The following is a 113,696-nucleotide window of genomic DNA, read 5'->3' on the forward strand; positions in this document are numbered from 1 at the left end:
GTCTCCTGCTTCAGCGGAGACACTCTGAATCAATACACGCACTGAATTTCAAGAGGCTGATTGGGTTTAGACCCTAAGTTGCAGGAGTTTTCTTGGGGGGATCGTTAAACATGCGCATTTCGATGAAAACAGGCGCTGGCCTGACAGTCATTACTTTTCTCAGCGCGACAAACGTCGTTTACGCGCAGGAAGTGAACACCGCCATCGAAGGCGTTGCCGGCGTAACCGAGGACAACAGCCAGAACATTGGCGGGAATGACTTTTCGGGCGGCGGATTGGGAAGCCTGCAATTCCGTCTGCCCGTGGTCATCCAGGTTGACGGGATTTATTTCGGCCACCGCGGCAATGCGGTAAGCGGCGGGGCGCTGCGTTTCGGCTTCCAGGGCAGCGAAGACACCTATGTCGGCGTGTACGGTTCGGCATCCGACAACGGCGTGTTCAGCGGCGTGGTCACGCACCGCATTGGCGGCGAGATTGCCCAGCAGCTTGGCCAGTTCCGGCTGGAAGGCATTGTCGGTTACGAGGATGTCGATGGCTTTACCCGGCTGATTTCCTCCACCCCCACCAGCAACACGTTCGAAACCTATGGCCGAAAGGGCGATGTCTTTGCCTTTACCGACCTGATTTTTCAGGAAACCCCGGAAAGCTGGGCCTTCTCGGTCGGACACCGTTACACCGGCGGGGCGCATGCACTGGCGCTCGGCACGGCGTTGCCACTGGACGAAAACATCTTCATCACCGGTCAGGCGCGGCTTGGCGGGGCGGATTACTCTGGCGGCCTGCTGGGGCTGCGGATCATCTTTGGCAAGAGCGAAACACCAGCACGCAAGCTGTTGACCAACCGGCTGATCGAGGACCTGTTTACCGCCGGAAATACGCGCCGGACGCGGACGGAGAATGTGGCCCCGCCGCCGCCTCCTCCGCCGCCGCCGCCTCCGCCGCCGCCCCCGCCGCCTCCACCTCCTCCGCCGCCACCGCCGCCACCGCCGCCTCCACCTCCTCCGCCGCCACCGCCGGATGACTGCGGCAGCTGCGGCGGCTATTGCGCGGCCTGACAGGCTGGGGCACTTGCAACCTCCCGCTGGCATGGCGGGAGTGGTAAGGCTGCATGAAGCGCGTTTTGCTGGCATGGGAAGCGGGCGCAGGGCGCGGCCATGTCGTCACGCTCGGCCGCGTTGCCATGGCTTTGCGCGGCGTCGCAGTATGCGATGCAGCGCTGGGCTGGATGGACTATGCCGCCGAAATCGTGCCTTTATGCGATGCGGTCTATCCCGGCGCGCGGCTTGGCCTCAACTTGCAGGGTCGGCAGGAACGCAACGCCCCGCCCTCTGCCAGCTGGGCGGAATATCTGCTCGACTGCCGCTTTGGCGAAACAGACCGGGTGCGTGCCAATGTGGCCTGGTGGGTGGAAACCATCCGCACGCGCCGCATTGCGCTGGTGGTGGCGGATTACGCGCCCAATGCGTTGATGGCGGCGCGCATCTGCGGTGTGCCGGCGGTTGCGGTGGGCACGGGATACGGCATTCCGCCCGCCGACCTTGAGAGCTTTCCGGTATTTCTGCCCGAATATCCGGATCGGGAGGCGGATGAAGCCGCGCTGGTCGCCGCCATCAACGCCGCAATCGTGCCGCTGGGCGCGCGGCCACTGGCGCATTTGCCGCAAATCTACGCGCGCGACGGCGAACTGGTGCGCACGCTTCCGCTGCTCGATCCCTACGCCTCGTGGCGGTACGAAAGCAGCTATTTGCCGCCCGTGGCCGACTATGCCGGAATAGGGCCGGGCACGGGTCAGGAAGTGTTCTGCTATTTTTCCACGCGCGAGTTTGAGAACCCGGCGCTGGTCGAAGCGCTGGAGTCCTGCGGACTGCCAATGGTGTGCTTCCTGCCCAATGCGCCCGATGATGTGCGCACCCGCCTGCTGGCAGCAGGAGCCGAGATCAGCGCATATCCCCTGCCCGTGGCGCAGATTGCCGCGCGCGCCCGGCTGGTGCTGAACAGCGGCCAGCACGGCATTGCCAGCCTAGCATTGGCGGCGGGCTTGCCGCAGGTCTGCCTGCCGCAGCATCTGGAACAATTGTTCCATGCAAGGCGCTTGGCTCATGCAGGCACGGCGCGCGTGATCTGGCCGCGCAATGCCGATGCCGCCACCATCAGCGCCGCTATTCGCGAAAGCTGGGAAGATACCGGCATGGCGGTTCGCACACGCACGCTGGCGCAGGGGCTGGCGCCGATCTTTGCGGCTGACGACCTTGCCCTGATGCGCGAACGGCTTACGCCCTGGCTTTAGGCGGAAGGTGGAACAGGTCGATAAAGCGGGCATAATTCGCTGCGTCGCCTTCCACCACAACGCCCTGATCGGCGTAGCGGGCCGGGTCGACCTTTCCATATATCAGCGCGGCGAGCGGGGTCGCGTCGGTGGCGCGGAATATGATGTCGGCACCTTCCAATGCGCTGCGTGCGAACCGGATCGAACCGCCTTCCAACGTGGCCAGAATGGCGGTGCGCCCGAAATCGAACCCGGCGCGCATCGCCCAATTCCCTGCCTTTTCCCGGTCGAGCATGATCTGAAGCGACACCATCAACCCGGCGGGTGACATATGCAGGCGCGGATTGTGCAGCGGCGATTGCAAGGCCCACCGCCCCAGTTCCAGCACCACGCTTTCGGCAGCCTGCCCCCACGGCGTGAGCGCATAGACCTGCCCGGCGGCGGGCGGCGGCAGCGGGCGGCGGGCCACGGCCCCTGCCCGTACCAGCCCTTCCAGCCGTTCGGTCAGCACCTTTGCCGAAATCGCGGGCAATGCCGCACGCAGATCAGAAAAGCGCAAGGGGCCGTAAAGCAATTCGCGCACGACCAGCAGGCTCCAGCGCTCGCCCAGAACTTCGAGCGCCAGCGCGGTGCCGCAGGCATCATCGTACCAACGACCATGGATTGCGACATCCATTTCGGTATCTTTTCGTAACTTCATGGTTGCTTTAAGTAACTTAGCTTGGCAGGAATGGCAATGTGTTGATTCGGAACCATTTCACAGTTTTCGAAGGGAATCGAACCAACCACACTCACACTTGAAAGGATTGCGCCGTGGCCCGCCTGATATTCGTGAACCTGCCAGTGGCCAACCTTCCACGCGCCATTGCGTTTTATCAGGCAATCGGTTTCGTCAACCAGCCTGCCTTTACCGACGAAACCGCGGCCTGCATGGCGTGGACGGACACGATCTTCGTCATGCTGCTGACGCATGACAAATGGCGCAGTTTCACCGATCGGCCCATTGCGCCACCGACCGCCAGCGAGGTGGCGCTTGCCATCAATCTCGGAAGCGTGGCGGCGGTGGATCATCTGGTTGCAACCGGCGCTGCAAACGGCGGCGTTGCCGACATCAATCCGCCGCAGGACATGGGCTTCATGTATCAGCGTGCTCTCGCCGATCCCGACGGCCATGTGTGGGAACCGTTCTGGATGGACCCCGCCGCCATCCCGCCAGTTGAAACAAACACACCTACGGAGGACACGCAATGATCGCCACCGCTTCCCAGCCTACCCTCACCGCCTTCGATTGGGTGCCCGATTTTGCCCGCGGTCTGGTGCGCGATATCCGCGTGCGCTGGGCGCTGGAAGAACTTGGCCTGACTTACGATGTGGAAGTGCTCAACGCATTTGGCGCCAAGCCGGATGGCTATGTGCAGCGCCAGCCCTTCGAACAGGTGCCCGCCTTTGCCGATGGCGATGTGGAATTGTTCGAAAGCGGGGCGATCCTGCTCTACTTGGCAGACAGGCATCCGGGCCTGCTCCCCACCGATGATGCGGCCGCATGGACGGCGCGCTGCTGGGTCATGGCGGCCTATTCCAGCGTCGAATCCTTCATCAACCGCCTCAACAGCTATGACATTTTCAATGCCGACAAGCCGTGGGCCAAGGATGCGCGGGAACCGGCCGTGGCGCTGGTCAATCAGAAGCTGAAACGCGTGGCCGATGCACTGGGTGACAAGGACTGGCTGGTTGGCGATTTTTCGGTGGCCGACATCGCGATGATCTGCGTGCTGGAAAATCTGCGCCATTCGGGGCTGGTGACGCAGCAGCCCGTGCTGGTGGATTATCTGGCACGGGGAAAATCACGGCCCGCCTATGGCCGCGCCTTATCAGGGCAACTGGCCAATTTCACCGGATCGCCGCCAGCGGGCTGGCAGAAGTAATCGCAAAGGAGGATCGCATGTATATTCAAGGGTTCGTCGTGCCGGTGCCGCATGACAAGAAGGATGCCTATATCGACCTTGCCCGCTTCGTCGGCGAGATCATGCGCGATTACGGCGCGCTGGAAATCATGGAAGCGTGGGAAGCCGATGTGAAGGACGGCCACACCACCGATTTTCGCATGGCGGTAAAGGCGCAAGAGGGCGAGAAGATCGTGTTTTCGTGGGTCATCTGGCCGGACAAGGCCACCTGCGACAGCTCGCATGAAAAGATGATGCAGGACGAGCGGATGCAGGGTGAATTTGCCATGCCGTTCGATGGCAAGCGCATGATCCTGGGCGGCTTTGATCCCGTCTGGACGCTGGGGCGCTGACCGTCAGCCGAAGGCGGCCGCGCGGCTGAGCAATTGATACGCCTCCACCACGCGTTGCAGGCGGGCTTCATGCGTGCGGTCGCCGCCGTTCCTGTCGGGGTGGTAACGCCGCACCAGTTCGGAATAGCGGCGGCGCAATGCGGGCCGGTCGGTATCAGGGGCAAGGCCCAACACTTGCAAGGCGGCGCGTTCGGGCGCGGTAAAGCGCGTTTGCATGGCGCGCTCCGCTTCCGCCTGCTGCGCACGGCCTGCGGCAGCGCCCCGGATATGCGCGGCGCGTGCGCCAATGGCGTCAAGCGGATCGGCGAAGTCCGCCCAGCGTGGGCCGTCGCCAACACCCGCATTGGGGCGAAAGGCGCGGCTGTGCGTGTCCCATCCGGACAGCGGCGATTGCGCGGCCCAGATTTCCTCTGCGCTCATCCCCTTGAAGAAATCGTACCCGGCGTTGAAGGCGCGCACATGGTCAAGGCAGAACCAGCGCCAGTCGCCCGGCCCGTCAAAGCCGTGGCCGCGGTTGCCCGGTGCGCGGTATTCGCCCGGCTCTTGGCATCCCGGCGTTTCGCATTGACGCCCCTTGCTGTCATATTGTCCGTGTAGGCGTCGTGCACGCATCAGTTGAAAATGGGGAATTGGGCCCCAGATGAAAACCCCTGCGGACGCGAAAATCCCTTTTCAGGAGCATATTTTATGGCCGGCCCCGTTCAGCGCGAGATGGAAACCCTGCTGGCGGCAGCGCTTGCCCCCACCCGACTGGAAGTCATCAACGACAGCGCGCGGCATCGCGGCCATTCGGGCGATGACGGCAGCGGCGAATCGCATTTCACCGTGGTGATCGAAAGTCCGGCATTTGCCGGCAAGAGCCGGCTGGAACGCCAGCGCATGGTCAATGCGGCGCTGGGCGACATTCCCGGCACGCGCGTGCACGCGCTGGCGATCAAGGCGCTGGCTCCGGAGGAAAGCGCATGAGCATCGAGACCATTTCGCCTGTTACCCACGATCTGGGCCAATTTCAGGTGCACCGCGTGCTCCCCAGCCGTAGCCGCACGATGGTGGGGCCGTTCATCTTCGTTGACCAGTTCGGCCCGGCCACGCTTGATCTGGGAACCGGAATGGATGTCCGCCCGCATCCGCATATCAACCTGGCCACGGTGACATGGCTGTTCGCCGGCGAGCACGCAGGCGCGATCGAGCACCGTGACAGCCTGGGCACCTTTTCCACCATCCGCCCCGGCACGGTGAACCTGATGACCGCAGGCAGCGGCATCGTCCATTCCGAACGCTCGCCCGCAGATGAACGCGAAAAGGGCGCGCGGCTTTACGGGATGCAGACCTGGCTCGCCTTGCCCGACGGGCGGGAGGAAATCGCGCCCGCTTTCGAAGCGGTAAGCGATTTGCCGCTGGTAGAGGACGGCTGTGCCAGCGCCACCGTCATCATGGGCACGCTGTGGGGCGCGCGGGCGGCCACCACCACCCATGCCGACACGATCTACGCCGAAATCAATCTCGCCCCCGGCGGCGCGATCCCCATCGACAATGCGGCGGACGAGCGCGCGGTGATGCTGGTAGGGGGCGAGGCAGCGCTCGATGGCGAGGCGCTGACGCTTTACACGCTGGCGATCCTTGCGCCGGGGCAGGCGATGCGGCTCACCTCGGCCAAGGGTGGCAAGGTGATGCTGCTGGGCGGCGAGGCCTTTGCCACGCGCCGCCATGTGTGGTGGAACTTCGTGTCGTCCGACCGGGAACGCATCAATCAGGCGAAGGCCGACTGGGCCGAGGGGCGCTTTCCCACAGTGCCGGGCGATGACGAGGAGTTTATCCCGTTGCCGCAAGTGGCCAAGACGGTGAGTTATCCTTGATCCCGAACCGCGCGCAGGGCAGATGGCGCGGCATGAAGCTGATCGCCCTTTCTGCCGCCCTTGCGGTTATCGCCCTCGCCACTCCCGCCGCCGCGCAGGATAGCGGCCCAGGCGCAGGAATGACTCGCGCCGAAATCATGCAATCCTCTGCCTGGTATAATCGCCAGCAGGCCGCACTGATCGAATTGCAGCCGCAGGATGGCTGGGCCACGCTGGAAGGCGGGGTGCGCTTTCGCCGCATTGCGGGCGATGGGACCGGCCCTGCCCCCACTGTGCGCGATATTGTGACGGTGCATTACACCGGCACGCTGACCAACGGCACGGAATTCGATTCGAGCCGCGACGGTGATCCCGCAACTTTTCCGCTGGCCCAGCTGGTGCGCGGCTGGCAGATTGCCATTCCCTATATGGGCGTGGGCGACACCGCCGAAATCGCCCTCCCGGCAGAGCTGGGTTACGGCGCGCGCGGGGCAGGCCCGATCCCGCCGGGCGCGACATTGTTCTTCACCATCGAACTGCTCGATGTCATGGTGCCACCGGGGCGGTAATTCTTTCGCCAGTAGACCGTGCCAGTCCCGTTCGCATCGAGCGAAGGCGAGATGCCGCGCCATGGGTATCGACTGCGCTCGCCCCGAACGGCAGGCAGGCATTACCCCAGCCAGCGCACCCACGCCCCGTGCGGATGCGCTTCGGCGAGCAGGGCGACTTCGCGCTCTCCCGGCCAGTATTTGACGGTCAGTTCATGGCGGAAAGTGGTGCGGTTGGTTTCCACGCGCAGCCATGCCAGCGGTCGCTCTACCGTGGCGCGTGCCCCCGCCTCCTCCATCATCGTGCGGATTGCCGCGCGGGTGCTATCGGGCAGATATTGCCACATCACCGTGTGGAACAGCACGCGGGTGACGCCCTCGGCTTGCGGCGCGGCTAGCTGCTGCGCCACAAATGCGGCGGCATCCATCTGCACCAGATCGGGCCGCTGCGCGTGTGCCAGCGCAATCGCCACATCCATGCGCGCCATGCGTTCGGTCGCATCGGCCCAGATATAGGCTTTCAACCGCTGCGCCTGCGCGGGGTCGGTGAGGTCGACCGGCGCGATGTCGCAGCCTTTCACGCTGATAATGTCCACCGGTCCCGATGGCGGCGGGTTGCCGCGCCATTCGGGCACGATCTGCATCGGGCTGTCCACCGCGCCCACCTTCACCCCGCCAAGGTCATAGCCGTAGCGGGCCATCATCGTGTTGATCCCGGCGCTGGCGCCGATCTCGATCAGTTCGAAACGCGGGCAGACGCTTTGCGCCAGCCACAACAATCCCGCCATCACACTGGCCGAGCGCCCCGCCTCGTTCGTTTGCGGCGGGCCGTCGAGCCATGGCAGCAGCACCGCATCGAAATCCCGCGCCACCCCGGCCACCAGCGCATCGACTGCCGCCTGATCCGTCACCTCGCCCGCATAGACCGGGGCCAGCGCATGGGTTGCGCCCGTCAGGTGCAGGAAATGCAAGCCGCCCGCCACGCGCAGCGGCATCGCATCCTCCAGGCTCAGCCCCGGCCAGTTTGCCATGCGCGCGCCCGTTTGGGTGCCCGCAGCGATGATCGACGCCTCTGCCCGAATGATGCGCCCGGTGATCGGCGCGCCGGCTTCTTCGGCATGGCGCGCCTGCCAGGCAATCGCTTGGGCCACATCCGCGATCTCCATCACTTTTGCCGCCTGATCTTTTGCAGCCAATGCCGTTGCCCTTTCCCGCCCTTCAAACTACATCGCGCGGGCCATGACTGACCCTGTATCCCGCCCGCTGACCTTTGCCGTGCCCAAGGGCCGCATTCTTGACGAAGCGCTGCCCGTGATGGCGCGCGCAGGCGTGGTGCCGGAAAGCGCGTTTCACGACAAGGCCGACCGTTCGCTTTCCTTCAACTGCGAAGACCCCGCGTTGCGCCTGATCCGCGTGCGTGCCTTTGATGTCGCGACCTTCGTTGCATTCGGCGCGGCGGATGTGGGGATCGTGGGATCGGATGTGATCGAGGAGTTCAATTACTCCGAACTCTACGCACCGGTTGATCTCGACATTGGCCATTGCCGCCTTTCGGTGGCCGAACCGGTGGAGGGCGCAGGCGCGGCGGGGCCCTACAATGCCAGCCATTTGCGCGTGGCGACCAAATATCCGGGCATTACCAAACGCTGGTTCGAGGCCGCAGGCGTGCAGGCCGAATGCATCAAGCTGAACGGCGCGATGGAGCTTGCCCCGTCGCTGGGCCTTTCGGGCCGCATTGTCGATCTGGTGTCCACCGGCAAGACACTGGCGCAGAACGGCCTCAAGGAAACGCAGGTGATCATGCAGGTGTCGGCGCGGCTGATCGTCAACCGCGTGGCGCTGAAAACCGATCCGCGCGTGGCCGCTTTGGTTGAACGGTTCCGCGCCAATGCCGAGAAGGAAGCTGCCTGATGCAATTCCTGAGCACCAGCGAGGCTGATTTCGAAAAGCGCTTTGCCCGCATCGTCAACGACCGGCGCGAAAGCGACAAGGACGTGGCAGGCGTGGTGCAATCCATCCTTGCCCGCATAAAGGCCGAAGGGGACGCGGCGCTGGCCGAATTGACGCGCCGTTATGACGGGTTCGATCCGGAAGTGGACGGCTGGCAGATTGGCCGCGACGTGTGCGAAGCCGCCTTCCACGATCTCGACCCTTCGCTACGCGCCGCGCTGGAAACCGCAGCGCAGCGCATCCGCGCCTATCACGCGGCGCAATTGCCACAAAACCGCGATTACACCGACGATGCGGGTGTGCGCCTTGGCGCGCGCTGGGGCGCGGTGGAAGCGGCGGGGCTGTATGTGCCGGGCGGGCGCGCGGCTTACCCTTCCAGCCTGCTGATGAACGCGATCCCGGCCAAGGTGGCAGGCGTGGGCCGGCTGGTCGTGACAACCCCCACGCCCAAGGGCGAGGTGAACCCGCTGGTGCTGGCCGCGGCGCATCTGGCGGGCGTCGATGAAATCTGGCGCGTGGGCGGCGCGCAGGCGGTGGCCGCGCTCGCCTATGGCACCGGCAATATCGCCCCGGTCGATGTCATCACCGGGCCGGGCAATGCCTTTGTGGCCGAGGCCAAGCGCCAGCTTTACGGCGTGGTCGGGATCGACATGGTGGCGGGGCCCAGCGAGATCCTCGTGATTTCCGATGCCAAATCCGATCCGGACTGGATCGCGGCCGATCTGCTCAGCCAGGCAGAGCATGATCCGTCGTCGCAATCGATCCTGATCACCGACGATCTGCCCTTTGCCCGGTTGGTCGAGGATTCGGTGGACGTAATGTGCGCCAGCCTTGCCACCCACCGCACCGCGCGCAGCAGCTGGGACGAACACGGCGTCATCATCGTGGTCAATGACCTGCTGGCCGAAGCTCCTGCCCTCGCCAACCGGCTGGCGGCAGAGCATGTGGAACTGGCCGTGGACGATCCCGAAGCCCTGTTTGCAGCCATCCGCCACGCGGGCAGCGTGTTTCTGGGTCGCCACACGCCCGAAGCGGTGGGCGACTATGTCGCCGGGCCGAACCACGTGCTGCCAACCGGGCGCCGGGCGAGGTTTTCCAGCGGGCTTTCGGTGCTCGATTTCATGAAGCGCACCAGCTTTATCGCGCTGGACGAGACGGCCTTGCGCGCCATCGGCCCCGCGGCTGTGGCATTGGCCGATGCAGAAGGGCTTCCCGCGCACGCCAAATCGGTGCAGGTGCGCCTGTAATGTCCAAGGCTGCCCGCTCCACCGCCCGTTCCGCCGCCCGGCTTGCCGCCGTGCAGGCGCTCTATCAGCACCAGATGGAAGGCACGCCGCAAGCGCGGCTGCTCGACGAATTCCACCAGCACCGGCTGGGCCGCGAGATCGAGGATGTGCATTACGCCGATGCCGAAGTCGCCTTTTTCGACGATGTGGTGATCGGCGCCATTGCGCGGATGGAGGAAATCGACGCGTTGATCGCCTCCAAGCTGGCCGAAGGTTGGACGCTGGCGCGGCTCGACAAGACGATGGCGCAGATCCTGCGCGCCGGAACCTATGAATTGCTCGCCCGCGCCGATGTGCCCACAGGCGCGGCAATCAGCGAATATGTCGATGTCGCCCACGCCTTCTTTGACGAGCGCGAGGCGAAATTCGTCAACGGCGTGCTCGATGCCGTGGCGAAACAGGTGCGGTGAGCCGCGAGGCCGCCTTCATTCAATCGCTGCGCGCGCTGGCCAACCATTCCGCCGCGCGCAATCTGGACGATGATTGCGCCGTGCTGGAGGTGGGCGCGGAAACGCTGATCCTCACCCACGACATGATGGTGGAAGGCACGCATTATCTGCCTGATGCCGACATGGCTGATGTGGCGTGGAAGCTGGTTGCCAGCAATCTGTCCGATCTTGCCGCCAAGGGGGCGCAGCCGCTGGGCGTGCTGGTGGGGCATATGCTGGGCACGGGCGATGATCGCTTTGCCGCCGGGCTTGCCCAGGCACTGGCGCACTATGACGTGCCGCTGCTGGGTGGGGATACGGTGGCGGGCAGTGGGCCAAAAGCCCACGGCCTGACCGCGATTGGCCGCGCCACGCACGTGCCCGTGCCGGCACGCAGCGGGGCGCAGGCAGGCGACACGGTTTGGGTCACGGGCACTCTGGGCCGCGCCATGCTGGGGTTCGAAGCCTTGCGGGACGCGAGCGGAAAGGACAGCGCCCCCTATCGCCGCCCGGTGCCCTTGCTGGCAGAAGGGCGCGCGCTTGCCCCGCTGGCAAGCGCGATGATGGATGTGTCCGACGGGCTATTGCTCGACGCGTTCCGCATGGCCGAGGCCAGCGGCGTGTCGATTGCCATCGACAGCGCATGCGTGCCGCTCGCCGCGCCCTCACGGCCGCTCGACTGCATGACATGGGGCGATGATTACGAATTGCTGTTCGCCCTGCCCCCCGGCCGCACCTCGCCCATCCCCGCCAGCATGATCGGCCGCGTGGAGCCGCGCGGTTTTGCTCCGCTGTTGCTCGATGGCGAGCCGCTGGTGAACCCTGAAGGCCTTGGATACGCCCACAAATAAGGGCGATCATGCGCCATTGGGCTTTTGCCCTTGCACCTGCCACCCGTCACCGATAGCCCTATGCATCTCTGCGGACCCAGGCAAACCGGGCCGCTTTCTTCTGGGAAGGGGGTAAACGGGTCATGGACCTCGTTGTTGTATCAATCATTCTGGGTGCGCTGGCCGTGGTTTACGGCTTCGTCACCTCCCGCCAGGTGCTGGGCGCCGATGCGGGTTCCGCCAAGATGCAGGACATCGCCGCTGCCATTCAGGAAGGCGCGCAAGCTTATCTGAAGCGGCAATACACCACCATCGCCATGGTCGGCATCGTTGTCGCGGTGCTGGTCTTCGTATTCCTTGATGCGGTCGCCGCTGCCGGTTTCGTGATCGGTGCGATCCTGTCCGGCGTCGCAGGCTTTATCGGCATGAACATTTCGGTAAAGGCCAATGTGCGCACCGCGCAAGCGGCCAGCACCGGGTTGCAGGCGGGCCTGACGATGGCGTTCCGCGCGGGCGCAATTACCGGCCTGCTGGTGGCGGGCTTGGCCTTGCTGGCGATTGCAGTGTTCTACTGGTATCTCACCGGCCCCGGTGGTTATTCGGTCGGCGGAGAGGATCGCCATGTGGTCGATGGCCTCGTGGGCCTCGCCTTTGGCGCCTCGCTCATTTCCATCTTCGCGCGCCTTGGCGGCGGCATCTTCACCAAGGCGGCCGATGTGGGTGCGGATCTGGTGGGCAAGGTCGAGGCCGGCATCCCGGAAGATGACCCCCGCAACCCGGCCGTGATTGCCGACAATGTGGGCGACAATGTGGGCGACTGCGCCGGCATGGCGGCCGACCTGTTCGAAACCTATGTCGTCACCGTGGGCGCCACCATGGTGCTCACCGCGCTGCTGCTGAAGGGTGCGGGCGATATGCTCTCACCGCTGATGGCGCTGCCGCTGCTGATTGGCGGCGTGTGCATCGTCACCAGCATCATCGGCACCTATTTCGTGCGGCTGGGCGGCGGCACGAATGTGATGGGCGCGATGTACAAGGGCTTCCTTGTGTCCGCCGTGCTCGCCATTCCGGCCATCTGGTTTGCCACCGATTATGCCATCGGCACCGCAACGGTCATTCCGGGCACCGAGATTACCGGCCGGGCGCTGTTCTATTGCGCGCTGCTGGGCCTTGTCATCACCGGCCTCATCATCTGGATCACCGAATACTACACCGGCACGGCCTACCGTCCGGTGCGCAGCATCGCCAAGGCATCGGAAACGGGCCATGGCACCAATGTGATCCAGGGCCTCGCTATCAGTCTGGAGGCGACCGCGCTGCCCACCATCGTGATCGTGGGCGGCATCATCATCGCCTACAATCTCGCGGGCCTGATGGGCATCGCCTATGGCGCAACGGCCATGCTGGCGCTGGCGGGCATGGTCGTGGCGCTCGACGCCTATGGCCCGGTTACCGACAATGCCGGCGGCATTGCCGAAATGGCCGGGCTGGATGACAGCGTCCGCGAAAAGACCGACTTGCTCGACGCGGTGGGCAATACCACCAAAGCCGTGACCAAGGGCTATGCCATCGGTTCGGCAGGCCTTGGCGCGCTGGTGCTGTTTGCCGCCTATACCACCGATTTGCGCGAGTTTTTCCCCACGCTGACGGTCAATTTCAGCCTGGAGAACCCCTATGTCATCGTCGGCCTGCTGCTGGGCGCTTTGCTGCCCTATCTGTTCGGCGCGATGGGGATGACCGCGGTGGGCCGTGCGGCGGGCGATGTGGTGATCGACGTGCGCGACCAGTTCCGCAACGATCCGGGCATCATGGCGGGCACCAGCAAGCCAAATTATGCCCGCACGGTCGACCTCGTCACCAAGGCGGCGATCAGGGAAATGATTATCCCCAGCCTGCTGCCCGTGCTGGCGCCGGTGGTGGTCTATTTCGTGATCAACGCGGTGGCGGGCCAGGAAAACGCCTTTGCCGCGGTTGGCGCATTGCTGCTGGGCGTGATCGTGGGCGGATTGTTCGTGGCGCTGTCCATGACTGCCGGTGGCGGCGCGTGGGACAACGCCAAGAAATATATCGAGGACGGCAATCACGGGGGCAAAGGCAGCGAAGCGCACAAGGCTGCCGTCACGGGCGACACGGTGGGCGATCCCTACAAGGATACCGCTGGCCCCGCGGTCAACCCAATGATCAAGATCACCAATATCGTGGCGCTGCTGCTGCTGGCGGCGCTCGCCTGACATAGGGCGGACACAATTTGGCCATTTCCACCCTGCCCGGCAAAACCGCCGGGCAGGGTTTTCTTTACCCTTTGCCTTAAGCTTTCCTTCGCCGCGTCGTCTTAAAGGTTAACGGACGGATGCAGGGTGCACCCGTGAAAAGGGTTAAGATCGTTGGCCGCATATGCGCCATTTTCTGTGACAAAGCTTACCGAACTTGCAGCAAATCCTAAGATTGTGAGCGTTACCAGAAAGGCTCCTTTCGTGGATGTGCGGCGGTGGGTCGATGCCGATTGCCCCGCGTTTCGCGCCGCATGGGATGCGCTGGCGGATGCGGCGGGGGAACCCAACCCCTTTTTCGAAAGCTGGTATCTTCTTCCCTCGCTGCGGGCGCTTGATCCGGCGGGCGAAGTCGCGCTGCTGTGCGTGCATGATGCGTCGGGCGGGCTGGCAGGCGTGATGCCGCTGCGCCGCTACACCTCCTATTACGGCTATCCCCTTAAGCATTGGCGCAACTGGGTGCACGACCAGTGCTTTTGTGGGCAGCCGCTGGTGGCGCGCGGGATGGAGCGGGTGTTCTGGCGCGCGGTTCTGGACTGGTGCGATGCAAACAAGGCCGATGGCCTGTTCCTTCACCTGCTGCAAATCCCCGCCAGCGGCCCGCTGCACGATGCCTTGCAGGCCGAAACCGCTGCGCAAGGCCGACCCGCCGCCACCGTGCTGGAGGAATGGCGCGCGCTGATCGCCACGCAGGCGTCGCCCGAAGATTACCTCGCCGCCTCGCTGACGGGCAAGAAGCGAAAAGAGCTGCGACGCCAATACCGGCGCCTTGCAGAGATCGGCACGCTGGAGTTCGAGCGCTGTCGCAGCGCGGACGATATTGCCGCATGGACCGACGCCTTCCTGGCGCTGGAAGCGGCGGGCTGGAAAGGCCGCGCTGGCTCTGCGCTGGCAGACGACCCGGCCCATTCCGCACTGTTTCGCAACAGCCTGCGCGAGGCGGCAGGGCGCGGCAAGCTGGAACGGCTGACCTTGCTGCTCGACAACCGGCCGATTGCCATGCTGGCGACCTTCCTGACCCCGCCCGGCGCCTATGCCTACAAGACAGCCTTTGACGAAGCCTTCGCCCGCTTTTCGCCAGGCGTGCTGCTGCAACGCGAGGCGATGAACCTGGTGGCCGATCCGGCAATCGAGTGGATCGACAGCTGCGCGGCGCCCGATCACGCGATGATCGACCACATCTGGCGCGAAAGGCGGCGCATGGCGCGCCACTCGATCGCCATTGGCGGCCCTCTGCGCCGCGCCCTGTTCCGCCTGCTGGCATGGCGCGAAAACGGACATTGGCCAGGGGGCCTGACATGATGGAAAAGCGCATCCAAAATGCACGCGCGCCGCGTCCTGCAGGCAATGTGTTCTGCACGGCATCCCGCGCCGATTTCGCCGCCTCCTATCCCGAAGGCGCGCACACGCTGACGCACGAACTTGCCGGGCATCCGCTGCTGGAACTGGAGGCGCTGGCGCAACTTGCCGAAGCCCTGCCTGCGACCAGCATAGAATATAACCGCGGCGATCTGCCGGTGGGCATTGACGAAAAGCCGGGGCAAACGGGCCTTTCCATCGGCGAAACCATCCGCCGCGCGGAAACCAGCAACAGTTGGGCCGTGCTCAAGAATGTGGAGCAAAACCCGGCCTATGGCGCGCTGCTGTTCGACCTGCTCGACGAATTGCGCCCGGTGATTGAACGGCGCACGGGCCGCCTGCTCAAACCGCAGGCCTTCATCTTCGTGTCCAGCCCCAATGCGGTAACGCCTTACCACTTCGACCCTGAGCACAATATCCTGATGCAATTGCGCGGACAGAAGGTGATGACAATCTTCCCCGCAGGCGCCAGCCGCTTTGCGCCGGACGAGGTGCACGAGGGCTATCACCTCGGCGGCAAGCGCGAACTGAGCTGGAAGGACGAATTCCGCCGCCATGGCGTCCCCTTCGATCTGGTGCAGGGGCAGGCAATCTATGTTCCGGTCATGGCGCCGCATTTTGTGAAGAACGGGCCGTGTGTTTCGGTATCGCTGTCCATCACCTGGCGCAGCGACTGGAGCTTTGCCGAGGCAGATGCACGGGCTTTCAATGGTTTGCTGCGCAGATGGGGGTTCAATCCCCGCCCGCCAAGACGGTGGCCGGCGCGCAACATGGCCAAGGCGCTGGGCTGGCGACTGCTGCGGCGCCTTGTCCGCAATCATTGACGAACGCGCCCTTGCCGCCCATTGGCATTGGCCATGTTGTCCCAGCGCCCGAATCCGACTCCGGAGGAGCTCGTCGCCGACCTGATGCTGTTGCTCGATCTGGAGCCGCGCGGGGGTGATCTGTTCATTGGCCGCCGCCATCCCGAAGGCATGGGCCGCGTGTTTGGCGGACAGGCAATTGCGCAGGCGCTTGGCGCCGCGCGGCGCACGGTTCCGGCGGAACGTTTCACCCATTCGATCCACGCCTATTTCCTGCGGCCGGGCAGCGACGAATATCCGATCGAATTCCGGGTGAAGCGCGATCTGGATGGCCGCAGCTTTTCCAACCGCCGCGTAGTGGCCAGCCAGCGGGGCGAACCGATCCTGAACCTGACGGCGAGCTTCCACTTGCCGCAGGAAGGCCTGTCGCACCAGGACGCGCAAATGCCCGACGTGCCTCCGCCCGAAGCGCTGCGTCCCGATGCCGAAATCCGCCACGAAGTGGCGCAGAACCTCCCTGATGGCCCGGTCAAGAAGCTGCTGCTGCGCCCGCGCGCGATCGATTTCCGATCGGTCGAGCCGCGCGACTGGCTCGACCCGCATGTGCGCGAACCGCGCGCGCATTGCTGGTTCAAGACAGTCGGCCCGCTGCCTGATTACCGCCCCATCCACCGCGCGGTGCTGGCCTACACATCCGATTTCCAGCTGCTCAGTACCGCGATGCAGCCGCACGGCCTGTCCATGCATCTTGGCCAGATCAAGGCTGCCAGCATCGATCACGCGGTGTGGTTCCACGGTGATTTCCGGGCCGATGACTGGCTGCTCTATGTCACCGACAGCCCGTGGTCGGGAATGTCGCGCGGCTTTGGCCGGGGCCAGATCTTCACGCGCGACGGGCGCCTTGTCGCCAGCGTGGCGCAGGAAGGGATGATCCGGCCTACCGGTCGCTGATGTCTTCAGGCAGCGTGATCTGCCCTTCCCACACCGGATCGCGCGACGATGCGCCCAGCCGCAGCCTATAGCTGCCCGCCGCCAGCCGCCATTGCCGCGTGGCGCTGTCCCAATGGCGCAAGCTGCTGAACGGCACACGGATCGTGTGCATTCGCGATTCGCCCACGCCAAGGCGAAGGCTGGCAAAACCCTTGAGCTGCCAGGGCGGCGATCCCGTTTCCGCAGGCAAGCCGACATAAAGCTGCGGCACCGCCGTGCCCGCCCGCGCGCTGCGGTTCGTCAGGCGCAGCTGCACGTCCAGCGCCTGCCAATCGGACGACAGGCCAGCCGAAAGCACTTCCATCGCGATATCGGCATAGGACAGGCCATAGCCGAAGGGGAACAGCGGTTCCTGCCCCGCCGCATCGAAGAAGCGGTAGCCGACAAACACGCCTTCGTCATAAAGGGCATCGCCCAGCGCACCGGTAACCGGATCGGTCAGCCCCGGCATCTGATAGGCCTGCGTGGCCGCCCCTTGCGTTGCATCGGCGGGGAAGGTGACCGGCAACCGACCGCCCGGCTCGCGGTCGCCGAACAGCAGGCCGGCCACCGCCGGGCCGAAGGCATCGCCCGGATGCCACATGGACAAGACGCTCGCCACATCCTCCAGCCACGGCATCGCCACCGGTCCGCCGGTGTTGAGCACCACCACGGTGCGCGGATTGGCGGCGGCGACGGCCGCAATCAGCCGGTCCTGATCGCCCTGCAGCGTCAGGCTGATGCGGTCCATCCCCTCGCCCACCAGTTCGCCCGCAAATACCACCGCCACATCGGCCGCGCGCGCGGCTTCCACCGCCTGGGCGAGGAGGTCGTCCGGCCCCGCGTGGCCGAAGCGCAGCGTCAGCCCCATTTCCATGCCGAACATCGCCATCCGTTCTGTCCGCAAAGCGGCGCGCGGCGTGTAATCCACGCGGATATCGACCGGCTGGCCCGCAGTGAGCTCGACATTGGCAAAGATCGCATTGCCGAAATCAGCATGTTCGAACGTGCCCGCATCGCGCCCGTCGATCCACAGCCGCGCGCTGCCCGATCCGTGCAGGGTAAAGCGGTGCATGCCGCTTGCCGCCGGGGTGAACCGGCTGTCGTAACGCACCGACCACTGGTTGCGCCCCGGCAGGCCCGGAACCGCGGGCGCGGCCGCCAGGGCCGGGTCCGTCACCACCGCCTCGCCCAGCAATTCCCCGGCAAAGCCCAGATCGGCGCTGGCGTAATAGCGGGCGCGAAAGCCCGGCCTGCCATCGGGCGCGGCAAACTGCGCGGAATCGGGCGGCGGCAGAGCGGCAAGGCCCCGCGTGCCCGGTGCATAGCTTACCGCCACGCCATCCCCTGCGCGCGCGGTAATCGCGGGCAAGGCGGGTTCGAAATGCGCCGGCTCTACCCAGGGGGAGCCTTGCAGCGCGACCACCGCCGCCTCGGTCGCCTGCGGGCCGATCACCGCGATGCTGCGGACATCCGGCCCCAGGGGAAGCACACCGCCCGCATTGCGCAGCAGCACCGCGCCCGCCGCGATAATGTCCGCCGCCGCGGCGCGGTGTGCGGGCGTGGAGACATTGTCCGCCCTGCGCAGCGGCGGATTGTCATACAGGCCCAGCCGGAAATGCGGAATCAGGCGGCGCAGCACCATGTCATCGATCCGCGCCATCGGCACTTCACCGTCGCGCACCGCATCGGCCAGCGGCTTTTCATGGGCGAGTGCGGCATTGAAGGTGCTTGGCCCCCACGATCCACTGTCCAGCCCCGCCAGAACCGCGCGGGTGATCGAACGCTGCGCGCTGGGGAAATCCGGCCCGACATAGCCGTCAAAACCCCATTCGACTTTCAGAATATCAAACAGTTGCGGATGCTCGCAGGCGAACACGCCGTTGATGCGCGGAAAGCTGCACATCACCCCGCCCGCGCCGCCGCGCCGCACCGCGGCTTCGAAACCGGGCAGGTAAATCTCGCGCATCGCCCGTTCGGACACAATGTTGTTGCCCACCGGGCCGGAGCCGGAAGGTTGATCGCCCACGCGCCCGGCATCCTGCGAATAGACGGCGTAATGCTTCATCATCGTCAGCACACCACCTTCGGTGAGAGCGCCCACCTGTGCTGCGGCCATTTCGGCGGTGAGGAAGGGGTCTTCGCCCATGCTTTCGGCCAAGCGGCCAAAGCGCCAGTTGCGGGCGATGTCATAGGCGGGGCCAAGGATGGTGCCGGTGCCCGCGCTGCGGAACTCTGCCGCAAGGATACGGCCGTAGAGCGCGGCCACTTCCGGATCGAAACTGGCCGCCACGGTCAGCGGCGCGGGCATGGCGGTGGCTACCGCGCCGCGTGTCAGCCCGGCCGGGCCATCGGCCCCGGCAATCGCGGGCAGGCCCAGTTCGCGCGCCACATCACGCACCTGCGGCGCGTTCTCGTCCGCTCCTACATCAAGGCCGTAGCTGAGCCCGCCGAGGAACAGCAGCTTTTCCTCCAGCGTGGCAAACTGGCCGAGGACAAACCGCGCGCGGCATTCGGGGGAATAAGCGGTGTTCCACCAAGGGGCCGCTTCACCCGCTTCAGCAACACAATCCGCGCCTTGCGTCGCCCAGATTTCGGCCGAGGCAGAGGTCTGCGCTTGGGCCGGAAAACACAGCGACACACAGGCACCCAAGGCTGCCGAAGCGGCCCAAGCCTTCCCCAAACGCGACATAGGCGATCCTCCCACTGTAACGCGCGTTATAATGGTGCAACGCTGCGGGTCAAACCGCCGATCACCCGCCGGGGTGGTAGAAATCGTAAATCGCCTGCGCCACGCTTTCGCTCACCCCCGGCACGCGCTTCAGATCGTCGAGCGCGGCGGCGCGCACCTTACTGGCGGTGCCGAAATGCAGCAGCAGGGCGCGCTTCCGCGCCGGGCCGATGCCGGGAATCTCGTCGAGCGGGCTGGCGGTGATGGCGCGGCTGCGCTTGTCACGATGCGCGCCGATGGCAAAGCGGTGCACCTCGTCGCGCAGACGCTGGGCGAGGAACAGCACCGGCGAATTGGTGGGCAGCGTCTTTTCGCGTCCGTCGGGGAAATGGAACACCTCGCGCCCCTCGCGCCCGTGATGCGGGCCCTTGGCAATTGCGACCAGCGGCACGTCCTCGATCCCCATTTCCTCCAGCGTGTCGCGCACCGCGCTCATCTGCCCCTTGCCGCCGTCGATCAGCACCAGATCGGGCCACATGCCGTTTGTGCGCTCCGGATCTTCTTCCATCACGCGGGCAAAGCGGCGCTGCATCACTTCGCGCATCATCGCAAAATCGTCGTTCGTCTGCGCGGTCTTGATGTTGAACTTGCGGTACTGGTTCTTCAGGAAACCTTCCGGCCCCGCCACGACCATTGCGCCCAGCGCCTTGGTGCCCTGAATATGGCTGTTGTCGTAAATTTCGACACGCAGCGGCACGTCGGGCAATTCGAGAAACTCGGCCAGCTCGCGCCAAGTTTTCACCTTGGTGCCGCTTTCGGCCAAGCGCCGCTCCAGCGCCTCCACCGCATTGCGGCTGGCCTGCGCCATCAGGCGGCGGCGGTCGCCGCGCTGCGGCACCGAAATCTCCACCTTCCGGCCCGCCAGTTCCCCCAGCGCCTGTTCCAGCAATTCGCGGTCGGGCAATTCGCGATCGACCAGCACGGTGCGCGGCGGGGGCACTTCCTCGTAGAATTGCATCAGCACGCGGGCGAGCACCTCGTCCTCGGCCACGTCCTGCGTATGCGCGGGGAAGAAGGCACGGTGGCCCCAGTTCTGCCCGCCGCGGATGAAGAAGCCCTGCACCGCAATCGTGCCGCCCTTCGCCGCCAGTGCGAAGACATCGGCATCGCCTACCCCTTCGGCATTGATCGCCTGCGTGCCCTGAATGAAAGTCGCCGCGCGCAACCGGTCGCGCAGCATGGCGGCGGTTTCGAAATCGAGCGCTTCGGCGGCGGCGGCCATCTGCGCCTCGATGCGGCGCTGCACCGCATCGCTCTTGCCCGACAGGAACTCTTTCGCCTCGGCCAGCAGCGCGTCATACCCCGCCTTGTCGATCCGCCCGACGCAGGGGGCCGAACAGCGCTTGATCTGGTAGAGCAGGCAGGGCCGGTCGCGGCGCGAAAAGAAGCTGTCGGTGCAGCTTCGCAGCAGAAACAGTTTTTGCAGTTCGTTGATCGTGGTGTTCACGCTGCCCGCGCTGGCAAAGGGGCCGTAATAGGCGCCCTTGTGCCGCCGCGCGCCGCGATGCTTCATGATGCGCGGAAAATCATGCCCATCGCGCAGCAGGATGAAAGGGAAGCTTTTGTCATCGCGCAGCAGCACATTGTAAGGCGGACGAAACCGCTTGATGAACTGCGCTTCGAGCAGCAGTGCCTCGGCCTCCGAATTGGTGGTGACGATTTCCATGGCGCGCGTCTGGCTGACCATCCGCTGCAACCGGTTGGAGAGGTTTGCGACCTGCGTGTAATTCGCCACCCGATTCTTGAGAGCGCGGGCCTTGCCGACATAGAGCACATCGCCCCGCGCATCGAGCATCCGATAAACGCCGGGGCGGGGCTTGAGCGTTTTCACCACGTCGCGGATCGCTTCGACCCCGGCGGCCAGATCGGGCTTGTCACCGGCACCCGATCCGCCGCGCACCGTGCTGGCGGCGCGTTCTTCGTTGAAGCGTTCCTTGCCGCGCGGGTCGAACGGGCGTCCGGCCGGGGAGTCGGGTGGTGTTTGGGGCATGGCTCGTCACAGATAGGCAGGCCCCGCGCGCCGCACAATCGCAGGCATCGCATCTGTCCCCATCCCCACACCCAGGATTGCCGCAGCCCTATGGAATCGCGCGTAACTGAAGCGCGGCGCCGCCGTGCCGTTCTGTGCGACATGACTTACGCATCCCCATATCCCGAATTGCCTGAAAACGCGGGCGGATTTCTCAGCTGGCTGGGCATTGGCCGCCAGCCACGCCCGGCCGAAATGCCGGCCGTCCCGTCCGCCACGGTGGCGGAAGATGCGTCACAGCGCGCGCGTCGCCATCTGCTTGAACAGATTAGCGCCTTCCTGCTGGAAAACGGGCTGGAAGTGACCGCGCAGAACCTTGTCACCGCGCACGGCATCTTTTCCGGCCTCAATCCGGGACTCAGGCGGCAGGTGCAGGCCAAGCGCGAAAGCGGCTGTCCAATCACGCAGGCATGGCTTGACCGGGCGAGCGCCAACGATGCACTCGACGGGGAACAGATCGTGAAACAGCTGGTCAGCCAGCTGGAACAGGGTATCGCCAGCTTTTCGCGCTCCACCAGCAATGCCCGGTCGGCCACGCGCACCTATGGCGATGCGCTGGCGCAGCATGTGGGGCAACTCGAAGCTTCGCCACCCGATGCCGGCATGATTATCACCGAACTGGCACAATATGCCCGCGCGATGCTCGAACGCTCGCGCAAGGCGGAGGCGGAACTGCGCCAATCCGAACAGGAAGCCGCCAGCCTGCGTCGCAATCTGGACCGCGCGCGCCGCGATGCCGAGGTCGATTTCCTGACCGGCCTGCCCAACCGCCGCGCCTTTGAATCCGCGCTGGAAAGGCACCGCAGCGAAGCGGCTGAAATGGGCGAACCTTTGTGCGTCGCCTTCTGCGACATTGACCACTTCAAGCAAGTGAACGACACGCACGGCCACGAGGCAGGCGACCGCATCCTGTGCGTGGTGGCCAAGACGCTGTCGCAGATTTCAGGCGAGAAATGCCACATCGCCCGCCATGGGGGCGAGGAATTCGTGATGCTGTTCCGCGGAGCTTCCACTGAAGAAGCCTTTGAACTGCTCGACAACGCGCGGGCCGAACTCGCCGCACGCAAGCTGGTGAACCGGCGCACCGAATTGCCGTTCGGACAGGTGACCTTTTCGGGCGGAATTGCCGATGTCTTTGCCTATCCTGACGCGCGGCTGGCGCTGGCAGCGGCGGACGAGGCGTTGTACCGCGCCAAGGAAGCGGGCCGCAACCGGATTGTGCTAGCGAGGAAGGACAGCTGACAGGCTTTCCCCGCGCGCCAAAGCCCCCTAACGGCGGATGATGGCCGAAACTTTCGATGCGATCATTCTGGGTGGCGGGGCGGCAGGCCTGTTCTGCGCCGCCACCGTCGTGCAACGCGGCCGACATGTGCTGGTGCTGGAAAAGGGGGAGCGCGTGGGCGCGAAAATCCTCATCTCCGGCGGCGGGCGCTGCAATTTCACCAATATCGGTGCGGGGCCGGCCAATTACCTGTCGGCCAATCCGCATTTCTGCAAATCGGCGCTCAGCCGCTACACCCCGCGCGATTTCCTCGATCTGGTGGAACGGCACGGCATTGCCTGGCACGAAAAGACGCTCGGCCAATTGTTCTGCGATGGCAGCGCAAGGCAGATCGTGGACATGCTGCTGGCCGAATGTGCCGCCGGGCCAGGCATGGCGGATATCCGCTGCCAGCAGGATATCGCGGCGGTGACGCCGGATGAGGCGGGCTTTCACGTCACCACGCAGCACGGCGTTTTTGCCGCACCCAAACTTGTCATCGCCACGGGCGGGCTGTCGATCCCCAAGATGGGCGCCAGCGATTTTGCCTACCGTCTTGCCCGCCAGTTCGGGCTGAAAGTGGTGGAGCCGCGCCCTGCCCTCGTGCCGCTGACATTAGGAGGCGAGGAGGTGCTGTTCCGCGAATTGTCGGGCGTGGCCGCCCCGGTGGAGGCACGCGCGAACAAGGCCGCATTCCGTGAGGCGGCGCTGTTCACGCATAGGGGGCTGTCGGGCCCGGCGATCCTGCAAGTCTCCAGCTATTGGAAGCCGGGCGATCCGGTGGAGGTGAACCTGCTGCCCGATGCAGCGCCTGATTGGCTGCTGGCGGCCAAGCGCGCACGCCCTTCCGCCACGCTGCGCAGCCTGCTGCGCGAGGCATTGCCGCAGCGGCTGGCCGATGTGCTGGCTGACCAGCTTGGGGTATCCGGGGATCTGGGCAATGTGCCCGACAAGGCGCTGCGCGCCGCGCAGGAACGGCTGGCGCGCTGGCGGTTCCACCCCAACGGCACCGAAGGCTATGCCAAGGCCGAGGTCACCGCAGGCGGCATTTCGACCGCCGGACTCTCCTCACAAACGATGGAGGCACGCCGTGTGCCGGGCCTCTTCGCCATTGGCGAGGCGGTGGATGTGACCGGGTGGCTGGGCGGTTATAACTTCCAGTGGGCCTGGGCGAGCGGGTTTGCGGCTGCCCAGGCGCTCTGAACCCTGCTCTGAAACCGGATCAGAACAACTTCCGGAACTCGATCTCGAAGCTGCGGCCAACCGGATCGATCAGGAAGGGCTGATAGCGCAGCGGCACCAGACCCGCGCTGTCGGTCACGCGCTGGCGGGCGTTGAAAATGTTGTCCACGTCAAAGCTGATGCGTGATCCAGCGAGGAAGGGGATCGCCTCCACCAGCTTGGCCCGTTGCCCCAGATCGACGAAGCTGCGCACATTCAGCGTGAAATAATCGTTGAATGTGAGGTCCGTGCTGCCCGGAAGGCCGGTGCCGTTGATGCGCGATTTGCCCGTATAGGTGCCATTCCAGATCAGGCCATAGCCGTTGTAGAACGTGCCCACGCGCAGATTGCCGCTGTGCCGCGCCTGCCCGCCGCCTGACAGCGCATCGCCATCGAGCAGGTCGAGCACCGGGCCGCCCGGTGCAACCAGCACATCGTTGCGCAGTTCCAGATTGTATTGCAGATTGACGAACCAGCGTCCCGCCGCGCCACCACCGCCACCGAAGCGGCCCATGCCGGGGAAGCCACCACCGCCGGCGCCGCCTGCACCCGCAGGAGGGCCGCTGGCCGGAGGGCCACTAGGCGGAGGGCCACCTGCACCGCCTGCGGGCGCGCCAGCTGCCGCAAATGCCCCTCCCGCCGGCGAAGCCTCTGCCGGATCGGCGCAGGCCTGTTCACGCAGATTGGCGAATTCCTGCTCGTCAATCACGCCGTCCGCGCCTGCCAGACGTTCGAGCAACTGCGGCGGGAAGGTGACCGGCTGACCGTTGGCATCGCGCGGCGGCTCGCCCCCGCTCGCCGCCGCGCGGATCGCCGCGTTGAGCTGCGTGCGCAGCAGCGTGCCATCGCCTTCGCAGAAAGTCGCGCGCATCCGGGCCACGGCTGCCGGATCGGGGCGGAAGCCCGCAGGCGGGCCATTCGTGCCCATTCCGGTTCCCGCAGCCGCAGGGGCCCCCGGCATCCCGGCAAACCCGCCGACCGCGCCGCCCACAGGCCCACCGACAGGCCCACCGACAGGCCCACCGCCGCCCGGCCCGCCGCGCCCGGCAGGAGCGCCGCCATTCTGCGGAGCGGCCGAGCCAATCTGGCCGGAGAGATTGAACCCGAATTGCAGCCGCTCCTCCTCGCGCGCGGCAAGCGTGATGGGCCGCTGGTCAATCTGCACCAGATTGCCCGCCAGATCGCGTGTGACGCGGGTCGGAAAGGCCGCCTCGATCGCGGGCGTCAGCACGGGAAAGGCCGCCGCCACATTGCGCGAGGAATTGCGCAGGTAATCGACCGAGAACCGCGCATTTTCCAGGAACGGCAAGGCCCATTGCGCGCCCAGTTTCCAGTCCTTCTGGCTTTGCGCAGGCAATAGCGGATTGCCGCCCGAAAGCACGGTGACCAGCACCGTTTCGTTGTTCACCAGGTCGAACACCGGCACATTCAGCGTGGCGATTTCGGGATTGCCGAGCTGGCCCAGCGATGGCGCCGCGTCGCGGTCCACATAGGTCGCGCTGAGCGTCAGCGTTTCGGTGATCCCCCAGGATAGGCCCACATTCCAGTCATACAACGTGCCGAAATCGGAGAGGTGATCGACCCCCGCGCCTGCATTGAAGCTGATATCGCCCAGCGCCGCGCCGAAATCCTCGGCCCGGCTGGTGATGGGGACAGTGATATTGGCCCCGCCGTTCACATTGCCGCGCTTGAGCAATGTCTGCGGGCCGGGATTGCGTGTGTCCTCGCTCTCGATCCGGTTCCAGTTGTATCCCGCATCCAGCGTCACACTGACATCGCCGCCCGGCAGATAAAGCGGCGATCCGCGCAATGTGGACAGCGTGTTGGCCGTGGTGGTGCTGGTGCGTGCTTCGTCAAAACCCGCATCGGCAAAGGTGCCCAGATCGGCATCGAGGGCCAGCGTGCCATTCGCCGCTGCCGCCACCAGCGCCGCTGTATTCACGCGGCGCTGAATCGCGCTGTTGGAATTGGACCGGCCGACATCGGCCGTGGTGATCACCTCCCAATCGCCCAGATTGAGGGTGAGGGTTGCCGCACTGGCATAGGAGGTCGAACGATTGTCCACGCTCAAAGGGTCCGCCGCGTTGAAACTGCGCAGCACCGAATTGCCATCGGGATCGGTCAGCAACACGGTATCAAGACCCTGCAGGCGCAGGCTGTCATCCCGTTCGAACGTGGCGTTCACGGCCAGCGAATGATCCGCGCCCAGCTTGGTCGTCCAGTTCAGCGTGGCTTCCAGCCCCGCGCTGTCCGCCACCAGGCTGCGGTAAAGCGCCGGGTCGGGGTCGGTCGCCAGATCCGGCACGCCGCCCGACTGGATAACGCCGCGTTCCGCCTCGGTCAGGGTGCTGGAATTGTTCCAGCCCAGATTGATGTTGAGGCGCGAATCCCCGGCAATGCGCAGATAGGTGGCTTCAAGATCCTGCGTCGAATAGCCGCCGTCGAAAGGCTGGCCGTAATCACCCTCCACTTCGAAACTGGCATAGCTGCGCTTCAGGATCACATTGATCACGCGTTGATCGGCCGAATAACCGTAACGCAGAGCCACTTCCTCCGGAAACACTTCGAACTTCTCGATCGCTTCGGGCGGATAGCTGCGCAATTCGCGGAAGGAACCAATGCGCACACCGTTGACCAGGATCACCGGAAAACCGCCGCCGCGCCCGCGCGCGCTGGTCACTTGCGGGCCCAGCGCCGAAATCAGATCGGCAATCGAGCTTGCGCCATAGGCCGCGATATCGGCCTCGCCCAGTTCGAGCAGCGCCGGCTGGGGCGCGTCGACCTGACCGATCAGACGCGAGCCGAGGACAAGGATGGTGTCGGAATCGAAGGTCTCCACATCAGCGGCTTGGGCCGATGATGCACCATCCTGCGCACTAACGGGCGCATCGCCGGTTTGGGCATATGCCGCAGGTGCTAGCGGCAAAGCCAGAATGCCGATCGCAAGAGCACCAAGGCTGGTGGAGGGGCGCAGTTGCAAGGTTAAAACTCCTATGAATATCGGCATTTCCCCCGCGGAGGCATATGTGCCGCACTGCACAAAGGCACAAGGCATGGCCGGGTAATAAAGTGTCGCATCTGTCACTGTGATGTAACCGCGCATCACCGCCCCAGACCCGCACGCCTACTGCATCACCGCATGGCCCCTTCCCTTTTGCCGCGCCTGCGGCTATGGCGCGCGCCGTGAACGGCAATTGCAAACGGAACCGGATATTACATGGCGAAGGAAGAACTCCTCGAAATGCGCGGCAGGGTGGTCGAATTGCTGCCCAACGCGATGTTCCGGGTAGAGCTTGAAAACGGCCATGAAGTGCTGGGCCATACTGCGGGCCGTATGCGCAAGAACCGCATCCGTGTGTTGGTGGGGGACGAGGTTCTGTGCGAACTCACCCCCTACGACCTGACCAAGGCACGCATCACTTACCGCTTCATGCCGGGACGCGGCGGCCCCGGCCCGCAATAAGCGTAAGGCCGGCATGGCCACCCTGCCCGAACAGCCCCCGCTCATCCTGGCATCCGCCAGCCCGCGCCGCCGCGACCTGCTGGCGCGGCTCGGCATCGAACCGCAACGTATCTGCGCTGCCGATATCGACGAAACCCCGCTCAAGGGCGAGCTGCCACGCGCCTATGCACAGCGCATGGCGCGCGAAAAGGCGGTGGCGGCGGCTGATCCGGCGGCTTTCGTGCTGGCAGGCGACACGGTGGTTGCCTGCGGGCGGCGCATCCTGCCCAAGGCCGAGGACGAGGCGACCGCCCGCGCCTGTCTGCAATTGCTGTCGGGCCGCCGCCACACGGTGCTGTCGGCCATCGCCCTGCGCGCACCCGATGGCACCATGCGCGAACGCCTGAGTGAAACCAAGGTGCGCTTCAAGGGGCTGAGCGAGGCGGAAATCGCCGCGTATCTCGCCAGCGGCGAATGGCACGGCAAGGCGGGCGGATACGCCATTCAGGGCCGCGCCGAAGGGCTGATCGCGTGGATCGCGGGCAGCCATTCGGGCGTGGTCGGCCTGCCGCTGTTCGATACGCGCGCCTTGCTCAAATCGGCGGGTTTCCCCCTTGGCTGACTGGCTGGTCGAAGACGGCATCGGCGAGGAACGCGCGCTGCTGGTCGCAAACGGGCAAGCGCTGGCCGCCGCGGTCCGCTGGCCAGGCGAACTGGAAGCGGGCCTTGTCGAGGACGCCTTGCTCGTCGCCAAGCCGCGCACAAGCCCGCGCGGGCGCGCGCGGTTTGCTATTGGCGAGGAAGCGCTCGTCGACCGCCTGCCGCCCTCTGCCAGCGAAGGGGCAACGATCCGGCTGCAAGTCACCCGCAGCCGCATGGGCGAAGGGCGCCGCGTCAAGCTGGCACAGGCCCGGCCTACGCACGACGATTGCCGCCCCGCGCCGACTCTGGCCGAACGGCTGGGCGGGCGCGTGGTGCACCGCTTTCCCGCCGGTTTGTGGGAGGAGGTGCTGGAGGACGCGCGCGAGGGGCTGATTGCCTTTCCCGGCGGCTCGCTCACCCTTACGCCCACCCCCGCGATGACGCTGGTGGATGTTGACGGCACGCTGGCCCCGCGCGCGCTGGCGCTTGCTGCCATTGAACCGCTCGCCGCCGCGATTGCGCGGCTGGGACTTGGCGGGGTGATCGGGATCGATTTCCCCACGCTGCAAACCAAGGACGATCGCAAGGCGGTGGACGTGAACCTTGAAGCCGCGCTGGCCGATTTCGATCACGAGCGCACCGCGATGAACGGCTTCGGCTTCGTGCAACTGGTTGCCCGGCTCGAACGCCCTTCGCTGTTGCACCGCGCCGCCTTTGATCCGGCGGGCTTTGCCGCGCGCGCGCTGCTGCGGCAGGCGGAATTGCTGGAAGGGGCGGGCCTCGTCGAATTGTCCGCGCATCCGGCCGTGTTGGCGCGCATCGGGGCGGATTGGCAGGCGGAACTGGCGCGGCGCAGCGGGCGGCAGGTGCTGCTGCGCGAAATGCCGGGTCTTGCGATCAGTGCGGGCCATGCCCAATTGGTGGCAGCATGACGTCCGCCACCGCCCGCCCCTGCCCGATCTGCCGTCGCCCGCGAATCGAGCAATTCGCGCCCTTCTGCTCGCAGCGCTGCCGCGACCGCGATCTGGCGCGCTGGTTTTCCGATTCTTACGCCGTGCCGGGCGAACCGGCCACACCGGAAGACCTGCCGGACAGGGATTAAACCCGCCACGCAGAAGCCGCGGGGTACGCAAGTCCGACCTTGGTGGAGGTGGTGCCCAGGGGCGGAGTCGAACCACCGACACGACGATTTTCAGTCGTCTGCTCTACCACTGAGCTACCCGGGCATTTCGCGAGCGACGATCCGCATATTCGGACCGGCGAGCGATTGGAAGCGGCCCTATGGCGAAGCTGCGCCAGCTTGGCAAGGGCCTTTGTGCGGTCTTTTTCCGCCGCAGGGGATGATGCGCGGCGCTTTATCCCCTGCGCCAGTCTGTCAATGCATATGCGGCACTTCGGCGCCCTTGGGCACGCGGATCGTGGCGACCAGACGGCGCACTTCGGGCGGGGTGGGTGCGGTCAACTTCGCCACCAAAGTCGCCACGGCAAAGTTCAGCACCATGCCGACAACGCCAATCCCTTCGCTGGAAATCCCCAGAAGCCAGTTTTCAGGCGTATCCAGTTCGGGGAACCACAGCTTGAAATAGGCGATGTAGAGGAAGGTGAAGGAAAGGCCGCTGACCATGCCCGCAATCGCGCCTTCGCGGTTCATCCACTTGGTGAAAATGCCAAGGAAGATCGCCGGGAACAGGCTGGCCGCGGCAAGGCCAAAGGCAAAGGCCACCACCTGCGCCACCCAGCCGGGCGGATAGACGCCGAGGTATCCCGCCACCAGGATCGCCGCGCTGGCCGCAAGGCGCGCCGCCAGCAGTTCCCCCTTTTCCGATATGTCGGGGCGGAAGGTGCGTTTGAGCAGATCGTGGCTGACCGAGGAGGATATCACCAGCAGCAGCCCCGCCGCGGTCGATAGCGCCGCCGCCAGCCCGCCCGCTGCCACCAGCGCGATCACCCAGCCGGGCAATTGCGCGATTTCCGGATTGGCCAGCACCATGATGTCGCGGTCGACATAGACCTCGTTCTCGCCTGCCGCAGGGGGATTGCTCACCAGCCGCTCGCCCGATGGGCCCGCCTCGCCGGTAAAGACCGGCGCGCCGCCTTCAAAGGCGTTGCCGCTGCGGTATTGCATCACGCCGTCGCCATTCTTGTCGCTCCAGGCGATCAGGTCATTGGCTTCCCAGTTCTTCAGCCATTGCGGCGCTTGCGAATAGGTTTTGCCCTCCACCGTCTCGATGAAGTTAAGGCGCGCAAAGGCACCCACGGCGGGCGCGGTGGTGTAGAGGAGCGCAATGAACACCAGCGCCCACCCGGCACTGCGGCGCGCGTCGCTCGCCTTGGGCACGGTGAAGAAACGCACGATCACATGCGGCAGGCCTGCCGTGCCGATCATCAGCGCGGCGGTAATGCAGAACACGTCGATCTGGCTTTTGGAGCCAGCGGTATAGGCGGCAAAGCCCATATCCTGCAGCGCCAGATCGAGCTTTTGCAGCACATACAGGCCCGATCCGTCATTCACCGTCGATCCCAGCCCCATTTGCGGCAGCGGGTTGCCGGTAATCAGAAAGCTGATGAAGAAGGCAGGCACCAGATAGGCAAAGATCAGCACGCAGAACTGCGCCACCTGCGTGTAGGTGATGCCTTTCATGCCCCCCAGCACGGCATAGACGAACACGATAGCCATCCCGATGATGACCCCGGTGGTCACCCCCACATCGAGGAAGCGCGAGAACACGATGCCCACCCCGCGCATCTGCCCGGCGATATAGGTGAAGCTGATGAAGATGAGGCAGATCACCGCCACCACGCGCGCGGCCTTGCTGTAATAGCGCGCGCCGATGAAATCGGGCACGGTAAACTCGCCGAACTTGCGCAGATATGGCGCCAGCAGCAGCGCCAGCATCACGAAGCCGCCGGTCCAGCCCATCAGATAGACGCTGCCGTCATAACCCGAAAAAGCGATGATCCCCGCCATGGAGATAAAACTCGCCGCACTCATCCAATCGGCGGCGGTGGCCATGCCGTTGACCACCGGGTTCACTCCGCCGCCCGCGACATAAAAATCGGTGGTCGAACCGGCCCGCGCCCACAGCGCGATTCCGATATACATGGCAAAACTGCCAATGACGAAGATGTAGATCAGCGTTTGCGTGTCCATCGCGCCTCGGCCTCTCGTCAGTCTTCGAGGTGATATTTGCGCTCAAGCCGCTTCATGGCGTGCGCGTAGGTGAAGATGAGGGCGATAAAGACGTAGATCGAGCCCTGCTGCGCAAACCAGAAACCCAGCGGGTAGCCACCGATCATGAACTGATCGAGCCATTCGCGAAACAGGATTCCAGCACCCAGGCTGACAGCGGCCCAGATCGCCATCAGGATCATGAGCAGGCGCACATTGGCCCGCCAGTAGAGATTGCTTTCGGCGGTTTCGCCGGTCGATTCGGCCCCTTCTTCGGGAACCTGCTGCGCGTCGGTGTCGTTTGTCATGCCGAATGGGGCGCATCTGCCGCAGAGCCGCCATGCGGCACCGCCAAAAGACGCACTTCCCGATCCTCCCTGTTGTCCTCTAGGAGGCAGGTTGTAACGCCGGCCCGCTTACCCGCAAGCCGCATCAGCAGTTTTATTCCACTGTATTTTTCAAAGGAAACAGAACCATGGCCCGCATCCTCGTGCTCTATTACTCCTCTTATGGCCACATCGCCACGATGGCAGATGCCGTGGCCGAAGGAATCACCGCCGCCGGGCACGAGGCGGTGGTGCGCTATGTCCCGGAAACCGCACCCGCCGACGTGGCCAAGGCCGCGGGCTTTCAGGTGCGTGACGATCACGGCCAGATCGAAGGGCCCGATGCGCTGGCCGATTTTGACGGCATCGTGCTGGGCTGCCCCACCCGCTTCGGCCGGATGGCGAGCCAAATGGCGGCGTTCTGGGATACCTGCGGCGGGCTGTGGTTCCGCGGCGCGCTGATCGGCAAGGTTGCGGGCGTGTTCACCTCCACCGCCAGCCAGCACGGCGGCCAGGAAACCACGCTGTTCTCGATGATCACCAACCTCTTGCACTTCGGCTGCACGATCGTGGGGCTGGATTACGGCTTCACCGCGCAGAACGGGGTGGACGAGGTGAAGGGCGGCGCCCCCTATGGCGCGACCACGATTGCCGACAATGACGGCAGCCGCCAGCCCAGCCAGACCGATCTCGACGGCGCGCGCTATCTGGGCCGCCGCGTCGCGGAAACAGCGGCCAAGCTGGCGGGCTGAGCGGCCCGCGAGACGAAATCAGCCTTGGGGGGCGCTTTCGTCTGAAAGGGCGGGAGCTTCCCCCTCCACCGGCATCATTGAATCCGGTTCAGTCATCGGCCCGGCCACGGCGGAGAACGCCGCAACCGGCACCGGATCAGCCATCAGCGCATCGATACTGCAATCGCGCGGCGGCGGGCGGTTGCGCAGTGCGGCAATGTCGGCTTCGCGCAGGCACAGATAGCTTTCGCGCATGGCGCTGTAGGGATCCACGCTGTCGCGGATCTGGCCCAAACGCTCGTCAAATTCGATTCGGAATTGCAGCGAGTTCACCGTGTAAGCAGGGATTGCATAATAGGGCGTGTTGAGCGGCGATCCCACGGCCAGCGGCACAATCGCCTGGTCCAGCGTGTTGCCGATAATGTCGCGCAATGTCGTCGCGCCGACCAGCGGAAGCACGAGGAAAGGCCCCGGTCCGACGCCGTAATAGCCCAGCGTATTGGCAAGCCCATTGCGGCGATAGGGCAACTGGAACTCCGGCCCGGCGGCAATGTCGAACAGGCCGCCAATCCCGACCGTGGTGTTGATCGTGAACCGCGCCAGCGTTTCGATCGCCTTGCCTGGCTTCAACTGCAGCAGAAAATTGATGAAATTGACCGGTTCCAGCAGGTTGCGCAGGAAATTGCGCAAGCCGTTGCGCAGCGGCTTGGGCAGGTCATCGCGATAGACCTCTGCCACGGGGGCCACGAAATTGCGGTCGATGCTCTGCGTGACTTCGTACACCTCGATGTTCACCCGCTCCAGCGGGTCACCGGGAGGCGCGGCCAGATTGCCCTCCACGATGATGACATCCTGCGATTCGGCCGCGGTGGGATCGGTTTCCGTTACGGCCTGCTGCGCGATGGTTGCCCCAATCCCCTCGGCCGGGGCTGGCGCGGTTTCCTGCTGCGCCTCTGCCAGGGCCACGCCGCCTTCTGCCGAAGCGGCCACCGCGTCCGGCACGGTGGCAAGGGACACGGGCAAATCGGCAAGGGGAAGCGGTGCGGAGGTTGCCAGCAAGGCGGGAACAAGGGAAAGGCTCATGCATACTCCGCCAGAATCTGCCGGTATGGTGCCAGCGCTGGCCTAATTACGCAAACGGCCTGAACAGGTTCCGAACAAAAGTCTCGTCGGCCAATTCCTTCAGAAGCTGCGCGAAATTCCGAGCTTTACGGTGGCACCCAGCGGGCTGGCGGTGAAAGGGTCATAATTCTGGTCGAGCCGGGCGAGCGGCGGATCGGCATCCAGCACATTATCCAGCACCAGCGACAGGCGCGTGACCTCGTCCAGATCCCATAGCCACACCAGATCCAGCGTGGTGAAAGCCTTGAGCCGCTTGCCAGCCGTAACCGATGCACCCGCCAGCGCGGCAGTGTTGGGGCCGAAGATGGCCGCGCCGCGCTGATCCTCGTAGCCCGCGACATGGTTGACCTGCGCACGCAGCGAATGGTCGCGCCCACGCCATTGTAGCCACGCCTGCCCCTTGGTGCGCGGCAGGGGGTAGGCGGTGGTCTGGAAATTGAGCAGGCCCACCGCGTTGAACGCGGGCTGCACCGGCACACCAGCCACTGCAACCTCGCCCACCTTGTAGGCCAGGATATAGCTGCCCGCGACCCCCAGCTGGACATCGCCTCCGGCCAGCTCCCATTCCTGGCTTACCTCACCGTCCAGCCCGCTGGTGGTGACAGAGGTCGAATTGAAGGCATAAGTTGCCAGCCGCTGCACATTGGCTGCGCCGCACACGCCGCCTGCAAAGGTAAAGCGGGCCTGAAGCGCGGCAAAGGCGGGATTGCCGCAATTGGCGGTTCCACTGGTGCCAAACAGCGCGGCGACCATGCCGCCTATCGGCTCGTTCTCGATCGCCCCCGAAATGTCATAACGCCAGTAATCGAGGCTGGCGTGGAAACCGCCGCTTTCGACTACTGCGCCTGCGTTCCACGTGGTGGCCTTTTCCGGGCGAAGGTTGGGGTTGGCGAGGATATCGACCGCGCGGAAGCCCCCGCCGATGAAGGTCAGGATCACGCTGTCGGCCAGCGTCTGATTGGGAGGCGGCGCGCGGAAGGTGCTGCCGACCCCGCCACGCAGCACCAGCCATTCGGCAGGCTGAAAGCGCAGGCGCACTTGCGGGTCAAAGGTCGATCCGTCGCCTTCGTAATCCTCGTAGCGCGCGGAAATCTGGGCGCTGAGAGTGTTGGCGAGCGGCACCTGCACTTCGCCAAATACCGCCGCCACATCGCGCGAAACGGAAAAATCACGCCCCGCACCGATAAAGCCCAGCGCACCCGTTTCGGGATTGCAGGTAGCCGCCGGATTCAGCACCGATCCGGGGCAGGGAAACAGGTCGAGATTGGTGCCACCTTCAAACCGGCGTGCAAAGCGGTCACGGCGCAACTGCAGGCCCAGCGCGACCTGAACCTCGCCGCCGGGAAGCGTCAGGCCCGGATTGCCGCCCACTACCATGTCCAGCACCATCTGCCGCGTATCGGCCACCCGGTCCCACACATTGTAGAAATGACCGATGGTCGCCGAATCGTTCACCAGCCCCGCGCCCGGTTGCAGGCTGAGGCCCAGCGGATTGCCGTTGGCAGCGAAATTGGGATTGGCAACACCCGTTACCGCATTGGCGGCGATGCCAGTGGAAAAGGGGTTGAACCAGGTGCAGCCCGCCGTGCCCGCCAGCGCGGCCAGCTGCGCAGCACTCAAGCCGGCGCGGCTCTGCGGGCTCGCATAGGCGCAGTTTTCCCCCCCAAACCCGGCGAGAGCGTTCTGCAGCAGATCCACGAAGCTGTCGCCCACTTGATAGAAGGCGTTGTAGCGTGACCACGTGCCTGCGGCGTAAAAGTAATAGCTGTCGCCCAGATCAGCGCGGAACGTGGCAGCCAATTGATAGCTGTCGTTGTTGTAATCCAGCCGCGTCGCCGCGCGATCATTCTTGGCACTGGCGAACAGCGGATTGCCGCCCGCCAGCATCGGACGGAACCGGATAGGGAAGGCCAGCGCAGGTTCGATGGGATTGCCCGCACCGTCCAGCGCACAGCCCGCCGCCGCGCCAAACCGCGCGCAGTAATCGGCCAGCGCCGGGGCATAGGCGGGAATGGTGAACAGCCCGGTGCCGCCAAAGGCCGCATTGGCCGATGGTGCAATCGTGGGCAGAAAACTGGGCGAGGTGTGCAGCCAGGTCTGCGTACGGCCATACAGACCTGTCAGCCGCAAATCCGCGTCCTGCGAAAGATAGACATGCACATCGCCAAACAGCTGATACCTCTCCTCCGGCTCGACCAGATTGGTAAAGCCCAGATAGGAGGCCTGGCACAGATCGGCGCTGGAGCCAGGCAAGGAACGGAAGCCGCCCAGCCCCGCGCAGCCCTCATCCGCCTCGAACACCAGCCCGCCAACCGTGCCGTTGAAATCAAAGTTGCCCGGATTGCCGCCGCCGGTGAAGCCGCCCTGCGGATTCTCCGCGAACGGCCGCCAGGCAAAGGCGCGGTCGGTCATGCGCAGTTCGCCGCGCCGCTGATAGCCGCCCGCGGCAAACACGCGCACATCACCGAATTCGCGCCCGAAACTGGCAGCGCCTGTCCAGTCCCCGCTCGATCCATCGACATAACGGTAATCCCCGCTCACCAGCAGGCCATCCTGATCGGTGCGGGTGAGAAGATTGACCACGCCGCCCATCGCATCCGATCCGTGCGTGGCCGCCCCGCCATCCTTGAGGATTTCAATCTTGGCCACGGCGTGCAGCGGGATCAGGTTCAGATCGACCAGCGGCACATTGCCCCCGCCGGTCGCGGCCAGCCGCTTGCCGTTGAGCAGCACCAGCGTGCGCTGCGGCCCCAGCCCGCGCAGATTGACGCTGGATACCCCTTGCGCGAACTGGCTGCGCGTGTCGAACTGGCTGGAATCGCCGATGACCCCGGCGGAAACCGGCAGGCGGCGCGCCAGATCGACCGGGCTGGGTGATCCAGCGCGCAGCAGGTCGTCTGCGGTGATTATGGTGACGGGGGCTGCGGCATCCTCTGCGCTGCCCGCGATCAGCGTGCCGGTGACGATGATGGTATCGCTATTTGCCTCTCCGGTCTGCGCCATCGCGGGAATTGCCCATGTCAGCGCAAAAAGGGAAGCGGCAGCCCGGCTGGCTGCGCGCAATGCGGTGCGGTTTATCATGCTGACCCCGTTATTCTTGATCCGGGCGCGCCTTTAGACCTGCTTTACCCGTCCTGCAATTGCCAGCCGCAAAGGCAGGGTGTATAGGCCGCGTGAACCCGCGCCCCGGCATTTGCTAAGCTTCCCGCTTTGCCAAGCCGGGGCGCTCTCTTTTCCGGCGCTGGCCGCAGCGCCCCGATGCGAAGGTTGCATGCCCATGTCCCGCCGCCGCCAGATCTACGAAGGCAAGGCCAAGATCCTGTATGAAGGTCCCGAACCCGGCACGCTGATCCAGTATTTCAAGGACGACGCCACCGCCTTCAACGCCCAGAAAAAGGGCACAATCAATGGCAAGGGTGTGATCAACAACCGCATCAGCGAACACGTCTTCACGCGGCTGTCCACCATCGGCATTCCCACCCATTTCATCCGCCGCCTCAACATGCGCGAACAGCTTGTGCGGCAGGTGGAAATCATCCCTCTTGAAGTCGTCGTGCGCAATGTGGTGGCAGGGTCATTGGCCAAGCGCGTGGGCCTGCCCGAAGGCGAGCCGTTGCCCCACACGCTGATCGAATATTACCTCAAGTCCGACGAGCTGGGCGATCCGATGGTGGCCGAGGAGCACATTGCCTGCTTCAACTGGGCCAGCCATGAAGAGATGCAGGATATTGCCGCCATGGCGATCCGCATCAACGACTTCCTGTGCGGGATGTTCAGCGCGATCGATATTCGCCTGGTCGATTTCAAGCTCGAATTCGGGCGCATTTACGATGGGGATTACAGCCGCGTGATCTTGGCGGACGAAATCAGCCCGGACAATTGCCGCCTGTGGGATTTCGTCACCGGCGAAAAGCTCGACAAGGACCGCTTTCGCCGCGACATGGGCGGCGAGGAAGAGGCCTATCAGGAAGTCGCGCGCCGCCTTGGGCTGTTGCAGGACGATGGCAGCCCCGGCGAAGTGCTCGACATGAGCGCGCACCGCACCCGCCTGCGCCAGCCCCCAAAGCCCAAGAAGTAAGCCCAAGAAGTCATTGCAGGTTAAGCCGGTTTCCCGCATCAGGCGTGCATGACCTTGCGCGCCTTTTGCGTCGGCCTTGCCGCGCTTGCCCTCCCCTTCTCACTCCACGCCCAGGCTCCGGAATACCGGAATCCCGAAAGCGTGGTGCACCATGTCACCATGCCGAGCGATCTGCCCGACGATCCCTTCGGCATTGCGGGCAGCGATCTGCCGCTCGATCCCGCCTACCGCATCGGCGTGCTGCCCAACGGGATGCGCTATATCATCCGCCCCAATGCCACTCCGGCGGCGCAGGGGATGGTCTATCTGTGGGTAAATGCAGGCTCTTTGGGTGAGGAGCCGGATCAGGCAGGTTACGCCCATTTCCTCGAACACATGGCCTTCAATGGCAGCGCAAATGTGCCCGAAGGCGAGATGATCCGCCTGCTCGAACGCGAAGGCCTGGCTTTCGGGCCGGACACCAATGCCTCCACCACCTTCGACCGGACGATCTACCAACTGAATCTGCCGCGCAACGATGCGGGCCTGCTCGACACCGCGCTGATGCTGATGCGCGAAACGGCGAGCAATCTCACCCTTGATCCGGCTGCGGTCGCGCGCGAAATCGGGGTGATCCAGTCCGAAATCCGCGCGCGCGACACTTATCAGCAGCGCGCCTTCCTCGATCGGCTGAAGTTCCTTTATCCCGGCTCCGCTTTTGCGCAAAACTGGGTCGGCGGCACGCCCGAAACGATTGCCGCCGCCACCAGCCAGCGGCTGCGCGATTATTACGAACGCTGGTATCGCCCGTCCAACACCGCCATCATCGTGGTGGGCGAATTCGACGCGGACGCGGTCGAGGCCGCCATTCGCCATCATTTCGAAAGCTGGCAGGCCGCGCCCGTGGAACCACCGGCTTCCGCCGGGCCCATCGACCTTGATCACCGGGGCGCAACCGCAGTCTATATCGATCCCTCGCTGTCCGAACAGATCGATATCGCGGTGCACGGCCCCTATATCGAACGGCCCGATACCGTGGCCACCCGGCGCGAGCGGCTGCTGCGCGAAATCGGTTATTCGATCATCAACCGCCGCTTGCAGCGTCTTTCCCGGCTGGAAGACCCGCCCTTCCGGGCGGCGGGCATTTCGTCCGACGATGTGTTCAAGGACGCGCGCACCACCCTGCTGGTGGTGCAGGCCGCCGAAGGACAATGGCAGCGCGGCCTTGCCGCCGCGCAGGAGGAATACCGGCTGGCGCTCGAATACGGTTTCTCCGCTGCCGAAGTGGCCGAACAGGTCGCCAATATGCGCGCCGCCATCGAAGCGAATGCAGCCGGCGCTGCCACGCGCCACAACCGGGATTTCCTCACCGGGGCGATGACGTTGCTGGAAGACGGGCAGGTGCCCACCACGCCGCAAAGCGCGCTGGAACGCTTTAACGCGCACGTGCCGGAGATCACGCCGGATGCGGTCTTTGCCGCTTTGCTCGCCGATCTGGTGCCGCTCGACAACCCGCTGATCCGCTTTTCGGGCCGCACCGCGCCGCAAGGCGGGGCCGAAGCGCTGCGCGCGGCCTGGGATGCGGGGATGGCCGCCCCGCTCGCCGCGCGCGATCTCAGCGCCTCGGCAGAGTTTGCCTATACCTATTTCGGCCCGGCAGGAACAGTCGTTTCCGACAGTGTCGAACCGCTGCTGGGCGTGCGCACCGTTACCTTTGCGAACGGGGTCAAACTGAACCTCAAACGCACCGATCTGCAGGCCGACCGGGTCAGCGTGCAGGTCAACATCGATGGCGGCGAAATGCTCAACACGCGCGACGATCCTTTGGCGACCGCAATGACCGGATCGCTGCTGTCAGGCGGGCTCGGCGCGCATACGCTGGATGAACTGGTGACGATCCTGGCGGGGCGGCAGGTAGGGCTGAATGTCGAACCGGCAGAGGAAACCTTCCGCTTTTCCGCCACCACCACCACGCGCGATCTGGATATGCAGTTGCGCCTGTTTGCAGCGGCAATCAGCGATGCGGGCTGGCGGCCGCAGGCGGAGGAGCAATACCGCCGCTCTGTTGCCAATTTCTTCGCGCGGCTGGACGCAACGCCCGAAAGCGCGCTGGGCAATGCGATTGGCGCAATTGTTTCGGATAACGACCCGCGCTTCTCGCTTCAGCCGCAAGACGCCTATATGCAACTGAGCTTTGCGCGGCTGCGCGAGGCAATTGGGGACCGGCTGGCAAACGGCGCGATGGAAGTGGCGCTGGTGGGCGATTTTGACGAGGAGCAGGCGATTGCGCTGGTCGCTTCCACGCTGGGCGCGCTGCCAGCGCGCGAGGCGGATTTCCGCTCCTATGCCGACAATCGCGACCGCCGCTTCACCGCTGACCGCAGCCCCCGCACGCTGACCCATCGCGGCGATCAGGGGCAAGCGCTGATCCAGATGATGTGGCCCACGACCGACGGCGAAGACCTGCGCGAAACCTTGCGGATCGAACTGCTGCAAAATGTCACGCGCTCGCTGCTGCTCGATCGCCTGCGTGAAGAACTGGGGCAGACCTACTCGCCCGGCACATCGGCACAGCAATCGCGTGTCTATCCGGGATACGGCACCTTCGCCATCAGCGCAGCGGTGACCCCGGCTGATATCGCGCCTGCGCGCGAGGCAATGCTGGCGGTGATTACCTCCCTGCGTGAGGTGCCGGTAAGCGAGGACACGCTGCTGCGCGCCCGCGCCCCGCAGCTGGAAGCCTATGACAACCTGCTCAAGACCAATGGCGGCTGGATGGGGCTGGTCGACCGCGCACAGACACAGCCCGATCGGCTGGAACGCTTCGTTGCCGGCAAGGATCTGCTCCAGTCGCTTACGGCCGCCGATGTGCAGGACGCCGCGCGCACCTATCTCGATCCGGACGCGCGGCTGGAAATCACCGTTTTGCCTCGCCCGGCCCAGTGAGATTTTGAAAAGCAAGCCAGCGTCTGGGATTTAGGCGCTGTTGCGGCTTGACCCGCTCCCCCGGCTCAGGGATGCTCGCCGCTTGACGGGACAGGGGGATGATATGCGCCCTGCGGCAATCGCGCTGATCATGTGCGGGGTTTGCGCGCCCGCCATGGCGGCGCAGGAGGTGACCTATGGCCCGGCGCCCGCGTGGCTGATGCCCGCGCTCGCCCCCGTTGCGCCCGACAGGCGGCAGGGCGCGATTGCCGTGCTGGCGCGCGATGTGCAGATTCGCCTCGATGCGGAAGGGCAGCACATGCACGAGGCGACCGAATATCTGGTCCAGACGGCAGAGGGGCTGGGCGTTGGCAATCTGCAGGTGGTCTGGAACCCCGCCGCAGTCGGCCCCACCGTCCACGCGGTCCAGATCATCCGCGATGGCGAAGTCATCGATGTGCTGGCGCAGGAGCGGTTCCGCATATTCCAGCGCGAGGGCGGTCTGGAGCAGGCCTTCCTTGACGGGCTGCTGACCGCCAGCCTGCAGGTGCCCGGCCTGCGCGTGGGCGACCGTCTGCGCTTTGATCTCACTTCGCATGTGAAAGACCCGACTTTTGGCGATCAGCCGTTCGGCCTCATCGCGATGCCCACCGTGCCCAGCGCGGGCAGCTACCGTTCGGCGCTCATTTGGGATGACGGCCATGCCCCGCGCTGGATGGCGACAACCGATATCGCGGGACAGGTGCAGCAGGATGGCGCAGGGATTGTCCTGCGGCTCGACCAGCCGGGTCAGTATTCGCCGCCCGATGGCGCACCGATGCGCTTCATGCCCGCGCGGATGATCGAATATTCCGCCTTTGCCGACTGGCAGGATGTCTCGGCACGCGTCTACCCGCTGTTTGCCGAACGCGCCGTATTGCCCGAAGGGTCGGAACTGGCGGGCGATGCGGAGCGGATCATGCGCAATTACGCGACCGAGGGCGAACGCGCGCGCGCCGCGCTGCGTCTGATGCAGGATCAGGTGCGCTACGTCTTTGTCGGGCTGGACGGCGGCAATTACACGCCCGCCAGCGTGGCCGATACGTGGGAGCGCCGTTATGGCGATTGCAAGGCCAAGACGGTGATGCTCATGGCCCTTCTGCACGCAATGGGCATTTCGGCCGAGGCGGTGCTGGTGAATCAATCCGCCGGCGCCAGCGATCTGCTCGCGCATTTCCTGCCCAGCCCCGGCCAATTCGATCACGTTCTGGTGCGCGCCGATGTGGACGGACGGCAGGTCTGGCTGGACGGCACCCGCCACGGCGACACCCGCCTTTTCGAAGTGCCGCCCGACGGAATCCGCCAGTTCCTGCCGCTGCGGGCCGCAGGCGCGGACCTTGAAACGCTGCCTTATCAACCGCCCGCAGAGCCGCTCAACATCACTCTGCGCGAATACGATGCGACGGCGGGGATTGACGAGCTCAGCCGCCTGCGCCTGCGCCAGATCTTTCGCGGGGCCGAAGCGCTGCAAATGCGCGCCGGGCTGGAAGCGCTTCCGCCCGACATGCTCGACCAGGTGCTGCGCCGCGTCGCCAGCAGCGAGGCCCAATGGCAAGAACTGGAGCAGGTGGACTGGAGCTTCGACGAGGACCGCGCCGCGCTTGTTGTAACCTCCGAAGGGCTCGACGATCTGGAATGGGAAGAAGCGGATGATTACGCGATCACCCGCTTTGCCATACCCATGGCCGGGTTGAACCCGCCGGCACGCCGCCAGCGCCCGCCGCAGCAGGACCGCACATTGCCCTATGCCAATGCGCCGCTCGCCTTCACCTGCTATGTCACCACGGTGCGGCTGCCGGCCACCAGCGGCCGCCAAAGCTGGACGCACAGCGCCGATGCCATGAATGTCGAGATTGGCGGCGTTGCTTTCTGGCGCATGGCGGATCTCACGGGCGGTGAAGTGCGCACGGTGATGAGCCGCCGCACAATGCATGATGAAATCACCGCGTCGGAAGCGGATGCGGCCAATGCCGCCATTCCCGGTTTCGACAATTCGCGCAGCTTCGCCTCTTTGCGGCGCAATCCGCAAAGCGAAAGCCAGCGCCAGATCGCTGCGCCGGGGATTACCCGCGTTCCTGCCGCAGGCGAAGTGGATTGGCTGGCCGATGCCTCGGCCTGCCGCGCGCCCTGATCAGCGCCGCACCGGCCCCCTCCCCTCTTGCCCGTTGGCCGGGCAAGCGTCATAGGCGGTGGCACTGGTTCCGACTCCATTACGCACGAAAGTGATCCGCCCATGAAAGTCCGCATCTTCGTCAATCTGAAGCCCGGCGTGCTCGATCCGCAGGGACGCGCGGTGCATCATGCGCTGGAAGGGCTGGGTTTTGAAGGCGTGGCCGATGTGCGCATTGGCCGGCTGATCGAAATGGATGTGGCCGACAGCACCAGCGACGAAGCGCTCGACGATATGTGCAGCAAGCTGCTCGCCAATATGGTGATCGAGAATTACCGCATCGAGAAGCTGCCCGAAACGGCCGGAGCGGCCTGATGCGCGCCGCTGTCATCACCTTTCCCGGCTCCAATTGCGACCGCGACATGGCGGTGGCGATCGAAAGGATTTCGGGCCGCGCGCCGCTGCGCGTCTGGCACGGCGATGCCGAATTGCCCGATGGGCTTGATTTCATCGCCCTGCCCGGCGGCTTTTCCTACGGCGATTATCTGCGTTCGGGCGCGATGGCAGCGAAAAGCCCGATCATGCGGGGCGTGATCGCCGCGGCTGCGCGCGGCGTGCCGGTGCTGGGCGTGTGCAACGGATTTCAGGTGCTGACCGAAGCCGGACTTCTGCCGGGCGCGCTGATGCGCAATGCGGGGCAGACCTTCATCTGCCGCACCGTGGCGCTGAAAGTGGAAAACAGCCAGTCACTGTTCACCACCCGCTATGCAGCGGGGCAGGTGATTCACATCCCGGTGGCGCATCACGACGGCAATTACTTTGCCGATGTCGATACGCTCGACAGGCTGGAAAGCGAAGGTCGGGTTGCGTTCCGTTATGCCGAAAATGTCAACGGCTCGCAGCGCGACATCGCCGGGATCCTGAACGAAGGCGGCAATGTGCTGGGCATGATGCCGCACCCCGAACGCGCGATTGAGGCCGCCCACGGCGGCAGCGACGGGCGCGCAATGTTCGAAAGCGTATTCGCCAGCCTGAGCGTGGCCTGATTTTCAGCGCCCGCCCGCAGCGGGGGCAGCTTGCCTGCCCGCCTAGCGAGGACGAAGGCCCGGATGGGCCTTCGAAAAGATAATTAAGCCGCGGCGGTGTTGCGGCGCTTCACCACCAGGCTGCGGGCTTCCAGCGCGCCCATCGGGCGGCCAAAATAGTAACCCTGGATCTTGGTGCAGCCCATGTCGCGCACCAGCGCCGCCTGTGCCGCATCCTCCACGCCCTCGGCCGTGGTGGACATTTCCAGGCTTTGCGCCATGGCGACCACGGCGTTGATGATGGCAAGGCTTTCCTGGCTGCCCTGCGCCGCGCCCTGCACGAAGCTGCGGTCCACCTTGATCGTGGAGAAGCGCAAAGTGCGCAGATAGCCGAGCGAGGAATAGCCCGTCCCGAAATCATCGAGCGCGATTGAACAGCCCAGCGCCAGCACTTCCTCCAGTGCCTGACGCGCGGTGCGCCCGTCGCGCAGGAACACGCTTTCGGTAACTTCGATTTCCAGCCGGTGCGCGGGCAAGGCCGCATCGCCAAGTGCGCGCACCACGGTCTGGGCAAAGCGCGGATCGAGCAATTGTTCGCCCGACACATTCACCGCCACCTTGATGTCTTCGGGCCAGGCCATCGCATGGCGGCACGCTTCGCGCAGCACCCATTCGCCAATCGGCACGATCAGGCGCGTATCCTCGGCCAGCGGGATGAACTTGGCCGGGCTGACAAAGCCGTGATCCTTGCTGTTCCAGCGCAGCAGCGCCTCAAAACTGACCACGTTTTCGCTGCGTGCATTCACCACCGGCTGGAAATGCAGTTCCAGCTCCTGCTTGCCGATGGCTGTGCGCAAAGAGGCTTCGAGCTTCAGCCGTTCCTGCGCGTTGCTGTGCAGCGCAGGCATGAACTGGCGATGCTTGCCGCCGCCATCGTCCTTGGCCTGATACAGCGCCAGATCGGCATTGCGCATCAGCGCTTCCACCGTCGCCCCATCACGCGGGCCGATGGCAGAGCCGACCGATGCGCCGATATACAGCGTGTGATTGTCCACCAGATAGGGTTCGGACACGGCCTTCACGATGCGGTCGGCCACTTCCTCCACATGCCCGCTGCGCGATGCGTCGCGGATGACCACCGCAAACTCGTCTCCGCCGAGGCGGCCCACCTGCTCGTTCTTGGTCATCACCGATTGCAGGCGCGCGGAAACCTGCGCCAGCAGCCGGTCGCCCACATGGTGGCCCAACGAATCGTTCACAGCCTTGAAGCGATCAAGATCGATCATCAGGAAGGCGCAGCGCGTTTTCCATTGCGCGGCATAGCGCAGCGCTTCGGCCAGACCTTCGGTCAGCATCAGGCGGTTGGGTAGGCCGGTCAGCGTGTCATAGCGGGCGAGATAGGCGATCTTCTCGGACGATTCGCGTTCCTGCGTGACATCCGAACCCACGCCGCGGAAGCCGGCAAAATTGCCCTCCTCGTCCAGCAGCGGCGTGCCCGAAAGTTCCCACCAACGGCGGCCCGCAGGCACTTCCACCTGCACTACCAGATCAGCGAAACTTTCGCGGCGGCGCAGCTTTTCAGCCAGTTCGTGCAGCGACGCGGGAAGGTTGCCCGAATTCCACCCCGGCCCAGCCAGCATTTCCATGAACAGCTTGCCGTCCACGTCGCGCGCTTCGCGACTCAGTGCATAGGCAAAGCGCGGGCTGGCGCCGCGAATGCGGCGTTGCGTATCTATCTGCCACAGCCAATCGGCCTGATGCTCCTCGAACTCGCGCAGAAGCAGCGAGACGACCTCGTCCTTTTCGGCGACCCCGGCTTCGGCTATCCGAGCGGTCAGGAATGTCTTGGCATTCTCGATCGACCCCGCCACGATCACGAAGCCGTAGAGGATGCAGGACGCTGCGAGCAGGTAATCGCCGGCAACAAGGAACGAGAAGAGACCCGCCGCCCCGCCGATCACCGCCCAGGTCAGCGTGATGACGGGGGCCTGCTTCAGCTTTACCGCCGATCCCGCCACCAGCATGGCCACCAGCATCCACAATGTCGCGTGTTCCCCCGGATCGCCAAAGGGGACGAAAACCAGCAGGGTCATGCTCCACGCCGTTGCAAGCCCGGCAATCGAGAGACAATGGCGGTTGAATTCGGCCCGCGTCATCAGTCGCCGGTCAAGCGTGGCAAGCTGGCGTTCAATCGTCAGCACATGTCCCAACGCCAGAGCCAGGGCAATTACCCACGCACCCAGCAGCAGCGCCGAGACATTGCCAAGGAAAAGCGAGACGGTAATCAGCGCCGCCACCGAATGGCCGACCACGCGCACCAGCGCGGAATTGAACAGCTCGCGGTATTGCACCACGCGCAGGCGCGCCCAATCCCCTTCGCAGGGGTCCTTGAAGCCCAGCACCTCCATCACGCCAAGGCGCAATGGCAGTCCCGGAAGTCCTGTTACATCTTCAGCCACGCATCGGGGAATAACGCGCAAGCGTTAGCGACGCGTAAAGCCGACCGCGCGGATTCACTCCACCGTGACGGATTTTGCCAGATTGCGCGGCTGATCCACATCGGTGCCCTTGAAGCAGGCGACATGGTAGGCCAGCAACTGCACCGGCACGGCATAGACCAGCGGCGCAATCAGCGGGTGGACACGCGGCATTTCGATGGTGGCAAGGCAGCCCGCGCCCGCCTCTGCCAGCCCTTCGGCATCCGAAATCAGCACGATCTTGCCGCCGCGCGCGCGCACTTCCTGCATGTTGGAGACGGTCTTTTCGAAATGCGGGCCAGATGGCGCGATCACGATCACCGGCACCGCCTCGTCGATCAGCGCGATGGGGCCATGCTTCATCTCGCCGGCGGCGTAGCCTTCGGCGTGGATATAGCTTATTTCCTTGAGTTTGAGCGCCCCTTCCAGCGCCAGCGGAAAATCAGGGCCGCGCCCCAGATACAGCACATCGCGTGCCGGGGCGATCAGCGGGGCCATCGCCTTGATCTCGTCATCATGTTCCAGCGCCAGGTTGAGGCTGGCGGGCGCTTCCATCAGATGCGCGACGATCTCGGCTTCTTCCGCCGCGCTCATCCGGCCCTTCTTGACCGCAAAATGCGCAGCGAGCGCCGCCAGCACGGCCAATTGGCAGGTAAAGGCCTTGGTGCTCGCCACGCCGATTTCCGGCCCGGCATGGGTGGGCAAAAGCAGATCGGCCTCGCGCGCCATGGTGCTCGTGGGCACATTGACCACCACGGCAATCGTCTGGCCTGCCGCCTTGCAATGCCTGAGAGCCGCCAGCGTATCCGCCGTCTCCCCGCTCTGGCTGATGAACAGCGCGAGGCCGCCTGCGGGCAGGATCGGGTCGCGGTACCGAAACTCGGAGGCGAAATCGATGTCCACCGGCACGCGGGCAAAGCTTTCGAACCAGTATTTGGCCACCATCGCCGCGTAATAGCTGGTGCCGCAGGCGACGATGGTGATCCGGTTCACCGCCGAAATGTCAAAATCGATCTGCGGCAGGGCAACCTGCCTTTCGAGCGGACGCAGATAGGATCGGAGAGTTTGCGCCACCACGGTGGGCTGCTCGAATATCTCCTTCTGCATGAAGTGCTGATACGGCCCCTTCTCGATCGCTGCCGCGCTGGCGCCCGATGCCACGACGGGCCGTTCCACGGGGACACTGGCCGCATCGTGAATGGCAATGGAATCGCGGGTGATTTCCACCCAATCGCCTTCTTCAAGGTAGATCACCGATTGCGTAAGCGATGCCAGCGCCAGCGCGTCGGAACCGAGATAGTTTTCCCCGTCGCCCAAACCCACCACCAGCGGCGAACCCAGCCGCGCGCCGATCAGCAGATCGGGATGCGAACGAAAGGCAATCGCCAGCGCAAACGCGCCGCGCAGGCGCGGCAGGACGGCGGACACGGCTTCACGCGGGGATTTGCCCGCCTCGACCTGTTCGGAAATCAGATGCGCCACCACCTCGCTGTCGGTCTCGCTTTCAAAGCGGCGGCCGCGCGTTTCGAGTTCGGCGCGCAGGGGCGCAAAGTTCTCGATGATGCCGTTGTGCACGATGGCGACTTCCCCGGTCGCGTGCGGGTGCGCGTTGCGCGCGGTGGGTGCGCCGTGCGTGGCCCAGCGTGTGTGGGCAATGCCTACCAAGCCGGGCGCGGGATTGGCGGCCACTTCGCGGACCAGATTGGCCAGCTTGCCCTCGGCCCGGCGGCGCACCAGCGCGCCTTCGTGCACGGTGCAGATGCCCGCCGAATCATAGCCGCGATATTCCATCCGCCGCAGGCCATCGATCAGCCGATCCGCAACCGATTCCTTGCCGACGATACCGATAATTCCGCACATGCTGGTCTGGCTTTCTCTAGAGGATACAGGGGACGCGGATGCCGGCCAATTCTGCCGGGAAATCCTTGGTATTTCGTATGATCACAGCAAACCTGTTTCCGTCTAGTGCGGAAAATTGGTGTCTACGAAGGTATAGGCAAACTGCACCGGGTCCGGTTCATCCAGTGCCTGCTGGGCAAAGTTGGCGCGGCCCATTTCCCACACCTCGGCAATGGCCGCCTCCATGCCAGCGGGAAATTGCATCCGCGCCGCCACGATCTCACGCCAGCTTCCAGCCTCGCCGAATATGTGCCGGAAATGAGGCTCCGCCGCGGTCAGCCAGTCTTCATTCGCCTGATCCAGCGCGCCGATGGCCGACAGGACATAGGAATCGAGCAGGCGCAGAAAAGGCTTGCCTTCATAGCGATCGCTCATTTCTTCAGGCCCTCTTTCTTCTTTTTCATCGCGTCGTGAAACCGGTCGGCCCAGCCAGGCTTCACCAGCTGTTCGGCGCGCACCATGCGCAATTCGCCATCAGCCACATCGCGGCTGACCGCGCTGCCCGCCGCCACGATGGCGTCTCGCCCGATCGTGACCGGCGCAATCAGCGCGGAGTTGGATCCGATGAAGGCCCCCTGCCCGATCACCGTCCGGTGCTTGAAATAGCCATCGTAATTGCAGGTGATCGTGCCCGCGCCGATATTCGCGCCCGCCCCCACCGTGGCATCGCCCAGGTAGGTGAGGTGATTGGCCTTGGCCCCTTCGCCCATCGTCGCGTTCTTCACCTCGACAAAATTGCCGACCTTCGCGCCCGCCTCCAGCACCGCACCGGGCCGCAACCGGGCATAGGGGCCGATCTCCACCCCTTCGGCCAGCGTCGCGCCTTCCAGATGCGAAAAGGCGCGGATGCGGACATTATCCGCCACCACAACACCTTTGCCGAAGACCACATGGGGTTCCACCAGCACATCGGCGCCCAGCACGGTGTCGTGGCTGAAAAACACGGTTTCGGGCGCGATCAGCGTGGCGCCCTTGGCCATCGCCTTGGCGCGCATTCCTTGCTGAAAGCGCATTTCCGCATCGGCCAGTTCGGCACGGCTGTTGATGCCGGCCACTTCGTCCGCATCAGGCGTCACCACCACGGCGCAGGGCACATCGGCGGCAATCGCGATATTGACGATATCGGGCAGGTAATATTCGCCCTGCGCATTGGCATTGCCGACCTTTTCCAGCAGCGTGAACAGGATATCGCTGCGCACCGCCATCAGGCCCGAATTGCACAAGGGGCAGGCGCGCTCCTCCTCGCTCGCATCCTTGAATTCGACCATTTTCAATATGCGGTCGCCATCCGCCAACACGCGGCCATATTGCCGCGCGTCCCACGGCTTGAAGCCAAGCACAACGGCGGCAGGCGCGTCCTCGGCGTGGAGACGCTTGAGCATCGCCATCATCGTTTCGGCGCGCACAAAGGGCACATCGCCATACATGATGAGGACATCGCCCACGAAGCCTTCCAGCGCCGCGCGCGCCTGCATCACCGCATGGCCGGTGCCCAATTGCGGATCCTGCACGGCATAGGAAACGGCATCGCCCAGAAAAGCCTGCACCTGCTCGCGCGCCTCGCCCACCACCGCCACGGTGCGGGCGGGGCCGATGCGGGCGACTTCGTCCAGCAGATGCGCGATCATCGGCTTGCCGCCGATTTCGTGCAGCACCTTGTGCTTGGCACTGTTCATGCGGGTGCCCTTGCCCGCGGCAAGGACCACGGCGGCGACCGGGCGTTCAGCTTCCATCATGCGCGCAGCAATGCCACCAAATCATTGCGGATTCCACTCAGGCAAGGCAGATCGGCGGGGATGACAGCAATTCCCTTTCGCATCGTCGGCTTTGACCTGGACGGAACGCTGGTCGATTCGGCGCTTGATCTGGCCCCGGCCGTCAACCACGCGCTGCGCGCCGCGGGGCGGCCCGAAGTCTCGCTGGAGACCACCCGTTCGCTGATCGGCGGGGGCGCACGGCGCATGCTGGAACGCGCGCTGGATGTCACCGGCGGCGCGGTGGAGCCGGCACATTTCGAGGATCTGCACGAACGCCTGCTGGAACATTACACCGCCAATATCGCGGCCAATACGGTGCCCTATCCCGGCTGCCTCGATGCGCTTGATGCGCTGGCGACGCACGATGTGCAGCTGGCCGTCGTGACGAACAAGGCGGAAGATCTGGCCCGCCTGCTGCTGGGCGAACTGGGGCTGACGCACCGCTTTGCCAGCATCATGGGCGGCGACACGCTGGGCCGCGAGCGTGCGAAGCCGGCGCCCGACATGATTCACGAAACCGTGGCACGGCTGGGCGGCGGGCCCTTTGCGATGGTGGGCGATTCGACCTTCGATGTGCTGGCGGCCAAGAATGCAGGTGTGCCAGTTGTGGGCCTGTCCTTCGGCTATCACGATGTGCCGCCGCACGAATTGGGGGCGGATTTTCTGATCGACCATTTTGATGATCTGATGGAAGCGCTGCGCCGCCTTGGTGCTAGACCAGCTTGACCAGACGCCGTTCCACCGGGGCAAGCACGCCCGACAGATCGTGTCCGCGTTTCAGCACCTGGCCGTGTTCGCCAAACAGCGCCCACATGCCCTGCCGGTTGCGCAAGGCGGGGCGCTTTTCCAGCCGCATTTGCGGCACATCGGCTGTGCGGCGGTAGGCGGCAAAGACCGCGTAATCCTTGGTGAAGTCCATCGCGTAATCGCGCCATTCGCCCGCCGCCACCATGCGACCATACAGGTCGAGTATGCGCGACAGTTCGGCCCGGTCAAAACCGACCTGCGCGTTTGCATTGGGTCGGGGAAACGGGACGAGCGTGAAATCGCCCGCTCCGCTCATCAGGCGGCGTTCCCCGTCTTGCGGCGGCGTGCAGCCGGAGCGGCAGCCGGTGCCGTGGCATTGCGCAGCGCCGCCAGTTCCGCTTTCAGTTCAGCCAGTTCACGCTCCAGCTTTTCCACCCGCGCCTCGGCCCCGCCGCGCAGTTCTTCGCACGGTTCATCGCAGGGCGTGCCATAGGGAATGAATTCGCGCAGCCAGGTTTCGGCCGGCACCAGCGTGGAACGCGCCTTGAGGCCGATCATCGTTGCGCCTTCGGGCACATCGTCGGTGACCACGGCGTTGGCGCCCACGCGCGCCCGTGCGCCAACGGTGATCGGGCCAATCACCTGCGCGCCGGATCCGATGATCACATTGTCGCACAAGGTTGGATGCCGCTTGCCGCCGATGCCATTGGTCGGATTGGTTCCGCCCAGCGTGACGCATTGGTAGATCGTGACATTGTCGCCAATCTCCGCCGTTTCGCCGATCACCGTAAAGCCGTGATCGATGAACAGGTTGCGCCCGATCTTCGCGCCGGGATGAATGTCGATTGCGGTCAGCCAACGCGACAGATGGTTGACGAAGCGGGCGAGGAAATAGAGCCGCCCTTCGAACAGCCAATGCGCCAGGCGGTGAAAAGCCATGGCCCATACGCCGGGATACAGCAGGATTTCCCAGCGCGAACGCGGGGCGGGATCGCGGGCACGGATGGAATCCAGATAGCTGATCAACCGGTCGAACATCTCACCCTCCAGCTTCCCACCAAACCTGCATCAAAGCAAGCGCGGCTCGTCCGGGCCGTGCAAGGCTTCCAGCGCCGCGCGCCAGATACCGGGCGAAGGTGGGGATTTTCTTTCCAGAGACAAGCGGTCGATCATCGCCACCAGCGCTTCCAGATCGGCAAAGGCGCGGCCCGCCCGCGGCACCAGATAGGCCGCTGCATCGGGCCCCAGCACCAGCCCGCGCTCTGCCGCCATCGACAGCAGCAGTTCGCCCGCCATTGCATCATCGGGTTGCCCGATTTCCAGTTGCAAGGCCGCGCCCAGCCGCGATCGCAGATCGGGCAGCGCGATTTCCCACGGCGGCTCCCCGCCAACGATCAGCAGCGGGGTGCCGCTTTCCTGCGCGCGGTTCCAGCGATGGAACAGCGCGTCCTCGGCCAGCCGATGCGCATCATCAATCGCCTCGCCCCGCCCGCCAGCAGCGAACCAGCGCGCCAGCAAACTCTTGCCCGAACGCGGCAGGCCGGTGAGAACGGCGGTGTGGAATGGCCAGCTTTCCGGATGGGCCAGTGCATCGGCCACATGGGCATTGGCCGTGCCGATCACGATGCGGGCCGGCCCGGTTCCGGCAAGCGACAAAGGCAAGGCAATCTGTGACATGGCGAAGTGCCAGAGGCTTTACGCCCGATCAGCGCGAAATGGCGAGGGCATTGTTGCCGACCGTCACCTGCCAACCGGCGGCGCGCAGGGCTGCGGCCAGATCCTGCAGGCTGCCCGCATAATTCACCTGCACCACCGACGTGCCGCCAATCGCGGTGCTGGAAACCGACAGGCCGCGCACCCCGCCTATGCTGCGCAGACCTGTCAAAGTCGCATCGAAACTGCGCGCATCGGGCGTTGCAGCCTGCACAATGATGGCGCTGACCGTCGGCGCCTGCACCGGCTGCGTGCCAGCTTGCCCACTGTCTGCGGGCAGGGTGAGTTGCGGACGCGTCGGATCTTCGGTTGCAGAGACTTCGGCGGCACGGCCCGCCTCGATCAGCGCGCGGATTTCCGGACTGATCTCGATATTGTCGAGCGTCAGGGTTGGGTCGGGGCGCAGCGTGCCATCGGCCAATGCACGCTGAAACAGTTCGTCAAACCGGGCAACAGCACGGCGCAGCATATCGGGCAATTGGGCGGGGCCATCCGCGCGCATGGTGAATTGGGCAAGGAAGCGGTTGTCCGGCCCGTAACGCGCGGTGAAATGGCCGGTGATCGGGCCGCCGGGCCACGCATGTTCCAGCCGCGCCACCGGCACCAGCACATCGGCGGCACCGAATTGGTCGAGCACGCTGTTCCACCACGCACGGCTGCGCCGCCCGGTCTGCCCGAATGTCAACAGCAGCGATTCGCCTCCCGCACCCGATGGCCGCACATAGTCCACGGTGGAGGAGCCGAACTGGTATTCCGCCCAGGCGCGCTGCCACGGATTGCGGTATTCGAACATCGTCGCGCTGCCCCCGGTCAACATCACCGGCAAGGTCAGCATGGGGGCCGACCGCGTCCGCGCCCCGCCTGCGCCCAGAAGGGCACCCGCACGGCTTCGGTCAAAAATGATGCCAAGCCGCGCAATATAACGGCGAGGGCCAAGCCGCTCTTCCTCCACCACGATGGCCGAAACCAAACTCTGCAACCGCGAATCGGGAATGGAAGGCCCGTCAATCCGCGCCCAGGCCAAGCGTTGCGCCTCCAGCCAGCCCTTCTCGCGTGCATCCTGCGGGTTGTCGCCGGTCACATTCACTTCGATGCCCGACACCTCGATATCGGTGGAGCTGGCAACGGGCGCGATCCCGCGCTCGCCCGCAACCTGCGCCCACAGGCTGGCCGCGCCCAGCACCGCCAGCACCAGCAGCACAGGCGCGGCAAAGCGCCAGCTGAAGCGTTGCGATTGCGGGAAAGAGTGGCGGGCAATGGTCAGCATCGGGGAAATCGCAGCCCTTCTGCCCAAAGGCGAGTGGAAATCCAAGCAGGAATGCGCCATTGGCCGTGCATGACTTCGAACTCATCCTCTTACACCTATGAACAGGCGGGCGTCTCGATCGATGCGGGCAACCGGCTGGTGAAAGCCATTGGCCCGCTGGTGAAGGCCACCGCCCGCCCCGGCGCGGACGGCGAGATTGGCGGCTTTGGCGGCTTTTTCGACCCGCGCGCGGCGGGCTACAAGGATCCTCTGCTGGTGGCCGGGAATGACGGCGTGGGCACCAAGGTGAAGCTCGCCATTGATCACGACAGGCATGATGCCATCGGGATCGATCTTGTCGCCATGTGCGTGAACGATCTGATCGTTCAGGGCGCGGAACCGTTGTTCTTCCTCGACTATTTCGCCACCGGCAAGCTGGATAACGGCGTTGCCGAACGGGTGATTGCGGGTATTGCCGAAGGCTGCAAGATCGCGGGCTGCGCGCTGATCGGCGGCGAAACGGCGGAAATGCCGGGCATGTATGCCGCCGGGGATTACGACCTTGCCGGTTTCTGCGTCGGCGCGGTGGAACGCGGCGAGCAATTGACAGGCGACCGCGTGGCGCCGGGCCATGTGCTGCTGGGCCTTTCCTCCAGCGGGGTGCATTCGAACGGCTATTCGCTGGTGCGGCGGCTGGCGGCGGACAAGGGCTGGGCGATGAACCGCCCCGCTTTGTTCGATGCCGACCGGCTGCTGATCGATTACCTGATCGAACCGACGCGCATTTACGTCAAAAGCCTGCTGCCGGTGATCCGCGCAGGGCATATAGATGCGCTGGCGCATATTACCGGCGGCGGCCTGCTGGAAAACGTGCCGCGCGTGCTGCCTGCCGGTGCCCATGCCGTGATCGATGCCGATAGCTGGGAACTGCCGCGCCTGATGGCCTTCCTGCAGGCGCAGGGGAACATTGAACCACCCGAAATGGCGCGCACCTTCAACACCGGCATCGGCATGGTTCTGGCCGTTGTGCCTGAAAAGGTCGACCTGGTGACCACTCTGCTGACCGAAGCGGGCGAGACCGTCCACCGCATCGGCGAGATCGTGGAGGGGCCGAAGGGCTGCACGGTCAGGGGATCGGTCGAAACCTGGTCGGCCAAGTCGGCGTGGGAAGCCACGCACAATGCCTAAGGCAAAGGTTGCCTGCCTGCTTTCGGGCAATGGCACCACCATGTCGGCGCTGCTGTTCGCCTCCAAACTGCCCGGTTGCCCCTACGAGATCGTGCTGGTGGCGAGCAATGTGCCCGAAGCTCCCGGCCTTGGCATTGCGGCGGCGGAAGGCATTGCCACCTTCGCCCACAGCCATCGCGGGATGGAGCGTGAGGCACATGAAGCGATCATGGATGCAGCGCTGCGGGCGGCCGGCGCGGAATATCTGGCGCTGTGCGGCTATATGCGGGTGCTGACCCCTGCTTTCGTGGCCGGGTGGGAGGGGCGCATGGTCAACACCCACCCCTCACTGCTGCCGAAATACAAGGGGCTGGACACGCACCAGCGCGCGATTGACGCGGGCGACCGTTACGGCGGCTGTTCGGTGCATGTGGTGACGGCGGAACTGGATGGCGGCCCCGTGCTGGGTCAGATGCCGGTGGCGATTTTGCCCACCGACACGGCCGAAAGCCTGGCGCGCCGCGTCCTGCTGGCCGAATACCAGCTTTATCCGCGGATGTTTGCCGATTACGTGGCGCGCCGCTGATCCCGGTCAGACCTGCGCAGCGCGGGCCTTGGCGATGATCGGGGAAATCTCGTCGAGCAGCGCCAGCCGCTTCTTCTTGAGATTTTCGGTGCGTTCGTCTGATGCCGCCTCGATCCCGCTTTCAATGCGGTGAATTGCGCGGTTCACTTCGTGATAGGCATCGGCCAGCTTGGCAAAGTGGGGATCGTTCATCTTCAGCGCGTGGATAGCCGCGGCGTCCTGCGGAAATTCGGCGGCGAGTTCGTGCGGTGTGTGCGACATGGGCTGATACTCTTTCTGGCCGCTGCGACTGGTTTCAGCCTAGCCCCAGCGCCCGCCAAATCCTTGCGCGCAATCAAAAACCCCGCCGGATCGCTCCGACGGGGTGATTGATTCTAGCATCGAAGGCCAATCAGCCGACGATTTCGTCCGGCTGGAAGAAGAAGGCAATTTCGATCGCGGCGTTTTCGTCGCTGTCGCTGCCGTGGACCGAATTGGCTTCGATCGATTCGGCCAGTTCGCGGCGGATCGTGCCGGGTTCGGCATTAGCCGGGTTGGTCGCGCCCATGATGTCGCGGTTGCGCTTCACCGCGTCTTCGCCTTCCAGCACCTGCACCACCACCGGCCCGCTGGTCATGAATTCCACCAGTTCGCCAAAGAAGGGGCGTTCCTTGTGCACGGCATAGAAGCCTTCGGCCTGTTCGCGCGTCATGCGGATCCGCTTGCTGGCAACGACGCGCAGGCCGGCGTCTTCTAGCATCTTCGTGACCGCACCGGTCAGATTGCGGCGGGTGGCGTCGGGCTTGATGATCGAAAAGGTGCGGGTAACCGCCATGGGAATTTCCTCGATTGCGTTAAGATCCGGCTGGGTCCCCTTGGGGGCCTGTCGGGCGCGCCCCTAGCGCCCCGCGTCGCTTTGGGCAAGGGCGCGGGTGATATGCGGGCTTTGCGTCAGCCGCCCATCCCCACGATCAGCTGCCCGCTGGTTTCATCGCCATTGGGCGAGGCGCTGAAGCTGAAGGTCCGTCCATTAGGCCCCTCGCCGTTGATCATCACGCTGCCGTTGACGGTGGCGTTCATGGAAATGGTGATGCCCGCCGCCTCCGCCTCGCGCCGATAATGCGCGGCCAGTTCTTCGGGCGTGGCGCTGCTCTGCACCGTGATCATCGAACCTGCCCCGTCATTGGCATTGATCACCATGCTGGAGACGACGGTCGCGCCGGGGTAGAGCGAGAAGCCGTCGGGAAAATCGGCCGTGCCGCTGCCCGATTGGGCCACAACCGTGCTGCCATCTTCGGCGGTGATGGTGACATTGGTCTCCTCGCCCGACTGGTCGATATCGTAGGCGATTTCGCCATCTTCGGTCTGGATCGTGCCTTCATTGCCCGATCCGCAGGCGGCGAGCGTCAGGGTGCCACCGATCGCAAGAGCCAGTTTCCGCATCATCCCTCTCCTTATTCGGTTCAAGGTTTTACGCCTTGCGCACCCACTTGCCACCCTCGATTTCGAAAAATTCGCGTTCCACATCGGTTTTGCCGTCGAACTGGCGCCAGATGGCGCGAGCCGAACCGCGCGCGTTTTCGTCGAATAGCAGGATGGCGCGCGGGAAAGTTGCCGCCTCCTCGCGCCACTGCCCGTCCGCCAGCGCGACAACTTCGGCCCCGTTGGCATTGGCGCAACTGTCCGCCAGCAGCACGGGCTGGCGTGCATCATGCGGCCCGCCGGCAAAGCCATGCGCCAGGAAGTGTTCGGGAAACTGCTCCCACAACGCCTTGTCGAGCGCGGCGAGCTGCGCATCGTCGCCCGAAACCACCAGCAGCCGCTGCCCCTGCCCCAGCGCCGCGCGGGCGATCTGCGGCAGGACACGCTCAACCGGCTGATTGCCGTGGAGATAGAACCCGACCCGCACCCTGAGGAGCCCGAACCCTTACTTTTCGCAATTTTCGCGCACGAACCGGTCGATCAGGCGCACGCCGTAACCCGTTGCGCCCTTGTCCCAGGTCGCGCCCGGCTTGTCGGCCCAGACCATCCCGGCAATGTCGAGATGCGCCCATTCGACGCCGTCCTCGACAAAGCGCTGGAGAAATTGCGCCGCAGTGATTGATCCGGCCCAGCGGCCGCCGATATTCTTCATGTCGGCAATCGGGCTGTCGATCAGCTTGTCGTATTCGGGCGCCAGCGGAAAGCGCCACAATTTGTCCCCGCTCGCCTTGCCCGCTGCCAGCAGCTTGTCGGCCAGCGTGTCGCTGTTCGAAAACAGCCCGCCGTGCTCCATCCCCAGCGCGATAATCATTGCGCCGGTCAGCGTGGCGAGATCGACCATGACCTTGGGGGCGAATTCGCGCTGCGCGTAAGTCATCGCATCGCACAGCACCAGCCGACCTTCGGCATCGGTGTTGATGACTTCGACGGTCTGCCCGCTCATCGTGGTCACCACATCGCCGGGGCGCTGGGCGTTGCCGTCGGGCATATTCTCGACAAGGCCGCACACGCCGATGACATTGGCCTTCGCCTTGCGTCCGGCCAGCGCCAGCATTGCGCCCGCCACCGCGCCTGCGCCGCCCATGTCCCATTTCATGTCTTCCATGCCGGCGGCAGGCTTGATCGAAATGCCGCCGGTATCGAAAGTGACGCCCTTGCCCACGAACACGGTCGGCGCGTCGCCCGCCTTGCCGCCCAGCCATTTGATCACCAGCAGCTTGGGCTTCTTCACCGAACCCTGCGCAACGCCCAGGAGCGCGCCCATGCCCAGTTGGCGCATCTCGTCCTCGTCCAGCACGGCGATTTCCGCGCCGGTGCCCGCCAGCCGCGCCTGGCAGCGTTCGACGAAGCTTTGCGGGAAGATCACATTGGCCGGTTCCGCCACCAGCTCGCGGGTAAACTCCACCCCGGTTGCGATCGCCTGTTCCACGTCCCATGCCGCTGCCGTGCCTTCGGGCGCGCCTGCCACGACCACTTCGGCAAGGCTTTTTTTCTGCTCGTCTTTCAGCTTCGTGCGATAGGCATCCCAGCGCCAGCAGCGCAGCCGCAGACCCAGCAGCACGCTTGCCACCTCGTCCGCCGACAGGGTGCTGCCCGAAAGGTCGAGCACCAATTGCGTCTCGCCCGATGTCAGATAACGCGCGGCGAGCGCTGCACCCGCGCGTTCAAGGTTCGCGGCACGGCCATTGCCCTCAGCCTTGCCAATTCCGGCCAAGGCAAGGCGGGTGACCACGCCATTGAGCTCGGCAAAGCCTTCGAACAGCTGCGCGGCTTTGCCCGAAAAGCGGCTGGCCTCAGCCCCCTGCACGATCGCCACCGGCAGGTCGGCGGGCAAGCTGTCCTGCTCCACCAGGCGCGCCAGCAAGCGGGGAGATTGGGGAAGGCTGTCGGCAAAGGTAATCTGCATGGGTTCTCCGGTGATCCGATTGCGGGAAGCGGCGGGCGGTGTGCGCCTGCACAAATGCTGGCGTTGCAGTTAAGCACGGGTGGTGCGATAGGCAAGCCATGCTCCCCCCCGCTTCGTCCCTTTTGCCAGCCCGTCTGCCCGGTGATCGCAAGGCCATGGCAGCAGTCCTGCTGGCCGGTGCGTTGATCCTGTGTCCGGCAATTGCTGCGGCGCAGGACAGCCCCGCCACGCAGGCCACGGCCCAAGGGGAACGCCGCATCGCATTCGAGGCGGACACGCTGCAATATAATAACGAGACCGACACCGTCACCGCATCGGGAAATGTCCTTGCGCGATCGGGCGACGAATCGGTGCGGGCCGAGGCGATCGTCTGGAACCGGCAAACGGGCGAGATCGTGGCCGAGGGAAATGTGCGCCTGGTCGACCGCGACGGGAACCAGTTGTTCACCGACCGTGTGGAGCTGACGCAGGAATTGAAGGCGGGCACGATGGCCAATCTCCTGCTCGCTTTCCGGCAGGGCGGGCGGCTGGCCGCGGATATGGCGGCGCGCGACGATGCGGGCAATATCGTGCTCGACATGGCGGTCTATTCGTCCTGCGCGGTGGTGGATGCCGAGGGCTGCCCGCGCAGGCCCAGCTGGCGCGTCACCGCGCGGCGTGTGCGCTATGATGCCGAAACCGACCGCATCCATTTCGACGGCGCGCATCTGGAACTGTTCGGCCGGCGCATCTTGCCGCTGCCGGGCCTTGTCATCACCGCCGATGGCAGTGCGACATCGGGCATCTTCATCCCGGATGTCGGCATTACCGCGTCCAACGGGCTGGAAATCACCGACAGCTTCTATTGGCGCATTGCCGATAACCGCGACCTGTTGCTGACCGGCTACCTTTACAGTTCGGCAGCGCCGATGGTGTCGGCACAATACCGCCAGTTGAACGAAAACGGCGCGTTTCAGGTCACCACCTACGGCACCTATTCGCGGCGCATCGGCCTCAATTCCACCGTGCCGGTCGCCGAAAGCAGCTTGCGCGGATATATCTTTGCCAATGGCCGCTTCCAGCTTGATCCTAATTGGAGCGTCACCGGATCGGCGCGGCTGGCGAGCGACCGCACGGTTCTGCGCCGCTACGACATCACGCGCGAGGACCGCCTCCGCTCGACAGTGAATATCGAGCGGATCGATGCCAACAGCTATTTCTCGCTGGCGGGCTGGGCCACGCAGGCGCTGCTGGTGCCGGTGGATCAGGGGCAGGTGCCGCTGGCGTTGCCGCTGCTCGATTACCGCCGCCGTCTGGAAGACCCGGTGGCAGGGGGCCGCGTTGACCTGCAATTCAACACGCTGGCGATCACCCGCGCCGAGGGGCAGGACACGCAGCGCGCCTTTGCCCGCGCGCAGTGGGATTTGCGGCGGATCACCCCGCTGGGGCAGGAGATCACGCTAACCGCCATGGCGCGCGGCGATGTCTACAATTCCAACCAGAACGGCCTGACGCTCACCCCCAGCTATCGCGGGCGCGAAGGCTGGCAGACGCGCGCCGTGGCGGCGCTGGCGGTGGATGTGAAGTGGCCGTTCATCGGCGAATTTCTGGGCGGATCGCAGATCTTCACCCCGCGCGTGCAGGCTGTCGCCACGCCCAATACGCGCAACCTCGCCATCCCGAACGAGGATTCGCGCGCGATCGACCTTGAGGATTCCAACCTCTTCGCGCTCAACCGCTTCCCCGGATACGACCGGGTGGAAGACGGTGTTCGCCTGACTTATGGCCTTGATTGGGAAGCGAGTTTTCCCGGCTGGCGGCTGGAGACGACCTTTGGCCAATCCTATCGCCTGTCGGACAAGCCGACCATCTTTCCCGATGGCACTGGACTGAACGAGCAATGGTCCGATTTCGTCGGCCGCACCACCGTGCGTTACCGCGACCTGCTCAAATTCACGCACCGCTTCCGGCTGGACAAGGACAACCTCGCGGTGCGCCGCAACGAGATCGATGCAACCCTGGGCAACGATCGCACCTATGTCGAAGTCGGCTATCTGCGGCTCGACCGCAATGTGGACCTCAGTTTCGAGGATCTGCGCGACCGCGAGGAACTGCGCGTGGCAGGGCGCGTGGCATTTGCCCGTTATTGGTCGGTGTTCGGATCGGCGGTGGTCAATATGACCAATCGCGAGGAAGACCCCACCTTCCAGGCCGACGGATTCCAGCCGCTGCGCACGCGCCTTGGTATTGCCTATGCCGATGATTGCCTGGAAATGGGCTTCACCTGGCGGCGCGATTACATCGAACTGGCCGATGCGCGCAGCGGCAATTCGTTCCGCGTGCACTTTGCGCTGCGCAATATCGGTTTCCGGTAAGCGGTCGCGCCACTATTCCCGCGCCGCTATCCCCGCGTCGATGTCGCCTTGCATTGGCAGCGCGTATCAATGCCGCTATCAGCCACAGGCTCAGCTTGGGTTAAGCCTGCATCGGGCAGGAGCATCGCGCAAACTGGCGCAATTTCGCGCCGCATACAGGAATAAAACCACGTGATCCGGTTCGCCAAGACCTTTGGAATTCTTGCCGCCTCCGCTGCGGCCACCGCCACGCTCGCTTTTGGCGGGACAGCCGCGCTCGCCCAGAATGACGGTTTCAACTTCCCGCAGGACATCAATTTCCTGGCCCAGGCCGATCCCAATGTCCGCCGCGCCACCGCGCGGGTAAATGGCAACATCATCACCGGCACCGATGTGGATCACCGCGTGGCCCTGATCGTGGCAGCCAACAATGCTCCGATCCCGCCCGAAGAGATGGCGCGCCTGCGCCTGCAAGTGCTGCGCAACCTGATCGACGAAACGCTGCAGGTGCAGGAAGCTGCCGCGCAGAACATGACTGTGACGGCAGAGGAAGTGGACCAGTCCTACACCCGCTTCGCGCTCGAACGCTTCGAGCGCGGGCCGGAGCAGATGGATGCCTATCTCGAATCCATCGGTTCCTCGCCGCGGACGCTGAAGCGGCAGATTCAGGGCGAACTGGCGTGGGACCGCCTCCTGCGTCGCAATATCGCGCCCTTCGTCAACGTCTCGACCGAAGAGGTGTCGGAAATCTACGACCGTCTGATGGCAGCGCGCGGGCAGTACGAATACCGCATCGGAGAAATCTACCTTTCGGCAACCCCCGCCACGCGCGACGCCGTGCTCGCCAACGCACAGCAGATCGTGACGCAACTGCGCCAGGGCGGCAGTTTCGTGGCCTATGCCCGCCAGTTTTCCGAAGCGTCCACCGCGGTTGTGGGCGGCGATCTGGGCTGGATCCGGCTGGAGCAGTTGCAGAACCCCACGCTGGAAGCCGCCGCGCGCGAATTGCAGCCGGGCCAGCTTGCCGGCCCGATCGAAATCCCCGGTGGTTTCTCGCTGCTGCTGCTGATCGACCGGCGCCAGATCGGCATGGCTGATCCGCGCGACGCGGTGCTGAGCCTGACGCAGGTTTCGATCGATTTCCCCCCCGGTCTGCCCGAATCCGAAGCTGCCCTGCGGGCGCAGCAATTCGCCAACATGGTCTCAACAATCAATGGCTGCGGCGATGCCGAGGCCAAGGCTGCCTCGATTGGTGCGGAGGTCATCTCCAACGACGACATTGCCGTGCGCGCCCTGCCCGATGCGCTGCAGAATGTCATGCTGGAACTGAATGTGGGTGAAGCCACCCCGCCCTTTGGCGATTTGCAGCAGGGTGTGCGCGTCCTGATCCTGTGCGGGCGCGACGATCCGGCGCAGATGGCAGGGCCGTCCTTCGACGAAATCCTGACCACGACCGAAAACGAGCGCATCAACCGCCGCGCCCAGCGTTACCTGCGCGACCTGCGCCGCGATGCGGTGATCGAATACAATTAAGCTTGGCGCAGTCTCCCGTGCCTGACCTGCCCCCGCTTGCCATTTCGCTGGGCGATCCGGCGGGCGTGGGGCCGGAACTGATTGCCCTTGCCTGGGCGGCGCGGGGCGAACACGCCTTGCCGCCCTTTCTTGTGACAGGTGGGGCCGGTGTGCTGGCACAGGCCGCGAGCAGCCGGGGGATCGCCCTGCCCTTGGTGCATATCGACAGGGTGCAAGACGCAGCGGCCGCATTTCCCGATGCCTTGCCCGTGCTGGCCGATGCCGGTGACGGTGTCTTCACCCCCGGCCAACCCACCGAGGCAGGGGCGCGCCTCGCGCTCGCATCGTTGGCCCGTGCCGCGCAATTGGCATTGTCCGGCGAAGTCGCGGCGCTGGTGACGGCACCGGTCGCCAAGGCGCAATTGGCCGCGATCGGCTTTACCCATCCGGGCCAGACCGAATTTCTCGCCCATGCCTGCGGCGTGGAGGAGGAGGATGCGGTCATGATGCTGGCCGGGCCATCCTTGCGCACCGTGCCGCTGACGATCCATATCCCGCTGGCACAGGTTTCGGCTGCCGTTACGCAGGACCTGATCCTGCGCCGCTGCCGCGTAATCGCCGCCGCGCTCCGGCGTGATTTCGGGATTGCCCACCCGCATCTGGCGCTGGCGGGCCTCAACCCCCATGCCGGGGAGAAGGGGCGCATGGGCGACGAGGAAGAACGCGTGATCGCCCCCGCGATTGCCGCCTTGCAGGCCGAAGGCATCAACGCCACTGGCCCGCATCCGGCCGATACGCTGTTCGCACCGCACAAGCGCGGTTCCTACGATGTGGCCGTGGCGATGTATCACGATCAGGCGCTGGCGCCCCTGAAAACGCTCGATTTCGACAACGGCGTCAACATGACGCTGGGCTTGCCGATCATTCGCACCTCGCCCGATCACGGCACCGCCTTCGACATTGCGGGAAAAGGCCTCGCCCGGCCCGATTCGCTGCTGGCGGCCATCCACATGGCCCGGCAGGCAGCCGTTTTCCGGGCAGCGGCTGCGTGAGCCTGCCCCCCCTGCGCGAGGTAATCGCCGCGCACGGCCTCAGCGCGTCCAAGGCGCTGGGGCAGAACTTCCTGTTTGACGAACAATTGCTGGACCGCATCGCCCGCATTCCCGGCGATCTGGCGGGCACGCGCGTGCTGGAAATCGGCCCCGGCCCCGGCGGACTCACCCGCGCCTTGCTGCGCGCAGGCGCACAGGTGACCGCGATCGAAATGGACCGCCGCTGCCTGCCAGCGCTGGCCGAACTTGGCGCAGCCTTTCCCGGCAAGCTTGATGTGGTGGAAGGCGATGCGCTGAAGATTGATCACGGCGCGCTGATGGAGGGGGAGCCCTTCGCCGTCGTGGCCAACCTGCCCTATAATGTCGGCACCGCGCTGTTCACCCGCTGGCTTTCGCCTGAAAGCGAGGGCGGAACATGGCCGCCGCAATGGACTTCGCTAACGCTGATGTTCCAGCAGGAAGTGGCGCAGCGCATCGTGGCGGAAGCGGGTTCGGATGCCTATGGTCGCCTTGCCGTGCTGGCCCAGTGGCGCAGCACCCCGAAGCTGGCGATGAAGGTCCACCGCAGCGCTTTTACCCCGCCCCCCAAGGTGATGAGTGCGATTGTCCATGTCACCCCGGCACAGGCTCCCCCCGGCGTTCAGCCCGCCGTGCTCGCCCGTCTGACCGAAGCCGCATTTGGCCAGCGGCGCAAGATGCTGCGGCAAAGCCTGAAAGGCGTGCCCGGCGCTCTGGCAGCGCTGGAAGGGCTGGATATCGATCCCACCCGCCGTGCCGAGACGCTGGCCGTTGCCGATTTCGTGGCGCTGGCGCGCGCGCTTTCGCGCTAGTGCGACGCAGCCTCCACCGCCTCGCGCACCGGATTGAGCCCGCCTGCCACCAGCTCGGTCAGCAGCATCCCCACCCCCGCCACGGCCAGAAGCATCAAGCCAAGCTGGCCTGCACGGGCAAGCACGAGCGGGTTCAACCAGTCGGCGGAGGCTTTTCCGCGCACCGCCGTTGCACTGCGGGCCGCGGCCAGCATCACCGAGGCCTTGCCGCCCTCGATCATCGCCGGGATGCTGACCCGTTCGCGCAGCAACAGGCCAAAGCGCCGTTCGCTTGTCCATTTCACCTGCGCGGTCATCCGGTTGCGGCCGACGATGATTTCCACAAAGTCGCCGCGCACAGGCGGGCGCGCCGCGGTGGCGAGCAGGCCGCGGGTGGAAATGTCGATCAGGCAGATATCGCGCTCGCCCAAATTGTCGCGCAGCCGTGCACGAACCACGGCGCGCACGCGTTGCTCCACCCTTGGTTTTCCGGCCACCATTACGGCGTTTCCCCTGCGCTGCCTTTCGCGGCCCTTAGCACTGCGGGCTTAGCCTCGCGTTAAGGTGCGGGGAATTGACAGCACCGCCTATTGGCTTATGCCCGGTTGCAGATGAAACAACTCACCTCCACCGAACAGGCACTTGTCGCCGGGATCGATCAGCAGGCCATGCTGGATCGGGTGTTGGCATGGGCGGCGATCAACACCGGCACCGGCAATCTTGACGGGCTGGCGCAGCTTTCCGGTCTGCTCGCCGATTGCCTTTCCAAACTCCCCGGCGATGTGCGCTATGCGGATCCTGCCGAGGTGACGGGGGTGGATGCGGGCGGCCATGTCGTGCCGCGCCAGCACGGCCGGCATCTGGTCCTCAGCGTGCGCCCCAAGGCAGAGCGGCGCTTTATCCTCACCGGGCATATGGACACGGTTTTTCCCGCCGACGATCCGTTTCAGCAGGTGCGCTGGCTGGATGATGATACGATCAATGGCCCCGGCACGGCGGATATGAAAGGCGGCATTGCGGTGATGCTCGCCGCGCTCGCCGCGCTGGAAACCTCGCCTGCCGCCGCGCGCATTGGTTACGATGTGCTGCTCAATTCGGATGAGGAGACCGGCTCGCTTTCGTCCGCTCCGCTGATTGCGCAGCTGGCGCGGGGCAAGTTTGCCGCGCTGACCTATGAACCCTCCGCCCTGCCCGATGGCACGCTGGCCCATGCGCGCGGGGGCAGCGGCAATTTTGCTGTCACCTTCTGCGGCCGTGCCGCGCATGCCGGGCGCAATCCGCAGGATGGGCGCAACGCGCTGGTCGCTGCCGCCGATTGCGCGGTGCGGCTGAAGCAGATGAGCCATGACGACCTGCCGATAAACCCGGCGAAAATCGACGGCGGCTCTGCCAATAATGTTGTGCCCGAACTCGCCGTGCTGCGCTTCAACATTCGCCCCAAGACGCGGGAGGCGGCAGAAGCTTTTTTATCGGATTTCAACGATTTGTTGCAATTCCTTGAAAGACTTCACGATGTTTCCGCACACAGCCATGGCGGCATTAGTCGCCCGCCCAAGCCGGTGGATGCGTCGGCGCAAAAGCTGTTCGATCTGGTGCGCGATGCGGGTGCGGCATTGGGGCAGAACATCGGCTGGAAGCCATCGGGCGGGGTGTGCGATGGCAACAATATCGCGGCCTGCGGGGTTCCCGTCGTCGATACGATGGGCGTGCGCGGCGGGGCCATTCATTCGGCGCAGGAATACATGATCGTGCCCTCGCTGAAGGAACGCGCTGCCTTGAGCGCCGTCGTCCTGCATCGTTTGGCAGAGGGGGATGCCTTGTGACGTTCATCATCCGCGCGGCGGGCCTTGCCGATCTGCAACCGCTGTATGAAATGGCCAAGTTGACCGGCGGTGGCTTCACCAATCTGCCGCCCGATCGCAATGCCTTGCGCACAAAGCTGGAAAAATCCGCCGCCGCTTTCCGGCGCGAGGCGGATGAGCCGGGCGATGATCTGTTCGTCTTCGTGCTGGAAAACACCGCCACGAAAGAAGTGCGCGGAACCTGCCAGATCTTCTCCGCCGTGGGCCTCAAATGGCCGTTCTATTCCTACCGCATCGGCGCCTTGACACAGCACAGCGAAGAACTGGGCCGCACCTTCCGCGCCGATATCCTGAACCTGTCCACCGATCTGGAAGGCGCTTCGGAAGTGGGCGGGCTGTTCCTGCATCCGGGCGAACGGGCGGGCGGGCTGGGCCTGCTCCTGGCGCGCAGCCGCTATCTCTTCATCCGCAATCACCGCCCGCGCTTTGCCGACCGCACGCTGGCCGAACTGCGCGGCGTGATTGACGAGGCGGGCGGTTCGCCCTTCTGGGACGGGGTTGCGGGCCGCTTTTTCGGCATGAGCTTTCAGGAAGCGGACGAATTCAACGCGCGCCACGGCAACCAGTTCATTGCCGATCTGATGCCCAAGCACCCGATCTATATCGCCATGCTGTCCGAACAGGCGCGAGCGGTGATCGGTAAGCCGCACCCTTCGGGCCGCGCCGCCATGCGGATGCTGGAGGAGGAAGGCTTTGTCTGGGAAAACTATGTCGACATTTTCGACGGCGGTCCGACCATGACCGTGCGCACCGACCATATCCGTTCGGTGCGCGAAGCGGTGGACAACACTCTCACCCGGATCGATCAGAGCCTGGCCGATGGCGAGATTGGCGAAAAGCGGCTGGTGTGCACGGGACATCTGGCCTCTTTCCGGGCGGCGTACGGTTGGGTTTCGGCGGAAGAAGACGGCGTGGCGATTGACCCGGCCTGCGCCGCCGCGCTGCAGATTGGCGAAGGCGACAGCGTCACGCATGTGGCGCGGTGGTGACGGTTATGGCGCTGCACGAAATCAATTTCGACGGCATTGTTGGCCCCAGCCACAATTATGCGGGCCTCAGCCTTGGCAATCTGGCGGCCACCCGGAATGCCGGCGGCACATCCTATCCCCGCGCCGCCGCCTTGCAGGGATTGGCGAAGATGCGCGCCAACATGACGCTGGGGCTGACGCAAGGCTTCTTCGTTCCGCTGCCCCGCCCCAATTGCGCGTGGCTGGACGAACTCGCCGCCGACGCTTCGACCAACCGCGCACTCATTGCCGGGGCGTGGTCGGCCTCCTCCATGTGGACGGCCAATGCCGCCACCGTGTCCCCTTCGCCCGATACGGCGGATGGGCGCTGCCACCTGACCGTCGCCAATCTGGTGACGATGCCGCACCGCAGCCACGAATGGCCCGACACGCTGAAGCAGTTGCGGCTGGTCTTTGCCGATGCTGCGCATTTTGCCGTCCACCCGCCGGTGCCGCCCACCTTTGGTGACGAGGGCGCGGCCAACCATATGCGGCTCGCTCCATCGCACCACGAAGCGGGGCTGGAGGTCTTCGTCTATGGCCGCCCCGGTGGCCGCTTCCCCGCGCGCCAGCACGAGGAAGCGAGCCGCATCGTCGCGCGCCGCCACCGCCTTGATCCCGAACGCGTAATATTTGTGGAGCAGGCGCCCGAAGCCATCGCAGCAGGCGCGTTCCACAACGATGTGGTGGCGGTGGCGAACGAAAGCGTGCTGTTCACCCACGAACGCGCCTTTGCCGAACCTGCCGCAACTTACGCCGCGATAGCCGAAAAATGTCCGGCTGCTCAGGTGGTGGAAGTGCCCGCCAGCGCGGTGAGCCTCGACGAGGCGATCCGTTCCTATCTGTTCAACGCCCAGCTTGTGACCCCGCCCGATCGCGAGATGACGCTGGTTGTGCCGTCGGAATGCAGAGAGAGCGCGCCGGTCTGGGACTGGCTGCAATCCATGCTGGCGGGCAACGGCCCGATCCGCCGGGTGCAGGTCGTCGATGTGCGCCAATCCATGGCCAATGGCGGCGGCCCTGCCTGTCTGCGCCTGCGCGTGGTGGCCGATCCCGCAGCCGTCGATCCACGCTTCCTGCTCAGCGAGGCGAAGGCCGACAAAATGGAGGCGCTGATCCGGGCGCATTGGCCGGAACAGATCGACCCCGGCGATATCGGTTCCGACGGCCTGGCGGCCGCCATTCGGCAAGCGCGGGCGGCGCTGCTCGACCTGTTGGAAATCCCCGAACTCGCCTGAGCGGCCGCAGCGACTCGGCCCCCCTGTCGGACGCCTTTACACTCCCCTTTGCGTTAACCGTCGAAAGCCGCAGGAACCTGCGGTTGGCACGGGGATTGCAGAGACTGACGGTAAAGAGAAAGGGGAGCCATGCTGCGCAAGATATCCAGGCTGTTCGTGATCAAGACACGGATCGAAGCCTTTCTGATAATCTATGCCCTCGCTCTGGGTGCCTGCACGCGCGGCGCGGCTTATCTCAAGACCTTTCCGGGCGTGGGCGGGTGGCTGCTGTTCCTTGCCTGCACCGGCGCGGTGTTTCTGGCGGGCGCGAAGATCCTCGATTGCCTGAAATACGAACGTGCCGAACGCGAAGCGCGAATGGCGGAAAACGGGTAAGCACCGAGTCCTGCGCAAAAGTGACGAAATTGACATCGTCACGATCGCGCTTTTTCTACCTATCCCGCTGATTTACGACATAAACACAGCGGTCTTCCGAAGTTGACACCGCAGCGCCGCCAATCAGCGCCGCAGTTCACAAACCCCCGTGGCCAACGATGGAAAGAGCGCGCACGGCCATGCGCCACGCACCGCGATGTAGGAAACGGGGAATGCCGAAAGGGTAAGGTGGGGGTTTCTGTTGCTAGCTACCCCCGGAGCCCCGGAATCCGTTCTGTTGCCCGGTCGGTCCAACCGCGCTTTAGCTTCGTAAGATCAGGCCGTTAGGCCATCAGGTTACGCAGCGATTGCGAGTGCTTCGTTATCGTTGGCACTTGTGTGTTTTGAGCCTTTAACGGGTTACTCAGCCCGGGCGAAAACAGTGCTTTTCAACACACGTCGATCCTGGTTCGGCCCCGTCATTTGCCCCGCGATACCGGAGCAGGTGGTGGAGCCGCCGGGTACTGCCCCCGGGTCCGCTGTGCCTATTGCACACCGCAATTTATCGCCATAGCCGGCCGAAACCGGCAGCGCTGATATAGCGATGATTTGCTGAATGGGAAGTGAGCGGCTGCGCAAAAAGGGCAGCCGCTCTTTCGCCTTACTTCTTCAGCGCGTCGCGGATTTCGGTGAGCAGTTCCACTTCGGTCGGGCCGGCGGGCGCGGCCTCCTCGGCCTTCTTGGGCATCAGCTTGTTGGCCTGGCGCACCAGCATGAAGATCACGAAGGCCAAGATCAGGAAATTGATCACCACCGACACGAAATTGCCATAGGTGAGCACATTGGCCCCGGCCTCGCGCGCGGCGGCAAGCGAGGTGCCCGGTGCGACATCGCCGCTGAGGACGATATAGAGGTTCGAGAAATCCACATCCCCCACCACGCGGCCGATCAACGGCATGATGATATCATCGGTCAGCGAACTGACGATGGTGCCGAACGCCGCGCCGATGATAACCGCCACCGCCAGATCGAGCACATTGCCGCGCGCGATGAATGCCTTGAACTCGCTCAACATATTTGTGTCCCCTTCTCCAATTTCGGGCGATTGCTTGCCAGCTTCAATGGTTAACGGCAAGTGCCGCCATAGCGCAGGCGGCAATCCTTGAAAGGCCGGGCAACCGTGCTATATGCACAATACACCCGCGGATGGGCGGGCGGTTTGGAAGGATTTTGCACGATGTTCACGCGCCTTTTCCGCATTGCCACCGTTGCCATCGGCAGCCTTGCGCTGGCCGCCTGCGGCATCAATTCGGTGCCCACGGCAGAGGAAAACGCCAAGGCCAAGTGGGCCGATGTGCAGGCCGCGTTTCAGGAACGCGCCAATCTGATTCCCAACCTTCAGGAAATCACCATGGCTTCGGCCGAGCAGGAGCGTGAAACGCTGCAAGGCGTGATCGAAGCGCGCGCATCGGCTACCCGCCCCGAAATCCAGCTTTCGGGCGATGATCTGAACGATCCCGCGAAGATGGCTGCCTTTGCCCAGGCGCAAAACCAGCTGGGCGGCGCGCTTGCCCGCCTGATGGTGACGGTGGAGCAATATCCCGAATTGCGCAGCCAGGAGAATTTCGGCCGTTTCATGACCCAGATCGAAGGGCAGGAGAACCGCATCCGTGTGGCCATCCGCGACTATAACGAGGCGGTGCGCCAATATAACACCACGATCCGCACCTTCCCCGACATTATCGGCGCCAAGGTGATCCACGGCGCGGAACCGATGGTGCCCTATGAAGCGGTCACCGCCGGGGCCGAGGTCGCGCCCACGCTCGACATGCGTTCGGACAATTGACCGGGCACGCGGCGGGGCAAGGCGTGATGCGACTGCGGGCAATCCTGCTGGCCTTTCTGGCCGCGCTGATGCTTGCGCCCGCCGCGCAGGCACAACCTTCTTTCCCCGAACGCGGCACCGCGCCGGTGCTCGATCTGGCAGACATTATCGACCCCGCGACCGAAGCCGATCTCACCGCGCGACTCGATGCGTTCGAGCAGGCGAACCAGCGGCAATTCGTGATCGTCACTCTCCCCACCCTCGATGGCTATGACATTGCCGATTACGGCTATCAGCTGGGCCGCTATTGGGGGCTGGGCGACGCGGAGAACAACGATGGCATCATCCTGATCGTCGCCCCGAACGAACGGCTGATGCGGATCGAGGTCGGCTATGGCCTCGAAGCGATCATCCCCGATGGGCTGGCCCATGACTATATCGAGGAAATGAAACCCTATTTCCGCAACGGCGATTATTCGGGCGGAATAGCGCTGGGGGCAGAGCGGATTATGACGCAGCTCACCCTTCCGCCAGAGGAAGCCGCCGCAATTGCCGCTGCCGCCGGGCAGGATCGGCAGGGCGAAGGCGGCATTCCGGTGGGCGGCCTGATCTGGCTGGGCTTCCTGTTTTTCTTCTTCATCCTGCCCATGCTACGCAGCGGCGGGCGCAGGCGCTATCGCGGCGGCGGCGTGGCAGGCGCGGTGGGTGACATCATCCTGTGGGAAGCGGGCAAGGCGATTGCGCGCGGCGCATCGGGCAATACCGGCTGGGGCGGCGGCGGCGGTTTCGGCGGTGGCGGCTTCGGAGGGGGCGGTGGCTCCTTCGGGGGCGGCGGCGCTTCGGGGGGATGGTAGGCCATGCCTTTGCACGATGAACGCCAGCACCAGATCGTCAGCGACGCGGTGGCACAGGCCGAGGCGGCAACCAGCGGCGAGATTGTCACCGTGGTGGCACAGGCGAGCGACGGCTATACCGATGTCGCGCTCGTCTGGGCGATTGCCATTGCCTTTACTGCCATGTCGTTGTTCGCGGTGTTCCCCGATTTCTACACCGGCTTGTGGGACACGGCCTTTCATGCCGGGTGGGCGGGCGAGTGGACGCATGGCGAAGTGCTGACGCTGGCAATCGGCTTTGGCCTCATCAAATTTGGCGGCGTGATGGCGCTGATGCTGTGGCGGCCCTTGCGCATGGCGCTGGTGCCCGGCCCCATCAAGCGGCTGCGCGTGCGCGGCGCGGCGGTGCGGCATTTCAAGGTAGGCGCGGAACGGCGCACGCATGGGCGCACCGGCGTGCTGATCTACCTGTCGATGGACGAACACCGCGCCGAAATCGTTGCCGACGATGCGATTGCGGCGATTGTTCCTGCTGATGTCTGGGGCGTGGCAATGGCCGATATGCTGGCCGAAATCCGCAAGGGCTGCGTCGCGGAAGGCATTGCGGCGGGCGTGCGCGATGTGGGCGCGGTGCTCGCCGAACATTTCCCGCGCAATGGCGACGATGTGAACGAATTGCCGGATCGCTTGATCGTGCTGTGAGGCTCCGTTACGCCGCTTTGCATGGTGGATGATCGCAACGCGCCCGACGAAGTGGTATGGCAGGGCCGGTGGATCACCGCGCACCGGCGGGGCCGTTGGGAATATGTCACCCGCGCGCGCGGCATCCGTGCCGCCGTGATCGTGCCGCTCGACGGCGATCATGTCATTATGGTCGAGCAATTCCGTATTCCCGTGGGCGCCGCCGTGATCGAACTGCCTGCCGGGCTGATCGGCGACGAGGATGGGCTGGAGGGCGAGGACCCCTTTGCCGCCGCGCGCCGCGAATTGCTGGAGGAAACCGGCTACCGCGCAGAGCACTGGCAGGATTGCGGCGAATTCTTTTCCTCCCCCGGAATGACGGGTGAGAGCTTCACCCTGCTCAAGGCCACCGGCCTTACACAGGTGCACCCCGGTGGCGGCACGGCGGAGGAGGACATCACCGTGCACCGTGTGCCAGTGGCCGACCTGCCTGCCCGTCTTGCCGCGTGGCGCGCACGGGGGCTGGCGGTAGATGCGAAAGTGCTGGCGCTGATCGGCGGTGCCTTGCTGGGAGAGAATGAATGAAGCTGGCCATCCTTGGTTCGGGCGCGATGGGCTGCCTGTTCGGCGCGGCCTTTAACCGGGCGGGGGAATCCGTCACCCTGGTGGATGTAAGCCAGCCCCACATCGACGCGATCACCACGCACGGCCTCGAACTCGACACCCGCGCCGGGGTGGAGCGCCTGCCTATCCCCGCCTGCCAGCCCGCCGAGGCCAGCGGCCCGTTCGACCTGATCGTGGTCTTCACCAAGACCTTCCACACCGTGAGCGCGCTCGAAGGCATGGCCCACGCCATCGGGCCGGACACGCATCTGCTGTCCCTGCAGAACGGGCTTGGCAATGACGCGAAGCTGGCGGGATTTGTGCCTGATGGGCAGGTGATGGTGGGCGCATCGATGCTGCCATCCGACCTCGTCGGGCCGGGCCGCGTGCGCAGCCATGGCGAGGGCTATTCACGGCTTTACCCTGCTTTCGGCGGCGATCCGGCTATGGCCGAGCGCGTGGCCGACGCGCTGACGCGCGGCGGCTTGCCCGCGCAGCTTGACCCCGCGATCCACGAGGCGATCTGGTCGAAAGCGATCTTCAACGCCGCGATGAACCCGCTCTGCGCGCTGACCCGCCGCACGCCAGGCTTTCTGGGCGCGAGCGCAGAGGCGCGCGCCACCATCCGCGCGGTGGTGGAGGAGGGCGTGGCCGCCGCGCATGCCAACGGCCGGATGATCGACGCGCAGCCGATCCACGATTTGACGCAAGTGTCGATGACCGACCACGCCGATCACGAAGCCAGCATGTTGCAGGACGTGAAGGCCGGCCGCCGCACCGAAGTCGACGCGATCAACGGCGCGATTGTCGAGGCGGCAGAGGCCAAGGGCATCGCCGCGCCCGTCACCCGCACGCTGTGGCACCTCGTCAAGCTGGAGGAGGCCAAGTTGGCGGAATCGGCAGATTGCTAGGCCAGCTTGATCTCGCGCAGGCGCTCCATCAGGTAATCCTGCGCGGTGATTGGCTCCTCCCCCCCTTCAAACATCGGCGTGATGAGAAAGTCAGGCCGGAAGTGCAGGAAAAACGGCATCGAATAGCGCGATGTGCGCGCCGCATCGCCCGCCGGGTTGACCACGCGGTGCGTGGTGGAACGCAGGCGGCCTGCGGTCAGCCGTTGCAGCATGTCGCCCACATTCACCGCCAAGGCGCCCGGCGGCGGGCTGACCGGCAGCCATGTGCCATCGCGCGCCAGCAATTCCAGCCCCGCCGCCTCTGCCCCCAGAAGCAGCGTGATGGTGTTGATATCCTCGTGCGCGGCGGCGCGGATTGCGCCTTCGGGGGCTGCCTCAATCGGCGGGTAATGCAGCAGGCGCAGCACTGAATTGCCATCCCGCACGCTGTCTTCAAAGAACAGCTCCTCCTCCCCCAGATAGAGCGCAATGGCCGAGAGGATCCGCCGCCCCGTCCATTCGAAGGCCAGAAACAGATCCTGCATCACGGGCCGGAAATCGGGCAATTCGTCGGGCCAGATATTGGGCCGCATATGCGCCGAATAGGGATGACCCGCCGGCAGGTCGCGCCCGACATGCCAGAACTCTTTCAAATCCTGCACCGCCGCGCCCTTGGCCTGCTCCACCCCGAAAGGTGTGTAACCGCGCGCACCCGCCTGCCCCGTGCGGTGATAGGCGCGCTTCATATCGTCCGGCAGCGCGAAGAACTGCCGCATCAGCGCATCGGCGCGGTCGATCAGGCCTTGGTCGATCCCGTGCCCTTCGACCACGGCAAAGCCATATTCCTCGAACGAGGCGCCCAGTTCGTCCGCCAGGTCGGGCAACGGCTGATCCAGCCGCACAAAGGCGAGGTGGCGGGCGGTATCAGGCGCAGAATCTGACATGGCGCAATGTCTTTCACTTTTCTTTCGGGCCATCTCGCCATAGCAAGCCCCCCGGAGAGAGGAACCCCGCACATGGCCGCGAACAACACGATCACGCTTTTTGACCTTCAGGTGTCCACCGGCGCCACCATCAGCCCCTTTGTCTGGGCCACGAAATTTGCCGTGGCGCACAAGGGCTTCGACCTCGACATAGTGGACGGCGGCTTTACCGGCATTCTGGAACGCACCGGCGGCCGGACCGAACGGCTGCCTGCCATCGTCGATGATGGCAAATGGGTGCTCGATAGCTGGGGAATCGTCGAATATCTGGATCAAACTTATCCCGACCGCCCGCTGCTGATCCCCGATGAGAGCGTCGCTGCGCTGACCAAGGCGCTCGATGCGTGGTTCTGGCCCGCCGCCGTGGGGCCGTGGATGCGCAGTTTTTGCGCCGATTACCGCGATGTCTGCTTCGAACATGACAAGGACTATGTCACCTCCACGCGCGAAGTGATGCTGGGCGGAAAGCTGGAGGATCTGCAAAAGGGCCGCGAGGATCGGCTCTGCGCGATTTCGGCCGCGCTCGAACCGCTGCGCATGGCGCTGCGCGAGCATGATTTTCTGGGCGGCAGCCGCCCCAATTACGCCGATTACCGTATCATGGGCGGTTTCCTGTGGCTTGCCAGCCTGGCGCAGACCCCGGCGCTGGCGGCAGACGATCCGCTGCGTCCGTGGATCGAGCGGGTGCGCGGCCTGTATGGCGGGCTTGGCAATCACCCTGGCCTGTTCGAGATTTTCGGGCTGGAACAGCGCGCGGGCGATCCTGATCCGTTCAACCGGGCAGCAGGGACCGGCGGCATTTTCAAGCGCAACACCGGCCCCGCCTCCACCGCGGCGGAAACCAAGGCCATCACCGCGAAGAAGGATTGACGCGCGTGCAACGCCTCAAGGTTCTCGTCACCCGCCGCTGGCCTGCCGAGGTGGAAGCGCGGCTGGCCGATGCGTTTGATGTGACGCTGAACGAAACCGACACACCGCTGACCGGGGCCGAGCTTGCCGCCGCGATGGGCGAATATGATGTGCTGTGCCCCACCGTGTCCGACCGGATTGACGCAGCCGTCATCAACGGCGGCGGGCGGGTGCGGCTGATTGCCAATTACGGCGTCGGCTTCGATCACATCGATTTGGCGGCGGCGAAGGCCAGGGGCATTGCCGTGACCAATACCCCCGGCGTGCTGACCGATGCGACCGCCGACATTGCGCTCACCCTGATCCTGATGGCCGCGCGGCGCGCAGGCGAAGGCGAGCGCGAATTGCGCGCCGGCAAGTGGAGCGGCTGGCGGCCCACCCACCTCATCGGCAGCGCGCTCAAAGGCAAGGTGCTGGGCTGCGTGGGCTTTGGCCGTATCGGCATCGCCACCGCGCGGCGCGCGCATCACGGCTTTGGCATGAAAATCGCCTATTACGGCAGGCGCCCTTGCGAAGATGCGGTGGTGCAGGAATTGCAGGCCGAGTTCTGCCCTGATCTGAATGACTTGCTGGACAAAGCTGATTTCGTTTCGCTGCACGTGCCCGGCGGCGGGGAAACCGCCAACCTTATCGATGCCGCCGCCATCGCACGCATGAAACCGGGCAGCTACCTCATCAACACCGCGCGCGGCGGCGTGGTGGATCACGACGCGCTGGCCGCTGCGCTGAAATCCGGGCACCTCGCGGGCGCGGGGCTGGATGTCTATCCGGCAGAGCCTGCGGTGCCGCCTGCCCTGCTCGGCATCGAGAATGTCGTGCTGCTGCCGCATCTGGGCAGCGCCAATGCCGAAACGCGCATCGCCATGGGAATGTGTGCGCTGGCCAATGTGGAGGCTTTCGCGAGGGGTGCAGACCTGCCAAACCGCGTGGCATGAGCACCGACCCGATTGCCGCGCTGATAGAGGCCCATGGCCTGCCCGATCCCTATCGCACGGTGGTGGCGCAGCACTGGCAACCGCTCGCCACGGCGATTGCGCGGCGTGCGGCGGATACCACGCCGCTGATCGTTGGCATCAACGGGGCGCAAGGGTCTGGCAAATCGACACTCTGCGCCTTTCTGGAAGTGCTGCTCGCCGCGCGGCAATTGCGCGCGGTCACCCTGTCGATCGACGATCTGTATCTGGGCCGGGCGGACCGGGCGCAACTGGCCGAGAAGGTTCACCCGCTGTTCGCTACGCGCGGCGTCCCCGGCACCCATGCGCCGGGCCTTGGCATTGCCATAGTCGATGCCGTCCTGTCGGGGCATGATTTCGACCTGCCGCGTTTTGACAAGGGCACGGACGAGCGCAGCGACGCGGCGGAACGGATCAGCGGCCCGGTCGATGTGCTGCTGCTCGAAGGCTGGTGCGTCGGCTGCCGCCCGCAGGCGGACGAGGAATTGCTGGAGCCAGTGAACGATCTGGAAGCGCGGGAAGACGCCGAAGGCATCTGGCGTTCGGTCAGCAATCTGTGGCTGCGCGGCGATTACGCGAAGCTGTTCGGCCTGATCGACATGCTGGTGATGCTGAAGGTCGACAGTTTCGAAACTGTGATCGCCAACCGCCTGAAACAGGAGGAGAAACTGCGCGCTGCTCGCCCCGATGCCCCGCACCTGATGGACGAGGCCGCCATCCGCCGCTTCTGCCAGCATTACGAGCGGCTGACCCGGCACATGCTGCAAGACCTGCCGCCGCGTGCCGATGTGGTGTTCGAACTGGGGCCGGATCAGGTGCCGCTAAACTTGCCAAAAACCCTGTCCGCGGGACTCGCCAGCCGCGATCTTCCATCCTAACATCCGTGACGATGACGCCCGCAAAGGGCGCATGGGGAGAGAGATGTGACGATGGATTGGGTGCGATTCGCGCTGGCTGTGGGTGCATCGCTGGCGCTGGCGGCGTGCGATCCTGCCGAAATGGGCGCGGTGGACGAAGCCCGGCTGCTCAGCGCAGAGGACGATCCCGATAACTGGCTGAGCCATGGCCGCACCTATGCCGAACAGCGCTATTCCCCGCTCGCCGACATCAACCTCGACAATGTGAGCCAGCTTGGCCTCGCCTATGCGGTCGAACTGGATACCAATCGCGGGCAGGAAGCGACCCCGATCGTTGTTGATGGCACGATGTATGTCAGCACCGCCTGGTCCAAGGTGATGGCGCTCAACGCCGCCACGGGCGAGGTGCTGTGGCGTTACGACCCGCAAGTGAACGGTGCCAAGGGCGCCGATGCCTGCTGCGATGTGGTCAATCGCGGCGTGGCGGTATGGGAAGGCAAGGTATTCGTCGGCACGATTGACGGGCGGCTGGTGGCTCTCGACGCCGCAACGGGCGCGGAACTGTGGGATGTGGTCACGGTCGATCAGGCCAAGCCCTACACCATCACCATGGCCCCGCGCGTGGTGCGCGACAAGGTGATCATCGGCAATTCGGGTGCGGAAATGGGCGTGCGCGGGTATGTGTCTGCCTATGATGCGGACAGCGGCGATCTGGTCTGGCGGTTCTATACCGTGCCCGGCAACCCGGCTGATGGGCCCGATGGCGCGGCAAGCGACGAGGCATTCGCCCGCTTCGCCGGGGACACATGGGCCGGCAATTACTGGGAAATGGGCGGCGGCGGCACCGTGTGGGATTCGGTGGTCTATGATGCCGAATTTGACCAGTTGCTTATCGGCGTGGGCAATGGCTCCCCCTGGAACCACCGCGCACGCAGCGCCGGGCGCGGCGACAATCTGTTCCTGGCCTCGATCCTCGCGCTCGACCCCGACACGGGGGCGTATAAATGGCATTACCAGCAGAATCCCGGCGAAACATGGGATTACACCGCCACCCAGCAGATGACGCTGGCCGATCTCACGATTGATGGGCAGGTTCGCAAAGTCATCCTGCAAGCGCCCAAAAACGGGTTCTTCTATGTGATCGACCGGGCCGACGGAAAGCTGATCAGCGCCGAAGCCTACACCACGCAGAACTGGGCCGAGCGGATCGACATCGCCACGGGCCGTCCCGTCGAACGCCCCGGCGCGCGGTTTGAAAACGCGCCCGCGATCATCATGCCATCGGGCATTGGCGGCCACGCCTGGCACCCGATGAGCTATTCGCCGCGGACGGGCCTTGTCTACATCCCAGCCATGCAGACGCCGCTCGCCTATGCGGACGACACCAATTACACCCGGCATATCGGCCGCTGGAATACCGGCGTCGCGTTCCTTGCCCCGCCCGAAGGCTTGGTTCCGGGCGACACGCCGGAGGCGCGCCGCGCCTACCTTACCGCGCAGACCAAGGGGCGGCTGGTCGCATGGGATCCGGTGGCGCAGCGGGAGGCCTGGGGCATTGATCGCGATTGGCCATGGAACGGCGGCACGCTGGCGACCGGCGGCGATCTGGTTTTCCAAGGCCTGCCGCAAGGCCGCTTCGTCGCCTATGACGCGCGCAATGGCCGCGAGGTCTGGTCGTTTGAACAGGAACGCGGGATCATGGCCGGGCCGATCACCTACCGCGTGGACGGGGTGCAATATGTCGCCGTGATGGCAGGCTATGGCGGATCGATGGGCATGGCCAGCCAGACCGACTGGATGCGCCGCCCGCCGCCCAACGGGATGCTGCTGGTGTTCCGCCTGAACGGCACGGGCAAGCTGGAACCTCTGCCCCCGCAGGCCCCGCGTCCCTATGTGACAAGCGACGAGAGCTTCACGCCGCAGCAGATCGCCGCAGGGCAAGCCGGCTATTTCGGCTTCTGCACCATCTGCCATAACGGGCCGGTCAATCCCGACCTGATGAAAAGCCCCGTGGCTGCCGACAAGGCGGCGTGGAGCGCGGTGGTGAAGGACGGCATTCTGGCGCAGCGCGGCATGATCAGCTTTTCGCCGTGGCTGGATGACGGGCAAATCGAGGCGGTGCGCGCCTATGTCCTGACCGAAGCGGCGCGCCGCGCGGCAGAGGAAGGCGCAAGGCCATGAGCGCGGCAACCGATGTGCTGATTGTCGGCGCTGGCCCTGTGGGGATGCTCACCGCGCTGGCGCTGGCCCAAACCGGTGCCAGCGTGCGCGTGATCGAGCGCGAGGGGGATATCATCAATTCCCCGCGCGCGGCGATCTACTTCCCCTCCACGCTGGCGGTGCTGGAAGAACTGGGCATCCTCGAAGAACTGGACGCGATCGGCTTTCGCACCCGCATTTTCGGCACCCATGTGCCCGAATTTGGCTATTCCTCGGTCGTGAAATTCCAGCCGGTGGCCGGCATCCCCTACAACTGGCAACTCCATGCCGGGCAGCACGATGTCGCCCGCGTGGCAATGGAGCACGCGCTGCGGCTGGGAGTGGAAGTGCACTTCGGACACAGGCTGGCCAGCCTTGCCGATCACGGTGACCATGTGACGGCCGAAGTCGTCGGGCCGGACGGAGCCGAAACGGTGTTTGCCGCAAAATGGGTGATCGGCTGCGACGGGGCGCGCTCCACTGTGCGCAAGCTGGCGGGGATCGCCTTTGAAGGGCACACCTGGCCCGAACGGTTCGTGGGCACCAATGTGATCTTTCCCTTCACCGAACTTGGCTACCAGACGGCCAATTTCGTATGCGACCCGGTGAACATGGCGGTGATCGCTCAGCTCGACCGCGAAGGCCTGTGGCGCTGCACCTATATGGAGGATTCGGCGCTGCCGGAGGAATCGTTCGAGGAGCGCATCCACCAGCGCTACGAATGGTTCATGCGCGGGCGCACCGATTACCGGATCGTCTCCGCCAGCCCCTACACGCTGCATCAGCGGGCAGGCGAAACATTGGTGAAAGGCCGCGTGCTGCTGGCCGGCGATGCGGCGCACGCCACCAATCCGTGCGGCGGCCTCGGCCTCACCAGCGGGGTGTGGACGGGCATGGTGCTGGCCGATGTGCTGGGCGCGGTGCTGCGCGGAGAGGAAGACGAGAGCATCCTCCAGCGCTTTTCGGATGAGCGGCGGCGCGTGTTCTGGGAAGTCGTCTCGCCCGCGGCGACCGAGAACAAGCGCATGTTGCAGGAAAAGGACCCCGACCAGCGCCAGAAGGATCTGGGCTTCATCAAGGCGCTGGAGGAGAACCCGGAAAGCGGCGCGCTGCTGCTGCTGTTCGCCTACAAGGTGATCGGCAATGTCCTGCGTCCCGGCAGCCGCTGGGCCGATGCCGATCCGTCCGACCGGGTGGCGATCAATATCAAGGATCGCAAGGGACAAATCCACTGATGCGCTCCTACCGCCCGGCTGATCTTCATGCGGCGGGCGTGGGCAAGCCGCTCGAACTTGCCGCGCATGGCTTCTTCTGGGTGGGGGGCGAATTGATCGACCATCCCGCCGCGGGCAAGGCGATGCGGGGGCAGATGTATGTCGAATACTGGATTCCTGCGCGCCTCACCCATCCGCTGCCTTTGGTGCTGATCCATGGCGGCGGGGGGCAAGGCACCGATTTTCTCGGCACCGCCGATGGCCGCGAAGGCTGGGTGCATTATTTCGTGCGCGCCGGATGGGCGGTCTATGTGGTGGACCGTCCGCAGCATGGCCGCAGCCCGTTCCACCCCGAATTTCAGGGCGCGATGGCCCCGCCCGGCCCGACCCATTTTCTCGAACGGCTGTTCACCCGGCCCGCTGCCTTCCCCGACAATTACCCGCAGGCGCGGCTGCACACGCAATGGCCGGGTAGCGGGGAGCTGGACGATCCGGCCTTCCTGTCTTTCCTTGCCGGAACCGGGCCGACGCTGGCCGATCCGGCCGCTGCGCAGGTGGACGCGCAGCGCGCGGGGGCGGAATTGCTCGACCGGATTGGCCCGGCGGTGCTGCTCACCCATTCGGCAGGCGGCCCGCCCGGCTGGCTGATTGCCGATGCGCGGCCCGATCTGGTGAAGGCCATCGTGGCAGTCGAGCCGCTTGGCCCGCCCTTTGCCGCGATCAGCGGGCCGTTGCCCTATGGCATTACCCATGCGCCGCTTACTTTCGATCCGCCGCTGGCGCCCGGCGAACTGCCCTCAGCGATGGATATGCCCTCCCCCGGCGCGGGGTTGGTGGCTTACAAGGTGCAGGCCGAGCCTGCGCGCCGCCTGCCCGCGCTGTGCGGCAAGCCCATCGTGGTGGTGACGGCAGAGGCAAGCTGGATGGCGGCAGACAACCACGCCATCGTGTATTTCCTCGCCCAGGCCGGGGCCAGCGTGGAGCATCTGCGGCTGGAGGATCACGGTGTGCACGGCAACGGCCATGCCATGCAATTGGAAGCCAACAGCGACGCGGTGGCAGGCGTGATCGCGGGCTGGCTCAACGAACGGGGCTTGAGTTAGTTATAAAAAGGAACGATTAGAAGACTGAGAATCGCCGTGGCAGGCGACCGGGGGAAGGATCGAACGATGCGCAAATTCATGGCCATGGCACTGGCAGGCAGCCTTCTCGCCTCTCCGCTGATGGCGCAGGGCGATACGCTGATCCGCCCGGCGGATGGCGACTGGCCGCTTTACGCGCGCGATCACGGCGGGCAGCGTTTCGTGCCGCTGGACGATATCAACACCGGCAATGTGGCGCAGCTTGAGCGCGCCTGGACTTACCGCCTGCGCCCTGAAGGCGGCGGGTCGATCCTGGCGGGCACGGTGCCCGTGGTGATCGATGGCATCATGTATATGCCGCTGGGCGATGCGGTGGTGGCGCTGGAAGCGCATACGGGCCGCGAATTGTGGCGGCATCAGGTAAGCGGCGCAACGATCCGCCGCAGCGTAACCTATTGGCCCGGCGATGGGGAACGCGGCGCACGGCTGTTCTATGGCAAGGCCAATTCCATCGTCGCGCTCAACGCCGCCGATGGCTCGCTCGCCACCGAATTCGGCGGCGATGGCGAGATGGAGTTTGAAGGCACGCCCTATGCCTATCCTCCGTCAATCTTCCGCAATGTGCTGGTGATCGGCGCGCTGACCCCCGAAATCCCTGTTGGCCCCAGCGGAAACAGCCGCGCCTTTGACGCGCGCACCGGGGCGAAGCTGTGGGAATTCGACGTGGTGCCCCAGCCGGGGCAGTTGGGGCATGAAACCTGGCTCAACGATGGCTGGCGCGGGCGGCCGGGCAACAATATGTGGGTGTGGTACACCACGGCGGATGTGGAAACCGGCCTCATCTATATGACGCTGGGCAGCCCCGGCCCCAATTACTGGGGCGGCGACCGGCCGGGCGCCAATCTGTTCGGCAATTCGGTAGTGGCCGTGGATGCGGAAACGGGCGCATACCGCTGGCATTTCCAGACGATCCACCACGATCTGTGGGACTGGGATCTGCCCGCCCCGCCCACTCTGGTCGATGTGGAAAAGGACGGGCGCACCATCCCTGCCCTTGCGCTCACCGGCAAGCCGGGGCTGATGTATATTCTCGACCGGCGCACCGGTGAACCGGTGCACGGCGTCAACGAGCATATCGTCGCCGCTGCCGATGTGCCGGGCGAATGGTATTCGCCCACCCAGCCCATCCCGGTCAAACCTGCACCGCTCAGCCGGATGTGGTGGAACCCAACCGATGTGGTCACGGCAGAGGACACCTCGCCCGAACACGCCGCCGCCTGCCGCGCGCTGCTCGACAGCTATGGCGGCACCTTCTTCAACGCCGGGCCGTTCACCCCCTTCTTCCTGCGGCGCGAAGGCGATCCGCCGCGCGCCAGCATCAACCTGCCGCATAATGGCGGGTCGAATTGGGGCGGCAGCGCAGCCGATCCGCGCAGCGGCACGATCTTCATCAACACCACCGAAAGCGGCTCCATCGGCTGGATCGAGGAACGCGATCCGGCAGGCGATTACGGGCGCGGCACGGCCGGATCGAACCAACCCTATGACCGGGGCAGCCTGACCGGGCCGGGCGCCTATGCCAGCTTTTCTGCCAGCTTCACCGCACCCGATGGCACCCGCACCACCCTGCCCTGCATCCGCCCGCCCTGGGGCCGGCTGATCGCGGTCGATGCCAATTCGGGCGAAATCACCTGGGCGGTGCCGCTGGGCACGTCGCCCGAACTGGGGCCGGACAAGCAGGACACGGGCAGCAACAACACCTTTGGCGGGCCGATGGTGACAGCAGGCGGCCTCGTCTTTATCGGCGCGACATCGGACAGCGTGATGCGCGCCTTCGATGCCGAGACCGGGCAGCTCGTCTGGTCGGATCAGCTCGATTACGCGGCGATGACCATTCCGATCAGCTATCGCGGCGCGGACGGGCGGCAATATATCGCCGTGTTTGCCACAGGCTCCGCCTTCGGCCCGCCGGTACGCGGGGCAGACGGACGTCCCGCCAATAACGAAGCGCTTATCACCTGGGCGCTTCCAGAGTAGACTGCGGGTTGGGAGAGAAGGACATGAACACGAAACTGGCGCTTTGTGCCGCTGCCATTGCCCTGATGTGCGCACATCCCGCCGCCGCGCAAGAGGTGATAACCACGCCCGAAGGCGCGATCATGGAAAGCGGCGCCGCGCTCGCCTACGGCCCCGGCGAATTGTCCGACGCGCAATTGAACGGCAATGCCCGCCACCTGTTCCGGCAGGATTCGGCCAATGTCTTCCGCCGCTTCCCGCGCGAGATGACCGAGGCGATGGTCAATTTCTATGTCGGCGCGCTGGGGCTGCGTTCGCTCAACCCCATCCAACTCACCGCCTCGCAGCAGATGATCCTGACAGGCGTAGGCACCGGCCAGATCAAACTGTCCGCCGGGCAGGAAGGGAATCGTCTGTATAACCTGTCGGGCGGCTATGCGGGCGGCACCGGCATCCGTTTCCTGGTGCTGTCCTATCCCGATGCCGAAGTCGTCGCGGCCCGCTTTGCGCAAAGCGGATTTGCCGCGCCGCAATTCACCGCGCGCGAGGACGGGACCGCACAGGCGCTGGTGCAAGATCCGGCGGGCATGGACATCGTGATCGTGGTGAACCCCGATGCGGCTGACCATTCCGACGACGGTGTGGGCGTGGGGATTCAGGTGTCCGACCTCGACGCCTCGCGCGCCTTCTACCGCGATTTCGTGGGGCTGGACGAGCTGGAGCCGGTAGAGTCCTCGCTACTGGGCACCACGCTCTATCCCTATGCCCATGCCGAAACCACCATCCTACTCTACAAGATGGGCGACAACCTGCCTGCCGATACGGGCAGTTCGGGCATTCAGTATGTGGTGGCCGATGCGCCCTATGTCGCAGCCATGGCCGATCACCGCGGCGTGACGGTGGAAACCCCGCTCAACCGGTTGCGCGGCTTTGACCTGACGACGATCTGGCTGAACGATCCGGATGGGGTGACGAATTACTTCGCGCAGGTGGGGCCGAACAGCCGCACGGCCAGAGGGGAAAACTGATACGAAAAAGGGGGCCGTGCTGGCCCCCTTCCCGTTCTTCGCCATTCGCCCTTCGCTTACTTCTTCGCCTGCATGATATAGGCGGCAAGCAGGTCGATTTCCTCGTCCGTCATCTGGCCACCAAAGCCCGGCATCGCGCCCTGCCCGTTGGTGATGCGGTTGGCGACGAAGGCCTTGTCCATCGCCGCATTGCCATCCATCGACGGGCCGATATGGCCGTGGCCGTTGGCATCGGCCAGCACATGGCAGGCGCTGCACGACCAGCTCTGGAACAGCTGGCGGCCCTGCGCCACCTGTTCGGCGGTCAGCGATCCGGGTTCATGGCCGGCGGCGGCCTGCGTCGGGTCAACCGGGGTCGCCAGCGCGCCTGCCAGCGGAACCGCCAGCGCCGCCGCGCCCAGCATGGCGAGGCCCGAAATCGTCCATTTGCCGGTGATGCCCTTGTTTCCAGACATAGTATCAATCTACCTTTCGCGATCCAGTGGGCCTGCGACCTTGCCGCCCCGTTGAAACCCGGCCCGTTGCAATTCGCGGCCCTAGTCAACAACCCGCCTATCCGAGTCAAGATTTACCGCAGATTTATGCGCTGCGCGCTTGGCCCCAAGAATCGGACATTGTCAACATGGCGACAGGTTCATCTGCAGAATCGGGTTGCGCAAGGCACCGCGCAGGAGGACATAGGGTGCACAGGATGGGAGAAGGCGAATCATGATCAAATACGCGATTGCGGTCCTGGCGGCACCTGTGATGCTGCTGGCGGCCTGTTCCGAGGCGCCGCCCGAAATGCCCTATGGCACGCCGCAGCAATTCATGGCGAACCATGTGCAGCCCACGGCGGAGGTCTACTGGAACTCGGTCGGATCGGTCAGTGAACTGGTCGAAGGCGAGCCGGTGTTCCGCGAGTTCCGCCCCGAAACCGACGAGGATTGGGCCAAGGTGGCCGCGGCAGCGGTGTCCTTGCGCGAATATGGCGAAGCGCTTGCCACCCCTGCCTATGCCGAAGGGCGCGGGTCGGACTGGATGGCCTTTGCACAAGGGATGCAGGATGTCTCGCGCCTCGCCGAACAGGCCGCTTTGGACAAGGATGTCGATGCCGTGTTCGAAGTGGGCGGCACACTCTACAATGTCTGCACTGCCTGCCATCAGGTCTATCCGCCCGCCGAACTGCCCGAAGGGACCAGCGTGGACGATCTGGCGCAGAGCTGATGCGCGCTGCGCTCCGGCATTGGCACGCGGCGCCTGTGCTGGCGCTGGTGATCGCCCTGGCGCTCGCCCTGTTCATGCCCGCGCTTGCGCTGGCGCATGATGTGGCCGAAGGCGACAAGGCCTTCGTGCTCAGCGTGGATGGGCCCGCGATCTTCCCGTTCATGTATCTGGGGGCCAAGCATATGGTCACCGGATACGATCATATCGCCTTTCTGGTGGGCGTCGTGTTCTTCCTGTCGCGCCTGCGCGATGTGGCGATCTACGTCTCGCTGTTCACGCTCGGCCATTCGCTGACGCTGATCGGCGGGGTTTTGCTGAATACCGGGGCCAATGCCTTTGTCATCGATGCGATCATCGGCCTGTCGGTGGTCTACAAGGGGGTGGAGAATATCGGCGGCTTCCGGCGGATCGGCTGGAATGTGGACACGCGCCTTGCCGTGCTGGTGTTCGGCCTGTTTCACGGCATGGGCCTTGCCACCAAGGTGCGCGATCTGGGTGTGTCGCCAAACGGGCTGCTCGCCAACCTGCTGGCATTCAATGTTGGCGTGGAACTGGGGCAAGTGCTGGTGCTGGCCTTGGTGGTCAGCCTGTTTGCCGCCTGGCGCGCCCGGCCCAGCTTTACCCGCTATGCCTTTGCCGCCAATGTCGCGCTTATCGGGGTGGGCCTTGTGCTCACCGCCATTCAGATAGAAGGATTTCTTGCATCATGAGCCTGGGAGAGAACGGCCGGATGAACACCTCGAAGAAACCGCTGCTGATCGGCGGCGCGTTGGTGGGCGTCGCGGCGATTGCGGTGCTGTTTGTGCTGCCGGCGGAAACCGGCTGGGATCCCACCGGCGTGGGCAAAGCGCTGGGGCTGGTGGAGATTGCCGAACCGGTCAACAAGGAGCTGGAGCGCGGCATGGCGCGCATGGCGAGGCAGGATGTGCTGCTGCTGTCCGACACGCCGCCTGCCGCCGAACCGGGCGCGACCGATGTGTGGGAAGTGGAGCTTCCCCCCTATGAATCGATCGAGTTCAAATACACGATTCCTGAAGGCGCACGCATGGCCTTCCGCTGGGAAGCCAGCGCGCCGGTGCATTACGACATGCACAGCCACCCCTTCGAAGGCGGAACCGAGATGACCGAAGGCTTTGCCGTGGGCGATGCGGCGGTGCAGCAGGGCGTCTACATTGCCCCGTTCACGGGGATTCACGGCTGGTTCTGGCAGAACCGTTCAACGGACATTGTCACTCTCAGACTCGAAGCAAGCGGCGGGATGACCAGTTCTGCCTTGTTCAACGCCGCCGGGGAAACCGAACGCCCCCTGCCCGGCGTGGAAAACACGGTAGCGGGTGAAGCGGAAGGCCATGCTATGCAGTCGGCTGATTCGGGCGCCTGATCTGACCGTCCGGGCGGGAGCCGTCAGCGCCTTGCCGCATGGGTTTCGCTTGCCCGCGCGCATGATACAATTGGCGACAATAAAACCGGATTAAGTCAAATTGACCGGCCCTATAGAGCCTTGCCGTTCGAACCGGCTTGGGGCTAGTCTTGCGCGAGGCCGGTCGATGCCGCGGGGGGAGAGTCCCGCGCATGACAGGAATTGGGAGCTGGGAGTGATCACATTGGGCATCAAGAGCACTGGCGCGAGCGGATTTGCGCCCCGGTTTGTGCGTAACGCGCTGCGGGCAGCCGCAATCTCGACGCTGGCGCTGGCGGCTGCCGCCTGCACCACGGCGGGCGGAACGGGCGTTGCCGTGAATGCGAACATGGCGGTCCCGGCGGGCAATTTCGATTTCGTCGGCTGGGACGGCTATCTGGGCGGCGGCGACAGCTCGCAATATTCCGCGCTCGACCAGATCAACCGCAGCAATGTGAGCCAGCTCGAAGTCGCCTGGACCTATGAAACCGGGCCGGGCCAGCCCCCTATCTTCAGCCCCACCATCGGCGGTGGACGCATGTATGTGCAGAACGGCGCAGGCAAGCTAGTCGCGCTCGATCCGGCGACGGGCCGCGAATTGTGGGTGAGCGATCTCGATGGCCGCGTGGGGATTCGCGGCGTCAATTACTGGGAAAGCGCCGATGGCCGCGAAGGCCGCCTGATGGTGCTCAACAACGGCATCCTGCGCGCGGTGGACGCGGCAACGGGCCGGATGATCCCCAGCTTTGGCACCAATGGCGGGGTGGACCTGCGGGACGCGCTGCCGCGCGATGTCGCCATGCCCAACGCCCCGCTGATGACGAACAATCCGGGTCGCATCTACAAGAACACCATCATCGTCTCGCTGCCCGCAGGCGCGTATGACTATGCGTCGGCCCCGGCGAATATCCACGCCTATGACGTGATCACGGGCGAGCTGAAATGGGCGTTCAACGTCGTCCCGCGGGAAGGCGAATACGGATACGACACCTGGCCCACGGGCGAGGATCGCGCCAAATATGGCGGGGTGCACAACTGGTCGGAAAGCACGGTCGATACCGAGCTTGGCATCGTGTTCATCCCCACCGGCACACCGCGCTACGATTTCTATGGCGGCAACCGCGCAGGCGACAATCTGTTCGGCAATTCGCTGCTGGCGCTGGACGCGGAAACGGGCGAGCGGATCTGGCACTTCCAGACGGTGCATCACGATCTGTGGGATTTCGACCTGCCGGTCGCGCCCAAGCTGATGACGATCACCCGCAATGGCCAGCGCATCCCCATTGTGATTCAGGTGGTGAAGCACGGCTTCATCTTTGCCTTCGATCGCCGCACGGGCGAACCGATCTGGCCGATCGAGGAACGCGCCGTTCCCGCATCCGACGTGCCGGGCGAACGCGCGAGCCCGACGCAGCCCTTCCCCACCTGGCCGCAGCCCTATATGCGGATGGAGTTCACCGAGGACGACATCAACCCCTATCTGCCGCAGGCGGATCAGGATGCGCTGCGCAACAGCTTGCGCAATGAATGGCGCAATGACGGGCTGTTCACGCCACCGTCCCTGCGCGGGTCGATCTCGATGCCGGGTCACAATGGCGGGGCGAACTGGGGCAATGTCGCAGTCGATCCGGTGCGCCAGCGCCTCTATATCGTCAGCCGTGAATTGCCGCTTCTGCTCAAGATCAACCCCGATAACCGCGCCGAAGCCCTGGCCGCGATGCCCAATGCGGAAGAGGACAACATCCCTTACCGCTGGCCGGTCAACTTCATGCTGCAATCGAACGGCATGGTGGCGATCAAGCCGCCGTTCTCGAACCTCACCGCCTATGACATGAACACGGGCAACCAGATCTTCCAGATTCCCAACGGGGAGATCCTGACGCTGGAGCAACAGGGCATTACCGGCGTGGGCGCGCAGGCGCCGCGCAGCGGGCCGATTGTCACGGCGGGCGGGCTGCTGTTCGTCAACACCGCGTCCGACCGCGCGTTCCGTGCGCGCGATGCCGATACCGGCGAAATCCTGTGGGAGCACCGCTTTGACGCGGCGACTGAGGGCGTTCCGGCGGTCTACATGGTCAACGGGCGGCAATATATCACCGTGCCAGTGGGCGGCGTGGGCCACTTCCTGGGCGGATTGGGCCTGCCCGAACCCGGCCCCAGCCGCTATGTCACCTTTGCCCTGCCGCAGGGGCGCAACTGATGCGGGCGGCCTTCTTCCGCCTGCCGCTGATCGCCTTGGCCGCTGCTGCCCTTTCGGGCGGCGGCGCCTTGGCGCAGGCCTCGCAGGCCGAGGAAGACCTGACCGTTCTGCCTGCTCCTTCGGACGATTTCCGCCCGGCGATGACTGCGTGGGGCGAGCCGGACTTTCGCGGCCGCTGGCCCATCGATCACCTCAACGGGCGCACCCCGCTGCAACGCGCGGCCGAACATGGCAACCGCCAGTTGCTGACGCAGGAGGAGTTCAACGCCCGCGCCGAAATGGTGGAACAGCTCGAACGGCGCTACCAGAACGAGGATTCGAGCGGCACGATGGGCATCGGCCACTGGGCCGAAGTGGCCGCCGCCAACCGCCGCACCAGCTGGATCACCGCGCCCGCCAATGGCCGCCTGCCCGCCTTCACGGCCGAGGGGCAACGGCTGTCCGATGCGATGCGCAGCACCTGGGCGCAGGGCCAGCCCTTCGACACCTGGCACGATTTCGACAGCTGGGACCGCTGCATCTCCCGCGGAATGCCCGCGTCGATGTTCCCGTTCATGTACAATAACGGGATGCGCATTTTCCAGTCGCCCGGCATCGTCGCGATCCAGATGGAGATGGTGCACGAAACGCGCATCATCCCCACCGATGGCCGCGCGCCCATTCCGGCGGTGATCGGCCATTGGCTGGGCGAAAGCCGCGGCGCATGGGAAGATCACAACACGCTGGTCGTCACCACCACCAATTTCCTGCCCGGCCCCAGCGCCACCAATATCGGCACCACCGGCAGCCCGCCCAGCAACAAGACGCCGGTGAGTGCTGAGGCGCGCATGGTCGAACGCTTCCACATGGTCGGCCCGGACGAGATTATCTACGAATTCACCTGGGAGGACCCGGTGGTGTTCGTGGAACCGTGGTCGGCGCGTCTCGAATGGCAGCGTTCGGACGACTACGAGATTTTCGAATATGCCTGCCACGAAGGCAATGTGCAGATCCGCAATTACATCAACGCCAGCCGCGCCGAACGCGGGCTGATCCCCGTTGCGGCCGAATAGGAGTTTGCGATGCCGTCGATGCGGACACGGTCCCTGTCCTTGATTTCCGCCGCTGCCCTGCTGCTGGCTGGCGCGCTGCCTGCTGCGGCGCAGGACGTGCCCGATGATCTGACCGTGATGCCCGCTGTTTCGAACGACTACCAGCCGGCGCGCACGCCGTGGGGCGATCCCGATTTCCGCGGCACATGGCCGATCAACGACATTGCCGAATTGCCGGTGGAACGGCCCGACCGCTTCGGTATGCGCCACTGGAAAACGGACGAGGAACTCGCCGCCGAACAGGGCCGGGTGGAGGCGCTGGAACAGGCTTACGAAAGCGAAGATCAGCAGGGCACGATCGGGCTTGGCCACTGGATCGAATACCAGGCGGGCAGCCGCCGCACATCGATGATCGTCGAGCCTGCCAATGGCAAGCTTCCGCGCCTCACCCGGCAGGGCATTCACGATGCCGCCGAAATGCGGTCGAGCTGGGTGGTGGGCCAGACATTCGACTGGGTCGACGATTTCGACAGCTGGGACCGCTGCTGGACGCGCGGCTTCCCTGCATCCATGCTGCCGTTCCGCTACAACAACGGCATCCGCATATTCCAGGCGCCCGGCTATGTGGTGATTGTGCTGGAAATGCTCGGCACACGGATCATTCCGGTCAGCGACACCCCGCAATGGCCCGCGGCCTTGACGGGCATGTTCGGGCAGAGCCGGGGCCGCTGGGAAGATCACAACACGCTGGTGGTGGAGACGACCAATCTCCAGCCCGGAGCTTCCCCGCTGAACGTGGCGACACGCGGCGTTCCGCCCAACAACACCTTGCCGATGAGCCGCGAGGCGACCACGGTGGAACGCTTCCACATGATCGGCCCGGACACCATAACCTATGAACTGACCTATTCCGACCCGGTGATGTGGGAGGCGCCCTTCACGCTGCGGATGGACTGGACGCGCGACGACAGTTACGAGTTCTTCGAATACGCCTGCCACGAAGGCAATGTGCAGATCCGCAACTACATCACCGCCGACCGCGCCGCGCGCGAGGCGGAATATGCGCGCGGGCGGATGGTCGAGCCGATTGATCCCAATGCCGGCCCGCCGCCAGCGATGGACCCCGCCAGCCGCGGTGTCGGCAACCGGAACTGAATTTTCCCGGCCGGAATTGGCCTGCAAGCATCTGAATTACCGAATATCAGGAGAGAGAACTGACATGTCCAAGATGAAAAAGACCGGGTTTACCCGCTCAATCGCCGCTATCGGCGCAATCGCGCTGGCCACCACCGCACTGGTTTCCCCCGCCGCCGCGCAGCCGGTGCCCGATGATCTTACCGTGATGCCGCCGGTTCCGACCGATTACCAGCCTGCGCGCACCCCTTGGGGCGATCCCGATTTCCGCGGGATGTGGCCGATCGACAATATCGCCAGCCTGCCGATGAACCGCCCAGCCCAATACGGCAACCGTTTCTGGCTGACCGATGAAGAATATGCCGCCCGCCAGGCGCAATACAACGCCTCGGATGCGCGCTATGCCGCGGAAGAGGAAAGCGGCACGATCGGCATGGGCCACTGGGTGGAATCGGACAGTTCGGGCCGCCGCACCAATCTGCTGGTCAGCCCGGCCAACGGCCAGCTTCCCCCGCTGACGCCCGAAGCGCAGGCGCGCTACCAGGCTGGCCGTTCCAGCTGGACGCCGAACACGCAGTTCAACTGGGTGAGCGATTTCGACACCTGGGACCGCTGCGTCACGCGCGGCTTCCCGGCTTCGATGTTCCCGTTCCGCTACAACAACGGCATCCAGGTGCTGCAATCGCCCGGCTATGTCGTGATCAACCTCGAAATGATCCACGATGCGCGGATCATCCCGATCGTGGCGAACAAGGCGGCCGCCGATGCGCGCCGCTGGCCCGCCAATGTGCGCACCTGGATGGGCCAGTCGATCGGCTGGTGGGAAGGCAACACCCTGGTGGTGGAGACGACCAATATCATCGCGGGCGACAGCGTGCCGCAGAACGCCTATGAGCGCGGGCCCTCGCCGCTGAACATGGCGACGCTGGGCGTGCCGCCGTTCAACACCATCCCCACCAGCCCGAAGGCCAAGGTGGTGGAACGGCTGACCATGACGGGTCCGGATTCGATCATCTACGAACTGACCTATGAAGATCCGGACGTGTTTACCGCACCGTGGACCGCCCGCCTCGACTGGTCGCGCAACGATGAATATTCGTTCTTCGAATATGCCTGCCATGAAGGCAATGTGCAGATCCGCAACTACATCACCGCCAGCCGCGCGGGCCTCCAGCCCGTGCGCGAAACCGAAGGTGGCGATGGCGGCGCGCACTAAGCGCTGCCCACAGACGCGCTGATCGGGCGGGCTGGGACCGGATGCGCCCCGGCCCGCCATTCAGCAAGATTCGACAGTCAATCAATGGGAAGAGGCTGCCGCCGCAACGGCTTGAGGCGGCCCTCACGGGGACAGAACGGCCATGAAACCCAGCTTTGCCAAAACCGGCCTTGCCGCGCTTGTCGCGGCCAGCCTTGCTGCTTGCGCCACCACCGGAATGGCATCCGCGCAGGACACGATTGCCCGCGGTCCGGTGCAGACCGCCCAAGGCCTGGTGCGCGGCGTTCCCGGCGCACTGGACGGAATTACCGTGTTCAAGGGCATCCCCTTTGCCGCCCCCCCCGTGGGCAATCTGCGCTGGGAACAGCCGCAGCCGCCCGCCAGCTGGGATGGCGTGCGCATGGCCGACACATGGGGCGACAGCTGCGTGCAGAACCCTGCCCCCACCCGTTTCCCGCCCAATTCCGCCACCGATATGCCCGACAGCCCCGGCATTTCGGAAGATTGCCTCTACCTCAACATCTGGACGCCCGCGACCACGGGCGAGGAACGCCTGCCGGTGATGGTGTGGCTCTATGGCGGGGCCTATAACGAAGGCGGCGGCTCCAGCCCCTTCAGCCACGGGGATCACCTTGCCGCGAAGGGCGTGGTGATGGTGACGCTGAATTACCGCGTCGCCGCGCTGGGCTTTTTCAGCCATCCGGAACTCACCGCCGCCAGCCCGCATGGCGCCAGCGGCAACCAGGCGTTGGGCGATGTGATCGCCGCGCTGCAATGGGTCAGGGACAATATCGCGGCCTTTGGCGGCGATCCCGACCGCGTTACCATCTTTGGCGAAAGTGCGGGCGCGGCAATGGCAGGCGGCCTTGTCGGCGCACCAGCCGCGCGCGACCTGGTCCACCGCGCGATTCCCCAATCGGGCGCGTGGATGGGCCTGGGCATCGCGCCCATGGTTACGCGTGAACGCGCCGAGCAGCAGGCGATGCAGCAGGCCGAGGCACAATTCGGTACAACCTCGCTTGCCGCCTTGCGCGCCATTCCGGCAGAGGAAATCCACGCCAAGCTGCGCGGAGCAGGGATGATCGTGGACGGGCACATCATTCCCGAAGACGTATCCATCGCGGTCGCCAACAACCGGCAGAACCCGTGGGACGTGCTCGCCGGTTCGAACGAGGATGAAGGCAGTTTCACCGCCGCCTTCGGCCCGCCCGCCACGCTCGCCAGCTGGATGCAGGGCGAAGCCATGCGCTATGGTGCCCATGTGGAACTTGGCCGCGCAGCCTATCCCGCCAGCACCGATGCCGAGGCCGCCGCGCAATCGGTGCGCCCCTTCTCGGACGCGATGACCTGGCATATGCGCCAGTTTGCGGAAGGACAGGCGCGGCTGGGCCGGGGCGCATACCTCTATTACTTCACGCATGATCCGCTCTACGATCCTGACCGGGCCGATCTGGGCGCGGCGCATACGGGCGAGATTCCCTATGTGTTCAACAATCTGTGCGCCCCGCGCACCTTCCCCGGCGGATCGTCGGTGGAACTCATGTGCGGCAATCCGCGCGAGGAAGGCTTTGCCGATCAGGTCTCGCAATATTGGGTGAACTTTGCCGCCACCGGCAATCCCAACGGAGCGGGCCTGCCGCATTGGCCCACCATCAGCGAAACCCCGCGCGGCGCAGTGATGCGTCTGGATGCCGATGGCTCCGCCGTGGGGCCGTGGCTGACACCCGAACAGGACGCGCTCTATCAGGCGCTGTTCCAGGACCGTGTGGCAGGCCCGCTGGGCATCGCCGCCGGGAACTGACGCCCGGACAATCTCCCCTTCCCCCTTGCGCTGCGCCCTTCATGATCCATAGTGGCGCCCAAGCAGAACACTGCGAGGGAGAGGGGAGAATGCCGTTTTACAAGCGAGGTCTGCTGGCCTCGGTCGCTGCCATGGGTTTGGCAGGCCTGGCCGCCGCCAATGCGCAAGGCACCGCGCCAGCCGCCACCAGCTTTGCCGAGCAGGTGCAACTGGGCCGCGCGCTCTATGCCGCCAATTGCGCCGCCTGCCATGGCGAGACGCTGGCAGGCGGGCAATTTGCCGGGACTCTGAAGGGCCAGGTGTTCCTGTCCAATTGGGGCGAAATCCCGGTGGGCGAACTGGAACGCTATATCCGCACCTCGATGCCGCCGGGTGGCGGCGGAAGGCTGGGCGATGCGGCCTATGCCGCGCTCACCGCGCTGATCGTGCACGAGAATGGCGGGACGCTGGATGTGCCGGTGGCGCGCGATCTGGCGCTGGCCATGCCCCCTGCCCCGCCGCCCGAAGTGCGCAACGCGCTGGGCATTGGCGGCATTTCGGCCAACCATCCGATTCCCGCCAGCCCTGCGCCGGTGGATCGCTTTGCGAATTACACGCCCTTGACGGCAGAGCAGCTGGCCAATCCCGAACCGCATAACTGGCTGGCGTGGCGGCGCGGTCATAACGGGCACGGCTACTCCCCGCTCGACCAGATCAATACCGGCAATGTCAGCCGCCTCAATGTCGCTTGGGCACAAGCCTTGCCCGCCGGGCCGACCATGAACGAGCCGCTGGTGCGCGACGGGGTGCTGTATGTGTTCGGCTTCGGGGATGAAGTATTCGCCTTTGACTCGGCCAATGGCCGGCCGCTTTGGCGCTATCAGCGGCAATTGCCCGATGGCACCAATATACTGTCCAAAAAGACGATGGCGCTGTGGGATGACAAGCTTATCATCGCCACCTCCGACCTGCATCTGATGGCGCTCGATGCGCGCACGGGTCGCCCGGTGTGGGATGTGCGGATGGTGGATAATCCCGACCAGCTGCGCAGCAATGGCGGACCGATGGTGGCCGATGGCGTGGTGATGGCGGGCCTTGCCACGCAGCGCCCCGGCGGCGGGCTGATCGTGGCGGTGGATGCGGCCACGGGCGAACATCTCTGGACATTCGAGACTGTGGCCAAGACCGGCACCACCGGCGGCGACACCTGGAACGGCGTGCCGGATGAAGAACGGCGCGGCGGCTCTGTCTGGACAAGCGGCACCTATGATGCGGTCAACGGCCTTGCGCTGTGGGGCGTGGCGCAGACTTACGACACCGGGCCTGTGCGCGACCGCATACCCGGCGGCAACAATGACGGGCTGTTCACCAATTCCACCCTCGCCTTCCGTCCGCGCACGGGCGAACTCGTCTGGTATTTCCAGCACATGGCGAACGATCAGTATGATCTGGACTGGGTGTTCGAGCGAGTGGTCGGCACGCTGACGATCAACGGGCAGCGACGCCGCGTGGTGATGACAGGCGGCAAGGAAGGGCTGTTCGACACGCTGGATGCGGCGACCGGGCAGTATATCTCGACCGCTGACCTCGGCTATCAGGATTTCATCATCGCCATTGATCCGGTAACGGGCCGCAAGACACCCGATCCGAACCTGCTGCCGGGCCGCGACCAACCGGCGCGCTTCCTATGCCCACATGCGGGCGGCGGCCGCAACTGGAGCCCCACCGCCTTTGACGAAGGCACCGGGCGCCTGTTCGTCAATTCGCGCGATACCTGCATGGAACTGGTGCCCAATCAGGAAGGCGGTTTCCTGTCGAGCGGGGTGGATATCTACTATTCCGCCCGCCCTGACAGCGACGGGAATTACGGGCTGCTCCAGGCGCTCGACATGGCGAGCGGCGAGATCGTGTGGGAACATCGCCGCCGTGCTCCCTACGATGTCGGGATGCTCGCCACGGCGGGCGGGCTGCTTTTCACCGGCGCGATGGACCGGGAGTTTCTGGCCTACGATCAGGCGACCGGGCGGCAAGTGTGGCGCACGGGCCTGACCGGCGTGCCCAATGCCAGCCCCATCACCTATGCCGTGGACGGGCGGCAATATGTCGCGGTCGTCACCGGTATGGGCAACCCGCTGGCGTTCGGCCTGCCGAACTTTACGCCCGAATTGCCGCTGCCGCCGGTCAATTCGGCCAGCATCTATGTCTTCGCGCTGGATGAAGGTGAATGATGCCAGCAAAAAGGGCCGCCTTTTTACGGGCGGCCCTTCGTTCTGGCATTCCGGCCTGAAACGGCGCTGCGATCAGAAGCCGGTTTCGGGCAGATAGATGCCCAGAGTAAACCCGATTGCGCGGCCGCAGAACACGATCACCAGCCACATGATGATCGACAGCAGCCCCGCCACCTTCACCGCGGTGGGCGGGCTGGTCGCGCTGTCCCACTGATCCACCGTCTTGTAGGTGACGAAGTGGAAGATCAGCATATTGAGGCCCGCCAGCGCCATGATCCCCATCTTCGTCAGGAAGAACGGATTGACCATATAGGTGCTCGCCTTGCTGGCAAACAGCAGCGTTCCCGTGATCGCGGCGGTAACAAAGCCGATCCAGGTCCATTTCAGCGTATCGTTCGAAACGCGGGTGATCGGCACATTGGTCGACGCCAGGCCCAGCATCCGCAGGTCCATGATGGCGATGGTGCCGAACACGGTGACCAGCGCGATCACATGGACCGTTTCGATCATCGGAAAGGCCCACAGGCTTTCGGCGATGCCGATGCCCAGCGGCGAATATTCGATCGCCTGCCAGATATTGGTCGGTTCAGGATACATGATTGTCTACTCCCCCCTCAAACCGGAACATAGGCGATCCAGCGACCGCACAGCATGATAAAGCACCACAGCACGACCAGCGCGATGCCGGTGGTGCGCGTTCCGGAACTGGCGACATAGCCTTCGCCCCCTGCCAGCGCCTTGGCTTTCACCGCCTTTTGAAAGCTGATCGACAGCACCATGGCAACCGCCAGCAGGACCATCTTGATCCAGAACACCGCATTCACCATGTTGCGGATCGGTTCGGCGGTAATCATCAGCAGGCCGCTGATCACGATGCCCGCCAGACCCCACCACATCCACGGCAGATAGCGCGCGGCATTGGCCGAAATCGACAGGGTGGTGCCCGCCTTTTCGTTTACGCGCAGCGTCAACATCAGGAGCGAGGCAAAGGCCAGCGCGATCGAGACGATGTGAATCACCTGCGCGATCGGCACATTCCAGAAGTTTTCGACCATGAAGTGGCTGAGCGACGTCTCGGTCAGCCAGAACGAGAAGTCGAGGAGGAAGGTCGTCCTCAACCAGTCCGTCATATTGAATAGCAAATCCAGCATCTCACCGGGCTCCCACGCGTGTTCTCTCTGGCTTGCCGGGCGTGATTGTCTTGCGGCGCCCGTTCAAACCCCCTCAAACGTTGACTATGCCCGGTCCATTGCTGGCATTCCGGGAGCCAAACCTTGATTTGGCGCAAAACCCGCTACCGATTCTCAAGCCAAACGCCAAGTCCCACCGTGCAGGCGAGACCAATCGCGACAATTTGTCACAAAGTGCGGCTCGACTTTCGCCCGCGTATTTTCCAACGCTTTTCGCGTGGAAATCGGCCGTGGCCCGGCGGTTTTCGGACGGCAGATTTGTCAGCTCCGCTCGCCCGCAGGCCATTGTCAAACTGTGTATGCGCCTTTAGGACAGAATCAACAAAATCGGGCAGCGCGCCTTCGTGCAAATGCCTGATGTGCGGTGGTTCCGGACACATTTGGGGCGGGAGTGGAGTTTGATGCGCAAGGCAGCACGCCTTCTGATTGCAGCAATGTTGGCTTCGGCCGGTGCAACCGCCGGGCTGGCGCAGGAATCGATTCCCGCCGGCGACTGGCCGACGATCAACCGCGATCTTGCCACCACCCGCTATTCCCCGCTGACCGAAATCAATCGCAGCAATGTGGGCCAGCTCCGCCAGGTCTGGACCTATCCGTTGCGCGCCTTCAACACCGCCGTTCCGCTGGTGATTGATGGGCGGATGTACATCACCGCGCAAAACCGCGTCGTGGCGCTTGATGCGGCCACGGGCGCGGAAATCTGGGTGCACGAGGCACCTGCTTCCGAACAACCCGAAGGCGGCATGGGCGGTGGCGGCTATTCGGGCCGCGGGCTTGGCTATTGGCCCGGTCAGGCAGGCATGGCGCCGCGCCTTTACGTGATGCGGTCGAATATGCTGGTGGCGCTCGATGCGGCGACCGGCCAGCTCGTCGAAAGTTTTGGCGATGGCGGCATGGTCAATGTCGGCGTCCCCTTTGGCGGCGTGCCCACGATCCACCGCAATGTCGCGATCATCGGTGCGGCCAGCCTGGAAAATCCGCGTGGCGCGGCGGGTAATCCGCGCGCGTTCGATGTGGTGACCGGCGCAAAGCTGTGGGAATTCGACACCACGCCCGATCACGGCCAGCTGGGCGGTGACACCTGGGGCGTGGACGGGGCGCGGGATCGCGGCGGCACCAATATGTGGGGCTTTGCCGCCACGGTGGATGCATCGACCGATACGGTCTATCTGCCGATCGCCGGCCCGGCACACAATTACTATGGCGGCGACCGCCCCGGATCGAACCTGTTCGGCAATTCGGTTGTCGCGGTGGATCTGCGCACGGGTGCCTACAAGTGGCATTTCCAGACGGTGCACCACGATCTGTGGGACATCGACATGTCCAATTCCGGCCCGCTGATCCCGGTGAATGGCCCCAATGGCCCGCAGCGCGCGATTGCCAATATCGGCAAGTCCAGCCTGTTCTTCCTGCTCGATTCGACCACCGGGGAACCGGTGCATCCGGTGGAAGAAATGCCGGTGCCGCGCGGCGATGTGCCGGGCGAATATTATCACCCGACCCAGCCGATCCCGCAGGTGACTCCGCCGCTCAGCCGCGTGAGCCTCACCTATGACGACATCGTCACGGCAGAAGACACCAACGAAGCCCATGCCGCGGCCTGCCGCGCCATGTGGGATCGTGCAGGTGGCTACCTCAATTTCGGCATCTACACCCCGTTCCACTTCCGCGCGGAAGGCGCGCCGGTCCGCTCGACCATCCAGTTGCCCGGCGGCACGGGCGGCGTGAACTGGGGCGGCCCCGCGGCTGACCCCACCACCGGCATCGTCTATGTCAACGCGCAGGACACCTCGCTGGTCGGCTGGGTGGAGCGCGTGCAGGGCGACCGCCCCTACAGCTTCGATGCGACCTCCGCCCCGCCCTATGACCGGGCGAGTGTTGACGGCAAGGGGCCGTTCTTCACCTTCTCGGCCCCGCTGGGCGGCGAATATGACGCCAATGGCCGCCCGGTGGGCGTATCCGCGCCGTGTTACCGCCCGCCGTGGAGCCGTTTGACTGCGGTCAATGCCAATACCGGCGAAATCCTGTGGGCTGTTCCCCTTGGGATTTACGAGAGCCAGCCCGAAGGCAAGCAATTGCTCGGCAATTCGGGCAGCGCCGGCCCCACCGTCACTGCGGGCGGCCTGGTCTTTGTGGGTGCGACAAACGACCGGCGTTTTCGTGCCTTTGATTCTGCCACCGGTGCCCAGTTGTGGGAGGCGGTGCTGAACGGTAATGCCAATGCCAATCCGATGACCTATCGGGGAAGCGACGGCAAACAATATGTCGCGATCAACGCCAGCGGCGTTATCACGGTCTATTCGCTTTGAACCATTTGCATACAGGAGAGGTTATGCGGGGGATTAAGAAATTTTCGACGGCAGTAGCGGCTGCGGCCCTGCTCGCGTTCAGCCATGCACCGGCGGCGGCGCAGGCTGGCGCTTCGATGGAACGCATCGATGGCAAGCCGAACCTGAACGGTGTGTGGCAGGTGATGAACACCGCCAACTGGAACCTGGAACCGCACAGCGCGGGCCCGAATCCTATCCCTGCGGCCGACCGTTTGCTGGGTGCCATTGGCGCGATTCCCGCCGGGCTTGGCGTGATCGACGGGGGCGAGATCCCTTATCTGCCCGAAGCGCGCGAGCGGCTGGAACAGCACCGCGCCAATCTGATCCGCCACGATCCGGAAGCCGCCTGCTATCTGCCCGGCATTCCGCGTGCGACCTACATGCCCTATCCGTTCCAGATCATTCAGGGCAATAATGACGACATCCTGATTGCGTATGAATACGCCTCGGCCAACCGCGTCATTCACATGCAGGAAGTCGGCATTCCTCCGATCGACACCTGGATGGGCACCTCCTACGGCCAGTGGGAAGGCGACACGCTGGTTGTCACCACGCTGGCGCTGGGGCCGGGCCTGGTGAAGCTGCCCGCCGGGGAAATGGTGGAAGGCGTCACCTGGCTGGACCGGGCAGGCAACTACCTGACCAACCACGCGACGGTGACCGAGCGTTTCACCCTGATGGGCCCGAACCACATCGAATATGTCGCCACGATCGACGATCCGACGATCTATTCGCGCCCGTGGACCATCCGTATGCCCATCTATCGCCGTATGGAACCCAATGCACAGCTGCTTGAATTCAAGTGCGTGCCGTTTTCTGAACACCTGCTTTACGGTGACTTAATCGAGGGCCAATGACCGGGGTGGTAACCCAATCTGGTCGGAGTCCCGCAAGACTTCACGAATCGTGAGACACAAGGAGTTACACGCCATGCAACTGAAGAAGCTCAGCATCGCCGCGATCGGTGCCGTGCTGGCGGTGACCGGTGTGGGGGCTGCCGCCCACCACTCGTTCGCCACCGAATTTGACCGCAACCGCCCGATCCGCCTCGAAGGCAAGGTGGTGATGTTCGAGTGGGTGAACCCCCACTCCTGGATCCACATCGACGTTCGCCGCAACGGCCGTGTCGAACGTTGGCGCGTGGAAGGCGGCGCTCCGTCGGCTCTGCTGCGCCGCGGCTGGAACAGGAACTCGCTGCCGGCCGGCACCGACATCATCGTTGATGCCTTCCAGGCCCGGGATGGGGACACCCGCGCCTCGGCCGCGGAAATCCGCTTCCCCAACGGTCGCGAGCTCTCGCTCGGCAACCCGACCACGGAAGCCGTTGCCGCGGCCGCTCGCCGCGCGCAGGGCAACTGAGACCGGCATCGCCGGGGCCGGCCAGCCCGCAAGCACGCTGGCCACGGCACATGCCCGCACAAGCGGGGGTTCCGAGAGGAGCCCCCGCTTTGTTTTGGCGCGACGGCATTGCCGACTTGCCACTTCCCGACGGTGGCGCGATAACCACCTGAAATTGGTGGGAGGATCATCATGACCCGATTTGGTGCAGCCGTTTTCGGCGCTTTTGCCTTTGCCGCGCTGGCGGGTCCGCCAGCCCTCGCGCAGGACCACACCCCTTCCCCCACCTCATGTCTGCCGCAGGGGCAATGGGCCCAGCCCGATTACCGTTCTGTGGAGCAACTGCCCGATGGGCGCGTCACTTTCCGCCTTTGCGCACCCGATGCGGTCAGCGTGAAGCTGATCAGCAACGATATTGCGCAGGTGCCGCTGGGCCCCAATGGCGGCCTTGCCATGCAGCGCGACGCCAGCGGCCTGTGGCACGTGACCACTTCTGACCCCATTCCGGCAGATAATTACCGCTACAATTTCCTGGTCGACGGCGCGCGCGTGCCCGATCCGTTGGCGACGACGTTCAGCCGTGAGCGGACGGGGATCAATTCCACCGTCGATCTGGCTGGGCCAGAGGGCGATTTCCAGCGCTGGCACGCCGATGTGCCGCACGGCACGGTAAGCGTGGTCGAATACTGGTCTGCCCCGCTGGCCGCGAAGCGCAGCGCCTATGTCTACACGCCGCCCGGCTACATGAACGGGGCGGAGCGCTATCCGGTGCTCTATCTGGTGCACGGCGCGGGCGATTCGGCGGATAGTTGGACGCAGGTGGGTCATGCGCACAACATTATCGACAATCTGCTGGCCGCCGGCCGCGCGCAGCCTATGATCGTGGTCATGCCCTTCGGCCATACGCCGCAGCGTGCAGATGCGCCGCTCGAAGCGATGCTGGCCAATGCCGATTTCGGGGCCGACCTGCATGACGCGTTGATCCCGCATATCGATGCCACTTTCCGCACGATGGCCGATGCCGATCACCGCGCGATGGCGGGCCTCTCCATGGGTGGCGCGCATACAATCCGCCACGGGCTTACCCGGCCCGATCTGTTCAGCCGGGTGGGCATTTTCTCGATGGGGCTTGGCATGGGCCGCGACGATGTGGACGAATACCGGGCGCGCCACGATGCCGCGCTGCGCGAGTCGGCCCAGCAGATGCGCCTTGTCTATTACGCGATGGGCGTGGACGATTTCCTGTATGGCACGGTCGCGCCCACCCGCGCGCTGCTGGATGACTACGGCATCGCGCATCATTACAACGAGACCGATGGTGGTCACACCTGGATAAACTGGCGGCGCTATCTGGCCGATTTCGTGCCGCGCCTCGATTGGGGAAATTAACGCATCAGCCGTTGCAGGCGCGGCCGCACCGCCAGGAAGCGCAGATAGAGCCACTCCAGCGCGCGCAGCATGCGGCGGTTGCGTGCCAGCAGTCCCAGTGGACGCAGCACCGGAATGGCGCGCCACATCGCGGCAAAGGCGGCCGCGCCGCTGAGCAATTGGCCGTTTTCCAAGGCATGGAACCGCGCCAGCAGCTCGGCCCGCGACACGGGGCATTGCGCGTGATCGGCGGTTTCGATGTCGATGAAGTCAATTGCGCCGCGCCGGTCCAATTTGCGCATCAGGGAAATTTCGCGCCGGCACAGCGGGCAGGCCCCGTCATGCCAGACGACAAGGCGTTGCACGTGCGAACTGCCAAGCGGTCTGCCCTGCCCTGTGCCGTTCATCCGTGCCGACCCGATCCGACCTGCTGTGGAATTGTGGGGCATCGCAGCCGGACGGGTGGGATGGAGGACGCGGAACTAGAGGGGGGAAGGGTGAGGTCCCGCGACAGATCCGGCTGCGATGCAAATGCGGTATGCACCCAAAGCCCGCAACAAAATACATGGACCTTGGCCCATGCGGCCAAAGGCGGTGACGCAGACGCGCGGGACGGAAACTAGATGCCGGCTTCCACGGCCAGACGGATCATGTCGGCCGATGTCTGCACGCCCAGCTTTTCCATGGCGATGCCGCGGTGCATTTTTACTGTCTTTTCCGACAGTCCCAGTTCCCAGGCGATCTGCTTGTTGCGAAGACCACTGGCGACCAGTTGCAGCACTTCCAGCTGGCGGGGCGAGAGTTCGCGCACCTTGGCAGCGGCACGCGCGCGGCGCACATTGCTGGGGCCGCTCGCATCCTCTGGCAATTCAACCTGCGAACCGAGGAAATAGGTCAGTTCCTCTTTCTCGTCGAAAATCGGTGCCACCAGAACCGCATTGCGGAAGGGCGTGCCATCCTTCTTGTAATTGAGGATTTCGACCATCACCGGCTTCTTGTCGCGTACGCCCTGGCGAATGGCATCGGACAGCCACGGTTCGGTTTGCGGGCCGGACAGGAAGCGGCAGTTGCGGCCGAGGATCTCCTCTGGACCATAACCGGTCAGGTCGACAAATGCCTGGTTGCAAGCCACAATCGGGTTGTCCTCAAGGCGCGGATTGCTGATCACCGAGGCAATCGGCGACGCCTTGATAAGATCCTCGACCCAAGGGTCAGGCTGAATGTGAAGCGCGCTTCCCACATTGTTAATGTAGGGAAAGCTTTGGCGCTTTGCCAGCCCCTTCACGCAACTTCCGGCTAAAGTTTTGCACCCCGAAGACAATCTTTCTTCGCGCCGCCGGCTTCTGCCGCTAGGGGCGCCGCGCAGCACCCGCACGGCGGACACAAGGCTGCATTACAAGAACAGAACAGGCATCGCATCATGACCCGAATTTCCGCACCCCGCCCCCTTGCCGCGCTTGCGCTGGCTGCTGCTGCATCTGCTTTGCCCGGATCGCCCGCGCAGGCGACCGACGGCTATTTCCTCAGCGGCATTGGCGCCAAGGCAAAGGGCATGGGCGGCGTGGCCATTGGACTGCCGCAGGACGCGCTGTCGCCTGCCAGCAACCCGGCATCTGCCACCGTGCTCGACAAGCGGGTGGATTTCGGCGTGGAAATCTTCATTCCTGATCGCGGGGCGGGCATTTCGGGCAATGGCGCAGGGCTGAACGGCGATTATTCGGGCAACGGCGCCAATCCCTTCATCCTTCCCGAATTCGGCTATGTCCGCCAGCTGTCGGACCGGGTGGCGTTTGCGCTGACGATCAACGGCAATGGGGGCATGAACACCGATTACGAGACCAATCCCTTTGCCAGTTTCGGTGCATCCGGGCCGGCGGGCGTCGATCTGAAGCAGGTTTTCATCTCGCCAACTTTGGCGGCGGAGTTTGCGCCGGGCCATTCTTTCGGCATTTCGCCCATTCTGCTGGTGCAGGGTTTCCGGATGCAGGGTGTGCAGCCCTTTGCCGCCGCTTCCTCCGCGCCGGGCAGTTTCACCAATCGCGGCACCGACTGGTCGATCGGCGGCGGGCTTCGCGTCGGTTATCTGGGCCAGCTTTCGGAAGCGGTTTCGATCGGGGCGTTCTACCAATCCCGGATCGAGGCGAAGCATTTCGACAAATATGCCGGCCTGTTTGCGCAAGGTGGCGGCTTTGATGTGCCCGAAAGCTATGGCGCCGGGATCGGCATTACGCCGCTGCCGGGCGTGATGCTGGGCGTGGATGTGAAGCGGATCGAATATTCCAAGGTGCAGTCGGTCGGCAATCCGCTCTCTCCGCTGTTCGGCGGCGTGCCCTTTGGCGCGGAAGGGGGCCCCGGCTTTGGCTGGCGCGACGTCAATGTTTTCAAGGTGGGGGCAAGCGTCGAGGCGACCGAAAGCCTGACGCTGCGCGCAGGATACGGCCGGTCGGACAATCCGGTGCCGCAGAGCGAAACCTTCCTCAACATTCTGGCACCCGGCGTGGTGCAGGACCATTTCACCGTGGGCGCCACGGCTGAAATCGGCGGCGGGCGCGAAATCACCGTGTTTGCCATGCGCGCGCCCACCAATGTGGTGGAAGGCGCAGGCTCGATCCCCCTGCCCTATGGTGGCGGCGAAGCCGACATTCGCCTTGCCGAAACCAGCGTGGGCGTGTCCTTCGGCTGGGGGTTCTGACCCCCGGCCGCAAGGCGCTTACCGGAAATCGACCGGATAGGGCTTCAATTCGCCGCTGGCATAGCGTTGTTCCAGACCCGGCGTGCCGTTTTCCATCACCATCAGCATGGCACGCTTGGGCGCGAAGCCCTGATGGCGGATATCGGCGGGCATGGCGCACACATCACCCGGCCGCATCACCACCCGCCCGCGCGGCGCGCCGGTTTCCTTGTCCGCGATCGACCAGTGAATCTCGTCGGTCAGCTGGATGAACCATTCGTTGCGGTCATTGCCGTGGATCACGGGGAGCATGTGCTCCTCGCTGGTCACGCAGCAGATATTGGCGCGGGTGACCGCGCTGATCGACGGGTTCCAGGTGACATCTGACCGGGCGATATGCTCGAACAGGTTGATCGCGTGGAGCTGCCCCTCGAAACCCGGCGCGCATTCGATTTCGGGCGCGTCGTATTCCAGATCGGCAAAGGCGCGGTTGATAGGGTGGCCCGTTTCGTCGGACCGCACCGGCTTGTCGCCCGGCAGGCCGAGCATCCGGTCCGCCGCGATAAAGGCGCGCAGCAGCGGATCGGTGCGCTCCGGCCCCTTGGGGCCAATGGGTGATCCGGTTTCCAGCGGCGCGTTAAGCGGGTCGTAGCCTTCGGAAATCCAGTCGCGGCTGATCGCCTCGAACGCCTCGCTCACCGCCTCTGCGGTAAAGGTTTCGAGGTGATCGATACCCGCCTCGCGGTATCCCTTATCATAAGAGCCCGCAAAGATATCCACGGTGCCGTAATGGTTGGTGGTGCCGAAAATGTCGTCGAAGAAAATCCAGCCGTAGAAAAAGCCCCAGCCGATATCGCGCACCATCGCCCGCAGGAAGCGGTCCACTTCGATGATGTGGCTGCCCTTGGGCCAGCTGACATGCGCGAAATACTCATCGCGCCGGAAGGTGAAGCTGCCAAGACGAAAGGCGGTGTAGCCCGTGGCGGGATCGGTGGACAGGCGCTCCACCTTGGCGTCCAGAACGCTCATTGCACGGCCTCCGTCTGCAAGGTGCAGATTTGCGACCAGCGCTTGACCGTCTCCGGCCCGTCCACGGTCTGCATGATGGCAACGGAGGGGCGCGCGGCGCGCATCTGGTAAGCCGCGCCCTTGGGCAACAGCACCTGGTGCCCCTTTCGCGCCACCACCCGGCCCATCACCGCGCCATTGGGCTGCCCGCCCAACCGCACTGCACCGCCTGCGTGTCCCGGCACCTGGTCGTCTGCCAGCTGGATAAAATGGAACGCGATCTCGCCATCCATCACGATCGCGAATTCATCGTGCGGGGCGGCATACCAGGGCGATTCCCCCTCGGCGCGCACGGCCTCGGCCACATATTCGAGGTTCTGCACCACCGCCACGCGTTCATAGGGGGCAGACATGCCGGCCACTTCGAACACATTGGAAAAGGCGTATTTGCGAAGGTCATCGTTCAGCGCGATCGTGCCTTTTTCATAGGCGTCGAGCGCGCCGGTGCGCGTGGTATAGGCCATGGGCATCCTCTCCCCCGGTCGTCATGCTGGTGCGCTGTTTTCCGCGCCGATCCGGATAGCGCGATGCTAACACCGCATCCGGAGGGTGCAACAGCGATGTTGACCGCGCGGCCGGGCGGCGACAGGGTGGCTGCAAACAGAATAGACGCCAAGGGGGGGGAGAACGGCCTTGAAGATCGACACGCGCCATTACATTGACGGCCGATGGGTGGACCGGCCTGATGCCCCGCGCCTGCCGGTAACCAATCCGGCGACAGAGGAAGTGATCGGCGAAATCGCGGCGGGCAATGCCAGCGATGTCGAATTGGCCGTGGCCGCCGCCGCCCGCGCCTTCCCCGGCTTTTCCCGCAGCAACAAGGCGGTGCGCCTCGCACTGCTTTCGCGCATCTGCGACCTGCTGGAGGAACGCGCCGAACAGTTCGCGCAGGCGATCACGGCGGAAATGGGTGCCGCCATCACCTTCTCGCGCGCCGGACAGGTGCATTTCGGCATCGAACATGTGCGCGTGATGCTGGACGTGCTGCGCGATTACCAATTCCAGACCCAAGTGAACGGCATTCATGTGCAGCGCGAACCGATTGGCGTGTGCGCGCTGATCACGCCGTGGAACTGGCCGCTCTACCAGATCACCGCCAAGGTTGCCCCCGCACTGGCCGCAGGCTGCACCGTGGTGCTCAAGCCCAGCGAGCTGTCGCCGTTCAGCGCGCTGCTGTTTGCGCAGGTGATGCACGATGCGGGCACCCCGCCGGGCGTGTTCAACCTGGTCAACGGCACGGGCGAGGCGGTGGGCGCGGCGATGGCGAGCCATCCCAAGGTGGACATGGTTTCGTTTACCGGTTCGACCCGCGCGGGCGTGCTGGTGGCGCAGGCGGCCGCGCCGACGATCAAGCGGGTGGTGCAGGAACTGGGCGGAAAATCGCCCAATGTGTTCCTGCCCGACGCCGATTTTGCCGCCGCCGTGCCCAAGGGCATACTGGGCGCGATGCGCAATGTCGGGCAATCCTGCGCCGCCCCCACCCGCCTTGTGGTGCCACGCGCTAGACTGGCCGAGGTAGAAGCGCTGGCGGCGGAAACCGCCGATTCGATCGTGGTCGGCAATCCGCTGGACGATGCCTGCATGATCGGCCCGCTGGCGAATGCACCGCAATTCGCCAAGGTGCAGGACCTGATTCAGGCCGGGATCGACGAAGGTGCAAAGCTGGTCTGCGGAGGCACCGGTCGCCCCGCCGGGCTGAACCGCGGCTTCTTTGCCCGGCCCACCGTGTTTTCCGAAGTGACCCCCGACATGCGCGTGGCGCAGGAGGAGATATTCGGCCCCGTTGTGGTAATCCAGCCTTACGAGGACGAGGAGGACGCCGTGCGCATCGCCAATGCCACGGTCTATGGTCTGTCCAGCCACGTCCAGTCCGCTGACCAGGAAGCGGCGCGGCGCATGGCGAACCGAATCCGCGCGGGGCAGGTGCACATCAATTACCCCGCCTGGTCGGGCTATGCCCCGTTTGGCGGCTACCGCCAGAGCGGCAATGGCCGCGAATATGGCGTGTTCGGGCTGGAGGAATATTGCGAGGTGAAAGCCATCCTCGGCTATTGATCCGCCCCGGTTGACCGGATTGCCAGGCAGGGCGATAGACAAAGGCCATGCTGTCGCAAAAAACCCGTTACGCCATCCGCGCGATGCAGCATCTGGCGGACCGGCACGGACAGGGCCCGGTGCCGCTGAGCGAGATTGCCGAGACGCAAAACATCCCGGCCAAGTTCCTTACAGTCATCCTGTCCGAACTGGGGCGGCAGGGTCTGGTCGCATCGCAGCGCGGGCGGGACGGGGGATACTGGCTGGCGCTGGCACCTGCTGCCATCACCTATGGCGATCTCATCCGCATCATGCGCGGATCGCTCGCGCTGGTGCCCTGCGCTAGCCGCTATGCGCACGAGAAATGCACAAACTGCCTCGAAGAAGGCAAATGCCGCACGCGGGCCCTGATGCTGGAAGTGCGCGACCGCACGGCAGAGCTGCTGGACAGCATCCGCCTGTCCGACAGAATTGATTCCGTGCCGCCCTTTGCCGCGTCGGATTCGGACAAATAGCCGAATTCGGTCCCGCAAAAGCCGGACTTTCCTGCCGAAAGCGAAATCTTTGCACAGCGCCTAATTGTCTACTTTTTTGATTGATAATATCGGGACCGAAGCGGAATTTGTGCCGCAAGGAGCCGCCCATGTTCGAACTGGCCGATATCACGATCTACCACATCCTGCCGTTCATCGCGGTCGGCTTTGCCGCTCAGATGATCGACGGGGCGCTGGGCATGGCCTTTGGCGTCGTCACCCAGACATTGCTGGTGGCGGTGCTGGGGATTTCGCCCGCCACTGCTTCGGCCAGCGTGCATCTGGTGGAAATGTTCACCACCGGCGCATCGGGGGCGAGCCACATCTGGCACCGCAATATCGACTGGGGCCTGTTCAAGCGGCTGGTGCTGTTCGGCATTCTGGGCGGGGTCATGGGCGCTTATGTGCTGTCGAATATCGACGCATCGGTCGCCCGCCCCTTTGTCATGCTCTACCTGACCGGCATCGGCATTTATCTGCTGGTGAAGGCGATCCGCCACAGCACGCCGCAGGTGAAGGATCCGCAATATACCGCCCCGCTGGCAACGGCGGGCGGGTTCCTTGATGCGGCGGGCGGCGGCGGCTGGGGGCCGGTCGTCACTTCGAACCTGCTGGTTCAGGGCAGCGATCCGCGCAAGACCATTGGCACGGTCAATTCGGCCGAATTCCTGATCACCACCGCGATTTCCCTCGCCTTCATCTCCACTTTGGGGCTGGCGGCGTTCACGGTGGTGACGGTGGGCCTGATCATCGGCGGGGTGGCGGCGGCGCCGTTTGGCGCGATTATCGCCAAGCGGATCAATCCGCGCTGGCTGCTGCTGGCGGTGGCGATCGTGCTGATCGCGACCAGCACTTACAGCATCTATCGCGTCTGGCCGATCTTCTGACCGCACAAAAAAGGGCGCTGCCACCCGCCGGGGTGACAGCGCCCTTCGCTTTTCAACCGATCAGGCGATTACTGGCCGAAGCGCAGGCGCACGCCGGCGGTCACGATCGACTGGTCGAGTTCCACGCCCAGCGTCGCGGGCAGCAGGTCGAGGCCCACCTTCGCATCCTTGAAACGCGAGCGGTAGGTGTACTGGCTGAAGAAATCGGCGTTCTGGCTCAGCGCCAGCGAAACGCCGGCCATTGCCTGCCAGGCAAAGCCGTCATCGCTTTCATCGGCCACACCCACGCCCGACGGGCGATACTTCACATCGGTATTCACATAGCCAAGGCCCGCGCCGAGATAGGGGGTTACGCCGCCACCTGTCGGGATGTCATAGAACACATTGCCGAACACGCCCAGGTTCGACACATTGCCTTCCCCGTCATCGATCAGCGCCCCGACAGTCGGATTGTTGGCATTGGGCGCACCGCGCGTCAGCACCGCCGAATCCAGATTGTCGATAACCGTGCCACCCACGGCCAGGCCGCGGTGCGTGTCGATCCCGTTGCGGCTATAGGCCAGTTCGACTTCGGCACGGATGCCGCTGTCGGTGGCGATGCCCGCCACACCCGACAGGGCAAGGCCGTTGTCAAACGAGGTGCGCCAACCCAGCGAAGTGCCCGCCGGGATAGCGGGCCAATTGGCTGTGGCGGGAACCGTCGTGTCGAATTCACCGCTGTTGGCCGAATTCTGGGTAAAGGCGATACCGCCCGACACGCCAACGTAGAAATCGTTGGCCTGTGCCGCAGCCGGAACAGCCAACGCGGCAAGAGCCGCGCCAGAAGCCAGGGCGATCCGCTGAAAACGCTTGGTAAACATCCTCATTACTCCTCTGTTGCGTCCAAGCCAGGGACGGAGATGAGGGCGCGCAGCCTTGGTTCAACACCGCACAAAGTCTGCCTTGAGCCCATCTGGCGGTGCAACTGTTGCAGCTGCGCAACAGTTTTCGCTGTCAAGACCGGTAAATCCGCCATTCGTGCCGCTTGACGCCGATCAAGGGCGCGGCTGCATCGCTTTGCGAATGTCCCGCAGCCAGTCAGGCCTGTAACGGCATCGACGCATTATCCCTTGAGGATACCTTGCGGGATGGCGGACCAGCAGTGAGACTGGGCATTTGCAACAGACTGATTTAGGCACGGCAGTTGGGGGAGGAGAGAAGATGCAGGACGGGCCAAGCTACACGGAACTCTTCACGCAGCGCGGCTCCAGCTATGATCAGGCCATGCTGGCGTGGCCCCAGGCCCGCGCGCAGGAATTTGCGCAGGTCATTGCTGCTGCCGGCGTTACGGCGGGCATGACCGTGGCCGATGTGCCCGCGGGCGGCGGCTATCTGCGCGGCTTCCTTCCCGAAGGGTGCCGCTGGATCGGGCACGAACCCTGCGCCGATTTCACCAATCACCGCACCGGCGCGGCGGAGGCCGCCCGCCCGCTGCTTCCGCTGCCCTTTGCCGATGGCGAAGCGGATGCGGCAATCAGCCTTGCCGGGGTGCATCATCTGGCCGACAAGCGCGATCTGTTTGCCGATATGCGGCGCATTACCCGACCCGGCGGGAAGTTTGCCCTGTCCGATGTGGCGCGCGGCACGGCCACCGCGCATTTTCTCGACGGCTTTGTGGGCGATTACAACAGCACCGGGCACGAGGGCGTGTTTCTGGACGATTCCACGCTGAGAGAACTGGAGAACACAGGCTGGCGCGTCCTTTCGGCGGAATTGCGGCGCTTTCACTGGGTCTTTCCCGATCGCGCGGCCATGGCCGGCTTTTGCCGCCGCCTGTTCGATATCTGCAAGACCGATGCCGAACATGTGGCGCAGGCGCTGGAAACCGGTCCCGGAACCGACCTGCTGCCCGGCGGTATGCTAGGCTTGCGTTGGTCGCTGATGACGATTGTCAGCGAGCATCCCCGGTGACGGCAGAGACGTCAGCACAAAATCCGGTCTGGGTGCTGCGAAAGAATCCGCGCAGCACGTTGGGCTATGCCTATGGCAGCTTCTACCCTACACTCCTGATAGAGCTCAGCGGCCCGGAAATACCGATCGCCGCTCGGCAAAGGGCGGAAGCGGGCTTGCTGCGGCTGCTGCCCGCGCTGGCCGGGCACTGGCCCGGCAGAAGCGTATCGAGCGAGGCGACGCCCGCCTCTGCCACGCGCACCATCGATTGGTGGCTGGCGCTGGTGGACGCGGTGCAGCAAGGCTGCGGTCTGCCCGTGTTCGAGCCGGCGCGCGTTCTGGTGAGAGGGGGCGAAAGCTGGCACTGCGTGATACCCACCATGCCGCGCAGCATCGCCCCGCTGGCGCAAGTGATCCAGGGCTTGCTGCGGCTCATCCCCTCGCTGATCGACGGCCCGCTCAACATGGCGCTGCAGACCGAGGTCGCGCGGCTGTTCACCGCCTTGGGCGCGACCGGGCCGCGCCTCAGCAATGTGCCCCGCGTGATGCGTGCCGCGCATGATCTGGGGATTCCCTTCCGCGAATTGCCCGGCCAGTTCCTGCAATATGGCGACGGGGCAAAGGCGCGCTGGCTCGACAGCACCTTCACCGACGCCACGCCATATATTTCCACCCAGTTGGCCCGCGACAAGATGCAATCCGCCGCCATTCTGCGTGCCGCAGGCCTGCCCGTTCCGCTGCATCAGAGGGTCGCCACCCGCGACGAAGCGCTGGCGGCTGCCAAAGCGATTGGCTTTCCCGTGGTGGTCAAGCCGATCGATCAGGATGGCGGCAAGGGCGTGGCGGCAGGCCTGCTCAGCGTGGAAGAGGTGGCAAGCGCCTTCGCGGCCGCGAGCGCGGCATCAAGCAATGTGCTGGTCGAAAAGCATATCGAAGGCCGCGATTACCGCCTGACCGTGCTGCACGACCGGGTGATCTGGGCGGTGGAACGCGTGCCGGGCGGCGTGACGGGGGATGGCGCATCCACCGTGGAGCAACTGGTTGCCGCCGCCAATGCCGATCCCCGGCGCGGCGCCGGTCCCCATTCCGCCCTGAAGAAGCTGCTGATCGACGAGGAGGCCGTGGCTCTGCTCGCGCGGCAGGGGCTAGAAGCCGGTTCGGTGCCTGAAGAAGGCCGCTTCGTGCGCCTCCGCCGCAATTCCAATGTCGCCACGGGTGGTATGCCAGTAGCCGTGTTCGACAAGGTGCATCCCGACAATGCGGCGCTGGCCGTGCGCGCCGCGCG

Annotated in this window: 104 protein-coding genes, 1 tRNA gene, 1 other RNA gene and 1 pseudogene (1 of these 107 running past the window's edge); 71 read left to right on the forward strand and 36 right to left on the reverse strand. The window is 64.7% G+C overall.

What is annotated here, in order from left to right:
* Positions 1–122 precede the first annotated feature (122 nt).
* Complete coding sequence (locus tag WFP39_RS07350; protein ID WP_336918667.1) at positions 123–1,055, forward strand: hypothetical protein; 933 nt, start codon at positions 123–125, stop codon at positions 1,053–1,055.
* Positions 1,056–1,108: 53 nt separating this feature from the next.
* Positions 1,109–2,287: a glycosyltransferase gene (locus WFP39_RS07355; protein WP_336918668.1), complete on the forward strand. Its 1,179-nt coding sequence runs from the start codon at positions 1,109–1,111 to the stop codon at positions 2,285–2,287.
* Here the strand turns inward: WFP39_RS07355 and WFP39_RS07360 are convergent.
* Positions 2,271–2,966, reverse strand: coding sequence for a winged helix-turn-helix transcriptional regulator (locus WFP39_RS07360; protein ID WP_336918669.1), 696 nt, complete (start codon positions 2,964–2,966; stop codon positions 2,271–2,273). The two genes, WFP39_RS07355 and WFP39_RS07360, sit on opposite strands and share 17 nt — an antisense overlap.
* 113 nt (positions 2,967–3,079) lie before the next feature.
* Here WFP39_RS07360 and WFP39_RS07365 point away from each other — a divergent pair, with 113 nt between their 5' ends.
* Genes WFP39_RS07365 through WFP39_RS07375 form a run of 3 tightly spaced genes read left to right on the forward strand, consistent with a single transcriptional unit; the run spans position 3,080 to position 4,562 of the window.
* The gene (locus WFP39_RS07365) at positions 3,080–3,517 is read left to right on the forward strand and encodes a VOC family protein (RefSeq protein ID WP_336918670.1); all 438 of its coding nucleotides are present in this window, start codon (positions 3,080–3,082) and stop codon (positions 3,515–3,517) included.
* Positions 3,514–4,191: a glutathione S-transferase family protein gene (locus tag WFP39_RS07370; RefSeq protein WP_336918671.1), complete on the forward strand. Its 678-nt coding sequence runs from the start codon at positions 3,514–3,516 to the stop codon at positions 4,189–4,191. The genes WFP39_RS07365 and WFP39_RS07370 overlap by 4 nt, the downstream gene beginning before the upstream one ends.
* Before the next feature lie 17 nt (positions 4,192–4,208).
* Positions 4,209–4,562 carry a DUF1428 domain-containing protein gene (locus WFP39_RS07375; RefSeq protein ID WP_336918673.1) on the forward strand — a complete coding sequence of 118 codons (354 nt, stop codon included), beginning with the start codon at positions 4,209–4,211 and terminating at the stop codon, positions 4,560–4,562.
* A gap of 3 nt (positions 4,563–4,565) precedes the next feature.
* On the opposite strand, the gene WFP39_RS07380 is transcribed toward WFP39_RS07375, so the two are convergent.
* Positions 4,566–5,174, reverse strand: a complete 609-nt coding sequence (locus WFP39_RS07380; protein ID WP_336918675.1) for a J domain-containing protein — start codon at positions 5,172–5,174, stop codon at positions 4,566–4,568.
* Positions 5,175–5,249: 75 nt separating this feature from the next.
* Between WFP39_RS07380 and WFP39_RS07385 the strand changes: the two genes are divergently transcribed.
* Genes WFP39_RS07385 through WFP39_RS07395 form a run of 3 tightly spaced genes read left to right on the forward strand, consistent with a single transcriptional unit; the run spans position 5,250 to position 6,966 of the window.
* On the forward strand, positions 5,250–5,528 hold the full coding sequence (locus WFP39_RS07385; protein WP_336918676.1) for a BolA family protein: 279 nt from the start codon (positions 5,250–5,252) through the stop codon (positions 5,526–5,528).
* Positions 5,525–6,418 carry a pirin family protein gene (locus WFP39_RS07390; RefSeq protein ID WP_336918677.1) on the forward strand — a complete coding sequence of 298 codons (894 nt, stop codon included), beginning with the start codon at positions 5,525–5,527 and terminating at the stop codon, positions 6,416–6,418. Before WFP39_RS07385 ends, WFP39_RS07390 begins: the two co-directional genes overlap by 4 nt.
* A gap of 32 nt (positions 6,419–6,450) precedes the next feature.
* Positions 6,451–6,966 (forward strand): FKBP-type peptidyl-prolyl cis-trans isomerase, encoded by a 516-nt coding sequence (locus WFP39_RS07395; RefSeq protein WP_336918678.1) that lies wholly within the window; start codon positions 6,451–6,453, stop codon positions 6,964–6,966.
* Between the two features lie 101 nt (positions 6,967–7,067).
* Here the strand turns inward: WFP39_RS07395 and WFP39_RS07400 are convergent, their stop codons facing one another.
* Complete coding sequence (locus tag WFP39_RS07400; RefSeq protein ID WP_336918896.1) at positions 7,068–8,111, reverse strand: DUF2332 domain-containing protein; 1,044 nt, start codon at positions 8,109–8,111, stop codon at positions 7,068–7,070.
* Positions 8,112–8,184: 73 nt separating this feature from the next.
* Here WFP39_RS07400 and hisG point away from each other — a divergent pair, with 73 nt between their 5' ends.
* The 8 genes from hisG to WFP39_RS07440 all read left to right on the forward strand — a co-directional run bounded on the left by hisG (position 8,185) and on the right by WFP39_RS07440 (position 16,822).
* Positions 8,185–8,856, forward strand: a complete 672-nt coding sequence (gene hisG / locus WFP39_RS07405; RefSeq protein ID WP_336918680.1) for an ATP phosphoribosyltransferase — start codon at positions 8,185–8,187, stop codon at positions 8,854–8,856.
* Entirely contained in the window at positions 8,856–10,142 is a 1,287-nt protein-coding gene (gene hisD / locus WFP39_RS07410; RefSeq protein ID WP_336918682.1) for a histidinol dehydrogenase, read from the forward strand. Before hisG ends, hisD begins: the two co-directional genes overlap by 1 nt.
* Positions 10,142–10,591 carry a transcription antitermination factor NusB gene (gene nusB, locus WFP39_RS07415; protein ID WP_336918684.1) on the forward strand — a complete coding sequence of 150 codons (450 nt, stop codon included), beginning with the start codon at positions 10,142–10,144 and terminating at the stop codon, positions 10,589–10,591. Before hisD ends, nusB begins: the two co-directional genes overlap by 1 nt.
* Positions 10,588–11,460, forward strand: coding sequence for a thiamine-phosphate kinase (gene thiL, locus WFP39_RS07420; protein WP_336918686.1), 873 nt, complete (start codon positions 10,588–10,590; stop codon positions 11,458–11,460). Before nusB ends, thiL begins: the two co-directional genes overlap by 4 nt.
* Positions 11,461–11,582: 122 nt before the next feature.
* Positions 11,583–13,670, forward strand: a complete 2,088-nt coding sequence (locus tag WFP39_RS07425; protein ID WP_336918688.1) for a sodium-translocating pyrophosphatase — start codon at positions 11,583–11,585, stop codon at positions 13,668–13,670.
* A 216-nt stretch (positions 13,671–13,886) separates the two neighbouring features.
* Positions 13,887–15,011: a GNAT family N-acetyltransferase gene (locus tag WFP39_RS07430; RefSeq protein ID WP_336918690.1), complete on the forward strand. Its 1,125-nt coding sequence runs from the start codon at positions 13,887–13,889 to the stop codon at positions 15,009–15,011.
* Positions 15,008–15,892, forward strand: coding sequence for a transcriptional regulator (locus WFP39_RS07435; protein ID WP_336918691.1), 885 nt, complete (start codon positions 15,008–15,010; stop codon positions 15,890–15,892). The genes WFP39_RS07430 and WFP39_RS07435 overlap by 4 nt, the downstream gene beginning before the upstream one ends.
* A 33-nt stretch (positions 15,893–15,925) precedes the next feature.
* Positions 15,926–16,822, forward strand: coding sequence for an acyl-CoA thioesterase (locus tag WFP39_RS07440; RefSeq protein ID WP_336918693.1), 897 nt, complete (start codon positions 15,926–15,928; stop codon positions 16,820–16,822).
* On the opposite strand, the gene WFP39_RS07445 is transcribed toward WFP39_RS07440, so the two are convergent.
* A complete protein-coding gene (locus WFP39_RS07445) occupies positions 16,809–19,532 on the reverse strand; it encodes a beta-glucosidase (RefSeq protein WP_336918695.1) in 2,724 nt (907 codons plus the stop codon). The genes WFP39_RS07440 and WFP39_RS07445 overlap by 14 nt on opposite strands.
* A 61-nt stretch (positions 19,533–19,593) precedes the next feature.
* Positions 19,594–21,561 (reverse strand): excinuclease ABC subunit UvrC, encoded by a 1,968-nt coding sequence (gene uvrC / locus WFP39_RS07450; RefSeq protein WP_336918696.1) that lies wholly within the window; start codon positions 21,559–21,561, stop codon positions 19,594–19,596.
* Positions 21,562–21,702: 141 nt separating this feature from the next.
* On the opposite strand from uvrC, the gene WFP39_RS07455 reads away from it, so the two are divergent.
* Both WFP39_RS07455 and WFP39_RS07460 read left to right on the forward strand, forming a co-directional pair.
* The gene (locus WFP39_RS07455; protein ID WP_336918697.1) at positions 21,703–22,842 is read left to right on the forward strand and encodes a GGDEF domain-containing protein; all 1,140 of its coding nucleotides are present in this window, start codon (positions 21,703–21,705) and stop codon (positions 22,840–22,842) included.
* A 40-nt stretch (positions 22,843–22,882) separates the two neighbouring features.
* A complete protein-coding gene (locus WFP39_RS07460) occupies positions 22,883–24,064 on the forward strand; it encodes a BaiN/RdsA family NAD(P)/FAD-dependent oxidoreductase (RefSeq protein ID WP_377923440.1) in 1,182 nt (393 codons plus the stop codon).
* 19 nt (positions 24,065–24,083) lie between these two features.
* Here WFP39_RS07460 and WFP39_RS07465 read toward each other — a convergent pair whose 3' ends face one another.
* Positions 24,084–27,062, reverse strand: a complete 2,979-nt coding sequence (locus tag WFP39_RS07465; protein WP_336918700.1) for a TonB-dependent receptor — start codon at positions 27,060–27,062, stop codon at positions 24,084–24,086.
* A gap of 237 nt (positions 27,063–27,299) precedes the next feature.
* On the opposite strand from WFP39_RS07465, the gene infA reads away from it, so the two are divergent.
* The 4 genes from infA to WFP39_RS07485 are packed head-to-tail and all read left to right on the forward strand — an operon-like array spanning position 27,300 to position 29,268.
* Positions 27,300–27,545, forward strand: a complete 246-nt coding sequence (infA, locus tag WFP39_RS07470) for a translation initiation factor IF-1 (RefSeq protein WP_336918702.1) — start codon at positions 27,300–27,302, stop codon at positions 27,543–27,545.
* Between the two features lie 13 nt (positions 27,546–27,558).
* The gene (locus WFP39_RS07475) at positions 27,559–28,146 is read left to right on the forward strand and encodes a Maf family protein (RefSeq protein WP_336918704.1); all 588 of its coding nucleotides are present in this window, start codon (positions 27,559–27,561) and stop codon (positions 28,144–28,146) included.
* On the forward strand, positions 28,139–29,098 hold the full coding sequence (locus WFP39_RS07480) for a ribonuclease (protein ID WP_336918706.1): 960 nt from the start codon (positions 28,139–28,141) through the stop codon (positions 29,096–29,098). Before WFP39_RS07475 ends, WFP39_RS07480 begins: the two co-directional genes overlap by 8 nt.
* Positions 29,095–29,268, forward strand: coding sequence for a DNA gyrase inhibitor YacG (locus tag WFP39_RS07485; RefSeq protein WP_336918708.1), 174 nt, complete (start codon positions 29,095–29,097; stop codon positions 29,266–29,268). Before WFP39_RS07480 ends, WFP39_RS07485 begins: the two co-directional genes overlap by 4 nt.
* Before the next feature lie 49 nt (positions 29,269–29,317).
* Here WFP39_RS07485 and WFP39_RS07490 read toward each other — a convergent pair.
* The 3 genes from WFP39_RS07490 to WFP39_RS07500 all read right to left on the reverse strand — a co-directional run bounded on the left by WFP39_RS07490 (position 29,318) and on the right by WFP39_RS07500 (position 31,643).
* Positions 29,318–29,392 (reverse strand) — tRNA-Phe (locus tag WFP39_RS07490).
* 149 nt (positions 29,393–29,541) lie between these two features.
* A complete protein-coding gene (locus WFP39_RS07495) occupies positions 29,542–31,317 on the reverse strand; it encodes a sodium:solute symporter family protein (protein WP_336918710.1) in 1,776 nt (591 codons plus the stop codon).
* Positions 31,318–31,334: 17 nt separating this feature from the next.
* Positions 31,335–31,643 carry a DUF4212 domain-containing protein gene (locus WFP39_RS07500; protein WP_336918712.1) on the reverse strand — a complete coding sequence of 103 codons (309 nt, stop codon included), beginning with the start codon at positions 31,641–31,643 and terminating at the stop codon, positions 31,335–31,337.
* 167 nt (positions 31,644–31,810) lie between these two features.
* Here WFP39_RS07500 and wrbA point away from each other — a divergent pair, with 167 nt between their 5' ends.
* Positions 31,811–32,413: an NAD(P)H:quinone oxidoreductase gene (wrbA, locus tag WFP39_RS07505; protein WP_336918713.1), complete on the forward strand. Its 603-nt coding sequence runs from the start codon at positions 31,811–31,813 to the stop codon at positions 32,411–32,413.
* An 18-nt stretch (positions 32,414–32,431) separates the two neighbouring features.
* Here the strand turns inward: wrbA and WFP39_RS07510 are convergent, their stop codons facing one another.
* Positions 32,432–33,475: an MlaA family lipoprotein gene (locus tag WFP39_RS07510; RefSeq protein WP_336918715.1), complete on the reverse strand. Its 1,044-nt coding sequence runs from the start codon at positions 33,473–33,475 to the stop codon at positions 32,432–32,434.
* 99 nt (positions 33,476–33,574) lie between these two features.
* Entirely contained in the window at positions 33,575–36,595 is a 3,021-nt protein-coding gene (locus tag WFP39_RS07515; protein WP_336918716.1) for a TonB-dependent receptor domain-containing protein, read from the reverse strand.
* A 196-nt stretch (positions 36,596–36,791) separates the two neighbouring features.
* Between WFP39_RS07515 and purC the strand changes: the two genes are divergently transcribed.
* From purC to purQ, 5 genes are all read left to right on the forward strand, one after another.
* Positions 36,792–37,592 (forward strand): phosphoribosylaminoimidazolesuccinocarboxamide synthase, encoded by an 801-nt coding sequence (purC, locus tag WFP39_RS07520; RefSeq protein WP_336918717.1) that lies wholly within the window; start codon positions 36,792–36,794, stop codon positions 37,590–37,592.
* A 48-nt stretch (positions 37,593–37,640) separates the two neighbouring features.
* The gene (locus tag WFP39_RS07525; RefSeq protein WP_336918719.1) at positions 37,641–40,517 is read left to right on the forward strand and encodes a M16 family metallopeptidase; all 2,877 of its coding nucleotides are present in this window, start codon (positions 37,641–37,643) and stop codon (positions 40,515–40,517) included.
* Between the two features lie 82 nt (positions 40,518–40,599).
* Positions 40,600–42,666 (forward strand): DUF3857 domain-containing transglutaminase family protein, encoded by a 2,067-nt coding sequence (locus WFP39_RS07530; RefSeq protein ID WP_336918721.1) that lies wholly within the window; start codon positions 40,600–40,602, stop codon positions 42,664–42,666.
* Between the two features lie 102 nt (positions 42,667–42,768).
* Entirely contained in the window at positions 42,769–43,020 is a 252-nt protein-coding gene (purS, locus tag WFP39_RS07535; protein WP_336918723.1) for a phosphoribosylformylglycinamidine synthase subunit PurS, read from the forward strand.
* The gene (gene purQ / locus WFP39_RS07540; protein ID WP_336918725.1) at positions 43,020–43,691 is read left to right on the forward strand and encodes a phosphoribosylformylglycinamidine synthase subunit PurQ; all 672 of its coding nucleotides are present in this window, start codon (positions 43,020–43,022) and stop codon (positions 43,689–43,691) included. The genes purS and purQ overlap by 1 nt, the downstream gene beginning before the upstream one ends.
* An 83-nt stretch (positions 43,692–43,774) precedes the next feature.
* Here the strand turns inward: purQ and WFP39_RS07545 are convergent, their stop codons facing one another.
* From WFP39_RS07545 to glmU, 4 genes are all read right to left on the reverse strand, one after another.
* On the reverse strand, positions 43,775–46,078 hold the full coding sequence (locus WFP39_RS07545; protein ID WP_473829097.1) for a putative bifunctional diguanylate cyclase/phosphodiesterase: 2,304 nt from the start codon (positions 46,076–46,078) through the stop codon (positions 43,775–43,777).
* 105 nt (positions 46,079–46,183) lie between these two features.
* Positions 46,184–48,007 (reverse strand): glutamine--fructose-6-phosphate transaminase (isomerizing), encoded by a 1,824-nt coding sequence (gene glmS, locus WFP39_RS07550; protein ID WP_336918728.1) that lies wholly within the window; start codon positions 48,005–48,007, stop codon positions 46,184–46,186.
* Between the two features lie 102 nt (positions 48,008–48,109).
* Complete coding sequence (locus WFP39_RS07555) at positions 48,110–48,421, reverse strand: hypothetical protein (RefSeq protein WP_336918730.1); 312 nt, start codon at positions 48,419–48,421, stop codon at positions 48,110–48,112.
* Positions 48,418–49,782, reverse strand: coding sequence for a bifunctional UDP-N-acetylglucosamine diphosphorylase/glucosamine-1-phosphate N-acetyltransferase GlmU (gene glmU, locus WFP39_RS07560; protein WP_336918732.1), 1,365 nt, complete (start codon positions 49,780–49,782; stop codon positions 48,418–48,420). Before glmU ends, WFP39_RS07555 begins: the two co-directional genes overlap by 4 nt.
* 60 nt (positions 49,783–49,842) lie before the next feature.
* Between glmU and WFP39_RS07565 the strand changes: the two genes are divergently transcribed.
* Complete coding sequence (locus tag WFP39_RS07565; RefSeq protein WP_336918733.1) at positions 49,843–50,529, forward strand: HAD-IA family hydrolase; 687 nt, start codon at positions 49,843–49,845, stop codon at positions 50,527–50,529.
* Here WFP39_RS07565 and WFP39_RS07570 read toward each other — a convergent pair.
* The 4 genes from WFP39_RS07570 to WFP39_RS07585 are packed head-to-tail and all read right to left on the reverse strand — an operon-like array spanning position 50,516 to position 53,530.
* Entirely contained in the window at positions 50,516–50,866 is a 351-nt protein-coding gene (locus WFP39_RS07570) for a DUF2794 domain-containing protein (protein ID WP_336918735.1), read from the reverse strand. The two genes, WFP39_RS07565 and WFP39_RS07570, sit on opposite strands and share 14 nt — an antisense overlap.
* A complete protein-coding gene (gene epsC, locus WFP39_RS07575) occupies positions 50,866–51,588 on the reverse strand; it encodes a serine O-acetyltransferase EpsC (protein ID WP_336918737.1) in 723 nt (240 codons plus the stop codon). The genes WFP39_RS07570 and epsC overlap by 1 nt, the downstream gene beginning before the upstream one ends.
* Positions 51,589–51,618: 30 nt before the next feature.
* Positions 51,619–52,227 (reverse strand): P-loop NTPase family protein, encoded by a 609-nt coding sequence (locus tag WFP39_RS07580; protein WP_336918739.1) that lies wholly within the window; start codon positions 52,225–52,227, stop codon positions 51,619–51,621.
* A gap of 28 nt (positions 52,228–52,255) precedes the next feature.
* Positions 52,256–53,530, reverse strand: coding sequence for a heavy-metal-associated domain-containing protein (locus WFP39_RS07585; RefSeq protein ID WP_336918740.1), 1,275 nt, complete (start codon positions 53,528–53,530; stop codon positions 52,256–52,258).
* Between the two features lie 69 nt (positions 53,531–53,599).
* On the opposite strand from WFP39_RS07585, the gene purM reads away from it, so the two are divergent.
* Complete coding sequence (gene purM / locus WFP39_RS07590) at positions 53,600–54,697, forward strand: phosphoribosylformylglycinamidine cyclo-ligase (protein WP_336918741.1); 1,098 nt, start codon at positions 53,600–53,602, stop codon at positions 54,695–54,697.
* Positions 54,690–55,256: pseudogene (purN, locus tag WFP39_RS07595) on the forward strand (phosphoribosylglycinamide formyltransferase); the annotation flags it as partial. The gene purM and the pseudogene purN, both read left to right, overlap by 8 nt.
* Positions 55,257–55,268: 12 nt before the next feature.
* Here the strand turns inward: purN and WFP39_RS07600 are convergent.
* From WFP39_RS07600 to WFP39_RS07620, 5 genes are all read right to left on the reverse strand, one after another.
* A complete protein-coding gene (locus WFP39_RS07600; protein WP_336918742.1) occupies positions 55,269–55,523 on the reverse strand; it encodes an HP1242/YdcH family protein in 255 nt (84 codons plus the stop codon).
* A 130-nt stretch (positions 55,524–55,653) separates the two neighbouring features.
* On the reverse strand, positions 55,654–56,076 hold the full coding sequence (gene ndk / locus WFP39_RS07605) for a nucleoside-diphosphate kinase (protein WP_336918743.1): 423 nt from the start codon (positions 56,074–56,076) through the stop codon (positions 55,654–55,656).
* 116 nt (positions 56,077–56,192) lie between these two features.
* Positions 56,193–56,687, reverse strand: a complete 495-nt coding sequence (locus WFP39_RS07610; protein WP_336918745.1) for a putative periplasmic lipoprotein — start codon at positions 56,685–56,687, stop codon at positions 56,193–56,195.
* Positions 56,688–56,712: 25 nt separating this feature from the next.
* Positions 56,713–57,150: a DNA polymerase III subunit chi gene (locus tag WFP39_RS07615; protein WP_336918747.1), complete on the reverse strand. Its 438-nt coding sequence runs from the start codon at positions 57,148–57,150 to the stop codon at positions 56,713–56,715.
* An 18-nt stretch (positions 57,151–57,168) separates the two neighbouring features.
* A complete protein-coding gene (locus WFP39_RS07620; RefSeq protein ID WP_336918749.1) occupies positions 57,169–58,629 on the reverse strand; it encodes a leucyl aminopeptidase in 1,461 nt (486 codons plus the stop codon).
* Between the two features lie 155 nt (positions 58,630–58,784).
* On the opposite strand from WFP39_RS07620, the gene WFP39_RS07625 reads away from it, so the two are divergent.
* The 4 genes from WFP39_RS07625 to rsmA all read left to right on the forward strand — a co-directional run bounded on the left by WFP39_RS07625 (position 58,785) and on the right by rsmA (position 64,356).
* Positions 58,785–60,983, forward strand: a complete 2,199-nt coding sequence (locus WFP39_RS07625) for an LPS-assembly protein LptD (RefSeq protein WP_336918750.1) — start codon at positions 58,785–58,787, stop codon at positions 60,981–60,983.
* Between the two features lie 171 nt (positions 60,984–61,154).
* Positions 61,155–62,495, forward strand: coding sequence for a peptidylprolyl isomerase (locus tag WFP39_RS07630; protein ID WP_336918752.1), 1,341 nt, complete (start codon positions 61,155–61,157; stop codon positions 62,493–62,495).
* A gap of 2 nt (positions 62,496–62,497) precedes the next feature.
* Positions 62,498–63,526, forward strand: a complete 1,029-nt coding sequence (gene pdxA / locus WFP39_RS07635) for a 4-hydroxythreonine-4-phosphate dehydrogenase PdxA (protein WP_336918753.1) — start codon at positions 62,498–62,500, stop codon at positions 63,524–63,526.
* Complete coding sequence (gene rsmA / locus WFP39_RS07640; protein ID WP_336918755.1) at positions 63,523–64,356, forward strand: 16S rRNA (adenine(1518)-N(6)/adenine(1519)-N(6))-dimethyltransferase RsmA; 834 nt, start codon at positions 63,523–63,525, stop codon at positions 64,354–64,356. The genes pdxA and rsmA overlap by 4 nt, the downstream gene beginning before the upstream one ends.
* Here rsmA and WFP39_RS07645 read toward each other — a convergent pair.
* Positions 64,353–64,835, reverse strand: coding sequence for a hypothetical protein (locus WFP39_RS07645; RefSeq protein WP_336918756.1), 483 nt, complete (start codon positions 64,833–64,835; stop codon positions 64,353–64,355). The genes rsmA and WFP39_RS07645 overlap by 4 nt on opposite strands.
* A gap of 111 nt (positions 64,836–64,946) precedes the next feature.
* Between WFP39_RS07645 and WFP39_RS07650 the strand changes: the two genes are divergently transcribed.
* The 4 genes from WFP39_RS07650 (at position 64,947) to WFP39_RS07665 (ending at position 68,817) form a co-directional block, all read left to right on the forward strand.
* Entirely contained in the window at positions 64,947–66,158 is a 1,212-nt protein-coding gene (locus WFP39_RS07650; RefSeq protein WP_336918758.1) for a hydrolase, read from the forward strand.
* Positions 66,155–67,186 (forward strand): arginine N-succinyltransferase, encoded by a 1,032-nt coding sequence (locus WFP39_RS07655; protein ID WP_336918760.1) that lies wholly within the window; start codon positions 66,155–66,157, stop codon positions 67,184–67,186. The genes WFP39_RS07650 and WFP39_RS07655 overlap by 4 nt, the downstream gene beginning before the upstream one ends.
* 5 nt (positions 67,187–67,191) lie before the next feature.
* On the forward strand, positions 67,192–68,442 hold the full coding sequence (locus tag WFP39_RS07660; protein WP_336918897.1) for an N-succinylarginine dihydrolase: 1,251 nt from the start codon (positions 67,192–67,194) through the stop codon (positions 68,440–68,442).
* Between the two features lie 129 nt (positions 68,443–68,571).
* Positions 68,572–68,817, forward strand: coding sequence for a hypothetical protein (locus WFP39_RS07665; RefSeq protein ID WP_336918761.1), 246 nt, complete (start codon positions 68,572–68,574; stop codon positions 68,815–68,817).
* Between the two features lie 263 nt (positions 68,818–69,080).
* On the opposite strand, the gene ssrA is transcribed toward WFP39_RS07665, so the two are convergent.
* Together ssrA and mscL are read right to left on the reverse strand one after the other, a co-directional pair.
* Positions 69,081–69,423: a transfer-messenger RNA gene (gene ssrA, locus WFP39_RS07670) on the reverse strand.
* A gap of 34 nt (positions 69,424–69,457) precedes the next feature.
* Positions 69,458–69,871, reverse strand: a complete 414-nt coding sequence (gene mscL / locus WFP39_RS07675) for a large conductance mechanosensitive channel protein MscL (protein WP_336918762.1) — start codon at positions 69,869–69,871, stop codon at positions 69,458–69,460.
* 162 nt (positions 69,872–70,033) lie between these two features.
* On the opposite strand from mscL, the gene WFP39_RS07680 reads away from it, so the two are divergent.
* From WFP39_RS07680 to WFP39_RS07700, 5 genes are read left to right on the forward strand one after another with little or no spacing between them, the layout of a single operon-like run.
* The gene (locus WFP39_RS07680; RefSeq protein WP_336918763.1) at positions 70,034–70,642 is read left to right on the forward strand and encodes a LemA family protein; all 609 of its coding nucleotides are present in this window, start codon (positions 70,034–70,036) and stop codon (positions 70,640–70,642) included.
* A gap of 26 nt (positions 70,643–70,668) precedes the next feature.
* Complete coding sequence (locus tag WFP39_RS07685; RefSeq protein WP_336918764.1) at positions 70,669–71,475, forward strand: TPM domain-containing protein; 807 nt, start codon at positions 70,669–70,671, stop codon at positions 71,473–71,475.
* 3 nt (positions 71,476–71,478) lie between these two features.
* The gene (locus WFP39_RS07690; protein ID WP_336918766.1) at positions 71,479–72,156 is read left to right on the forward strand and encodes a TPM domain-containing protein; all 678 of its coding nucleotides are present in this window, start codon (positions 71,479–71,481) and stop codon (positions 72,154–72,156) included.
* A 21-nt stretch (positions 72,157–72,177) separates the two neighbouring features.
* Positions 72,178–72,720: an NUDIX hydrolase gene (locus tag WFP39_RS07695; protein WP_336918767.1), complete on the forward strand. Its 543-nt coding sequence runs from the start codon at positions 72,178–72,180 to the stop codon at positions 72,718–72,720.
* Positions 72,717–73,649 (forward strand): ketopantoate reductase family protein, encoded by a 933-nt coding sequence (locus WFP39_RS07700; RefSeq protein WP_336918768.1) that lies wholly within the window; start codon positions 72,717–72,719, stop codon positions 73,647–73,649. Before WFP39_RS07695 ends, WFP39_RS07700 begins: the two co-directional genes overlap by 4 nt.
* Here WFP39_RS07700 and WFP39_RS07705 read toward each other — a convergent pair.
* Positions 73,646–74,572: an isopenicillin N synthase family dioxygenase gene (locus WFP39_RS07705; RefSeq protein WP_336918770.1), complete on the reverse strand. Its 927-nt coding sequence runs from the start codon at positions 74,570–74,572 to the stop codon at positions 73,646–73,648. The two genes, WFP39_RS07700 and WFP39_RS07705, sit on opposite strands and share 4 nt — an antisense overlap.
* A 72-nt stretch (positions 74,573–74,644) precedes the next feature.
* Between WFP39_RS07705 and WFP39_RS07710 the strand changes: the two genes are divergently transcribed.
* The 8 genes from WFP39_RS07710 (at position 74,645) to WFP39_RS07745 (ending at position 84,869) form a co-directional block, all read left to right on the forward strand.
* Positions 74,645–75,481, forward strand: a complete 837-nt coding sequence (locus tag WFP39_RS07710; RefSeq protein ID WP_336918772.1) for a beta-etherase — start codon at positions 74,645–74,647, stop codon at positions 75,479–75,481.
* A 5-nt stretch (positions 75,482–75,486) separates the two neighbouring features.
* On the forward strand, positions 75,487–76,455 hold the full coding sequence (locus tag WFP39_RS07715) for a 2-hydroxyacid dehydrogenase (protein ID WP_336918774.1): 969 nt from the start codon (positions 75,487–75,489) through the stop codon (positions 76,453–76,455).
* Entirely contained in the window at positions 76,452–77,351 is a 900-nt protein-coding gene (locus tag WFP39_RS07720) for a kinase (RefSeq protein WP_336918775.1), read from the forward strand. Before WFP39_RS07715 ends, WFP39_RS07720 begins: the two co-directional genes overlap by 4 nt.
* A 51-nt stretch (positions 77,352–77,402) precedes the next feature.
* Positions 77,403–79,511, forward strand: a complete 2,109-nt coding sequence (locus WFP39_RS07725) for a PQQ-dependent dehydrogenase, methanol/ethanol family (protein ID WP_336918899.1) — start codon at positions 77,403–77,405, stop codon at positions 79,509–79,511.
* The gene (locus WFP39_RS07730; protein WP_336918777.1) at positions 79,508–80,764 is read left to right on the forward strand and encodes an FAD-dependent monooxygenase; all 1,257 of its coding nucleotides are present in this window, start codon (positions 79,508–79,510) and stop codon (positions 80,762–80,764) included. The genes WFP39_RS07725 and WFP39_RS07730 overlap by 4 nt, the downstream gene beginning before the upstream one ends.
* Positions 80,764–81,846: an alpha/beta hydrolase gene (locus WFP39_RS07735; RefSeq protein ID WP_336918779.1), complete on the forward strand. Its 1,083-nt coding sequence runs from the start codon at positions 80,764–80,766 to the stop codon at positions 81,844–81,846. Before WFP39_RS07730 ends, WFP39_RS07735 begins: the two co-directional genes overlap by 1 nt.
* Before the next feature lie 66 nt (positions 81,847–81,912).
* The gene (locus WFP39_RS07740) at positions 81,913–83,862 is read left to right on the forward strand and encodes an outer membrane protein assembly factor BamB family protein (RefSeq protein WP_336918781.1); all 1,950 of its coding nucleotides are present in this window, start codon (positions 81,913–81,915) and stop codon (positions 83,860–83,862) included.
* A 23-nt stretch (positions 83,863–83,885) separates the two neighbouring features.
* Positions 83,886–84,869: a VOC family protein gene (locus WFP39_RS07745; RefSeq protein WP_336918782.1), complete on the forward strand. Its 984-nt coding sequence runs from the start codon at positions 83,886–83,888 to the stop codon at positions 84,867–84,869.
* A gap of 56 nt (positions 84,870–84,925) precedes the next feature.
* On the opposite strand, the gene WFP39_RS07750 is transcribed toward WFP39_RS07745, so the two are convergent.
* Positions 84,926–85,324 carry a c-type cytochrome gene (locus WFP39_RS07750; protein WP_336918783.1) on the reverse strand — a complete coding sequence of 133 codons (399 nt, stop codon included), beginning with the start codon at positions 85,322–85,324 and terminating at the stop codon, positions 84,926–84,928.
* Between the two features lie 253 nt (positions 85,325–85,577).
* Between WFP39_RS07750 and WFP39_RS07755 the strand changes: the two genes are divergently transcribed.
* The 9 genes from WFP39_RS07755 (at position 85,578) to WFP39_RS07795 (ending at position 97,063) form a co-directional block, all read left to right on the forward strand.
* Positions 85,578–86,075, forward strand: coding sequence for a hypothetical protein (locus tag WFP39_RS07755; protein WP_336918785.1), 498 nt, complete (start codon positions 85,578–85,580; stop codon positions 86,073–86,075).
* Positions 86,075–86,785, forward strand: coding sequence for a HupE/UreJ family protein (locus WFP39_RS07760; RefSeq protein WP_336918786.1), 711 nt, complete (start codon positions 86,075–86,077; stop codon positions 86,783–86,785). Before WFP39_RS07755 ends, WFP39_RS07760 begins: the two co-directional genes overlap by 1 nt.
* Positions 86,782–87,456 carry a hypothetical protein gene (locus WFP39_RS07765; RefSeq protein ID WP_336918788.1) on the forward strand — a complete coding sequence of 225 codons (675 nt, stop codon included), beginning with the start codon at positions 86,782–86,784 and terminating at the stop codon, positions 87,454–87,456. Before WFP39_RS07760 ends, WFP39_RS07765 begins: the two co-directional genes overlap by 4 nt.
* Before the next feature lie 268 nt (positions 87,457–87,724).
* Positions 87,725–89,674: an outer membrane protein assembly factor BamB family protein gene (locus WFP39_RS07770; protein WP_336918790.1), complete on the forward strand. Its 1,950-nt coding sequence runs from the start codon at positions 87,725–87,727 to the stop codon at positions 89,672–89,674.
* Positions 89,674–90,726 carry a hypothetical protein gene (locus WFP39_RS07775; RefSeq protein WP_336918792.1) on the forward strand — a complete coding sequence of 351 codons (1,053 nt, stop codon included), beginning with the start codon at positions 89,674–89,676 and terminating at the stop codon, positions 90,724–90,726. The genes WFP39_RS07770 and WFP39_RS07775 overlap by 1 nt, the downstream gene beginning before the upstream one ends.
* A gap of 18 nt (positions 90,727–90,744) precedes the next feature.
* Complete coding sequence (locus WFP39_RS07780; protein ID WP_336918794.1) at positions 90,745–91,860, forward strand: hypothetical protein; 1,116 nt, start codon at positions 90,745–90,747, stop codon at positions 91,858–91,860.
* Between the two features lie 64 nt (positions 91,861–91,924).
* Entirely contained in the window at positions 91,925–93,055 is a 1,131-nt protein-coding gene (locus WFP39_RS07785) for a hypothetical protein (RefSeq protein ID WP_336918796.1), read from the forward strand.
* Positions 93,056–93,197: 142 nt separating this feature from the next.
* Positions 93,198–94,856: a carboxylesterase/lipase family protein gene (locus tag WFP39_RS07790; RefSeq protein WP_336918798.1), complete on the forward strand. Its 1,659-nt coding sequence runs from the start codon at positions 93,198–93,200 to the stop codon at positions 94,854–94,856.
* Positions 94,857–94,987: 131 nt separating this feature from the next.
* Positions 94,988–97,063 carry an outer membrane protein assembly factor BamB family protein gene (locus tag WFP39_RS07795; RefSeq protein ID WP_336918800.1) on the forward strand — a complete coding sequence of 692 codons (2,076 nt, stop codon included), beginning with the start codon at positions 94,988–94,990 and terminating at the stop codon, positions 97,061–97,063.
* Positions 97,064–97,135: 72 nt separating this feature from the next.
* On the opposite strand, the gene WFP39_RS07800 is transcribed toward WFP39_RS07795, so the two are convergent.
* Positions 97,136–97,660 (reverse strand): DUF6644 family protein, encoded by a 525-nt coding sequence (locus WFP39_RS07800; protein ID WP_336918802.1) that lies wholly within the window; start codon positions 97,658–97,660, stop codon positions 97,136–97,138.
* 17 nt (positions 97,661–97,677) lie between these two features.
* Complete coding sequence (locus tag WFP39_RS07805) at positions 97,678–98,193, reverse strand: DUF6644 family protein (protein WP_336918804.1); 516 nt, start codon at positions 98,191–98,193, stop codon at positions 97,678–97,680.
* 494 nt (positions 98,194–98,687) lie between these two features.
* Here WFP39_RS07805 and WFP39_RS07810 point away from each other — a divergent pair, with 494 nt between their 5' ends.
* From WFP39_RS07810 to WFP39_RS07825, 4 genes are all read left to right on the forward strand, one after another.
* Positions 98,688–100,562 carry an outer membrane protein assembly factor BamB family protein gene (locus tag WFP39_RS07810; protein WP_336918806.1) on the forward strand — a complete coding sequence of 625 codons (1,875 nt, stop codon included), beginning with the start codon at positions 98,688–98,690 and terminating at the stop codon, positions 100,560–100,562.
* A gap of 23 nt (positions 100,563–100,585) precedes the next feature.
* A complete protein-coding gene (locus tag WFP39_RS07815) occupies positions 100,586–101,440 on the forward strand; it encodes a hypothetical protein (RefSeq protein WP_336918808.1) in 855 nt (284 codons plus the stop codon).
* Positions 101,441–101,513: 73 nt separating this feature from the next.
* On the forward strand, positions 101,514–101,942 hold the full coding sequence (locus WFP39_RS07820; RefSeq protein ID WP_336918810.1) for a DUF6152 family protein: 429 nt from the start codon (positions 101,514–101,516) through the stop codon (positions 101,940–101,942).
* 171 nt (positions 101,943–102,113) lie between these two features.
* Positions 102,114–103,310, forward strand: coding sequence for an alpha/beta hydrolase-fold protein (locus tag WFP39_RS07825; protein ID WP_336918811.1), 1,197 nt, complete (start codon positions 102,114–102,116; stop codon positions 103,308–103,310).
* Here WFP39_RS07825 and WFP39_RS07830 read toward each other — a convergent pair.
* Together WFP39_RS07830 and WFP39_RS07835 are read right to left on the reverse strand one after the other, a co-directional pair.
* Positions 103,307–103,654: a thiol-disulfide oxidoreductase DCC family protein gene (locus tag WFP39_RS07830; RefSeq protein ID WP_336918813.1), complete on the reverse strand. Its 348-nt coding sequence runs from the start codon at positions 103,652–103,654 to the stop codon at positions 103,307–103,309. The genes WFP39_RS07825 and WFP39_RS07830 overlap by 4 nt on opposite strands.
* A 254-nt stretch (positions 103,655–103,908) precedes the next feature.
* A complete protein-coding gene (locus WFP39_RS07835) occupies positions 103,909–104,529 on the reverse strand; it encodes a response regulator transcription factor (protein WP_336918815.1) in 621 nt (206 codons plus the stop codon).
* Between the two features lie 180 nt (positions 104,530–104,709).
* Here WFP39_RS07835 and WFP39_RS07840 point away from each other — a divergent pair, with 180 nt between their 5' ends.
* Positions 104,710–105,981 carry an OmpP1/FadL family transporter gene (locus tag WFP39_RS07840; RefSeq protein WP_336918816.1) on the forward strand — a complete coding sequence of 424 codons (1,272 nt, stop codon included), beginning with the start codon at positions 104,710–104,712 and terminating at the stop codon, positions 105,979–105,981.
* 18 nt (positions 105,982–105,999) lie between these two features.
* On the opposite strand, the gene WFP39_RS07845 is transcribed toward WFP39_RS07840, so the two are convergent.
* Both WFP39_RS07845 and WFP39_RS07850 read right to left on the reverse strand, forming a co-directional pair.
* Positions 106,000–106,989: a hydroxyquinol 1,2-dioxygenase gene (locus WFP39_RS07845; protein ID WP_336918817.1), complete on the reverse strand. Its 990-nt coding sequence runs from the start codon at positions 106,987–106,989 to the stop codon at positions 106,000–106,002.
* On the reverse strand, positions 106,986–107,492 hold the full coding sequence (locus WFP39_RS07850) for a cupin domain-containing protein (protein ID WP_336918818.1): 507 nt from the start codon (positions 107,490–107,492) through the stop codon (positions 106,986–106,988). Before WFP39_RS07850 ends, WFP39_RS07845 begins: the two co-directional genes overlap by 4 nt.
* Positions 107,493–107,661: 169 nt before the next feature.
* On the opposite strand from WFP39_RS07850, the gene WFP39_RS07855 reads away from it, so the two are divergent.
* The 3 genes from WFP39_RS07855 (at position 107,662) to WFP39_RS07865 (ending at position 110,482) form a co-directional block, all read left to right on the forward strand.
* Positions 107,662–109,083, forward strand: a complete 1,422-nt coding sequence (locus WFP39_RS07855) for an aldehyde dehydrogenase family protein (RefSeq protein WP_377923417.1) — start codon at positions 107,662–107,664, stop codon at positions 109,081–109,083.
* Between the two features lie 47 nt (positions 109,084–109,130).
* On the forward strand, positions 109,131–109,577 hold the full coding sequence (locus tag WFP39_RS07860; RefSeq protein WP_336918820.1) for an RrF2 family transcriptional regulator: 447 nt from the start codon (positions 109,131–109,133) through the stop codon (positions 109,575–109,577).
* Positions 109,578–109,705: 128 nt separating this feature from the next.
* Positions 109,706–110,482, forward strand: a complete 777-nt coding sequence (locus WFP39_RS07865; RefSeq protein WP_336918822.1) for a sulfite exporter TauE/SafE family protein — start codon at positions 109,706–109,708, stop codon at positions 110,480–110,482.
* Positions 110,483–110,550: 68 nt separating this feature from the next.
* Here the strand turns inward: WFP39_RS07865 and WFP39_RS07870 are convergent, their stop codons facing one another.
* A complete protein-coding gene (locus WFP39_RS07870; RefSeq protein WP_336918823.1) occupies positions 110,551–111,342 on the reverse strand; it encodes an outer membrane protein in 792 nt (263 codons plus the stop codon).
* A gap of 340 nt (positions 111,343–111,682) precedes the next feature.
* Here WFP39_RS07870 and WFP39_RS07875 point away from each other — a divergent pair, with 340 nt between their 5' ends.
* Both WFP39_RS07875 and WFP39_RS07880 read left to right on the forward strand, forming a co-directional pair.
* Positions 111,683–112,432, forward strand: coding sequence for a class I SAM-dependent methyltransferase (locus tag WFP39_RS07875; RefSeq protein WP_336918825.1), 750 nt, complete (start codon positions 111,683–111,685; stop codon positions 112,430–112,432).
* Positions 112,433–112,464: 32 nt separating this feature from the next.
* Positions 112,465–113,696: the 5' portion of an ATP-binding protein gene (locus tag WFP39_RS07880; protein ID WP_336918826.1), read on the forward strand. The gene runs 583 nt beyond the window's last position; only the first 1,232 of its 1,815 coding nucleotides appear in the window; it begins with the start codon at positions 112,465–112,467; its stop codon lies off the right edge, out of view.

It is taken from the genome of Alteraurantiacibacter lauratis (assembly GCF_037154155.1).
GTDB classification, from domain to species: domain Bacteria; phylum Pseudomonadota; class Alphaproteobacteria; order Sphingomonadales; family Sphingomonadaceae; genus Alteraurantiacibacter; species Alteraurantiacibacter lauratis.

What these genes read in the sequence shown, in the direction of transcription:
- WFP39_RS07350 (WP_336918667.1), top strand. Translation starts at nt 123, where the DNA reads ATGAAAACAGGCGCTGGCCTGACAGTCATTACTTTTCTCAGCGCGACA.
- WFP39_RS07355 (WP_336918668.1), top strand. Translation starts at nt 1,109, where the DNA reads ATGAAGCGCGTTTTGCTGGCATGGGAAGCGGGCGCAGGGCGCGGCCAT.
- WFP39_RS07360 (WP_336918669.1), bottom strand. Translation starts at nt 2,966, where the DNA reads ATGAAGTTACGAAAAGATACCGAAATGGATGTCGCAATCCATGGTCGT.
- WFP39_RS07370 (WP_336918671.1), top strand. Translation starts at nt 3,514, where the DNA reads ATGATCGCCACCGCTTCCCAGCCTACCCTCACCGCCTTCGATTGGGTG.
- WFP39_RS07375 (WP_336918673.1), top strand. Translation starts at nt 4,209, where the DNA reads ATGTATATTCAAGGGTTCGTCGTGCCGGTGCCGCATGACAAGAAGGAT.
- WFP39_RS07380 (WP_336918675.1), bottom strand. Translation starts at nt 5,174, where the DNA reads ATGCGTGCACGACGCCTACACGGACAATATGACAGCAAGGGGCGTCAA.
- WFP39_RS07385 (WP_336918676.1), top strand. Translation starts at nt 5,250, where the DNA reads ATGGCCGGCCCCGTTCAGCGCGAGATGGAAACCCTGCTGGCGGCAGCG.
- WFP39_RS07390 (WP_336918677.1), top strand. Translation starts at nt 5,525, where the DNA reads ATGAGCATCGAGACCATTTCGCCTGTTACCCACGATCTGGGCCAATTT.
- WFP39_RS07395 (WP_336918678.1), top strand. Translation starts at nt 6,451, where the DNA reads ATGAAGCTGATCGCCCTTTCTGCCGCCCTTGCGGTTATCGCCCTCGCC.
- WFP39_RS07400 (WP_336918896.1), bottom strand. Translation starts at nt 8,111, where the DNA reads ATGGAGATCGCGGATGTGGCCCAAGCGATTGCCTGGCAGGCGCGCCAT.
- hisG (WP_336918680.1), top strand. Translation starts at nt 8,185, where the DNA reads ATGACTGACCCTGTATCCCGCCCGCTGACCTTTGCCGTGCCCAAGGGC.
- hisD (WP_336918682.1), top strand. Translation starts at nt 8,856, where the DNA reads ATGCAATTCCTGAGCACCAGCGAGGCTGATTTCGAAAAGCGCTTTGCC.
- nusB (WP_336918684.1), top strand. Translation starts at nt 10,142, where the DNA reads ATGTCCAAGGCTGCCCGCTCCACCGCCCGTTCCGCCGCCCGGCTTGCC.
- WFP39_RS07425 (WP_336918688.1), top strand. Translation starts at nt 11,583, where the DNA reads ATGGACCTCGTTGTTGTATCAATCATTCTGGGTGCGCTGGCCGTGGTT.
- WFP39_RS07435 (WP_336918691.1), top strand. Translation starts at nt 15,008, where the DNA reads ATGATGGAAAAGCGCATCCAAAATGCACGCGCGCCGCGTCCTGCAGGC.
- WFP39_RS07440 (WP_336918693.1), top strand. Translation starts at nt 15,926, where the DNA reads ATGTTGTCCCAGCGCCCGAATCCGACTCCGGAGGAGCTCGTCGCCGAC.
- WFP39_RS07445 (WP_336918695.1), bottom strand. Translation starts at nt 19,532, where the DNA reads ATGTCGCGTTTGGGGAAGGCTTGGGCCGCTTCGGCAGCCTTGGGTGCC.
- uvrC (WP_336918696.1), bottom strand. Translation starts at nt 21,561, where the DNA reads ATGCCCCAAACACCACCCGACTCCCCGGCCGGACGCCCGTTCGACCCG.
- WFP39_RS07455 (WP_336918697.1), top strand. Translation starts at nt 21,703, where the DNA reads ATGACTTACGCATCCCCATATCCCGAATTGCCTGAAAACGCGGGCGGA.
- WFP39_RS07460 (WP_377923440.1), top strand. Translation starts at nt 22,883, where the DNA reads ATGGCCGAAACTTTCGATGCGATCATTCTGGGTGGCGGGGCGGCAGGC.
- infA (WP_336918702.1), top strand. Translation starts at nt 27,300, where the DNA reads ATGGCGAAGGAAGAACTCCTCGAAATGCGCGGCAGGGTGGTCGAATTG.
- WFP39_RS07475 (WP_336918704.1), top strand. Translation starts at nt 27,559, where the DNA reads ATGGCCACCCTGCCCGAACAGCCCCCGCTCATCCTGGCATCCGCCAGC.
- WFP39_RS07485 (WP_336918708.1), top strand. Translation starts at nt 29,095, where the DNA reads ATGACGTCCGCCACCGCCCGCCCCTGCCCGATCTGCCGTCGCCCGCGA.
- WFP39_RS07495 (WP_336918710.1), bottom strand. Translation starts at nt 31,317, where the DNA reads ATGGACACGCAAACGCTGATCTACATCTTCGTCATTGGCAGTTTTGCC.
- WFP39_RS07500 (WP_336918712.1), bottom strand. Translation starts at nt 31,643, where the DNA reads ATGACAAACGACACCGACGCGCAGCAGGTTCCCGAAGAAGGGGCCGAA.
- wrbA (WP_336918713.1), top strand. Translation starts at nt 31,811, where the DNA reads ATGGCCCGCATCCTCGTGCTCTATTACTCCTCTTATGGCCACATCGCC.
- WFP39_RS07510 (WP_336918715.1), bottom strand. Translation starts at nt 33,475, where the DNA reads ATGAGCCTTTCCCTTGTTCCCGCCTTGCTGGCAACCTCCGCACCGCTT.
- WFP39_RS07515 (WP_336918716.1), bottom strand. Translation starts at nt 36,595, where the DNA reads ATGATAAACCGCACCGCATTGCGCGCAGCCAGCCGGGCTGCCGCTTCC.
- purC (WP_336918717.1), top strand. Translation starts at nt 36,792, where the DNA reads ATGTCCCGCCGCCGCCAGATCTACGAAGGCAAGGCCAAGATCCTGTAT.
- WFP39_RS07525 (WP_336918719.1), top strand. Translation starts at nt 37,641, where the DNA reads ATGACCTTGCGCGCCTTTTGCGTCGGCCTTGCCGCGCTTGCCCTCCCC.
- purS (WP_336918723.1), top strand. Translation starts at nt 42,769, where the DNA reads ATGAAAGTCCGCATCTTCGTCAATCTGAAGCCCGGCGTGCTCGATCCG.
- purQ (WP_336918725.1), top strand. Translation starts at nt 43,020, where the DNA reads ATGCGCGCCGCTGTCATCACCTTTCCCGGCTCCAATTGCGACCGCGAC.
- WFP39_RS07545 (WP_473829097.1), bottom strand. Translation starts at nt 46,078, where the DNA reads ATGGAGGTGCTGGGCTTCAAGGACCCCTGCGAAGGGGATTGGGCGCGC.
- glmS (WP_336918728.1), bottom strand. Translation starts at nt 48,007, where the DNA reads ATGTGCGGAATTATCGGTATCGTCGGCAAGGAATCGGTTGCGGATCGG.
- WFP39_RS07555 (WP_336918730.1), bottom strand. Translation starts at nt 48,421, where the DNA reads ATGAGCGATCGCTATGAAGGCAAGCCTTTTCTGCGCCTGCTCGATTCC.
- glmU (WP_336918732.1), bottom strand. Translation starts at nt 49,782, where the DNA reads ATGATGGAAGCTGAACGCCCGGTCGCCGCCGTGGTCCTTGCCGCGGGC.
- WFP39_RS07565 (WP_336918733.1), top strand. Translation starts at nt 49,843, where the DNA reads ATGACAGCAATTCCCTTTCGCATCGTCGGCTTTGACCTGGACGGAACG.
- WFP39_RS07570 (WP_336918735.1), bottom strand. Translation starts at nt 50,866, where the DNA reads ATGAGCGGAGCGGGCGATTTCACGCTCGTCCCGTTTCCCCGACCCAAT.
- epsC (WP_336918737.1), bottom strand. Translation starts at nt 51,588, where the DNA reads ATGTTCGACCGGTTGATCAGCTATCTGGATTCCATCCGTGCCCGCGAT.
- WFP39_RS07580 (WP_336918739.1), bottom strand. Translation starts at nt 52,227, where the DNA reads ATGTCACAGATTGCCTTGCCTTTGTCGCTTGCCGGAACCGGGCCGGCC.
- WFP39_RS07585 (WP_336918740.1), bottom strand. Translation starts at nt 53,530, where the DNA reads ATGCTGACCATTGCCCGCCACTCTTTCCCGCAATCGCAACGCTTCAGC.
- purM (WP_336918741.1), top strand. Translation starts at nt 53,600, where the DNA reads ATGACTTCGAACTCATCCTCTTACACCTATGAACAGGCGGGCGTCTCG.
- WFP39_RS07600 (WP_336918742.1), bottom strand. Translation starts at nt 55,523, where the DNA reads ATGTCGCACACACCGCACGAACTCGCCGCCGAATTTCCGCAGGACGCC.
- ndk (WP_336918743.1), bottom strand. Translation starts at nt 56,076, where the DNA reads ATGGCGGTTACCCGCACCTTTTCGATCATCAAGCCCGACGCCACCCGC.
- WFP39_RS07610 (WP_336918745.1), bottom strand. Translation starts at nt 56,687, where the DNA reads ATGATGCGGAAACTGGCTCTTGCGATCGGTGGCACCCTGACGCTCGCC.
- WFP39_RS07620 (WP_336918749.1), bottom strand. Translation starts at nt 58,629, where the DNA reads ATGCAGATTACCTTTGCCGACAGCCTTCCCCAATCTCCCCGCTTGCTG.
- WFP39_RS07625 (WP_336918750.1), top strand. Translation starts at nt 58,785, where the DNA reads ATGGCAGCAGTCCTGCTGGCCGGTGCGTTGATCCTGTGTCCGGCAATT.
- WFP39_RS07645 (WP_336918756.1), bottom strand. Translation starts at nt 64,835, where the DNA reads ATGGTGGCCGGAAAACCAAGGGTGGAGCAACGCGTGCGCGCCGTGGTT.
- WFP39_RS07650 (WP_336918758.1), top strand. Translation starts at nt 64,947, where the DNA reads ATGAAACAACTCACCTCCACCGAACAGGCACTTGTCGCCGGGATCGAT.
- WFP39_RS07660 (WP_336918897.1), top strand. Translation starts at nt 67,192, where the DNA reads ATGGCGCTGCACGAAATCAATTTCGACGGCATTGTTGGCCCCAGCCAC.
- WFP39_RS07665 (WP_336918761.1), top strand. Translation starts at nt 68,572, where the DNA reads ATGCTGCGCAAGATATCCAGGCTGTTCGTGATCAAGACACGGATCGAA.
- mscL (WP_336918762.1), bottom strand. Translation starts at nt 69,871, where the DNA reads ATGTTGAGCGAGTTCAAGGCATTCATCGCGCGCGGCAATGTGCTCGAT.
- WFP39_RS07680 (WP_336918763.1), top strand. Translation starts at nt 70,034, where the DNA reads ATGTTCACGCGCCTTTTCCGCATTGCCACCGTTGCCATCGGCAGCCTT.
- WFP39_RS07685 (WP_336918764.1), top strand. Translation starts at nt 70,669, where the DNA reads ATGCGACTGCGGGCAATCCTGCTGGCCTTTCTGGCCGCGCTGATGCTT.
- WFP39_RS07690 (WP_336918766.1), top strand. Translation starts at nt 71,479, where the DNA reads ATGCCTTTGCACGATGAACGCCAGCACCAGATCGTCAGCGACGCGGTG.
- WFP39_RS07695 (WP_336918767.1), top strand. Translation starts at nt 72,178, where the DNA reads ATGGTGGATGATCGCAACGCGCCCGACGAAGTGGTATGGCAGGGCCGG.
- WFP39_RS07700 (WP_336918768.1), top strand. Translation starts at nt 72,717, where the DNA reads ATGAAGCTGGCCATCCTTGGTTCGGGCGCGATGGGCTGCCTGTTCGGC.
- WFP39_RS07705 (WP_336918770.1), bottom strand. Translation starts at nt 74,572, where the DNA reads ATGTCAGATTCTGCGCCTGATACCGCCCGCCACCTCGCCTTTGTGCGG.
- WFP39_RS07710 (WP_336918772.1), top strand. Translation starts at nt 74,645, where the DNA reads ATGGCCGCGAACAACACGATCACGCTTTTTGACCTTCAGGTGTCCACC.
- WFP39_RS07720 (WP_336918775.1), top strand. Translation starts at nt 76,452, where the DNA reads ATGAGCACCGACCCGATTGCCGCGCTGATAGAGGCCCATGGCCTGCCC.
- WFP39_RS07725 (WP_336918899.1), top strand. Translation starts at nt 77,403, where the DNA reads ATGGATTGGGTGCGATTCGCGCTGGCTGTGGGTGCATCGCTGGCGCTG.
- WFP39_RS07730 (WP_336918777.1), top strand. Translation starts at nt 79,508, where the DNA reads ATGAGCGCGGCAACCGATGTGCTGATTGTCGGCGCTGGCCCTGTGGGG.
- WFP39_RS07735 (WP_336918779.1), top strand. Translation starts at nt 80,764, where the DNA reads ATGCGCTCCTACCGCCCGGCTGATCTTCATGCGGCGGGCGTGGGCAAG.
- WFP39_RS07740 (WP_336918781.1), top strand. Translation starts at nt 81,913, where the DNA reads ATGCGCAAATTCATGGCCATGGCACTGGCAGGCAGCCTTCTCGCCTCT.
- WFP39_RS07745 (WP_336918782.1), top strand. Translation starts at nt 83,886, where the DNA reads ATGAACACGAAACTGGCGCTTTGTGCCGCTGCCATTGCCCTGATGTGC.
- WFP39_RS07750 (WP_336918783.1), bottom strand. Translation starts at nt 85,324, where the DNA reads ATGTCTGGAAACAAGGGCATCACCGGCAAATGGACGATTTCGGGCCTC.
- WFP39_RS07755 (WP_336918785.1), top strand. Translation starts at nt 85,578, where the DNA reads ATGATCAAATACGCGATTGCGGTCCTGGCGGCACCTGTGATGCTGCTG.
- WFP39_RS07760 (WP_336918786.1), top strand. Translation starts at nt 86,075, where the DNA reads ATGCGCGCTGCGCTCCGGCATTGGCACGCGGCGCCTGTGCTGGCGCTG.
- WFP39_RS07765 (WP_336918788.1), top strand. Translation starts at nt 86,782, where the DNA reads ATGAGCCTGGGAGAGAACGGCCGGATGAACACCTCGAAGAAACCGCTG.
- WFP39_RS07775 (WP_336918792.1), top strand. Translation starts at nt 89,674, where the DNA reads ATGCGGGCGGCCTTCTTCCGCCTGCCGCTGATCGCCTTGGCCGCTGCT.
- WFP39_RS07780 (WP_336918794.1), top strand. Translation starts at nt 90,745, where the DNA reads ATGCGGACACGGTCCCTGTCCTTGATTTCCGCCGCTGCCCTGCTGCTG.
- WFP39_RS07785 (WP_336918796.1), top strand. Translation starts at nt 91,925, where the DNA reads ATGTCCAAGATGAAAAAGACCGGGTTTACCCGCTCAATCGCCGCTATC.
- WFP39_RS07790 (WP_336918798.1), top strand. Translation starts at nt 93,198, where the DNA reads ATGAAACCCAGCTTTGCCAAAACCGGCCTTGCCGCGCTTGTCGCGGCC.
- WFP39_RS07795 (WP_336918800.1), top strand. Translation starts at nt 94,988, where the DNA reads ATGGGTTTGGCAGGCCTGGCCGCCGCCAATGCGCAAGGCACCGCGCCA.
- WFP39_RS07800 (WP_336918802.1), bottom strand. Translation starts at nt 97,660, where the DNA reads ATGTATCCTGAACCGACCAATATCTGGCAGGCGATCGAATATTCGCCG.
- WFP39_RS07805 (WP_336918804.1), bottom strand. Translation starts at nt 98,193, where the DNA reads ATGACGGACTGGTTGAGGACGACCTTCCTCCTCGACTTCTCGTTCTGG.
- WFP39_RS07810 (WP_336918806.1), top strand. Translation starts at nt 98,688, where the DNA reads ATGTTGGCTTCGGCCGGTGCAACCGCCGGGCTGGCGCAGGAATCGATT.
- WFP39_RS07815 (WP_336918808.1), top strand. Translation starts at nt 100,586, where the DNA reads ATGCGGGGGATTAAGAAATTTTCGACGGCAGTAGCGGCTGCGGCCCTG.
- WFP39_RS07820 (WP_336918810.1), top strand. Translation starts at nt 101,514, where the DNA reads ATGCAACTGAAGAAGCTCAGCATCGCCGCGATCGGTGCCGTGCTGGCG.
- WFP39_RS07825 (WP_336918811.1), top strand. Translation starts at nt 102,114, where the DNA reads ATGACCCGATTTGGTGCAGCCGTTTTCGGCGCTTTTGCCTTTGCCGCG.
- WFP39_RS07840 (WP_336918816.1), top strand. Translation starts at nt 104,710, where the DNA reads ATGACCCGAATTTCCGCACCCCGCCCCCTTGCCGCGCTTGCGCTGGCT.
- WFP39_RS07845 (WP_336918817.1), bottom strand. Translation starts at nt 106,989, where the DNA reads ATGAGCGTTCTGGACGCCAAGGTGGAGCGCCTGTCCACCGATCCCGCC.
- WFP39_RS07850 (WP_336918818.1), bottom strand. Translation starts at nt 107,492, where the DNA reads ATGGCCTATACCACGCGCACCGGCGCGCTCGACGCCTATGAAAAAGGC.
- WFP39_RS07860 (WP_336918820.1), top strand. Translation starts at nt 109,131, where the DNA reads ATGCTGTCGCAAAAAACCCGTTACGCCATCCGCGCGATGCAGCATCTG.
- WFP39_RS07865 (WP_336918822.1), top strand. Translation starts at nt 109,706, where the DNA reads ATGTTCGAACTGGCCGATATCACGATCTACCACATCCTGCCGTTCATC.
- WFP39_RS07870 (WP_336918823.1), bottom strand. Translation starts at nt 111,342, where the DNA reads ATGTTTACCAAGCGTTTTCAGCGGATCGCCCTGGCTTCTGGCGCGGCT.
- WFP39_RS07875 (WP_336918825.1), top strand. Translation starts at nt 111,683, where the DNA reads ATGCAGGACGGGCCAAGCTACACGGAACTCTTCACGCAGCGCGGCTCC.